The 111,188-nt window shown below is 62.0% G+C and carries 119 protein-coding genes, 1 tRNA gene and 3 pseudogenes (2 of these 123 cut by a window edge); 32 read left to right on the forward strand and 91 right to left on the reverse strand.

Annotated features, from left to right (window positions below):
- The 3 genes in view from ASB58_RS10800 to ASB58_RS10810 are tightly spaced (each overlapping or abutting the next) and all read right to left on the reverse strand, a layout consistent with a single transcriptional unit that may run on beyond the window.
- Positions 1–627, reverse strand: partial view of a glutamine amidotransferase gene (locus ASB58_RS10800; protein WP_118130673.1) — the 5' portion only. The gene continues 96 nt to the left of window position 1, outside the view; the window shows 627 of its 723 coding nt (coding positions 1–627); the start codon lies at positions 625–627; its stop codon lies beyond the left edge, outside the window.
- Positions 624–1,439, reverse strand: coding sequence for a YggS family pyridoxal phosphate-dependent enzyme (locus ASB58_RS10805; protein WP_118130675.1), 816 nt, complete (start codon positions 1,437–1,439; stop codon positions 624–626). Before ASB58_RS10805 ends, ASB58_RS10800 begins: the two co-directional genes overlap by 4 nt.
- Complete coding sequence (locus ASB58_RS10810) at positions 1,439–2,680, reverse strand: benzoate/H(+) symporter BenE family transporter (protein WP_118130677.1); 1,242 nt, start codon at positions 2,678–2,680, stop codon at positions 1,439–1,441. Before ASB58_RS10810 ends, ASB58_RS10805 begins: the two co-directional genes overlap by 1 nt.
- A 107-nt stretch (positions 2,681–2,787) precedes the next feature.
- Here ASB58_RS10810 and pdxR point away from each other — a divergent pair, with 107 nt between their 5' ends.
- Positions 2,788–4,284, forward strand: coding sequence for a MocR-like pyridoxine biosynthesis transcription factor PdxR (pdxR, locus tag ASB58_RS10815; protein WP_118130679.1), 1,497 nt, complete (start codon positions 2,788–2,790; stop codon positions 4,282–4,284).
- Between the two features lie 30 nt (positions 4,285–4,314).
- A complete protein-coding gene (locus ASB58_RS10820) occupies positions 4,315–5,511 on the forward strand; it encodes an MFS transporter (RefSeq protein WP_118130682.1) in 1,197 nt (398 codons plus the stop codon).
- A 205-nt stretch (positions 5,512–5,716) separates the two neighbouring features.
- On the opposite strand, the gene groL is transcribed toward ASB58_RS10820, so the two are convergent.
- The 3 genes from groL to ASB58_RS10835 all read right to left on the reverse strand — a co-directional run bounded on the left by groL (position 5,717) and on the right by ASB58_RS10835 (position 8,358).
- Positions 5,717–7,360, reverse strand: coding sequence for a chaperonin GroEL (gene groL / locus ASB58_RS10825; RefSeq protein ID WP_096002904.1), 1,644 nt, complete (start codon positions 7,358–7,360; stop codon positions 5,717–5,719).
- Between the two features lie 48 nt (positions 7,361–7,408).
- Positions 7,409–7,702 carry a co-chaperone GroES gene (locus ASB58_RS10830; RefSeq protein WP_096002905.1) on the reverse strand — a complete coding sequence of 98 codons (294 nt, stop codon included), beginning with the start codon at positions 7,700–7,702 and terminating at the stop codon, positions 7,409–7,411.
- A gap of 206 nt (positions 7,703–7,908) precedes the next feature.
- The gene (locus ASB58_RS10835) at positions 7,909–8,358 is read right to left on the reverse strand and encodes an FxsA family protein (protein ID WP_118130684.1); all 450 of its coding nucleotides are present in this window, start codon (positions 8,356–8,358) and stop codon (positions 7,909–7,911) included.
- 220 nt (positions 8,359–8,578) lie between these two features.
- On the opposite strand from ASB58_RS10835, the gene ASB58_RS10840 reads away from it, so the two are divergent.
- Complete coding sequence (locus ASB58_RS10840; RefSeq protein ID WP_096002907.1) at positions 8,579–9,337, forward strand: SDR family oxidoreductase; 759 nt, start codon at positions 8,579–8,581, stop codon at positions 9,335–9,337.
- 54 nt (positions 9,338–9,391) lie between these two features.
- Here ASB58_RS10840 and ASB58_RS10845 read toward each other — a convergent pair whose 3' ends face one another.
- Positions 9,392–10,408 (reverse strand): DUF481 domain-containing protein, encoded by a 1,017-nt coding sequence (locus ASB58_RS10845; RefSeq protein ID WP_096002908.1) that lies wholly within the window; start codon positions 10,406–10,408, stop codon positions 9,392–9,394.
- A 41-nt stretch (positions 10,409–10,449) separates the two neighbouring features.
- Here ASB58_RS10845 and ASB58_RS10850 point away from each other — a divergent pair, with 41 nt between their 5' ends.
- Positions 10,450–10,800 carry an MGMT family protein gene (locus tag ASB58_RS10850; protein ID WP_118130686.1) on the forward strand — a complete coding sequence of 117 codons (351 nt, stop codon included), beginning with the start codon at positions 10,450–10,452 and terminating at the stop codon, positions 10,798–10,800.
- Between the two features lie 21 nt (positions 10,801–10,821).
- Positions 10,822–12,192, forward strand: a complete 1,371-nt coding sequence (locus tag ASB58_RS10855; RefSeq protein WP_118130688.1) for an AmpG family muropeptide MFS transporter — start codon at positions 10,822–10,824, stop codon at positions 12,190–12,192.
- Positions 12,193–12,262: 70 nt separating this feature from the next.
- Here ASB58_RS10855 and ASB58_RS10860 read toward each other — a convergent pair whose 3' ends face one another.
- Together ASB58_RS10860 and ASB58_RS10865 are read right to left on the reverse strand one after the other, a co-directional pair.
- Complete coding sequence (locus tag ASB58_RS10860) at positions 12,263–13,102, reverse strand: mechanosensitive ion channel family protein (protein WP_096002911.1); 840 nt, start codon at positions 13,100–13,102, stop codon at positions 12,263–12,265.
- A 38-nt stretch (positions 13,103–13,140) separates the two neighbouring features.
- A complete protein-coding gene (locus tag ASB58_RS10865; RefSeq protein ID WP_118130690.1) occupies positions 13,141–13,626 on the reverse strand; it encodes a YajQ family cyclic di-GMP-binding protein in 486 nt (161 codons plus the stop codon).
- 103 nt (positions 13,627–13,729) lie between these two features.
- Between ASB58_RS10865 and ASB58_RS10870 the strand changes: the two genes are divergently transcribed.
- The 3 genes from ASB58_RS10870 to ASB58_RS10880 are packed head-to-tail and all read left to right on the forward strand — an operon-like array spanning position 13,730 to position 16,214.
- Positions 13,730–14,686: a GGDEF domain-containing response regulator gene (locus ASB58_RS10870; RefSeq protein WP_118130692.1), complete on the forward strand. Its 957-nt coding sequence runs from the start codon at positions 13,730–13,732 to the stop codon at positions 14,684–14,686.
- Positions 14,687–14,690: 4 nt separating this feature from the next.
- On the forward strand, positions 14,691–15,599 hold the full coding sequence (locus ASB58_RS10875) for a 2-dehydropantoate 2-reductase (protein ID WP_118130694.1): 909 nt from the start codon (positions 14,691–14,693) through the stop codon (positions 15,597–15,599).
- Positions 15,600–15,647: 48 nt separating this feature from the next.
- Positions 15,648–16,214 (forward strand): cob(I)yrinic acid a,c-diamide adenosyltransferase, encoded by a 567-nt coding sequence (locus ASB58_RS10880; RefSeq protein WP_096002915.1) that lies wholly within the window; start codon positions 15,648–15,650, stop codon positions 16,212–16,214.
- 33 nt (positions 16,215–16,247) lie between these two features.
- Here the strand turns inward: ASB58_RS10880 and ASB58_RS20565 are convergent, their stop codons facing one another.
- The 5 genes and pseudogenes from ASB58_RS20565 to ASB58_RS10900 all read right to left on the reverse strand — a co-directional run bounded on the left by ASB58_RS20565 (position 16,248) and on the right by ASB58_RS10900 (position 22,207).
- A complete protein-coding gene (locus ASB58_RS20565; RefSeq protein ID WP_425222196.1) occupies positions 16,248–16,961 on the reverse strand; it encodes a methyl-accepting chemotaxis protein in 714 nt (237 codons plus the stop codon).
- A 141-nt stretch (positions 16,962–17,102) separates the two neighbouring features.
- Positions 17,103–18,233: pseudogene (locus tag ASB58_RS20570) on the reverse strand (HAMP domain-containing protein); the annotation flags it as partial.
- A 209-nt stretch (positions 18,234–18,442) separates the two neighbouring features.
- Positions 18,443–19,267 (reverse strand): regulatory signaling modulator protein AmpE, encoded by an 825-nt coding sequence (gene ampE, locus ASB58_RS10890; RefSeq protein WP_118130698.1) that lies wholly within the window; start codon positions 19,265–19,267, stop codon positions 18,443–18,445.
- The gene (gene ampD / locus ASB58_RS10895; RefSeq protein WP_118130700.1) at positions 19,268–19,822 is read right to left on the reverse strand and encodes a 1,6-anhydro-N-acetylmuramyl-L-alanine amidase AmpD; all 555 of its coding nucleotides are present in this window, start codon (positions 19,820–19,822) and stop codon (positions 19,268–19,270) included.
- Positions 19,823–19,888: 66 nt separating this feature from the next.
- Complete coding sequence (locus ASB58_RS10900) at positions 19,889–22,207, reverse strand: DUF1631 domain-containing protein (RefSeq protein WP_118130702.1); 2,319 nt, start codon at positions 22,205–22,207, stop codon at positions 19,889–19,891.
- A gap of 433 nt (positions 22,208–22,640) precedes the next feature.
- Between ASB58_RS10900 and ASB58_RS10905 the strand changes: the two genes are divergently transcribed.
- Entirely contained in the window at positions 22,641–24,005 is a 1,365-nt protein-coding gene (locus ASB58_RS10905; protein ID WP_096002920.1) for an alanine/glycine:cation symporter family protein, read from the forward strand.
- A gap of 97 nt (positions 24,006–24,102) precedes the next feature.
- Positions 24,103–24,963, forward strand: coding sequence for a carboxylating nicotinate-nucleotide diphosphorylase (nadC, locus tag ASB58_RS10910; protein WP_118130704.1), 861 nt, complete (start codon positions 24,103–24,105; stop codon positions 24,961–24,963).
- Positions 24,964–24,975: 12 nt separating this feature from the next.
- Here nadC and ASB58_RS10915 read toward each other — a convergent pair whose 3' ends face one another.
- Positions 24,976–25,554 carry an HAD family hydrolase gene (locus tag ASB58_RS10915; RefSeq protein ID WP_118130706.1) on the reverse strand — a complete coding sequence of 193 codons (579 nt, stop codon included), beginning with the start codon at positions 25,552–25,554 and terminating at the stop codon, positions 24,976–24,978.
- 1 nt (position 25,555) lies between these two features.
- Positions 25,556–26,419, reverse strand: coding sequence for an acyl-CoA thioesterase II (tesB, locus tag ASB58_RS10920; protein WP_118130708.1), 864 nt, complete (start codon positions 26,417–26,419; stop codon positions 25,556–25,558).
- A gap of 192 nt (positions 26,420–26,611) precedes the next feature.
- Between tesB and ASB58_RS10925 the strand changes: the two genes are divergently transcribed.
- The 6 genes and pseudogenes from ASB58_RS10925 (at position 26,612) to ASB58_RS10950 (ending at position 30,895) form a co-directional block, all read left to right on the forward strand.
- Positions 26,612–27,532, forward strand: a complete 921-nt coding sequence (locus tag ASB58_RS10925) for a histone deacetylase family protein (protein ID WP_118130710.1) — start codon at positions 26,612–26,614, stop codon at positions 27,530–27,532.
- Between the two features lie 30 nt (positions 27,533–27,562).
- Positions 27,563–28,813, forward strand: a complete 1,251-nt coding sequence (locus tag ASB58_RS10930) for a TIGR03862 family flavoprotein (protein WP_118130712.1) — start codon at positions 27,563–27,565, stop codon at positions 28,811–28,813.
- Positions 28,813–29,145 (forward strand): annotated as a pseudogene (locus ASB58_RS10935) (YnfA family protein). The gene ASB58_RS10930 and the pseudogene ASB58_RS10935 overlap by 1 nt, the downstream one beginning before the upstream one ends.
- Before the next feature lie 35 nt (positions 29,146–29,180).
- Positions 29,181–29,864: a CsgG/HfaB family protein gene (locus tag ASB58_RS10940; RefSeq protein WP_202974631.1), complete on the forward strand. Its 684-nt coding sequence runs from the start codon at positions 29,181–29,183 to the stop codon at positions 29,862–29,864.
- An 18-nt stretch (positions 29,865–29,882) separates the two neighbouring features.
- Positions 29,883–30,245: a DUF4810 domain-containing protein gene (locus ASB58_RS10945; RefSeq protein ID WP_118130716.1), complete on the forward strand. Its 363-nt coding sequence runs from the start codon at positions 29,883–29,885 to the stop codon at positions 30,243–30,245.
- A complete protein-coding gene (locus tag ASB58_RS10950; protein WP_118130718.1) occupies positions 30,242–30,895 on the forward strand; it encodes a DUF799 domain-containing protein in 654 nt (217 codons plus the stop codon). The genes ASB58_RS10945 and ASB58_RS10950 overlap by 4 nt, the downstream gene beginning before the upstream one ends.
- Before the next feature lie 35 nt (positions 30,896–30,930).
- On the opposite strand, the gene ASB58_RS10955 is transcribed toward ASB58_RS10950, so the two are convergent.
- From ASB58_RS10955 to dinG, 4 genes are all read right to left on the reverse strand, one after another.
- A complete protein-coding gene (locus tag ASB58_RS10955) occupies positions 30,931–31,758 on the reverse strand; it encodes an SDR family oxidoreductase (protein ID WP_096002930.1) in 828 nt (275 codons plus the stop codon).
- Positions 31,759–31,840: 82 nt separating this feature from the next.
- Complete coding sequence (gene pdxH / locus ASB58_RS10960) at positions 31,841–32,482, reverse strand: pyridoxamine 5'-phosphate oxidase (RefSeq protein WP_096002931.1); 642 nt, start codon at positions 32,480–32,482, stop codon at positions 31,841–31,843.
- A 78-nt stretch (positions 32,483–32,560) separates the two neighbouring features.
- A complete protein-coding gene (locus tag ASB58_RS10965) occupies positions 32,561–33,733 on the reverse strand; it encodes a serine hydrolase domain-containing protein (protein WP_118131137.1) in 1,173 nt (390 codons plus the stop codon).
- Positions 33,734–33,839: 106 nt separating this feature from the next.
- On the reverse strand, positions 33,840–35,975 hold the full coding sequence (gene dinG / locus ASB58_RS10970; protein WP_118130720.1) for an ATP-dependent DNA helicase DinG: 2,136 nt from the start codon (positions 35,973–35,975) through the stop codon (positions 33,840–33,842).
- A 123-nt stretch (positions 35,976–36,098) separates the two neighbouring features.
- Between dinG and ASB58_RS10975 the strand changes: the two genes are divergently transcribed.
- A complete protein-coding gene (locus ASB58_RS10975) occupies positions 36,099–36,584 on the forward strand; it encodes a DUF6231 family protein (protein ID WP_096002934.1) in 486 nt (161 codons plus the stop codon).
- A gap of 5 nt (positions 36,585–36,589) precedes the next feature.
- Positions 36,590–37,069 (forward strand): YchJ family protein, encoded by a 480-nt coding sequence (locus ASB58_RS10980; RefSeq protein ID WP_118130722.1) that lies wholly within the window; start codon positions 36,590–36,592, stop codon positions 37,067–37,069.
- Between the two features lie 132 nt (positions 37,070–37,201).
- Here the strand turns inward: ASB58_RS10980 and ASB58_RS10985 are convergent, their stop codons facing one another.
- A complete protein-coding gene (locus ASB58_RS10985; protein WP_118130724.1) occupies positions 37,202–37,756 on the reverse strand; it encodes a hypothetical protein in 555 nt (184 codons plus the stop codon).
- Positions 37,757–37,854: 98 nt separating this feature from the next.
- On the opposite strand from ASB58_RS10985, the gene ASB58_RS10990 reads away from it, so the two are divergent.
- Positions 37,855–38,325, forward strand: a complete 471-nt coding sequence (locus tag ASB58_RS10990) for an LEA/WHy family protein (RefSeq protein WP_096002937.1) — start codon at positions 37,855–37,857, stop codon at positions 38,323–38,325.
- Between the two features lie 5 nt (positions 38,326–38,330).
- On the forward strand, positions 38,331–38,771 hold the full coding sequence (locus ASB58_RS10995; protein ID WP_118130726.1) for a DUF2489 domain-containing protein: 441 nt from the start codon (positions 38,331–38,333) through the stop codon (positions 38,769–38,771).
- Between the two features lie 52 nt (positions 38,772–38,823).
- Here the strand turns inward: ASB58_RS10995 and ASB58_RS11000 are convergent, their stop codons facing one another.
- On the reverse strand, positions 38,824–39,606 hold the full coding sequence (locus tag ASB58_RS11000) for an SDR family oxidoreductase (RefSeq protein ID WP_096002939.1): 783 nt from the start codon (positions 39,604–39,606) through the stop codon (positions 38,824–38,826).
- Between the two features lie 142 nt (positions 39,607–39,748).
- On the opposite strand from ASB58_RS11000, the gene ASB58_RS11005 reads away from it, so the two are divergent.
- Positions 39,749–40,201 carry a hypothetical protein gene (locus ASB58_RS11005; protein WP_118130728.1) on the forward strand — a complete coding sequence of 151 codons (453 nt, stop codon included), beginning with the start codon at positions 39,749–39,751 and terminating at the stop codon, positions 40,199–40,201.
- Here the strand turns inward: ASB58_RS11005 and dinB are convergent.
- From dinB to ASB58_RS11025, 4 genes are all read right to left on the reverse strand, one after another.
- Positions 40,188–41,246, reverse strand: a complete 1,059-nt coding sequence (gene dinB, locus ASB58_RS11010) for a DNA polymerase IV (RefSeq protein ID WP_118130730.1) — start codon at positions 41,244–41,246, stop codon at positions 40,188–40,190. The genes ASB58_RS11005 and dinB overlap by 14 nt on opposite strands.
- A 42-nt stretch (positions 41,247–41,288) precedes the next feature.
- Positions 41,289–42,470 carry a GGDEF domain-containing protein gene (locus ASB58_RS11015; protein WP_181977922.1) on the reverse strand — a complete coding sequence of 394 codons (1,182 nt, stop codon included), beginning with the start codon at positions 42,468–42,470 and terminating at the stop codon, positions 41,289–41,291.
- A gap of 92 nt (positions 42,471–42,562) precedes the next feature.
- Positions 42,563–43,219, reverse strand: coding sequence for a response regulator transcription factor (locus ASB58_RS11020; protein ID WP_118130735.1), 657 nt, complete (start codon positions 43,217–43,219; stop codon positions 42,563–42,565).
- Positions 43,220–43,227: 8 nt separating this feature from the next.
- Positions 43,228–44,664, reverse strand: coding sequence for a sensor histidine kinase (locus tag ASB58_RS11025; protein WP_118130737.1), 1,437 nt, complete (start codon positions 44,662–44,664; stop codon positions 43,228–43,230).
- A 172-nt stretch (positions 44,665–44,836) separates the two neighbouring features.
- Here ASB58_RS11025 and ASB58_RS11030 point away from each other — a divergent pair, with 172 nt between their 5' ends.
- The 5 genes from ASB58_RS11030 to ASB58_RS11050 all read left to right on the forward strand — a co-directional run bounded on the left by ASB58_RS11030 (position 44,837) and on the right by ASB58_RS11050 (position 50,345).
- Positions 44,837–46,456, forward strand: coding sequence for an acyl-CoA synthetase (locus ASB58_RS11030; protein ID WP_118130739.1), 1,620 nt, complete (start codon positions 44,837–44,839; stop codon positions 46,454–46,456).
- A gap of 155 nt (positions 46,457–46,611) precedes the next feature.
- Positions 46,612–47,988 (forward strand): solute carrier family 23 protein, encoded by a 1,377-nt coding sequence (locus ASB58_RS11035; protein WP_118131138.1) that lies wholly within the window; start codon positions 46,612–46,614, stop codon positions 47,986–47,988.
- A gap of 26 nt (positions 47,989–48,014) precedes the next feature.
- The gene (locus ASB58_RS11040; RefSeq protein WP_118130741.1) at positions 48,015–49,253 is read left to right on the forward strand and encodes an OprD family porin; all 1,239 of its coding nucleotides are present in this window, start codon (positions 48,015–48,017) and stop codon (positions 49,251–49,253) included.
- A gap of 68 nt (positions 49,254–49,321) precedes the next feature.
- Positions 49,322–50,191, forward strand: coding sequence for an MBL fold metallo-hydrolase (locus ASB58_RS11045; protein ID WP_096002947.1), 870 nt, complete (start codon positions 49,322–49,324; stop codon positions 50,189–50,191).
- 77 nt (positions 50,192–50,268) lie between these two features.
- Positions 50,269–50,345: transfer RNA gene (locus tag ASB58_RS11050), tRNA-Met, on the forward strand.
- Here the strand turns inward: ASB58_RS11050 and ASB58_RS11055 are convergent.
- The 15 genes from ASB58_RS11055 to ASB58_RS11125 form a co-directional block, all read right to left on the reverse strand.
- Positions 50,324–51,880, reverse strand: a complete 1,557-nt coding sequence (locus ASB58_RS11055; RefSeq protein ID WP_118130743.1) for a recombinase family protein — start codon at positions 51,878–51,880, stop codon at positions 50,324–50,326. The two genes, ASB58_RS11050 and ASB58_RS11055, sit on opposite strands and share 22 nt — an antisense overlap.
- Before the next feature lie 113 nt (positions 51,881–51,993).
- A complete protein-coding gene (locus ASB58_RS11060) occupies positions 51,994–52,209 on the reverse strand; it encodes a hypothetical protein (protein ID WP_118130745.1) in 216 nt (71 codons plus the stop codon).
- Entirely contained in the window at positions 52,206–53,438 is a 1,233-nt protein-coding gene (locus tag ASB58_RS11065; RefSeq protein ID WP_118130747.1) for a phosphoadenosine phosphosulfate reductase domain-containing protein, read from the reverse strand. The genes ASB58_RS11060 and ASB58_RS11065 overlap by 4 nt, the downstream gene beginning before the upstream one ends.
- Complete coding sequence (locus tag ASB58_RS11070) at positions 53,431–53,673, reverse strand: hypothetical protein (protein WP_118130749.1); 243 nt, start codon at positions 53,671–53,673, stop codon at positions 53,431–53,433. Before ASB58_RS11070 ends, ASB58_RS11065 begins: the two co-directional genes overlap by 8 nt.
- Positions 53,663–54,313 carry an HNH endonuclease signature motif containing protein gene (locus ASB58_RS11075; protein WP_118130751.1) on the reverse strand — a complete coding sequence of 217 codons (651 nt, stop codon included), beginning with the start codon at positions 54,311–54,313 and terminating at the stop codon, positions 53,663–53,665. The genes ASB58_RS11070 and ASB58_RS11075 overlap by 11 nt, the downstream gene beginning before the upstream one ends.
- Complete coding sequence (locus ASB58_RS11080) at positions 54,306–54,602, reverse strand: hypothetical protein (protein WP_118130753.1); 297 nt, start codon at positions 54,600–54,602, stop codon at positions 54,306–54,308. The genes ASB58_RS11075 and ASB58_RS11080 overlap by 8 nt, the downstream gene beginning before the upstream one ends.
- 61 nt (positions 54,603–54,663) lie before the next feature.
- A complete protein-coding gene (locus tag ASB58_RS11085; protein WP_118130755.1) occupies positions 54,664–54,885 on the reverse strand; it encodes a hypothetical protein in 222 nt (73 codons plus the stop codon).
- Complete coding sequence (locus ASB58_RS11090) at positions 54,875–55,267, reverse strand: DUF7673 family protein (RefSeq protein ID WP_235827278.1); 393 nt, start codon at positions 55,265–55,267, stop codon at positions 54,875–54,877. The genes ASB58_RS11085 and ASB58_RS11090 overlap by 11 nt, the downstream gene beginning before the upstream one ends.
- Positions 55,268–55,310: 43 nt before the next feature.
- Positions 55,311–58,016 carry a toprim domain-containing protein gene (locus tag ASB58_RS11095; protein ID WP_118130757.1) on the reverse strand — a complete coding sequence of 902 codons (2,706 nt, stop codon included), beginning with the start codon at positions 58,014–58,016 and terminating at the stop codon, positions 55,311–55,313.
- Positions 58,013–58,255: a hypothetical protein gene (locus ASB58_RS11100; RefSeq protein WP_118130759.1), complete on the reverse strand. Its 243-nt coding sequence runs from the start codon at positions 58,253–58,255 to the stop codon at positions 58,013–58,015. The genes ASB58_RS11095 and ASB58_RS11100 overlap by 4 nt, the downstream gene beginning before the upstream one ends.
- Positions 58,256–58,269: 14 nt before the next feature.
- Positions 58,270–58,779 (reverse strand): hypothetical protein, encoded by a 510-nt coding sequence (locus ASB58_RS11105; RefSeq protein ID WP_118130761.1) that lies wholly within the window; start codon positions 58,777–58,779, stop codon positions 58,270–58,272.
- Entirely contained in the window at positions 58,772–59,068 is a 297-nt protein-coding gene (locus ASB58_RS11110) for an ogr/Delta-like zinc finger family protein (protein WP_118130763.1), read from the reverse strand. The genes ASB58_RS11105 and ASB58_RS11110 overlap by 8 nt, the downstream gene beginning before the upstream one ends.
- On the reverse strand, positions 59,065–59,253 hold the full coding sequence (locus ASB58_RS11115; protein WP_118130765.1) for a hypothetical protein: 189 nt from the start codon (positions 59,251–59,253) through the stop codon (positions 59,065–59,067). The genes ASB58_RS11110 and ASB58_RS11115 overlap by 4 nt, the downstream gene beginning before the upstream one ends.
- Positions 59,254–59,287: 34 nt before the next feature.
- Positions 59,288–59,479, reverse strand: coding sequence for a ribbon-helix-helix domain-containing protein (locus tag ASB58_RS11120; protein ID WP_118130767.1), 192 nt, complete (start codon positions 59,477–59,479; stop codon positions 59,288–59,290).
- Positions 59,480–59,489: 10 nt separating this feature from the next.
- Positions 59,490–59,738 (reverse strand): BcepMu_gp16 family phage-derived protein, encoded by a 249-nt coding sequence (locus tag ASB58_RS11125; RefSeq protein ID WP_118130769.1) that lies wholly within the window; start codon positions 59,736–59,738, stop codon positions 59,490–59,492.
- Between the two features lie 86 nt (positions 59,739–59,824).
- Between ASB58_RS11125 and ASB58_RS11130 the strand changes: the two genes are divergently transcribed.
- The 3 genes from ASB58_RS11130 (at position 59,825) to ASB58_RS20050 (ending at position 60,890) form a co-directional block, all read left to right on the forward strand.
- Positions 59,825–60,193: a helix-turn-helix domain-containing protein gene (locus tag ASB58_RS11130; RefSeq protein ID WP_118130771.1), complete on the forward strand. Its 369-nt coding sequence runs from the start codon at positions 59,825–59,827 to the stop codon at positions 60,191–60,193.
- Between the two features lie 2 nt (positions 60,194–60,195).
- Positions 60,196–60,591 (forward strand): DUF2511 domain-containing protein, encoded by a 396-nt coding sequence (locus ASB58_RS11135; protein WP_118130773.1) that lies wholly within the window; start codon positions 60,196–60,198, stop codon positions 60,589–60,591.
- A gap of 155 nt (positions 60,592–60,746) precedes the next feature.
- Complete coding sequence (locus ASB58_RS20050) at positions 60,747–60,890, forward strand: hypothetical protein (protein WP_181977925.1); 144 nt, start codon at positions 60,747–60,749, stop codon at positions 60,888–60,890.
- A 45-nt stretch (positions 60,891–60,935) separates the two neighbouring features.
- Here ASB58_RS20050 and ASB58_RS11140 read toward each other — a convergent pair whose 3' ends face one another.
- From ASB58_RS11140 to ASB58_RS11280, 30 genes and pseudogenes are all read right to left on the reverse strand, one after another.
- A complete protein-coding gene (locus ASB58_RS11140; protein WP_118130775.1) occupies positions 60,936–62,132 on the reverse strand; it encodes a phage late control D family tail protein in 1,197 nt (398 codons plus the stop codon).
- Complete coding sequence (locus tag ASB58_RS11145; RefSeq protein ID WP_118130777.1) at positions 62,129–62,560, reverse strand: phage tail protein; 432 nt, start codon at positions 62,558–62,560, stop codon at positions 62,129–62,131. Before ASB58_RS11145 ends, ASB58_RS11140 begins: the two co-directional genes overlap by 4 nt.
- Before the next feature lie 10 nt (positions 62,561–62,570).
- Positions 62,571–65,126, reverse strand: a complete 2,556-nt coding sequence (locus ASB58_RS11150) for a phage tail tape measure protein (protein ID WP_118130780.1) — start codon at positions 65,124–65,126, stop codon at positions 62,571–62,573.
- Complete coding sequence (locus ASB58_RS11155) at positions 65,116–65,253, reverse strand: GpE family phage tail protein (RefSeq protein WP_118130782.1); 138 nt, start codon at positions 65,251–65,253, stop codon at positions 65,116–65,118. Before ASB58_RS11155 ends, ASB58_RS11150 begins: the two co-directional genes overlap by 11 nt.
- An 8-nt stretch (positions 65,254–65,261) precedes the next feature.
- Entirely contained in the window at positions 65,262–65,573 is a 312-nt protein-coding gene (locus tag ASB58_RS11160; RefSeq protein ID WP_118130784.1) for a phage tail assembly protein, read from the reverse strand.
- A gap of 63 nt (positions 65,574–65,636) precedes the next feature.
- Positions 65,637–66,152, reverse strand: coding sequence for a phage major tail tube protein (locus ASB58_RS11165; RefSeq protein ID WP_118130786.1), 516 nt, complete (start codon positions 66,150–66,152; stop codon positions 65,637–65,639).
- 54 nt (positions 66,153–66,206) lie between these two features.
- Positions 66,207–67,376: a phage tail sheath protein gene (locus tag ASB58_RS11170; protein WP_118130788.1), complete on the reverse strand. Its 1,170-nt coding sequence runs from the start codon at positions 67,374–67,376 to the stop codon at positions 66,207–66,209.
- Positions 67,377–67,492: 116 nt separating this feature from the next.
- Positions 67,493–67,762 carry a hypothetical protein gene (locus ASB58_RS11175; protein ID WP_118130790.1) on the reverse strand — a complete coding sequence of 90 codons (270 nt, stop codon included), beginning with the start codon at positions 67,760–67,762 and terminating at the stop codon, positions 67,493–67,495.
- Between the two features lie 116 nt (positions 67,763–67,878).
- Positions 67,879–68,115: a tail fiber protein gene (locus ASB58_RS11180; RefSeq protein WP_118130792.1), complete on the reverse strand. Its 237-nt coding sequence runs from the start codon at positions 68,113–68,115 to the stop codon at positions 67,879–67,881.
- Entirely contained in the window at positions 68,112–68,399 is a 288-nt protein-coding gene (locus tag ASB58_RS11185) for a phage tail protein (RefSeq protein WP_118130794.1), read from the reverse strand. The genes ASB58_RS11180 and ASB58_RS11185 overlap by 4 nt, the downstream gene beginning before the upstream one ends.
- 9 nt (positions 68,400–68,408) lie before the next feature.
- Positions 68,409–69,785: a phage tail-collar fiber domain-containing protein gene (locus ASB58_RS11190; protein WP_118130796.1), complete on the reverse strand. Its 1,377-nt coding sequence runs from the start codon at positions 69,783–69,785 to the stop codon at positions 68,409–68,411.
- Positions 69,786–69,793: 8 nt separating this feature from the next.
- Positions 69,794–70,354, reverse strand: coding sequence for a hypothetical protein (locus tag ASB58_RS11195; protein WP_118130798.1), 561 nt, complete (start codon positions 70,352–70,354; stop codon positions 69,794–69,796).
- Positions 70,351–70,872: a hypothetical protein gene (locus ASB58_RS11200; protein WP_118130800.1), complete on the reverse strand. Its 522-nt coding sequence runs from the start codon at positions 70,870–70,872 to the stop codon at positions 70,351–70,353. Before ASB58_RS11200 ends, ASB58_RS11195 begins: the two co-directional genes overlap by 4 nt.
- Positions 70,873–70,876: 4 nt before the next feature.
- Entirely contained in the window at positions 70,877–71,530 is a 654-nt protein-coding gene (locus tag ASB58_RS11205; RefSeq protein WP_181977926.1) for a phage tail protein I, read from the reverse strand.
- Entirely contained in the window at positions 71,523–72,443 is a 921-nt protein-coding gene (locus ASB58_RS11210) for a baseplate assembly protein (protein ID WP_118130804.1), read from the reverse strand. Before ASB58_RS11210 ends, ASB58_RS11205 begins: the two co-directional genes overlap by 8 nt.
- On the reverse strand, positions 72,440–72,787 hold the full coding sequence (locus ASB58_RS11215) for a GPW/gp25 family protein (RefSeq protein ID WP_202974626.1): 348 nt from the start codon (positions 72,785–72,787) through the stop codon (positions 72,440–72,442). Before ASB58_RS11215 ends, ASB58_RS11210 begins: the two co-directional genes overlap by 4 nt.
- Positions 72,784–73,335, reverse strand: a complete 552-nt coding sequence (locus ASB58_RS11220; RefSeq protein WP_118130806.1) for a phage baseplate assembly protein V — start codon at positions 73,333–73,335, stop codon at positions 72,784–72,786. The genes ASB58_RS11215 and ASB58_RS11220 overlap by 4 nt, the downstream gene beginning before the upstream one ends.
- Before the next feature lie 60 nt (positions 73,336–73,395).
- Positions 73,396–73,854, reverse strand: a complete 459-nt coding sequence (locus ASB58_RS11225; protein ID WP_118130808.1) for a phage virion morphogenesis protein — start codon at positions 73,852–73,854, stop codon at positions 73,396–73,398.
- The gene (locus ASB58_RS11230; RefSeq protein ID WP_118130810.1) at positions 73,851–74,333 is read right to left on the reverse strand and encodes a phage tail protein; all 483 of its coding nucleotides are present in this window, start codon (positions 74,331–74,333) and stop codon (positions 73,851–73,853) included. The genes ASB58_RS11225 and ASB58_RS11230 overlap by 4 nt, the downstream gene beginning before the upstream one ends.
- The gene (gene lysC, locus ASB58_RS20235) at positions 74,266–74,580 is read right to left on the reverse strand and encodes an Rz1-like lysis system protein LysC (protein WP_328587545.1); all 315 of its coding nucleotides are present in this window, start codon (positions 74,578–74,580) and stop codon (positions 74,266–74,268) included. Before lysC ends, ASB58_RS11230 begins: the two co-directional genes overlap by 68 nt.
- A pseudogene (locus tag ASB58_RS11235) lies at positions 74,513–74,872 on the reverse strand (Rz-like lysis system protein LysB); the annotation flags it as partial. The gene lysC and the pseudogene ASB58_RS11235, both read right to left, overlap by 68 nt.
- Entirely contained in the window at positions 74,869–75,084 is a 216-nt protein-coding gene (locus ASB58_RS11240) for a hypothetical protein (RefSeq protein WP_118130814.1), read from the reverse strand. The pseudogene ASB58_RS11235 and the gene ASB58_RS11240, both read right to left, overlap by 4 nt.
- Positions 75,081–75,911: an N-acetylmuramidase domain-containing protein gene (locus ASB58_RS11245; RefSeq protein WP_118130816.1), complete on the reverse strand. Its 831-nt coding sequence runs from the start codon at positions 75,909–75,911 to the stop codon at positions 75,081–75,083. Before ASB58_RS11245 ends, ASB58_RS11240 begins: the two co-directional genes overlap by 4 nt.
- On the reverse strand, positions 75,908–76,168 hold the full coding sequence (locus ASB58_RS11250; RefSeq protein WP_118130818.1) for a phage holin family protein: 261 nt from the start codon (positions 76,166–76,168) through the stop codon (positions 75,908–75,910). The genes ASB58_RS11245 and ASB58_RS11250 overlap by 4 nt, the downstream gene beginning before the upstream one ends.
- A gap of 1 nt (position 76,169) precedes the next feature.
- Positions 76,170–76,526, reverse strand: a complete 357-nt coding sequence (locus tag ASB58_RS11255) for a putative holin (protein ID WP_118130820.1) — start codon at positions 76,524–76,526, stop codon at positions 76,170–76,172.
- 14 nt (positions 76,527–76,540) lie between these two features.
- On the reverse strand, positions 76,541–76,750 hold the full coding sequence (locus ASB58_RS11260; RefSeq protein ID WP_118130822.1) for a tail protein X: 210 nt from the start codon (positions 76,748–76,750) through the stop codon (positions 76,541–76,543).
- Complete coding sequence (locus ASB58_RS11265; RefSeq protein WP_118130824.1) at positions 76,750–77,208, reverse strand: head completion/stabilization protein; 459 nt, start codon at positions 77,206–77,208, stop codon at positions 76,750–76,752. The genes ASB58_RS11260 and ASB58_RS11265 overlap by 1 nt, the downstream gene beginning before the upstream one ends.
- A 96-nt stretch (positions 77,209–77,304) precedes the next feature.
- The gene (gpM, locus tag ASB58_RS11270) at positions 77,305–78,003 is read right to left on the reverse strand and encodes a phage terminase small subunit (protein ID WP_235827279.1); all 699 of its coding nucleotides are present in this window, start codon (positions 78,001–78,003) and stop codon (positions 77,305–77,307) included.
- Between the two features lie 3 nt (positions 78,004–78,006).
- Positions 78,007–79,017, reverse strand: a complete 1,011-nt coding sequence (locus tag ASB58_RS11275) for a phage major capsid protein, P2 family (protein WP_118130826.1) — start codon at positions 79,015–79,017, stop codon at positions 78,007–78,009.
- Positions 79,018–79,058: 41 nt separating this feature from the next.
- Positions 79,059–79,928 carry a GPO family capsid scaffolding protein gene (locus tag ASB58_RS11280; protein ID WP_118130829.1) on the reverse strand — a complete coding sequence of 290 codons (870 nt, stop codon included), beginning with the start codon at positions 79,926–79,928 and terminating at the stop codon, positions 79,059–79,061.
- 161 nt (positions 79,929–80,089) lie between these two features.
- Here ASB58_RS11280 and ASB58_RS11285 point away from each other — a divergent pair, with 161 nt between their 5' ends.
- Both ASB58_RS11285 and ASB58_RS11290 read left to right on the forward strand, forming a co-directional pair.
- Positions 80,090–81,853 (forward strand): terminase ATPase subunit family protein, encoded by a 1,764-nt coding sequence (locus tag ASB58_RS11285; RefSeq protein ID WP_118130831.1) that lies wholly within the window; start codon positions 80,090–80,092, stop codon positions 81,851–81,853.
- Between the two features lie 14 nt (positions 81,854–81,867).
- Positions 81,868–82,872 (forward strand): phage portal protein, encoded by a 1,005-nt coding sequence (locus ASB58_RS11290; RefSeq protein WP_235827280.1) that lies wholly within the window; start codon positions 81,868–81,870, stop codon positions 82,870–82,872.
- A gap of 1,060 nt (positions 82,873–83,932) precedes the next feature.
- Here the strand turns inward: ASB58_RS11290 and ASB58_RS11295 are convergent.
- On the reverse strand, positions 83,933–86,275 hold the full coding sequence (locus ASB58_RS11295) for an arylsulfatase (protein WP_235827281.1): 2,343 nt from the start codon (positions 86,273–86,275) through the stop codon (positions 83,933–83,935).
- A gap of 313 nt (positions 86,276–86,588) precedes the next feature.
- On the opposite strand from ASB58_RS11295, the gene ASB58_RS11300 reads away from it, so the two are divergent.
- A complete protein-coding gene (locus ASB58_RS11300; protein WP_118131142.1) occupies positions 86,589–87,647 on the forward strand; it encodes an enoyl-CoA hydratase/isomerase family protein in 1,059 nt (352 codons plus the stop codon).
- On the opposite strand, the gene ASB58_RS11305 is transcribed toward ASB58_RS11300, so the two are convergent.
- The 19 genes from ASB58_RS11305 to rseP form a co-directional block, all read right to left on the reverse strand.
- The gene (locus tag ASB58_RS11305; protein WP_202974632.1) at positions 87,638–90,742 is read right to left on the reverse strand and encodes an error-prone DNA polymerase; all 3,105 of its coding nucleotides are present in this window, start codon (positions 90,740–90,742) and stop codon (positions 87,638–87,640) included. The two genes, ASB58_RS11300 and ASB58_RS11305, sit on opposite strands and share 10 nt — an antisense overlap.
- A complete protein-coding gene (locus tag ASB58_RS11310) occupies positions 90,718–92,127 on the reverse strand; it encodes a Y-family DNA polymerase (protein WP_118130838.1) in 1,410 nt (469 codons plus the stop codon). The genes ASB58_RS11305 and ASB58_RS11310 overlap by 25 nt, the downstream gene beginning before the upstream one ends.
- A 7-nt stretch (positions 92,128–92,134) precedes the next feature.
- Positions 92,135–92,746, reverse strand: a complete 612-nt coding sequence (gene imuA / locus ASB58_RS11315) for a translesion DNA synthesis-associated protein ImuA (protein WP_118130840.1) — start codon at positions 92,744–92,746, stop codon at positions 92,135–92,137.
- A 280-nt stretch (positions 92,747–93,026) separates the two neighbouring features.
- A complete protein-coding gene (ispD, locus tag ASB58_RS11320) occupies positions 93,027–93,725 on the reverse strand; it encodes a 2-C-methyl-D-erythritol 4-phosphate cytidylyltransferase (protein ID WP_118130842.1) in 699 nt (232 codons plus the stop codon).
- The gene (ftsB, locus tag ASB58_RS11325) at positions 93,722–93,994 is read right to left on the reverse strand and encodes a cell division protein FtsB (protein ID WP_083724522.1); all 273 of its coding nucleotides are present in this window, start codon (positions 93,992–93,994) and stop codon (positions 93,722–93,724) included. The genes ispD and ftsB overlap by 4 nt, the downstream gene beginning before the upstream one ends.
- A 56-nt stretch (positions 93,995–94,050) precedes the next feature.
- Positions 94,051–95,340, reverse strand: a complete 1,290-nt coding sequence (eno, locus tag ASB58_RS11330; protein ID WP_083724524.1) for a phosphopyruvate hydratase — start codon at positions 95,338–95,340, stop codon at positions 94,051–94,053.
- A gap of 52 nt (positions 95,341–95,392) precedes the next feature.
- Positions 95,393–96,238, reverse strand: a complete 846-nt coding sequence (gene kdsA / locus ASB58_RS11335; RefSeq protein ID WP_096002955.1) for a 3-deoxy-8-phosphooctulonate synthase — start codon at positions 96,236–96,238, stop codon at positions 95,393–95,395.
- Positions 96,239–96,270: 32 nt separating this feature from the next.
- Complete coding sequence (locus ASB58_RS11340; protein ID WP_083724528.1) at positions 96,271–97,893, reverse strand: CTP synthase; 1,623 nt, start codon at positions 97,891–97,893, stop codon at positions 96,271–96,273.
- Between the two features lie 131 nt (positions 97,894–98,024).
- A complete protein-coding gene (gene tilS, locus ASB58_RS11345; RefSeq protein ID WP_118131143.1) occupies positions 98,025–99,314 on the reverse strand; it encodes a tRNA lysidine(34) synthetase TilS in 1,290 nt (429 codons plus the stop codon).
- Between the two features lie 35 nt (positions 99,315–99,349).
- Complete coding sequence (accA, locus tag ASB58_RS11350; RefSeq protein WP_118130846.1) at positions 99,350–100,306, reverse strand: acetyl-CoA carboxylase carboxyl transferase subunit alpha; 957 nt, start codon at positions 100,304–100,306, stop codon at positions 99,350–99,352.
- 100 nt (positions 100,307–100,406) lie between these two features.
- Entirely contained in the window at positions 100,407–103,940 is a 3,534-nt protein-coding gene (gene dnaE, locus ASB58_RS11355) for a DNA polymerase III subunit alpha (RefSeq protein WP_118130848.1), read from the reverse strand.
- Between the two features lie 104 nt (positions 103,941–104,044).
- A complete protein-coding gene (rnhB, locus tag ASB58_RS11360; protein WP_096003330.1) occupies positions 104,045–104,635 on the reverse strand; it encodes a ribonuclease HII in 591 nt (196 codons plus the stop codon).
- A gap of 11 nt (positions 104,636–104,646) precedes the next feature.
- Positions 104,647–105,828, reverse strand: a complete 1,182-nt coding sequence (gene lpxB / locus ASB58_RS11365) for a lipid-A-disaccharide synthase (RefSeq protein ID WP_118130850.1) — start codon at positions 105,826–105,828, stop codon at positions 104,647–104,649.
- 1 nt (position 105,829) lies between these two features.
- The gene (lpxA, locus tag ASB58_RS11370) at positions 105,830–106,606 is read right to left on the reverse strand and encodes an acyl-ACP--UDP-N-acetylglucosamine O-acyltransferase (RefSeq protein ID WP_096002959.1); all 777 of its coding nucleotides are present in this window, start codon (positions 106,604–106,606) and stop codon (positions 105,830–105,832) included.
- Positions 106,603–107,040, reverse strand: coding sequence for a 3-hydroxyacyl-ACP dehydratase FabZ (gene fabZ, locus ASB58_RS11375; protein WP_096003331.1), 438 nt, complete (start codon positions 107,038–107,040; stop codon positions 106,603–106,605). The genes lpxA and fabZ overlap by 4 nt, the downstream gene beginning before the upstream one ends.
- A 52-nt stretch (positions 107,041–107,092) precedes the next feature.
- Positions 107,093–108,154, reverse strand: a complete 1,062-nt coding sequence (gene lpxD, locus ASB58_RS11380; RefSeq protein ID WP_118130852.1) for a UDP-3-O-(3-hydroxymyristoyl)glucosamine N-acyltransferase — start codon at positions 108,152–108,154, stop codon at positions 107,093–107,095.
- Positions 108,154–108,633 (reverse strand): OmpH/Skp family outer membrane protein, encoded by a 480-nt coding sequence (locus ASB58_RS11385; protein WP_407920679.1) that lies wholly within the window; start codon positions 108,631–108,633, stop codon positions 108,154–108,156. Before ASB58_RS11385 ends, lpxD begins: the two co-directional genes overlap by 1 nt.
- Positions 108,634–108,704: 71 nt before the next feature.
- The gene (gene bamA, locus ASB58_RS11390; protein ID WP_118130856.1) at positions 108,705–111,056 is read right to left on the reverse strand and encodes an outer membrane protein assembly factor BamA; all 2,352 of its coding nucleotides are present in this window, start codon (positions 111,054–111,056) and stop codon (positions 108,705–108,707) included.
- A gap of 73 nt (positions 111,057–111,129) precedes the next feature.
- Positions 111,130–111,188 carry the final stretch of an RIP metalloprotease RseP gene (gene rseP, locus ASB58_RS11395; RefSeq protein ID WP_118130858.1) on the reverse strand. It continues 1,303 nt past the right edge of the window, so the window shows 59 of its 1,362 coding nt (coding positions 1,304–1,362); the start codon falls outside the window, past its right edge — the gene reads right to left on this strand; the stop codon is at positions 111,130–111,132.

Consider the following 111,188-nt stretch of genomic DNA (forward strand, 5'->3'; position numbering starts at 1 on the left):
CTGCGCCTCGGCACGCAGAGCACACGGATCGATGCCAGCGAGTGCCAGTTCGCACGCATGGCCGACCAGCCAGCGCTCAATACGCCGGGGGTCCGCCTCCAGGTGGCATTGCAGGGCCAGTACGTGGTTACCCACCCTGAAAGCCTGGTTGGCACAGATGGCTGTTCCCGCCAACCGCGTGGCGCCGGCAGGCATGTCGAAGCGATCACCGTGCCAGTGCAGCACCGGCACATCGCCCAGCGCTGCCAGCGGCGAAGCGTTCCCCTCCGCGGTGAGCGTCAATGGCGCGAAGCCGATTTCCTTGCCCCCCATGCCGCTGACACTGGCGCCCAAAGCGCGTGCAATCAACTGAGCACCCAGACAAATGCCCAGCAGTGGGCGCTTACTCTCCAGGCGGTGCCTGATCACCGCCAACTCATCAGTAATGAAAGGATAGGCGGGATCATCAAAGGCGCCGATGGGGCCACCCAGCAGCACCAGCAAGTCGGCCGATAGCGTATCGGCCGCATACAGACTATCTACGGTGGCATCCAGATAACGCACGGTATAGCCACGAGCCTGCAGCAGCGGCTCCAGCGTTCCGAGGTCTTCAAAAGCCAGATGGCGGATGGCAATGGCGGTTTTCATGTTTTCGGTTCCTTTGTGCTGGGTTCACCGGGCCAGTAATAGCTATCCGGCATTGGACGGGCGCCAAAGATGGCCTGGCCGACGCGCACCACGGTGGCGCCTTCCTCAATAGCAATTTCGAAGTCACCCGACATGCCCATTGAAAGCTCATCCAGCACCATGCCTGGCGGCGCGTCCTGACGCAGGCGATCACGCAGCTCTCGCAGCCGCACAAAGCACTGACGCACCCGTTCGGCATCGCTGGAGAACAGCGCCAGCGTCATCAGTCCACGGACCCGCAAGGTCGTGAATGCCGGTAGCGCCTGCAGGAAGGCCGGTACTGCGTCGGGGCTGAGTCCGTACTTGCTGGACTCTCCCGAAGTATTGACCTGCACAAACACGTTCAACGTGCGGCCTTCCAGCTGCAGGCGATGATCCAGCGCGGCAGCGACACGCACACTGTCCAGCGCCTGAAACTCGGTCGCGAAACGTGCGACCAGTTTGGCCTTGTTGGTCTGCAGATGGCCGATGACCGACCAGCGCAGATCGGTCAAATCCTGCATCGCCGTCCATTTGCGGTACGCCTCCTGTGGCTTGTTTTCACCCAGCATCCTGCAGCCTGCAGCATGGGCTAACCGTAAACGTGTTTCGGGCTTGGTCTTGCTGACGGGTAGCAGGCGCACCGTTGCCGGGTCTCGGCCAACGCGCTGGCAAGCGGCAACGATCCGCGCCTGCACCGCAGCCAGATTGCGGCGAACCTCCTCAACCGTTGTAGCTTCGGGGTAGCGACCGTGTTGATCGTGGCTGGTTGGGGTCTCGGATACCATACTCATCAGCGTGTGCTCCCTTCAGTCGATGCCGGCGCGACAGTCGATGCCGCTGTCCGCTGGGGTAGCCGGCCGTGCAGCAGCGCATACGCCGCCAGCCCGATCACCAGCCCCCAGAAAGCACCACCAATACCCAGCAGGTTGATGTTGCCGGCCGCAGCCAGAAAAGTGATCAACGAGGCTTCGCGGGTCTTGGTATCAGCCATCGCGCTGGCAAGACTGCCACCGATGGTGCCGAGCAACGCCAAGCCTGCCAGCGTGGTGATGAAGGTCGCCGGAAACGCCATGAAAACCGCAGCCAATGTGACCCCGAACACGCCGACCAGGATATAAAACACGCCCGCAGCGATACCGGAGATCCAGCGCTTGGATGGCTCTGCGTGTGACTCTTGGCCGGTACAGATGGCGGCCGTGATCGCAGCGATGTTAAAGGCGTGCGAGCCGAATGGCGCCATCAGCAACGAACCCAGCCCGGTGATCATCACAATAGGGTTGGCACTGGTTTTAAAACCGTCGTTACGCAATACCAGCATGCCTGGCATGTACTGTCCGGTCAGGGTGATCAGGAACAGCGGCAGCGCCACGCTCAATAGCGCATTGAGGGAGAAGACCGGCATGGTGAAAACCGGTGTCGCCAGTTCCAGCCTCAGCTCCGACAGGTCGACGCGATCCTGAACCAGCAGAAAGCCAAGCCCTAGCAGCAGAATGCCGACCACCGCATAGCGCGCCGAGAACCGCTTGAACACCAGGTAAGCAACGATCAGCCCCCCAGCCAGCAGCGGGTCGATGCTCATTCCACCGAACGCCCCGATACCGAACTGGAGCAGGATGCCGGCCAGCAAGCCGGCAGCCACGCCCGGCGGGATCAAACGGATAACCCGCTCGAACCAGCCCGACAACCCCAGCACCACAAAAGCCGCAGCCGAAACAAGGTAAGCACCCACAGCTTCGGCATAGGACGTAGTCGCCAGCGCCGTGACCAGGAAAGCGGCTGCCGGGGTGGACCAGGCGGTGATGACCGGCTCACGGGAAGCCCAGCTCAGGAGGATCCCCGTCACGCCCACACCAATGGAAATCGACCACACCCAGGAGGCGGTCAACTCAGGGCCAAGCCCCGCTACCTTGGCGGCCTGGAACACCAGGATGAAGGTACCGCCGTAGTTGACGATAACCGAGATCAGACCTGCCAGAACAGGATGGAGCAAGTCGCTCCCGCGAACAGAGGAAGGTGCAGAGACAGATGACATGGCCTGATGTTGGCTCCTGAAACATGACTGGGCGGGTTGTGAAATATATTTATACCCTTAAAATGGCCTGGTTATACCAGCCAATTCTGCACAGAGGATCAGACCAATTGTTCAGGCATGCCCAACTTGAATCAGTCAAAGCCTGGATCAGTGATCCGGCGCATGCCGCCCTGCCGCTGCATGCACGTGTGCAGCGGGCCATTCGTCAACTGATCCTTGATGGCGTGCTCGATGTGGGCAGACCGCTGCCCGCGACACGTGCGCTGGCAAAGTCTTTGGGGGTGTCCCGCGACACGGTTGAGTCAGCCTACAGCCAGCTGCACGCGGAGGGCTTCATCGAACGGCGGGTGGGTAGCGGCAGCTTTGTCTCAGAGCGTGCGCAACGCCTGCAAGGCCTCGGCAATACAGCACGCCCCAGAACACAGCACGAGACAACACGTCTCAGCCAGCGTGGGAGCGCCCTATTTCAGGGTGGTGGCGTACGCGACTTTCTGCTGCCACGTGCCTTTGCGCCGGGTGTCCCCGAGACACGCAGTTTTCCACTGCAGACCTGGGAGCGGCTGGAGCGACAGGTGTTGAAGGATTACGGCACGCAGGCATTGCTGCATAGCCCGCCACAGGGCATGGAGTCACTGCGGCGCGCCATCGCCAACTACGTCAATCTTGAACGTGGGGCACGCGCCACGCCTGAACGCGTACTGGTGCTGACCAGCTCCCAGCAAGCCTTGACCCTGTGCGCCCAGGTATTACTCGACGCTGGTGACCGGATTTTTATCGAAGATCCGGCGTATCACGGGGCACGCAAGGCATTCGATGCTGCCGGCCTGGAGTGCGTGCCCATCCCTGTGGACTCGGACGGACTGCGCGTGGACCAACTGCTCGAGTCAACACAGGCAGCCAATGGGGCGGCGAAGGCGGTGTTCCTTACGCCATCGCATCAGTTCCCTAGCGGAGCGACACTGGCCCTGGATCGGCGGCTGGCAGTCATCGACTGGGCCAGCCAGCAGCAAGGCTGGATCATCGAGGACGATTACGACAGCGAGTTTCACTACGCCGGCAAGCCTACCGCCTGCGTACAGGGGCTTGATCCGCACGATCGCACTATCTACATCGGCACCTTCACCAAATCGCTGTTTCCCGGGCTGCGCATCGGCTACATGGTGTTGCCTCCCGCATTGGTCGCCCCCATGACCGTGGCCCGCACCCTGCTTGACGGACACAGCGCACCGATTCCGCAACTCACGCTGGCACGCTTTATCGACGACGGTCACTTCGGCGCACATGTGCGAACCATGCGATCCATCTATGCCAAGCGACGCGATGTACTGGCCCAGTTGATAACAGAGCACCTGGCTGACTATCTGGAACCACGCGTGCCCGCAGGTGGCATGCAGATGCCCTGCCTGTTCACCCGTGACCTCCCCGAACATGAGGCAGTGGAATCTGCGCGCCGGGCCGGCATCGACCTGCTGGGACTAGCAGCCCTGCACGCATCGAGCAGGCACCAGGCGGGTTTCCTGATGGGGTTCGCCGCTCATGCGCCCCATGAACTGGAAGCGGCAGTCAAAAAACTTGCAACCGTACTGGATACGCTCTGCGGCTGATCCCCGGCAGGGGAATAACGAGGGACTGAAATGAAGTCGTCACCCAATCTGTTATTGGGGCAGGTATCCATCGCCCATCTGGTCAGCCATCTGCACATCATGGCACTCCCCGCGCTGCTGCCGCTGCTACCTGACACCATGCAAGTCGGCTTTGTCGAGCTGGGCTTTGCGATCGGTCTGTTCAATATCGTTTCTGCGCTGGTACAGGTGCCGCTCGGCTATCTGGTTGATCGGCTGGGAGCCCGGCGGATGCTGATGGCCGCACTCCTGCTGGGGGCGTTCAGCTTCGGACTGGTCGCCGTATTCCCCAGCTACCCATCTCTGCTCGTCGCCATGACCCTTGCTGGCCTGGCCAACGGGGTCTACCACCCGGCCGATTACTCGCTTTTGTCACGCGGTCTGCCTATCGACAAAATGGGCAGAGCCTTCTCAATTCATACCTTCGCAGGTTTTCTGGGTGGGGCTCTGGCACCGCCGGTCATGGTTGGCGTTGCACTGCTTCTGGCACCCCGCTGGTCCTTTGCCGTTGCCGCACTGGCCGGGCTGGCTGCCTGGGGTGTGATGATCAGCAGCACACCGACAACAAACCACCATCGCGATGCCATTGCCGGTGGATCGCACAACGCCGGGACCCGCCCGGTGTCCACATCAGTAATGACGCTGGCAGTCCTGACGTTGCTGTTCACTCTGCTCAGCCTGAGCACAGGCGCTATCGAGAAGTTTTCGGTATCAGCGCTGGTACAGGGCTTTGACGTGACATTGCCGGCAGCCAACCTGGCACTGACAGTCTTTCTGTTTGCCAGCGCCTTTGGCGTGCTGGCCGGTGGTGTGCTGGCGGATCGCACCAGCCGGCATGGCTATGTCGCGGCGGGGGCCTTTGCGCTGGCGGCATTGATCGTCGTCCTGATTATCCAGGTAGCGCTACCCCCCATTGCCCTGACGATCGCCTTGGGGGCGACGGGGTTCCTGACCGGAATGGTGGCCCCTTCGCGTGACATGCTGGTGCGGGCAGCATCGCCGGCGGGTGCCGAGGGCAAGACCTTCGGCATCGTCTCCACCGGCTTCAACCTGGGTGGCGTCATCGGCCCGATCCTGTTCGGCCTCTTGCTGGATCGCGGGCTGGCCACCGGCGTGCTTTGGGCGGCCGTCGGCTTCATGCTAACGACCACCGCAGTGGTTCTGCTTCAGGAGAGACACCAGCGCAGCAGGTCCGCCTTGGCGGGTTAAGCAATGGCTGATGTGAATGAAGAGCGACTTCGCGCCTACGTTTGACCAGCAGCGTCCGACTGTGGAGCGCTAGCCAGACCCTTTTCGCCTTCCTGTCCGGGCCTGCGGGGCTGTTTTTTTCATACACCCAACGCGAGGGCGCGCTTTTGACGCATAAAAAAACCCGGCTCTTTCGAGCCGGGTTTCGGGTTTGCCAGGAGGCTGATTACATCATGCCGCCCATGCCACCCATGCCACCCATGCCGCCCATGTCAGGCATAGCCGGCTTCTCTTCCGGCAGCTCAGCGATCATGGCTTCGGTGGTGATCATCAGGCTGGCTACGGACGCAGCAGCCTGCAGCGCGCTGCGGGTGACCTTGGCCGGGTCCAGAATACCCATGGCGATCATGTCGCCGTATTCGCCGGTAGCAGCGTTGTAGCCGAAGTTGCCTTCGCCACCGCGCACCTTCTCCAGCACCACAGCGGCTTCTTCACCGGCGTTGGCAACAATCTGACGCAGCGGCGCTTCAACAGCGCGGCGCAGCAGCTTGATACCCACGTTCTGGTCTTCGTTGTCGCCAGTCAGACCGTCGATGGCAGCCAGGGTACGAACCAGGGCAACACCACCGCCAGGAACCACGCCCTCTTCTACCGCAGCGCGAGTAGCATGCAGCGCGTCTTCTACACGGTGCTTCTTCTCTTTCATTTCCACTTCGGTAGCAGCGCCAACCTTGATCACGGCAACGCCGCCAGCCAGCTTGGCCAGACGCTCTTGCAGCTTCTCTCGGTCGTAGTCGGAAGAAGTGTCTTCAACCTGCTTGCGGATCTGGTTAACGCGAGCTTCGATATCAGCCTTGGCGCCAGCGCCGTCAACAACAGTGGAGTTGTCTTTGTTGATCTGCACGCTCTTGGCTTGACCCAGGTGCTCCAGGGTAGTGGTTTCCAGGCTCAGGCCCACTTCTTCGCTGATCACGGTACCACCGGTCAGGATGGCGATGTCCTGCAGCATGGCCTTGCGACGGTCGCCGAAGCCCGGTGCCTTCACAGCAGCAACCTTGACGATGCCGCGCATGTTGTTGACAACCAGAGTCGCCAGCGCTTCGCCTTCGACGTCCTCAGCAACGATCATCAGCGGACGACCAGCCTTGGCAACGGCTTCCAGAACCGGCAGCAGCTCGCGGATGTTGGAGATTTTCTTGTCGACCAGCAGGATGTACGGGTTGTCCAGGTCAGCGGACATGGTTTCCGGCTTGTTGACGAAATAGGGAGACAGGTAGCCACGGTCAAACTGCATGCCTTCTACGACAGACAGCTCGTTTTCCAGACCGGAACCTTCTTCAACGGTGATGACGCCTTCTTTACCGACGCGGTCCATGGCTTCAGCGATGATGCTGCCGACGGACTCGTCAGAGTTGGCGGAGATGGTGCCTACCTGAGCGATGGCCTTGGAGTCGGCGCAGGGCTTGGCCAGGTTTTTCAGCTCGGCAACGATGCCGGCGGTGGCTTTGTCGATACCGCGCTTGAGATCCATCGGGTTCATGCCGGCAGCAACGGCCTTCAGACCTTCGGTGACGATGGCTTGAGCCAGTACGGTGGCAGTGGTGGTACCGTCACCAGCGTCGTCATTGGCGCGGGAGGCAACGTCTTTAACCAGTTGCGCGCCCATGTTTTCGAACTTGTCTTTCAGCTCGATTTCCTTGGCAACGGAAACGCCGTCTTTGGTGATCAGCGGCGCGCCGAAGCTGCGCTCGATCAGCACGTTACGACCCTTCGGACCCAGAGTAGCTTTTACCGCATTGGCCAGCGTGTTGACGCCGTCCAGCATCTTGTTGCGACCGGAAATACCGAATTTAACTTCTTTTGCAGCCATGATTGCTTTCCTTCAAATGAATTCGTTAAGGGGTTAGCGGCAGCTGGATCAGCCTTCGATTACACCGTAGATTTCGGACTCGCTCATGATCAGCAGCTCTTCACCTTCGACTTTGATGGTGTTGTTGCCGGAGTAAGGACCGAATACCACCTTGTCGCCTTCTTTGACGGCCAGCGGACGGACTTCGCCGTTGTCCTGCAGACGCCCGGTACCTACAGCAACGATAACGCCGGTATTCGGCTTTTCAGCGGCCGAACCGGGCAGCACGATACCGCCAGCGGTCTTGGTTTCTTCTTCGCTGCGACGAACGACTACGCGATCGTGTAACGGACGAATTTTCATCGTTGTGTGTCTCCCAATATTAAGTCTCAAATGCCGGATATCCGGCGCTTCCACGTTGAAATCCACAGCCGCCTGAGCCGCTGTGGGGGATACGCCTGTTGGCGCATCGCTGTTCAAGGCCCAGGAGCTCCTGGGCCTGCCAAACCGGTGTCAGATAGATGGGGCTGCGACGGGGCATTTCAAGGCCTCGCGCAAAGATTTTTTTTTCAATCGCGCTCGATTCGCTGGTCCCGCGGTGCACGCGGCTCTTCGCCGTCACGCCACTCACCCTCAATAATGGTGGTATTCCCCTGTTTCCAGACCGTCGGGCCGCCCAGCTCGCCCGGAGCGGGCTTTCCACGCGAGACCAGTGCCAGGACCAGGCAGGGAATAGCCAGGGTGTCGGTAATCAAGCCAGGAATCATCAGCAACACACCGGCCAGTAACCACCACATGCCGGTTTTCAGCACAGCAAAGGGGGAGCGGTTTTCCGCCATGCGGATCTGCAATTGTTGCAGCATCGACCAGCCCTGGCGCTGAATCAGCACCAGGCCCAGCAGGCCGGTACCCAGCACCCAAAGCAGGGTTGCGCCTACCCCGACACGCTGGCCAAGCAGAATAAGGCTGGCCAGCTCAAACAGGGGAAGGAGCAGAAGAAGGAATCTGAACAGGGGCATACGCACCTCGTAATGGACAGGTTTTGCCTATATGGGTATGACCGTCGCAGCTTTCAAGGTTCCTGTCGATCAATGGTTGGCCGTCCATTCGGGTGCCCGGAAGGCAAACGCCGAGACATAGTCAGAAAGTGACTTGAATGCAGGTTCAGGTCTTCAAAAGAGACTGAATCTGGTGCATGCTTGCGCACCTGTTTCAACTACCCACTACGAGGAGTGCCTGATGCAACTGCAAGACAGCGTGATCATCATTACCGGCGGCGGCCAGGGTCTGGGCCGGGCCATGGGCGAGTTCCTGGCAGCCAAGGGCGCCAGGCTGGCGCTGGTCGACCTCAACCAGGAGGCACTGGATGCTGCCGTCGCGGCTTGCAAGCAGGCTGGTGGAGACGCTCGTTCCTATATCTGCAACGTGGCCAACGAAGAGCAGGTCACCCACATGGTGAACCAGGTGGCCGATGACTTTGGCGCCATTCACGGTCTGATCAACAATGCTGGCATCCTGCGCGACGGCCTGCTGCTGAAGGCGAAAGACGGCCAGATCCAGAAAATGAGCATGGCGCAGTGGCAGTCGGTGATCGACGTCAACCTGACCGGCGTTTTCCTCGGCACCCGTGAAGTGGCCGCCAAGATGATTGAGCTGGGCACACCAGGCCTGATCATCAACATCTCGTCCATCTCACGTGCGGGCAACATCGGCCAGTCCAACTACTCCGCCGCCAAGGCCGGCGTGGCCGCCATGACAGTGACCTGGGCGAAGGAGCTGTCGCGCTACGGTATCCGCGTTGCCGGTATCGCGCCGGGCTTCATCGAAACCGAGATGACCGGCAGCATGAAGCCGGAAGCGCTGGAGAAGATGACCTCGGGTATTCCGCTCAAGCGCATGGGCAAACCGGCGGAGATTGCGCACTCTGCGGCGTACCTGTTCGAGAACGACTACTACACCGGTCGCATCCTTGAACTGGACGGCGGTCTGCGCATTTAAGCCCAGGCGCCAAGTCCTTGCCGGCGGCATCCGCCGCCGGCACGTTTGCTCAAACTACCAGCCCACACCCAGCCCCAGGGTGTAGGTGGTGTCGTGATACCCGGTGTCATCCGTGGTGTTGAGATAATCCCACTCCCCTTTGATGCTCAGCGACGCCCAATTGGTCAGGCGGTAGCGCAGGCCCAACTCGGCGTCCATCAGGTAGCGTACCGCCGGATCATCCGGCAGCTGGGTTTCTGCGTTGTGAAACAACTCGAAGCGCTTGCCGAACAGGTAGCGCCGATAATCCCACTGCAGCCCCAATGCATCGTACTTGTCGCGCGTACCGTCGCGCTGCTCGGTCCACCAGCGACTTGCCAGCACCGAGGTTTCAAAGCGCCCCAGCGCATTGTTCCACCACTGATAACCGGGGCCGGTACCAAATTGCCGCTGGCGCGCCAGCTCCCCCAGATGATCACGCTTGTAGCGCAGACGGCTGGCCCAAAACCACTGGTCGGTAAGAAAGCGGTTCAGATCATAGGAGGCGTCCAGCGTATGGCTGGTCTCCACGTCATCGGTATAGTCACGGTCATAGTCCAGCGCTACGTCATGTCGCCAGCGGCCATGCTGCAGACTGGAGGCCAGGTCGACATCGATCTCGCGCTTCTCGTTACCCGAGGTATCCTTGAGGTCCAACTCTGCGGTAATGTCCCCTTCCCAGACCATGTCGTGCACCACCGGTCTGGGCACCAGCAAGCGCTGAATCGACGAGATCTGCGTTGCCACCGGGCGACGATTGGGCACGCGCAGCAGCACCTGGCCCGGCTCCTCGGCCTCAGCCAACTGCACGGTGTACTCACTACCGTTCTTCAAGCGCACCAGCACCGGCTCTTCGCTGGTAAAGGTACGCACCCGAGCAATATTGACCGAAACCGTGCCGGCGTACTCGGTGCGCAGCACCAGTTTGCCTGCATCGAGAAACTCCACCTTGCCGCTCACCCGATCCCCATTGTCGAGCCACAACGTATCGGCGACACTGCCCATCGACAACACCGCCAACACCGACCCTGTTACTACCTGACGCAACACCATCGACGCATACCCTGAATAGTCGAGAAAACAGAAAACCTTGCATGAAAGACCAGAAAACGTCCGGCACGTTCCGGGCCGAGCCCCCCGACCCGCGCCGAGACGCCTTTTTCCTGGCACTGGCGAGCATCCCGCCAGGCCGCGTTACCAGCTACGGCAAGCTGGCTGAGCTGGCAGGACTGGGCCGCGGCGCACGCCTGGTCGGGCGCTGGCTGGGGCAGTTGCCTGAGGGCTCACGCCTGCCATGGCATCGCGTGCTCAATAGCCAGGGCAAGCTGTCGCTGGGCGCCGATACACCAGCAGGACAGGAACAACGGGCACGCCTGAGCGCCGAAGGCGTGCTGGTGCGCAGTGGTCGCGTCAACCTGCAACACTATGGCTGGCCAGATGTCTGAGCCGCCGCAACAAGGACACCCATGAGTCTCGACACTTCTCGGCAACCCCCTCAGCCAGCCCACGAGGGGCTGCGAGTCTACCTCAAGCCACGCGTCATCGGCATGCTGTTCCTCGGCTTTTCCGCGGGCTTGCCACTGCTGCTGGTTGGCGGCACCTTCAGCGCCTGGCTGCGCGACATCGGCGTGGAGCTGGCCTCCATCGGCTTTCTCAGCTGGGTCGGCATGGCCCACTCAATCAAGGTGCTGTGGGCCCCGCTGATTGACCGTCTACCCGTACCGGTGCTGACGCGGCTGCTCGGCCGCCGCCGCAGCTGGATGCTGCTGGCGCAGCTGGTGATAGCCGGCGCGCTGCTTGGTATGTCACTGAGCAACCCTCTGGAACACCTGGAGTGGGTTGCGCTCTGGGCGGTGCTGGCCGCCTTTGGCTCGGCGACCCAGGATGTCGCCATTGACGCCTACCGGGTCGAGGCCGAAGCACGCCACCGACAGGCGGCGATGGCCGCCACCTACGTGACTGGCTACCGCGTGGCGATTCTGGCAGCGGGCGCTGGCGCCCTGCATATCGCCGCCCTGCAAGACTGGAGCAGCGCTTATGCGCTGATGGCTGGACTGATGCTGGTGGGGCTGGTCACCACGCTGTGCATCGCCGAGCCCGAGGTGCATGCCAACCAGGACGCAGAGCTCGCCGAGCGCGCCCTCAGTCAGCAGCTCGGCACCACCGGCAACGGCTGGCGCGGAGCGCTCTCGCAATGGGCAACCAACGCCTTTGTCGCCCCCTTCACCGAGTTCTTCGGCCGCTACGGGCGCGTTGCCATTGTCATTCTGCTGTTTGTCGCCACCTTCCGCATCAGCGACATTTTCATGGGCACCATGGCCAATCCCTTTTACCTGGATATCGGCTTCAGCAAGGAGCAGATCGCCAATATCGCCGCCGCCTTCGGCCTCGCCATGACTCTGGGCGGTGCGGCCCTGGGCGGTTTTATGGTCGCGCGCTTTGGCATTGCGCCGATTCTGATCCTGACTGCCTTTATGGCACCGGCAACCAACCTGGTGTTTGCCTGGCTGGCCTATATTGGCCCCGAGCCACAGGGGCTGGTACTAGCCATCATTGCCGACAACATCACCGGCGGCCTGGCCATCTCCGTGTTCATCGCCTATCTGTCGAGCCTGACCAACACCGCCTATACCGCCACCCAATACGCGCTGTTCAGCTCACTGATGACCCTGCCCGGACAATTCGCCGCCGGCTTTACCGGCCTGCTGGCCACGCAGCTGGGCTGGGTCGGCTTCTTCTGCGTGACGGCATTGACCGGTCTGCCGGCGATCATCCTGGCCTTCGCCCTGCTCAAGCTGGCACATCCGGATCGGGTTGCTCGCCCTGGCATCGACTGAGCGCCGCAAAAGCACAGGACATAACGCAGAAAACCCGGCACGAGCCGGGTTTTCTGTACAGCGCTGACGATTACTCTGCTGCCGCTTCGGTAACCATGTGCACGGTGCGCTGCGGGAAGGGAATGGTGATCCCCTGCGCGTCGAAGGCTTCCTTGGCCTGCTCCTGGATGTCCCAGAATACGCCCCAGAAGTCTTCGGTCTTGGTCCACATGCGCAGCGACAGATTGACTGAGTTGTCGCCCAGTGACACCAGCCAGACCACGGCCTCCGGATCCTTCAGCACGCGGCTGTCGGCGGCGGCCAGACCGAGCAGAATGGAGCGGGCCTTCTTCACGTCATCGCCGTAATCGATGCCGATGTTCAGATCCACCCGACGGGTCGGCTGACGCGAGTAATTGATGATGTTGCCGTTGGACAGGCTACCGTTCGGGATGATGACGGTCTTGTTGTCCGGCGTCTTCAGGACGGTGTTGAAAATCTGAATGCTGTCGACGGTACCGCCAACGCCCTGCGCCTCGATGTACTCACCGGCACGGAACGGACGCAGAAACAGAATCAACGCGCCCCCGGCGAAGTTCGCCAGACTGCCCTGCAAGGCCAGACCAACGGCCAGACCGGCAGCACCCAACATGGCGATGAACGAGGTAGTTTCGATACCGATCATGCCGGCAACGGTGATCAGCAGCAGGACTTTCAGCGCAATCGAGACCAGCGCGGACACAAAGCCGTGTAGTGTAGGCTCGACGTTGCGCTTGTTCATCACGGTGTCCATCGCCTTGACCACGCGACCAATCAGCCACCAGCCAATGACAAGCGTCAGCAGGGCCAGAAACAGCTTGCTGCCATACTCAATCACCAGCGGCAGCCAGGCTTCCTCCAGCCCCTGCAGCTTCTCCATCAATTGCTCCATTACGTTCCCCTTTGCTTCTGAAAATGTCCGACTGAAATTCAGTCGCGAAAATTGTTGTACTGCAGCGGCATCTCCAGCTCGCTAGCGCGCAGCAGCGCCATCACATCCTGCAGGTCATCACGTTTCTTGCCCGTTACCCGCACCTGCTCACCCTGGATAGCCGCCTGCACCTTGAGCTTGGAATCCTTGATCAAGGCAACGATTTTCTTGGCAAGTTCCTTATCAATACCTTCCTTGAGCTCCACAGTCTGCTTGACCTGCTTGCCTGAGGCAAAGGGTTCATTGGCCTTCAGGCAGCGGATATCAATGTTGCGTTTGGTCAGACTCAGCTCGAGAATCTGCATCATCTGATCCAGCTGAAAGTCGGCATCACCAATCAGGGTGATCTGCTGCTGCTTGTCGTTAAACTCGAAGCTGCCCTTACCGCGCAGATCGTAGCGCCGCTCCAGTTCCTTCTTGGCATTATCCACCGCGTTGGTCACTTCATGTTTGTCCAGTTCGGACACCACGTCAAAGGACGGCATGCATCTACCCCTAAATCGCAAATATATGATGTTGATTGCAAAACAACAGTATACCCTCGTGGCATTATAACGAGATTGGTCAACGTCCAGCAGGGAGCACCTCATGCCGAATCCCCAACTCAGTATTCTGGTGGTGGATGACACCAAGTTCAGTAGCGCGGTCATCGGCCACACACTGAGCCAGGCCGGCTATAACGACATTCGCTTCGCCAGCTCGGCCATGGATGCCTTGAGCATGCATGAAGAGCGTCCCGCCAGCGTCATGGTCGCCGATTGGCTGATGCCCGAGATGGACGGCCTGGAGCTGACCACCCGCATCCGTCAACTGGACGAGCAAACCGACCATTACACCTACGTGGTACTGCTGACCGCCCGCGAAGGTGACAACGTGCTCAGCGAGGCCTTTGATCGCGGCGTCGACGACTTCATCAGCAAGTCGTCGATGAACGAGCAATTGCTACCCCGCATTTACGCTGCCGACCGCACCTCTCAGCTGATCAACCGCCTGCTGGATGAAAACCGGCTGCTGGCTACCAACAATGCCCAGCTGGAAGAGCACAATCTGGTTGATCGCCTGACCGCCATTGGCAACCGTCGCTATCTGCTGCAGCGCCTGAGCGACGCCCTGCGCAGCGTCGAGTCGCGCGGCGGCGCCTGCTGCCTGGTGGTCATGGGCGTACAAAACCTGCCCAACCTGAGCGAGCGCTTTGGCGATACCGTACGCCAGGAAGTGCTCCGCGGCACCGCACGCCGCCTGCAGCAACTCGTGCGTCCGACCGACGTCATCGCGCGGGTCGACAGCAATGCCTTTGCCATCGTTACCCTGGCTGAAGAAGCAGCCGACCTGAAGCCGGCCAGCTTCCGCCGGCTGCACGATGGCCTGAACCTCAAGGCCTTCAAGACCAGCGAAGGGTATCTGTCCATTCGCGCCGGCATGGTGCTGTGCACCTTGACCGACAAGCAGGCACTGCCCGATCCGCAACAGATGCTTGAGCAGGTCGAGGCCAAACTGACCGAAGCTTACGAAACCAATCTGATTACCGAAACCCGGCTGTCCTGAGCCCATGCTCTACATACTTGGTGCAGGCAGCCTCGGCCTGCTCTGGGCCGCGCGCCTGCAGCAAGCCGGTATCGCCTGCCGGGTGATCGTGCGCAACGCCCAGCAACTGGAAGCCTGGCAGCAGCGCAACAACCGCCTGCTGTTCAACGACGGCAACGGCAACCACGCGCTGACGCTGAATTTTGAAACGCCCGATACCACGCGGATGATCCGCCACCTGATCGTCGCCACCAAGGCACACGCCGCGCTTGAGGCAGTCAGGCAGCTACGGCATCGGCTGCGCCCGGCCGGCGACATCCTGATGCTGCAAAACGGCCTTGGCTCCCAGCAGGCCGTCGCTCAGGCCTGCCGGGCGCAGCAGGTGTTCGCCGCCAGCGTGACCGACGGCGCCTGGCAACCGGCGCCGGGCGAGTTGACCTGGGCTGGACGGGGCAGCACCGTGGTTGGTCCGCTCGACAGCGGCGCGCCGTGCCCGGAATGGTTCAACCGTCTCCCGCCCGCCCTGTTCGACTGGCGCTGGCAGACCCCGATCATGCCAACGCTGTGGCGCAAGCTGGCAATCAACTGCGCCATCAACCCCTTTACCCTGATCTACAACTGCCACAACGGCGAGGTACCAACACGGGCCGGCCCCTGGCTGGACACCTGCCTGACCGAACTGCAGGAGCTGCTGCGTGCGCAAGGCGTAACAGAAGAACTTGCCCCCTTGGTGCACGACGTCATTCGCAGCACCGCAGCCAACAGCTCTTCCATGCGTCAGGATCTGCACGCAGGCCGGCGTACCGAAATCGACTACATCCTTGGCTACGCCTGTCGCCAGGCGCGTCAGAACGATCTGCAAGCACCCGCACTGGAACGTTTGCTCGACGCAGCTAAAGACTGTCTGCGACGGCATCAGCTACCCACCGACTGAGCGCTGGCGGGTTAGACTCGGCATTCCCACTCAACCGGAGAGCATTTCATGGGCTATCGCCTCAGCAAACTCTATACGCGCACCGGCGACGGCGGCGAAACCGGCCTGGCCAACGGCGAGCGCATCAGCAAAGACCATCCGCGCGTCGAGGCGATGGGCGATGTCGACGAACTCAATTGTCAGCTTGGCCTGCTGCTAAGTCAGTTGGAAGCGCCCGAACTGAGCGCGTTGAAAACCCACCTGGTGCCGCTGCAGCACCGCCTGTTCGACCTGGGTGGCGAACTGGCCGTGCCCGGCCATGACATCATTGACGCCAGCGATGTCACGGCACTGGAAGCGCTGATTGATCACTACAACGCATCGCTGCCACCGCTGGAAAATTTCATCCTGCCGGGCGGCTCGCCGCTGATTGCGCAGGCGCACCTGGTGCGCAGCGTATGCCGCCGTGCGGAACGTCACTATCTGGGATTGGCGGTGCAGGAGGAGGTCAACAATCAGTCGGCAATTTATCTCAACCGCCTGTCTGACCTGCTGTTTGTGGTCGCTCGCAGCATCGCGCGACTGCAGGCGACCGAAGAAGTACTCTGGGCGCCTAAGCCCAAGCCAGAGGCCTGAGCACGGCGCCGCTTGCCGGCGTGCGACGCCAGCCTAGACCTTGAAAGCGTTGATGATACCCTGCAGCGACTGTACCAGCTGACCCATGCGGCCACTGGCGTCCTCCGCCCGGCGCGCGCCCTCTGCGGTGCGCTCGCCTGCTTCGTTGATCTGCACGATATTCTGATCGATATCGTGGCTGACCACCGTCTGCTGCTCGGCCGCCGCAGCAATCTGCTGGCTCTGATCAACAATCTGGGTCACCGCCTTGAGAATACTGTCGAGCCCCTGCTGCACACGCAGCGACGCATCCACCGTGGAGGCCGTCATGCCGTGACTGCTGTCCATGGCTCGCACTGCGGCGCCTACGCCGTCTTGCAGGCGCACAATCATCTGCTCGATTTCTTCGGTTGACTGCTGTGTGCGACGGGCCAGGGTGCGTACCTCATCGGCGACGACGGCAAAGCCACGGCCCTGCTCGCCGGCCCGGGCCGCCTCAATGGCCGCATTGAGCGCCAGCAGGTTGGTTTGCTCGGCAACACCCTTGATCACGTCCAGCACCCGGCTAATCGATGCACTGTCCTCGGCCAGCTGATTGATCACCCGTACCGAGTTCGCAATCTCACCCGCCAGTTTCTCGATACCATCCACAGAGGACTCGACCAGACGACGCCCATTGAGCGTCTCGGTATTGACCTGTTCGGCGTTGTTCACCGCCAGCGCGGCACTGCGCGCCACTTCCTGAGACGTGGCGGCCATTTCGTTCATGGCGGTTGCCACCTGCTCGATCTGGCTGCGTTGCGCTGCCACCGACTGGCTGCTCTCGGCGGAAATCTGCTCGACCTCGCGCGATTGCCCCTGCACCTGCCCGGAGGTGGCGCTGACCTGCTGAATCAGCTCGCGTACACGCTGAACGGTATTGTTGAAATCACTGGCAAGCGCACCCAGCTCGTCGCGGCTGTCCACCTCTACCTGCACGGTCATGTCGCCACGGGCGACCTGCCCCATCTGCTGCGACAACCGCTTGAGGGTGCGACGGGTCGCCATGTAGAAGCCGGCATACAGATAGATAATGGCAAGCCCCACACCCAACAGCGCAACGATCAGCACCATCATCGCCCGCTCGTTCTGCGCCAGGCGCTGGTCCAGCTGTGCGCCAAGATAATCAAAAATCGCCGTTTTCAGCGTGTAGGTAGCATCGACTTCGCTGGTGATCCGATCAAAGAACGCGCTCCAGGTGCTGTCCAGCGAAGCAGCGATAATGATGTCTTCCTCAAAGATCAGCGAGGCGTTATCAATGCTTTCGCGGCTGCGCGCTGCCGCAGCCTGCAGTGCGGCATTACCGGTTGCCCCCACGGATTGATCCAGTGCCTGCTGATAATCGGTACCCAACTTCTGCAGAAGCGTCACCAGCTCATCCATCTCCCGGCTGGCGTCAGAGTTGAGAAAACCCAGCCCCATGGAGTAGGCGCCGGTTGCACGCCCCTGCCCCAGGGTCGAGGTGACCTGAGGTGTCGTGGCGATAAGCAGCTCGGTCAGCTGACGTACGTTACGGTCGAAGTCTTGCGGCAGGCCGGCGTAGGCCGCTGTGAGATTGAGCAGGCTGCCCAGACTGTCCAGCGCCTGGGCGGACATTCCGCTGCGCGAAATAATCGACTCCCGGGCAATCTCTTCATAGCTGGCAATCAACTGATCGCGCATCTGCAGCACATCGGCGGCTGCCGGATCGTCGGCATCCAGCGGCAGGTCACGCAGTTGCTGCAGCAAATCACCGCGCAGCTCGGTCAGGCGCTCTTCGATACCGGATGACTCGCCACCCTGCCCAATGCGCAGGTTGACGACATCCAGATCGCGCACCAGCTCGGCACTGCGCATGGCTTTTGACACGCCCTGCACAACCTCCAGGCTATCCAGCGCATGACGAGTCACCTCGACACGCTCATAGGACTCCTGCACCAGCAAGGTGCTGACAATACCAAGGGGGACAAAAAACAGGACGCTGATCAAGCAGAACTTCATGCCGTAGCTGAGTCGATTCATCAACGCGATGGCAGGCGCCAGAAGACTATTCACCCGAGTGTTCTCCTAAGTGTACTGCCCTGCGGTTTGGGCTATACGCCAGCTGACCTGGCGCTGATTGTTCTAGTGTTATCCGCCGACGGGAGCATGCATGCCCTGCGCCCCGTCGTTTACTGTCTCATGTTGACGCTATCGGCCTCAATAACAACAACTTTACTGCACCTGAGTTATCAGCCCAATACCGCCAGCAGGGCAAGCACCACCGCCCACGCGAGCAACGCACGCTTGAGCAAGGTGCGGGTATCGGCCAGCGCACCACTGTCCGCCTCATCGGCCAAGCGCCCCTCCCCCCCTGTCAACGCCGCCTCTGCGGTACGGGCAACCAGGTCATCGGCACTGACATCCCAGCTGAGCAGCGCATCTGCCAGCACCTGGCGGACGTGATCAAAGTGGCCAACCAGCGCAAAGCTGGCTGCCAGCAGACGCGCTGGCAGCCACTCAAGGGCGTGCGCCAGTGCGGTAACCGGCTCGCCAGCTGGTGCATCCTGCGCCAGGCGCAAGCGCAGCAGACGATAGCCCAGCGCTCCCACCGGGCCAAGCAAAACAAACCAGAACACAGTCACGACATAACCGTGAAGTATCTCGCGCACCAGTACGGCACGCATTGCCGCCAGCACATCAGCCGAATCCCCCCCAAGCACGCCCTGCTCATGCTCGGCCACCAGCGCCGCCGCCTCAACATCGCCCCGCGCCAGCGCAGCCTCAAACCTTTCCGTCATGCGGCCCAGCGGGTCGCTTCTACCCATACAGGCAAGCAACACCAGAACATAGAACAGCAGCGTGAGAAAACCCCAGCCTTGCGTCACCAGCCAAGCCTGCAGCAACGCCACCGGCAACAGCGGCACCAACAGCAGCGCCAGACCGACCAGCGGTCGATGCGCGATTCGGCGCTCAGCGAAGGCCACCCACAACTGCGGGATATCCAGTGGCAAGGCACGGCGAAGCGGCGTGCACCACATCAACAGGCAAACCAGTAGCAGGGCAAGAAAGTGCATTCAGGTTCCTTTCGGGGTTGTCAGCGCAGCCAGGTAACGATGCCACTTGAAAGCGGCACCCGGATCGGTCTTGCGGCCCGGAGCGATAAACTCGTGGCCGGTGATACGGCTGTTGGTAATCGCTGGATAGCCCTGCTGCAGCGCCTGGGTCAGGGCCAGCAGCGCGCCATACTGATGCTCAGTGTAAGGCAGCTCATCCGTGCCTTCGAGCTCGATACCGATGGAAAAATCGTTACAGTTTTCACGGCCGCCATGACGAGACGCGCCCGCGTGCCAGGCTCGTTCGTCGCAGGATACAAACTGGGTAATAGCGCCACTGCGCTCGATCAGGAAGTGCGCCGATACGCGCAGCGCAGCGATCTCGGCGAAATAGGGATGTGCGGCAGGATCCAGCTGGCCGCGGAAGAAAGACTGGACGTACCCACCACCAAACTGCCCGGGCGGCAGACTGATGTTGTGGATAACGAGTAGCGACACTTCGCCGTCCGGACGCGCATTGCAATGCGCAGAGGGACAACGCACCACGCCTTCAAGCCAACCGTCCTGCACTCGCATGCCGCCCTTCTCCGCTGCTACCCAGGGCACATGCTAACAGGCCGTGAAGCGGCCTGCATCAGGGGGTCAGGATTTTGCCTGCAGCTGCCGCAGATTGCCGATAACCGACTCCAGCGCCCGATCAAACAACTGGTTTTCATCGAGCAGGCTGATGCGTCCCTCGTCAAAACAACGTGCCAGCTCCTGTCGACCGAACTCGGCCACTTTCAAACCATTGCGGTTCACAAAGATGTACTTGCCACTGAAGCTGATGATTGCCGCCAGCTTACAACGCTGGCTGGCCTTGCCATCAACCGGCTGCAACTGGAACCAGCAACCGGTACCAAGACTTTCGATCCAGCGTTGCGCGCCGACACTCGGCAGGTCATCCACTGTTTCAACCGGCGTCTCGAGCTCTTCCTGCGCCAGCACGGGCTGCTCGATGTGCACCGCTGCAACGACAACCGGCTCTTGCTCCGGTTGCGGCGCCGGCTCCCGCTCCTCAGCATCAGTCGCTGATAGCTCGACGACCGGCGCCCGCATCGCAGCCTCGGCATCCGGAGCTGCATTCTCTGGGGGCCGCTGGGGCTTTTCCGCTAGTGCCAGCGCGGCGCGTTGCGACTGCGCCACTGCCTGCAACTGAGCGACAATGGCAGCGGCATCCAGGCCCAGCAGCTCCAGTCCGCCGCGCAAGGCCGCCTCCGTTTGGCGGTTGTGTTCAATGCGCAGCTCACGACCCGCCTCATCTACCGGCTCGACACTGACCACCAAGGCCATGGCAGTATCCCGCGCCTGCTGCCAGGCCATGGACTCCCCGCCCTCGCGCAGGAAGACCATCTGCATAACCTGACTCCAGGTATCGCGCAGCAGGTCCACCAGCGTAACCGGCAGCGTACGCCCAACCAGCAACCCGTTGATCTCGCGCGCCACCTCGCTGCGTGCCGCCTGAATACGCGCACGCCCTTCTTCAGCATCCCGAGTGCGCTGCTCAATACGCTCGGCACGGCGCTGTTCGGTACGCAGAAACTCGGCCAAACGCTGGTTGAGGCTGTCGAACAACGCCGCGTCGGGCTCAGCCTCAGCCAACAGCTGCTCGACGATATCTTCCAGCAGCGCATGCAACTGATCACGCCGCAAGTCGTCGTGCTCATTCCACCCCATGGTGGCCCGCGATAACTCGTTTAGCAGGCGGCGCGCCGGGTGCGAGGCACGGCTGAAAAAACTCTTGTCGACAATGGCCACCCGCAGCACGGGCAGCTGCAAACGGGTAATCAGCACTTTCACCGCCGACGGCAGCTCACGATCCTCCAGAATGAAGTCAAACAGCATGGAGACCAGGCTGATGACGTCATCATCCACTCGCGCCACGGTTTTGCCACCGCCGTGGCTCTTGCGCTGCTCTTGCAGCAGCGCCTGGATCTGCTGGCGCAGACCAGCACTTCCGGCATCGCGGGTAAGGTGCTCTGGCGACACGCTCGACAAGACCTGCAGCAGCTCATTGCTCTGCATCGGCACCGCAGAGGCGCCAGACAATCCGGACAGCGCCATATCGCCGCTGGTCATGCGCCACTTGCCAATCAGCTCGCTGAACAGCCCCAGCACTTCCTGCTGCTCCTCGCTACCATAGCCGACACGCGCAGCGCCAGGGGCTGGCGCATCGACGCGCCCCTCGCCAGTGCCACGCGGGGCCACCGGGCGACGGGTTTGCGCCACCGGCGCCAGCCGCAGATCAGGCATGACACCGGCGTTAACCAACGCATCATTAAGGGATTCATAGAGACTGTCGATACCGTTGAGCACGCAACGCTCAAACAGCTTCAGGATGATCAGCCGCACCTTGATATTGATATCCAGCGCCTGCAAGGCGTCGGCAAAGTGCTCGATCAGCGGGGCAGGAGCAAAGGGGCAATTACGCTCATCTACACGCTTCCTGGCCAGACTGTTGACCCTCAGCGCAAGGTGGCTCAAGCCTGTCTGATTACGCGCAACCACACGGCTAATCATGCCATCGACGGCAACCGACTGCTCCAGCTCGTCTGGCTGCACCAGCGACAGCGAATCCAGTTCAAAGGACACCGTCTGCACGGGAGCGGGCGCATCACTGGCCAGCTGCTCGGCAGCCAACACCACGCCGTCGCAGGTTTTTCGAATCAGGTTGGCGCGCTGCAGGCGAACGCTGCGCATGGCTTCAAAGAACAGGGTCTGCTCGGCATTGCTTGCGGCCTTGTCGGCCATCTCAAACAGCGCGTCGTCCGCCTTGTCGAAAACATCACCAAGGCCTTGCTGCAAATAGCCGGTGGTTTGATCCCGGACCGTCAGTAGCGGCGTCGGCAACAAGGAGGCACCTGCCGACGCACGCGCCGCCAGATTGGGCTTGATGGAAACCACCTTGGGGTCCTGGGACATGTTTACTCTCCAGACAAGGGCACCTTGTCGTATCAACTATACGTCAATGCGAAATGTCTGCCCTGACAGCCTTACTCCCTGCGCCTATTTTTTGACGTCAAAACTTTACTAATTTGAAGTATACCGGGTTCGTCTTGCAAAGAACTCCCCTCCTGTCGATTTCTTGATCGGCATCACAGTTCCCCCGCCTCGACATCAAAGCGACACATTCAGTAACGCCCGGCGCAATCCTGGTATATCCTCACTGAGGGAAGCAGTCTCGTCTCACCGCATTGGCCCGCATGGCGCCGCTCTGAGGGCAACAACCTCACGGGCGTCGCTTGCCTTGCGGAAAAGGTGATGGCGCGCTAGCCGACCCTGGTCTACACCGGACTGACAACGACAACGAGCGCGCCACAAGCGCGCACTAGAACAACACCAGGAGCGACGTTCAATGGAAGCAATCATTGCCCTTATCGGGGATATCAACGGGATTGTCTGGGGGCCAGCCATGCTGGCGCTACTGGCCGGCACCGGCCTGTATCTGACGCTAGGTCTCAAGCTGACACCGCAACGCAAGCTGTTCTACGGCTTCAGCATGCTCTGGCGCGGCCGCAAAAGCAGTGATGAGGGTGACATCAGCCCGTTCAACGCCCTGATGACCGCCCTCTCCGCCACCGTCGGCACCGGTAACATCGCGGGCGTCGCTACCGCGGTCTTTCTGGGTGGCCCGGGCGCACTGTTCTGGATGTGGGTTATCGCCCTGGTGGGCATGGCAACCAAGTTCTGCGAGGCCGTTCTGGCCGTGCGCTATCGCGAGAAGGATGCCCGTGGCAACCACGTTGGCGGCCCGATGTATTACATCAAGAACGGCTTGGGCGAGAAATGGAAATGGCTTGGTATGCTCTTTGCCATTTTTGGCATGCTCGCCGGCTTCGGCATCGGCAACACCATCCAGTCCAACTCGGTTGCTGACGCCCTGAGCAGCTCGTTCAACATCCCCAAACTGGCGACCGGCATCATCATCGCTGTATTGGTGGCACTGGTACTGCTGGGCGGCATCAAGCGTATCGGTGAAGTGGCGGGCAAGCTGGTACCGATTATGGCGATCTTCTACGTTGGCGGCGGCCTGATCATCCTGATCCTGCATGCCGACAAGATCCCGGAAGCCTTCAGCCAGATTTTCTACTACGCCTTCAACCCGAGCGCAGCGGCCGGTGGTTTTGCCGGTGCAACCGTCTGGATGGCGATGCGCTTCGGTATCGCCCGCGGCGTCTTCTCCAACGAGGCCGGCCTGGGTAGCGCACCTATCGCCCACGCTGCCGCACAGACCAACAACCCGATCCGCCAGGGCACCATCGCGATGCTCGGTACCTTCATTGATACCATCATCATCTGCTCGATTACCGGCCTGGTGATCATGGTGACCGGTGCGTGGACCAGTGGCGAGAACGGCGCTCCGCTGTCGGCGCTGGCCTTCAGTCAGGGCCTGCCGGGTTCCTGGGGCCAGTACATTGTCAGCATCGGCCTGGCTGTGTTCGCCTTCACCACCATCATCGGCTGGAGTTTCTACTCCGAGAAGTGCACCCAGTTCCTCTTTGGTGAGCGCTCCAACCTGCCGTTCCGCCTGCTGTGGATCATTGCGATTCCGCTGGGCACTCTGCCGGGTATCGATCTGAACAGCCTGTGGCTGGTGGCTGATACGCTGAACGCCATGATGGCCATTCCCAACCTGATTGCACTGTTGCTGCTCAGCCCCGTGGTCTTCAAACTGACCAAGGACTATTTTGCCGACCCGGCAAACTACATGAACAAGTAACCCGCTCAGGTAACGCACAGATGCCCGCCGCCAGGCGGGCATTTTTGTTGCGATCGGGTATACTCGCCGGCACTTGCGATCAGACGCCGGAGCCAGCATGCCCAACCTCACTCTCGACAGCCTGCAGACCACCATCGTTGATGACGTCCGCCGTGCCTTGGCCGAAGACGTGGGCGATGGCGACATCACTGCCAGCCTGATTCCTGCCGACCGTCAGGCCGATGGCCGCATCATCACCCGCGAGCCTGCAGTGTTCTGTGGCAAGGCCTGGGCAGACGAAGTCGCTCGTCAGGTCGACCCGCAAATCGCCATCGAGTGGCTGGTCAATGATGGCGACAACCTGCTCGCAGACCAGACTCTCTGCCGCTTCAGCGGCCCCGCTCGCGGCCTGCTGACCGCGGAGCGCTCGATGCTCAACTTCATCCAGCTGCTGTCAGCCACGGCCACCCGCAGCCGCCACTTCGCGGACATGGTTGCCGGCACCCGCGTCATGCTGCTGGATACCCGCAAGACGCTGCCCGGCCTGCGCCTGGCACAGAAGTACGCCGTCACCTGCGGCGGCTGCCACAACCACCGTATCGGCCTGTATGACGCCTTCCTGATCAAGGAAAACCACATTGCCGCCTGTGGCGGCATCGCCCAGGCCGTCAGCCGAGCCCATGAGATCGCTCCGGGCAAGCCGGTCGAGGTAGAAGTGGAAAGTCTGGATGAGCTGAAACAGGCGCTGGACGCTGGCGCCGACATCGTCATGCTCGACGAGCTGAGCGATGCCGACATGCGCACGGCGGTCACACTCAACGCCGGGCGCGCCAAGCTGGAAGCCTCTGGCGGTATCACCGAGGCGACCCTGCGCAGTGTCGCCGAAACCGGTGTGGACTATATCTCGATCGGCAGCCTGACCAAGGACATCAAGGCAGTAGATCTGTCCATGCGCCTGCGCTTTCAGGCCGCCAGTTGAGGTAAGGCGCGGTCAAAGCCGCGCCAGCAAGGCGTTACAGCTCGGCAGATGCCAGTCGGTCAGCTCAGGCCAGGGATTGTCCGGCAGGATCAGGCAGGTACGACTGCCGGCCGCCCTGCCCGCCTCAAGATCAAAGCGAAAATCCCCCACCATGACGGCCTCGTCCGGTGACAGCTGCCAGCGATCCAGCAATTGGTGAATGCCATCGGGTGAAGGTTTGGGCGCAGCGTCCTCCCGCCCGAGCACATCTTCGGCGGCAAAACAGTCGAGAATCCCGAGGCAACTGAGCGTCGAGCGTGCGACCACCTGCAGGTTGCGGGTCAAGATACCCAGCCGCCACCCCTGCTCACGCAGTTGGCGCACCAGCTCCACAGCACCCGGCGCCGGTTCCACTTCAGCCGCCAGACGCAGCTCGATGGCATCAAGCTGGGCTTTCATCGCGGTGTAGTCGGCGGCTGGCAGGGTCGCCATGTAAGTCAGGATATCCGCGTCAGCCGGCACGCCAAGCTCCCGACGAATCGCCGGAAAGTCGTGCTGAGCCAGCGTCAGCGTGCCGTCCAGATCAAACACCCAGCCACGCAACTGGTGCATCTCAGCGCTCAACCTTGCGCATCAGCGACTCCTGGGCCACGGAGGCCACCAGTTCACCGGCCCGGTTGAACAGCTGACCACGTGACAGGCCACGCGAGCCGCTGGCCGACGGGCTGTCCATGGCATACAGCAACCAGTCGTCCATCCGCAGCGGGCGGTGATACCAGAGCGAGTGATCCAGGCTCGCCACCTGCATGGCGGTTGACCAGCTGGAAATACCGTGCGGCTGCATGGCCGTGCCCAGCAGGTGAAAGTCCGAGGCGTAAGCCAGCAGATAGCGGTGTACCTGCGGATCATCCGGCAGGGCACCGTCGGCGCGATACCACATGTAGCGCACCGGCTCACCGACCTTCGGCTCAAAGGGGTTGAACTCACCGACCGGACGAATCTCGATCGGTTTGCCACCCAGCGCCTTATCGCGCACCTTTTCATGAATGAGGTGCTGATAGCGGCGAGTCCACTCGGTTTCGTTGGGCAGGTCCTCTGGGCCTGGCACATCAGGCATCACTGCCTGGTGTTCATAACCCGCCTCATCGCCCTGAAAGGAACTGATCATAGTGAAGATCGGCTTGCCCTTCTGGATCGCCTGCACGCGGCGAGTAGTGAAGCTGCCGCCATCACGCAGCGGATCTACTTGATAGACAATCGGCAGATCGGCATTGCCCGGGCGCAGAAAGTAACCGTGCACCGAATGTACATGGCGCTCAGGATCGACTGTCTGGCTGGCCGCTGACAACGACTGCCCAAGCACCTGCCCACCAAACAATTGCTTGAAACCCAGGTCCTGGCTGCGGCCACGAAACAGGTTTTCCTCGATCTTCTCCAGCGCCAGCAGGTCTACCAGATCATCCAGCAGTTCGCTCATAGTGCGTCCTCACGTGATTCCCAGCCACTCACGGCGGGTACTTCTTGACAGTAGTGGCGACGTGCTCGTCGCTCGAATGGCCGTCAGTTTAACCCGGATTGTCTCGCATTAGCACAATGCACCGGCGCCGAGACTTGCCTGCCTCAGGCGCCCTGCGCATACTCGCACAGCCAGACCTCCGCTGGAGAACCCATGGATCTTCCGCTGATCTACCATCAGGATTACAGCTTCCCCTTTCCCGCTCCACACCGTTTTCCGATGGACAAGTTCGTGCGCTTGCACGATCACCTGCGAGCCAGCGAGCTGCTGCACGCGGACAACCTATACCGCCCCGAGCGCTGCAGCCGTGAGTTACTGTCCCTGGCCCACGACCCGGAATACGTTGCGCGCTTTCACGACAATGAACTGGACGCCAGCGCGCTAAGACGCATGGGTCTGCCCTGGAGCGAAGCACTGGTGAAACGCACCACGCGCGCGGTCGGCGGCTCCCTGCTGACCGCCGAGCTGGCGCTACAACACGGCCTGGCCTGCCACTTGGCTGGCGGCACCCACCACGCCCATCGCGACTTTGCCTCCGGCTTCTGCATCTTCAATGACCTAGCGATTATCAGCCTGTCACTGCTGGCCAGCGATACCGTCCAGTCGATCCTGATCATTGATTGCGATGTCCATCAGGGCGACGGCACCGCCAGCATCCTTCAGAACATCGACGCCGCCGTGACCGTGTCGCTGCACTGCGAAAACAACTTTCCAGCGCGCAAGGCGCAGAGCGACTGGGACATTCCTCTGCCGCGCGGCCTGGATGACGCTGGCTACCTGCACACCTTGGAGCAGGTGCTCAACTATCTACTGCCCCTCTACCAGCCTGACCTGGTGCTGTACGACGCCGGGGTCGACGTCCACCAGCAGGACGCTCTCGGCTACCTGCATTTGACCGACGCCGGCATCGCGGCGCGCGATCACCTGGTGATCGACCGTTGTCTGGCACAGGACATTCCGGTGTGCGCTGTGATTGGCGGCGGCTACGACCGGGACCGCGACGCCCTGGCGCGCCGCCACGGCATCCTGCATCACAGCGCAGCGGCCATTTGGCAGCAGCGCGGTTTGGGCTAAACTGCGCGCCCCAACGTACAGGAACAGCCGATGACCGTCGCCCCAGCACATCCTGCCCAACCCATTGCCATTATTGGCGGCGGGCCGGCCGGACTCATGGCCGCCGACATCCTCTCCGCAGCAGGCCATGCCGTTGACCTGTATGACGCCATGCCCTCCGTTGGCCGCAAATTCCTGCTGGCCGGCGTCGGCGGCATGAACATCACCCACTCCGAGGCTGCGGCGCCGTTTCTGTCGCGCTACCGCGAAGCCGCGCCCTGGGTGGGTCGCTGGCTTGCCGAGTTCGACGCGCAGGCGCTGCGCGACTGGATTCATGATCTGGGTATCGACACCTTTGTCGGCAGCTCAGGGCGCGTCTTCCCGACCGATATGAAAGCCGCGCCGCTACTGCGAGCCTGGCTCAGGCGCCTGCGCGAACAGGGCGTGACGCTGCACACACGTCATCGCTGGCTGGGCTGGGGCGAGCATCAGCAGCTGCGTTTTTCCAGCCCGCAGGGCGAGGTAAGCGTAGCGCCAGCGGCAACCCTGCTGGCTATGGGCGGCGGCAGCTGGGCACGACTGGGCTCCGACGGCAGTTGGGCGCCTTTGCTTGCCGAGCAAGGCGTTACCCTGCGTAGCCTGCGTCCCAGCAATTGCGGCTTCATCAGCCCCTGGTCCGCCTTTCTCAGTGAGCGCTTCGCCGGTCAGCCACTCAAGCAGATCATCGCGACCACCCGGAGCCCGGATGGCGAGCTCATCAGCCGTCGTGGCGAAGCAATACTGACCCACGACGGCCTGGAAGGCAGTCTGATCTACGCCCTGTCCGCCGCCCTGCGCGAACAGCTGGAAGCAGGCACTCGCGCACAACTGACACTCGATCTGGCCCCGGATCACACGCAAGCGCAACTGCAACAGGCCCTCAGCCAACCGCGCAAGGGCCAAAGCCTCAGCAATCTGCTGCGCAAAAAGGCGGGGCTGGACGGCGTTAAAGTGGCACTACTGCACGAATGCCTGAGCAAGGACGCTATCGCGGACACCCATGCCCTGACCGCCGGCATCAAGGCACTGCCCATTACCCTGACCGGCACCCGCCCACTGGACGAAGCCATCAGTAGCGCAGGCGGCGTATGCCGTAGTGCGCTGGACGACCAGTTGATGCTAAACGCTCTGCCCGGCACCTTCTGTGCCGGCGAGATGCTCGACTGGGAAGCCCCCACCGGCGGTTACCTGCTGACGGCCTGCTTTGCCAGCGGGCGTCATGCCGCCCATGGGATGCTCAACTGGCTCAAGGACCACAACTGATGCCTGAACTGAAAACCCTCGGCCTGTTCATCCTGACCGCGCTGGCAGAGATTGTCGGCTGCTACCTGCCCTATCTGTGGCTGCGCGAAGGCAAGTCAGCCTGGCTGCTGATTCCCGCCGCGCTCAGCCTCGCCGCCTTCGCCTGGCTGCTGAGTCTGCACCCCACGGCTGCCGGGCGCGTCTACGCCGCCTACGGTGGGGTGTACATCGCCGTGGCCATCGGCTGACTGTGGTGGGTTGACGGCATTCGCCCAACCCAGTGGGATCTGCTGGGGTCAGCCATTGCCCTGCTCGGCATGGCGATCATCATGTTTGCGCCCAAGGCAAGCTGAAGATAGCATAGCGCCACCCCCACCTATCGAAAGGAATCGTTACAGTGCTTCGACCCCTTACCCTGTCTGTGGCGCTTGCCGGCGTCGTGCTCATTTCAGGCTGTGCTACCGAGTCCTCTCGCACCATCGAAGCGCCCCGCGTCACCAGCTACGGCACCAGCTATCAGGGTGTACGCGCGCCCATCGCCGTTGGCCAGTTCGACAATCGCTCCAGCTATCAGCGCGGCATTTTCTCGGACGGTGTAGATCGCCTCGGCAATCAGGCCAAAACCACCCTGGTGACCCACCTGCAGCAGACCAACCGCTTCAATGTTCTGGAACGAACCAACATGGCTCAGTTGGCTACCGAGGCTGGCTATAGCGGCGCCACCCAGAACATCAAGGGCGCCAGCTACGTGATTACCGGTGACGTCACCGAGTTTGGCCGCAAGGTCACCGGCGATCACCAGCTATTCGGCATCCTCGGGCGCGGTAAGTCGCAGATTGCCTACGCCAAGGTGGCCTTGAACGTAGTGGATGTTGGCACCTCCGAAGTCATTTTCTCCACTCAGGGAGCCGGCGAGTACAGCCTGTCCAATCGCGAAGTAGTGGGCTTTGGCGGCACCGCCGGTTATGACGCAACGCTGAACGGCAAGGTGCTGGACCTGGCCATCCGCGAAGCCGTCAACAACCTGGTACAGGGTGTCGAGTCCGGTGCCTGGAACCCGGCCGGAAACTGATAACAACAAGGAAGTAACATGACGCTGAAATATCTGCGCAGCAGCGGCCTGCTGGTCGCGGCTCTCGTGGCTGGCTGCGCGCCAGTCAATCAACCGCTCTATCATTGGGGCGACTATCAGCAAACGATTTATCAGTACCACCAGGACGGCGTTACCGATTACGCCGCGCAGGTTGGTCGCGTTGAAGCCCTGCTCAATCAGGCGCAGGCTCAGGGCAAGAGCGTGCCCCCGGGCCTGCATGCCCACCTGGGCATGCTCTACTTCAACACCGGCCGGGAGATCGAGGCACGCGAGCAATTTGCCATGGAAAAGTCCCTGTTCCCGGAATCCGGGCATTTTGTCGATTACGTGCTGAAGGCACAGCCGGAGCACAACCAATGAGATCAATTCTGAGCCTGACTCTGGTGCTGCTGATCAGCATGCTGACCGGCTGCGCCACACAGTCCACCTATGACTACACGGCTTTTCGTGAGAGCAAGCCCAGATCCATTCTGGTCCTGCCGCCGGTCAACGACTCACTGGAAGTCGGCGCCAGCTACAGCTTCCTGTCGCAGGTGAGTTATCCGCTGGCTGAATCCGGGTATTACGTTTTCCCGGTTGCGGTCGCTGAGGAAACATTTCGCGAGAACGGCCTGACTGACCCGCAGGAGATCCACGCGCTGCCGCTGGAGAAGCTGAACGACGTATTTGGTGCCGACTCGGTGATGTACATCAAGATCACCCAGTACGGCACCAGCTACCAGATCATCGCCAGCGATACTCGGGTAACCGCAGAGGCATCACTGGTCGACAGCCGGTCCGGTCAGTTGCTCTGGAAAGGTGCGGCAACCGCTTCCAGCACCGAGCAAAGCAACAACAACGGCGGCGGTCTGGTCGGTATGCTGGTCGTAGCTCTGGTAGACCAGGTGATCAATACCACCACGGAGCGCAGCCACCAGATTGCTGGCATTACCAGCATGCGACTGCTCACCACCCACAGCGTCAACGGCATTCTGCCCGGCCCACGCGCACCAGCACTGCAGCGTCAGTAACATCGCCTGCGCAGGCTGAGCCTGCGCAGGCACCTTCATTCGCCCTGCGAGCGCACCTTCACACCCGACAGCCGCGGCACCATCCAGCGCTCGAACAGCCGTGGGAAAAAGCGCGCAATCAAACGTGCCTGCCAGTCGACGTTGGACAGAATCAGTTGCCGCTTGCGCCGGCAAGCACCGCGATAAATAGCCTCTGCCACCTCCGCTGGGGCAGACACCTTGAATGGCATGGATGTGGTCGCCTGCGCCACCGAGCCGTCTCCCACCAGTGCGTTCTTGCGGATATCGGTCGCGGTAAAGCCCGGAGACACCAGCATCACGTTGACGCCCTGCTCGCGCACTTCCATACGCAGGGTTTCAAACAGGCCATGCAGCGCATGCTTGCTGGCGTTATAGGCGCTGCGGTTGAGCAACGGGGCGAAGCTCGACAGCGAGCTGAGTACGATCACCTGACCGCGGCGCTCAAGCAGGCTTGGCAGGGCATGACGGGTACAGTTGACGGCACCGAAGTAGTTCACCGCCATGATCCGCTGGAACACCGACAAGTCGGTATCGGCAAAGGCGCTGCGGTGGGTGATGCCGGCATTATTGATCAGCAGATCAATGCCGCCGAAACGCTCGACGACCTGGGCCATTGCCTCGGCGCAGGCCTGGTCGTCGGACACATCGCAGTTGATCGCCAGCACATCGGCATTGAGTTTGTCATGCAGTTGCTGGCGGAAGGCGACCAGCGACTCGTCCTGCACATCGAGGATAGCCAGATGCGCACCCGCCTGCGCGAAGCGCAACGCCAGCGCCCGACCGATTCCGGCGCAGCCGCCGGTAATCACTACAACCTTCTGCTGAAACGCCCCTCTGCCCATGTCGCCTCCTGCTGTCGCGGTTGGCTTTCAGCGTAAAGCCGAAGCGCGGCAGCAGCAAGCAACGGGACCGAGAATGACCAAATCAGGGCGCCAGCCGTTCCCTCACCCAGTTGCCCTCGACCAGCCGATAGCAAAGCCGGTCATGCAGGCGGCTGGGACGGCCCTGCCAGAACTCGATCAGCGTCGGTACCAGGCGATAACCGCCCCAGTGCGGCGGGCGCGGGGCGGCCGCGTCGGCATATTGCGCTTGCACGGCCTCCAGACGTTGCTCAAGCACTTCGCGGCTGTCGATCACCTGACTCTGCGGCGAAGCCCAGGCACCCAGGCGGCTGCCTTCGGGGCGGCTGTGGAAGTAGGCATCCGATTCTTCGGCGCTGGCCTGCTCGACCAGCCCTTCGATGCGTACCTGGCGCTCCAGATCGTGCCACCAGAAGGTCATCGCAGCGGCCGGGCTGGTTGCAAGCTGTTGCCCCTTGGCGCTCTGATAATTGGTGAAGAACACAAAACCGCGCTCATCAAAGCCCTTGAGCAGCAGCGTACGCAGATGTGGCTGACCTTGCGCATCGACCGTCGCCAGCATCATGGCGTTGGCTTCGGTGCTTTCCACTTCCACCGCTTGACCAAACCACTCGCCGAACAGGGCAAAGGGCTCGGCGGGCGCCTGGGCTTCAGTCAATCCATCACGGGTGTAGTCACGACGCAGATCGGCAATGCTGGGTTTCATCGATTCGGTTTCCGGCAAGGTAGAGATAGGATCATGCTAGCAGCAGCGCTGCGCTGCACATTGATGCAGCGCAGATTTTCAGTCGATTGCCTTGAGACAGGCATAAACCGCCTGGCTAAGCGCTACCGCCCGCGGGTCCATCAAGACATAGGGCCCCATGGTGTTGGTCACGTAGCCAAAGCCGACCTTCGCGTCCGGATCACAGAAGCCCAGCGAGCCGCCGGCCCCGGGGTGGCCGAACGCGTTCTTGCCCATACCAAAACTGCCACCGGGGCCTGCATGCTCCAGCATCACACCCAAGCCGAAGCGGGTCTGACACAGCAGGGTATTGTCTTCACCTGCGCTGTGTTCCTGCTGCATCTGCTTGACCAATTCTGCATCGAGCAGACTGACGCCATCGAGCTGACCATCATTGGCCAGCAGCTGCCAGAAGCGCGCCAGGGAGCGCGCGTTACCGGTGCCATTGGCAGACAGAATATCGGCCTGCTGCCACTCGCGGCGGTTGGTGCTGGTCATCATGCTGGACGGGTTACCAAAGGCCTTCGCGGTCATGCTGTCGGGCTGCCCCATGGCTGCGAACAGGCGGCGTGCCCCCTCGTCACCATACTGATTACGCAGGCGTGACACCGAGGCAATGCGTTCCAGATCCGGGTCCGGCACGCCGACAAAGAAATCCATACCCAGCGGCTCGCAGATACTGTCGGCAATCGCCTCGCCGGGGCGCCTGCCGGTCAGGCGACGCAGCGGCTCACCCAGCAGCCAGGCATAGGTAACGGGCGCGTAGCCGTGCTCATCGCCCGGCGTCCACCAGGGCTCCTGGGCAGCCAGTGCGGCGCTCATGGCCTCCCAGTCAAACAGCGCCTCGGGCGGCAGAGTTTTGCTGACAGCAGACAAACCGGAGCGATGACTCAAAATCTGGCGCAGGGTAACCGCGTCTTTGCCGGCCTGGGCAAACTCAGGCCAGACCGCTGCCAGCGGCGCATCCAGCTCCAATTGACCCGCGGCCACCTGCTGCAGCAGGGCAACCGCGCCCAGCGGCTTGGTACAGGAGAACACGTTGACCAGAGTGTCCTGCTCCCAGACCGCCTGATTGTCCTTGTCGCGCACGCCCTGCCAGAGATCCAGCACGGTCTCGCCGGCGACGGTGACGCACAGCGCCGCGCCCCGGGCCTGTTCGTCCTGCTGCTGCTCGGCGAACAGTTCGCGTACCGACTCGAAGCGCGGATCAAAGTACCCCTGAATAGTGCTCATCATGCAGTCCTTGTTGTCTTGTTTGCTGCCCATTTAACCGAAGCAGGCAAGGCTCGGCAGCCATCATCAGTTCGCCTGTCGACCGATCATCGCCGAGACTGATGGCTCAGTCGATCTCGCGGCGGAACGGCGGCAGCGCATTGAGAATCGCCTTGCCGTAGCGCTGGGTCACCAGCCGGCGATCCAGCACCGTCACCGTGCCGCTATCGCTCTCGGTACGCAGAAGGCGACCGCAGGCCTGAATCAGCCGCAAACTGGCATCCGGCACCGCGATTTCCATGAACGGATTGCCGCCATTCTTCTCGATCCATTCCGCCAGCGCCGCTTCGACCGGATCGTCCGGCACGGCAAAGGGAATCTTCGCAATCACCACGTGTTCGCAATACTTGCCGGGCAAGTCGACGCCTTCGGCAAAACTCGCCAGCCCGAAGATCACGCTCGGCTGATCATCATCGACCTGCTTGCGGTGCTGACGAATCAGCTCTTGCTTGGACAGATCACCCTGTACCAGCACGCGCTGACGGAAATCCGCCGGCAGCCCGGCATAGACATCGAGCATCTGTCGACGGGAGGAATACAGCACCAGACTGCCACGCTCATCAGCCAGTATGTCCGGCAGGTGTTCAATGATCGCCGCAGTATGACCGGCGCTGTCGCGCGGATCCGCGCCGTAGTTGGGCACGCGCAGCAACCCGGCCTCAGCGTGCTTGAACGGACTCGGCGCCAGCGTGCAGACCGCGCTGCGCGGCAGGCCGGCACGATGGCTAAAGCGATCAAACTTGCCCAGCGCGGTCAGGGTGGCTGAGGTGGCGAGCGCCGCAAAGGCCGGATTCCACAAATACTGACGCAGGGTGTCAGCGGCCAGGATGGGACTGACGTGTACCTCGATATCGCCGTTGTCGGTCAACGTCAGCCAGCGCGCCGTCGGCGGCTTGCCCTCAGGGTCCTGCAGGCAGAACTGGGTCCACAGCGTCCAGTTGGCCTCGGCACGCGCCTGCAGTGCGCCAAACAACGGGTACCACTCCTCGGCCTGGGCTTCGGACACACCGATGGTGGTTTCACCATCCATCGCCTCCTTGAGCATGTCGACAATGCGTTGCAGCTGGTCGCTCAAGCGGCCGAAACCTGCCTTGAGTTCCATGCCCATGTCGCAAAGCTCCTGCGGCACCTCGCCGTGCTCAAAGCGGTACTGCGGGCGGATATTGCCGCCCAGATCCTCAGCACTGGCAAAGTCGGCAACATCGCCCAGCGCCTGCTGCATGAACTGCTGATGGGGCTTGAGATCACGGGCAGTCATCGGCGTCTGCTCCAGCACCCGGCCCAGATCGCCCGGCAGCGGGTGCTGGGCCAGCAGTTTGCTGAGGTTCTTGTCGATCTGATCCAGCCAGTCGGCGGTCGCATGCATGCGCGTGTTGTGGGCGAAGTGGCCGATGGCCTTGTCGGGCAGGTGGTGGGCTTCGTCAAACACGTACAGGCTATCGCGAGGGTCGGGCAGAATCGCGCCGCCACCCAGGGCCAGATCGGCCAGCACCAGATCGTGGTTGGTGACGATCACGTCGACCTTCTGTACGCCCTCGCGTGCCTTGTAGAACACGCATTGCTGAAAGTGGCCGCAGCGGCGATTACTGCACTGGATGTGATCGGTGGTCAGGCGCGACCAGTCCTGATCGTCCAGCGCTTCGGGCCAGGAGTCCCGCTCGCCATCCCACTTGTTGCCACCCAGCGCTTCGACCATGCGGGTATAGAGCTTGAGGCCGGCCTCATCCACATCGATACGAAAGCCGTCGTCGGCAAATATCTGCTGCTGGTCGGCCATGGACTGGTTTTCGCGCAGCAGGTTGTCCAGCTTGGCCAGGCAAACATAACGGCCGCGCCCCTTGGCCAGCGAAAAACCGAACTTGAGCCCGGAGTTGCGCAGGATGTCCGGCAGATCCTTGAGAACGATCTGCTCCTGCAGCGCCACCGTGGCGGTGGAGATAACCAGGGGCTTACCAAGGTGGCGAGCAATGGGAATCGCTGCCAGGCAGTAGGCCACCGTCTTGCCGGTACCAGTGCCGGCCTCGATCACCGCCACGGCAGGGTCACCGTCACGATGCCCTTCGTCGTCCAGCGCAACGTTGCCGAAGACCTTGGCGACCTCGGCAATCATCACCCGCTGGCCATAACGCGGCTTCAGCGACTTGTTTTCCAGGAAGGTGCGGTAGGCCGTCTGGATCTGGCCTTTGAGTTCATCGTTCAGCATGCGGGCTCCGGATCAGCCGGCGATGATACCATCCAACGCCCCTCAGCTGGACCGCCGGCGCTTGCATCAATACCGACCAGCCCCTAACCTGCTGCGCTCCACCCGATCACAGCGAAGCACACCATGAGCGCCACGCCGACGTCCGCCCTGCTGGGCATTCTGCAGCACTACAGCCCCGCCAGCGTGCTCTGCGTCAGCCGCAGCGAGATTCCGGCCATTGCGGTCTGGCGAGAGCAACACACCGACTGTCAGATCAGCAGCACCGCCGAGGTGCCGCTGAGCGATAAGCTGCGCAACCAGCGGTACGATCTGGCGATCGTCGCCGACCAGCTGGAACACCTGGACAAGCGCACTGCCACCGAGCTGCTGGCCGGGCTGCGTAACCTGTCGGCCAGCCGCATCGCGGTATTGGTGGATAGCGAGCGTGCCAGCGAGTGGCAGGAGAACGACTTCTTTGCCCTGGCCCTGCAGCGCCGCGCGCGCTTCAGCCAGGATGGCCAGAGCCTGACCCTCTACAGCTATGACCTGGCCGAGTACAAGAGCGTGCCCGACTGGCTCAATTCCAAGTACTGGGCCAATCCCGAGATGTTTGACAAGTACTGGTGGTAAAGCGCATGCCTCCTGCCATCAGCCCTGACGACCTCTGCCCCTGCAGCAGCGGCGACCACTACCGCGCCTGCTGTCAGCCCCTGCACCAAGGCAGCGCAGCGCCCAGTGCCGAGCGCTTGATGCGCTCACGCTACTGCGCCTACACGCTGGGGCTAATCGACTATCTGGTTGCCACCACGGTGCCTGCGCAGCAATCGCAGCTGGCGATCGCTGCCATGCGTCAATGGAGTGAACAAAGCCGCTGGCTGGGGCTGACGGTCGAAAGCGCTGAGCACTTGCCGGGCGCCAGCAACGCCCAAGTGACCTTTGTCGCCCGCTGGCAAGACCCGGACGGCAGCGCCCAGAGTCACCGAGAATGTTCGGATTTCAGGCTGATTGCCGGGCGCTGGTACTTTCTGGACCCCAATCACCCGTTCAAGGCTGGGCGCAACGAACCTTGCCCCTGCGGCTCAGGGCGCAAGTTCAAGCAGTGTTGTGCCAAGTAAGGAAGCACCGTTGGCCCCACATCGCGCCTTGCACCCGCGCGCTTGAGCACGCGCAGAGAGCGTGTGGCGTTGCTCAGTACTTCCTTGAGATAAGCAGCTGCGCCAGCGACCTGATCACCGGCGCTGCGCTGCTCACTCGTCGCTGAGCTTGAGGTGGTCGGTGTTGGGCACCTGTTCTGGCACGTCCTTTTTCATCTCACCCATGTCGCTGCCGGGCGGTGCCAGACTCAACGCGGACAGGTCGATGGGCAACGGGGTGTGCTCATCGTAGTCGTCCTGCATATCCGCCCCCAGGGGCGCAATATCAAAATCGGGCGCCTCGACGTCGCTGAAGGCAGCCATAAACTCGTCGCGTGGCACCACGCGGCGGCTGGCCGCCGGAGGCTCAGCCGCTGGAGCGGGCTGCGCTGCGGCGGCTGGCGGCTCCGACGCTGCGGGCGACGGGTCAGCCTCCGACTCGTCCATCGGCACGATGCTGCATTGCGCCCCGGCACGCTCGAGCGCAATCCGGTACTTTTCTGCCGCCACCTGATCCAGTCCCTGCTTGATCACGATACGACGACCGGAAAACAGCGATTCCAGCTGACTGCCAGACACCTGAAACAGCTTGCCAACGTTGGCCCGCACCTGGTCCGGTGCTGCGCCGGGTTGCACCTGGCCTTGAAAAACCACCTCGAAACGGGTCATCTTGTCACTCCCTGAGCATCAATCAGGGTTAGTATGGGCGTAGCCAGGCTGCACGACAACTCCACACACAAGGCAGCCGGCACAGGAGAGGGGACGCGATGAGCGTGCGGGTGCTGGGGGTAATGACGCTGCTGTACTGCGCGCTATTGCAAGGCTGCGCGGTATTCAGTCCGTCCTATACCAAGCCGGACGTCAGTCTGGCGAATGTCGAGATGCTCAAATCCAATCTCTGGGAGCAGTCCTTTCGTCTCAAGCTGCGGGTCGACAACCCCAATGACCGGGTGCTGCCGATTCGCGGCATGCAATACCAGGTCTTCCTGAACGACATGAAGCTGGCCACCGGGGTCAGCGACAACCGGTTTGACGTCCCGCCCTACGGCTCCTCCTACTTCGAGCTGGAAGTGCGTTCCAACCTCTGGCGCCACCTGGCCGACCTGATCAAGCTGGTGGATAAACAGCAGCCAGTCGACTACCGTATCGACGGCCATATCCGCACCGGTCTATGGCTGGCTCCGAGCATCAACCTGAAAGAAGAAGGGACACTTGATCCCGCGCAACTGAGTTTCTGATTTCCATGCAAATCCAATATTGGCTGCTGCTGGCAGGCGGCCTGATTATCCTGCTGCTGGGCGCCTACGCCTGGATTCTGTGGCGCCGCGTCTGGCGCCAGCAAGCCGAGCGCGTGAATGCCCTGCACGCGCGCAACGACCGCCTGGGTGACGATATTCGCATCATCGCCCAGAGCCTGCTGGACAAGCAGGTACCGATGATTGAGGGGGCGATTCGGCTGAAGGTGCTGCTGGACAATTACGAGGGGCCGCGCAACGCCGCCCTCGATGTCACGATTCTGGAGTTTATCTACGACCAGACTGCGCACATCCCCACGCATCAGGGCTGGAAGGATTTGAGCCGCGCAGAGCGCAAGCTGCACCTGCGGCTGATGGAAACCCTGGAACGGGACCATCGCGATGAAGTGGAAACCGCGGCTCGCGCACTGAGCAACGGGCTCGGCTGAAACAGCCTGACAAGGCCGTCGCATGCGTGGTGCGACGACCCTGCTACCGCGATCAGACGACCGAGTTACCGCCGTCGACGGCCATGGCCTGACCTGTGACGTGGCGGGACATTTCGGTCGCGAAGAAGACCGCCGCGCCCTTGATGTCCTCGTCACCACCGATACGGCCCAGCGGGGTGCCTTCCTTGATCATCTCACTGACCTTGTCCAGCCCTTTGGCCAGCTTGGTCGGGAAGTAGCCCGGGCAGATCGCGTTGACGTTGATGTTGTAGCGGCCCCACTCGCCAGCCAGTGCGCGAGTCAGGTTGATCGCCGCCGCCTTGGAGGTGTTGTAGGCAGAGGTGAATACGCCGGAGTTGGCACGGTTGCCCTTGAAGCCGGCGATGGAGGCAATGTTGATGATCTTGCCGGACTTGCGCGGAATCATGAAGCGGCGCGCCACTTCCTGAGCCACCAGGAAGCAGACATCCACGTTCAGGGTCATGACTTTCTGCCAGCCTTCGTAGCTGTGCTCTTCTGCCGGCTGACCCCAGGTGGTGCCCGCATTGTTGACCAGCACGTCAACGGTGCCGAAGGCCGCTTCACAGGCGTCTACCAGGGTCTTGACCGGGTTGCTGTCCAGTTTGCCCAGATCACAGGCGATACCGGCGGCTTCGACGCCCTGGCTTTTCAGTTCAGCGACGACGGCTTCGATCTCGGCAGCATTACGCGCGCTGATGAACACCTTGGCACCCAGTTCGCCGAAGGCTTCTGCCATCTGCAGACCCAGACCTTTGGTACCACCGGTGATCAGGGCGACCTTGCCGCTCAGATCGAACATTTGCTTGACGCTCATGTGAACTCCTCGTTGTGAATACGTAAAAGACCGCGACATCATAATCAAAGCACCACCTTGCCACCGACCATCAGTGACGCGGGTGATATGCCGCTACACTCAAGTGTTATCATGCGCGCCCCATCGACCAGCGAGCTCCCCCATGGCAGAACACGACTTTCGCCGCACGGCACTGAACCCGTCTCACACCCTGATTGAATGCCGCACCCTGGGCGCCGGGCTGTTTCAGGTCACCGGGCAAGGCGGCGGTGTGCGCTCGGGCGATGAGTTGATCTGCACGATCAAGGGCAGCAAGGATCTGCCCATGCGCCTGACGGTGGACAAGATTCGCTATCTGATCAACCCGCCAGGCCAGTGGACCGCCTCTGCCCGCGGCCCGGACCTGCGCGGCCAAAGCGTGCTGGGCTGGTCCATTACCTGTGATGAATGCGGCCGCGAGCAGCCCTTCGAGTTTCTCGCCGCCGACCGTGACGATCTGAATGCCCGCACCACCAAAGCCGTTGCGCGCATCAGCGAACTGGGTTGGCAACCACGGGGCGACAATCACCTGTGCCCGGCCTGCGCCAGGTCGGCCGCTGCACTCAAAACAGACTGAGCTGCTCACCCAGCTGCGACAAGCCGCTGTCCAGCCGCACCCCCACGCCGATCAGCCGCACGGGGCAATTGCCACGGGCAAAGGCCTGGGCACATAGCTCGGTATAGCCGGCTGGCGTAATCGGTGCGCCCGCCTGCTCCAGGGTGGTCTGGGTGAAATCGTGAAACTTGAGTTTGATAAACGGCTTGCTGACCCGGTAACTGCCCTCCAGCCGGCCAATACGCTCGGCCAGCTTGTCCAGCAACGGCGGCAACGCCGCCAGGCAGGCGTCCAGATCGGGCAGATCATGCTCGTAGGTGTTCTCTACACTGACCGACTGACGGCGGCTTTCGACCACCACCGGGCGCTCGTCAATTCCCCGCGCCAGTTCCCACAAGCGCTCACCGAAACTGCCGAACTCGCGGGCCAGATCCTGCTTGCGCCACGGCAGCAGCTCGCTGCACACGTCTACTCCCAGGCGCTGCAGCCGCTCGGCGGTCTTGCGCCCAACGCCGTGCAGCCGGGATACCGGCAGGTCACGCAGAAAGTCCTCGACCTCATCCGGCAGCACCACCTTGAGGCCATCGGGCTTGTTCCAGTCACTGGCGATCTTGGCAATAAATTTGTTGGGCGCGACACCAGCCGAGACAGTAATACCCTGGGTATCGCGCACCCGCTGGCGAATTTCCTTGGCGATCAGCGTGGCGCTGCCCCGACAGGCCTGAGAGTCGGTAACATCAAGATAAGCCTCGTCCAGCGACAGCGGCTGAATCAGCGGCGTGTAATCGGCAAAGATGGCCTGAATGGCCTGCGACACCTCGCGGTAGACCGACATGCGGCCCGGCACGATCAGCAGCTCCGGACAGAGCTTCTTGGCATAGGCCGACGCCATGGCCGAGCGCACACCGTAGGCCCGCGCCTCGTAGTTGCAGGTAGCAATCACGCCGCGCTTGCCCGGATCGCCGCCCACAGCCAGCGGACGGCCGCGCAGGCGTGGGTCGTCGCGCATCTCAATGGCGGCGTAGAAGCAATCGCAGTCAACGTGAATGATTTTGCGCACGGACAACCCGAACCGGCGAGCGGAAAGTAAGGCGGCCAGTGTAACCGATCAGGCGGTCATTACCCGATTGCGGCCTGCGCCTTTGCCCTCATAAAGGGCACGGTCCGCGCGCTTGAGCACGTCTTCCAGCTCTGCATCGCCTTCCTGCACCTCGGTCACCCCGAAGGTCGCACTGACCGGCAGCAACTGACCATTTACCGGCACCGGCGTCACTGCCAGCTCTGCGCGCAGGCGATCAAGCACCGCCATCGCCTGTTCCAGCCCGGTATCAGGCAATACCAGCACAAACTCCTCACCACCAAAGCGACCCACCACATCGGAGTGACGCAGCGAGCAACTGAGCCGCTGTGCGACGTGGCGCAGCACCGCATCGCCCGCATCATGACCATGCTCGTCATTGATGCGCTTAAAGTGGTCCAGGTCCATGATGCACAGGCTCATCTGCTGGTGCAGTCGGTTGCAGCGTTCCCGCTCGCGCTGGAACAGCATCTCGTACTGCCGCCGATTGAACAGACCGGTCAGCGGATCGGTGGTGGCCTGGCGCTTGAGCTCCACCTCCAGCGCCTCGCGTCGCCGTACCTCACTCTGCAGGTCACGGTTGGCACTCATCACCTGCATCAGCAGCGCATAGTTTTGGCGCTGCGCCACTTGCCAGCGCATTGCAGTGAAAAAACCCACCACGGTTGGCAGCATGAGCATAAAGGTCAAACCAACCAGGGTCTCGATGCCAAAGCCATTAATCGCAACGCAAAACAGCATTCCGGCAATGATGAACCCGGCAGCCAGCAACGACAGATATACCCGGTTGGGGATGTACATGAACAGCGCCAGCAAGGACACAGCGACCACCCCGATAACCCAGGTGACCATGTCATGCCGAAGGAAATACAACAGAAAGAAGAGGAAGCTGCCAAAGATCTCAACGGCGGTTGCCGCATACCCTGACGTTGCCAGCGCCGGTTTGCGCCGCACCTGAAAGTAAAAAAACACCAGCAGCAGGCCCGTCGCCAGACGCCAGCCAAACAGCAATTGAAACTCCGCAGTCCATCCCAGCGCGGGATAGTCCAGCGCTCCAAATAGCACCACCAGCAACGCCCAGACCAATACTGCACGCCTTAAGGCACGAGCCATGTGCGGCTCGCTATGAGCACGAAACAAGCGCTCGGTGGCAGCATCGAGAAACTCGCCGCGCCAAGCACTGATCAGATACTGAGAAGCGTGATTATGCACCCGTGAGACCCTTCTTATTGTTCTGCTTCCGGTAAGGTACCGGCAGCGCAATCTCATCCAGTGATGTCATTATGACGTTATTTTTACACCTGTCACGCTCCCTGCGACACCGCCTGCAACGCCTGCAAACTAAAGGGGTCTATCCTGCCAACCCCAATCAGCATACCCACCAACGCCGGGAGGCTGTCGGCCTGCATTCGCTTCATGACACGAGAGCGGTACAGATCGACCGTCTTGACACTGACCCCCAACTGCTCGGCAATCTCGCGATTGCTGAAGCCCTGCACTAACGGTAGCACGATATCCCGCTCGCGCGGCGTGAGGCGCGCCAGGCGCGCTTCAACATCCAGCGCCTCGGGCGGCGCCAGTGTTGGCCGCTGACTCAGCGCACGTTGCACGCTGTCCAGCAGCAACTGCTCGTTATAGGGTTTTTCGATAAAGTCGACGGCGCCGCCACGGAACGCACGCACCACGATTGGCACGTCGGCATGGGCGCTGACAAAAATCACCGGCAGACCAATATCACGCTCGCGCATGGCATCCTGCACCGCCAGCCCGCCCATTCCGGGCATGCGCACATCAAGCAGCACGCAGGCCGCAGCGGTGGGGTCGCAGGCATCAAGAAAAGCCTGACCGTTAGTAAATGGCAGCGCCTTAAGGCCCATCGATTCGAACAGCCAGACGGTCGAGTCCAGCATGCCCTGATCGTCGTCTACCACATAAACCAGTTGTTGTACGTGTTCTGGCATTGCAGCCCCTAGTTGGAAACGGCCGGTAGCAGGCAACGCAGGCACAGGCCACCGGACTCGGCAGGCAGCGCATCGAGGCTGCCGCCAAAGCCCTCTACGATACCCTGACTCATGGACAGCCCCAAGCCCAGACCGTCTGCCTTGCTGGTGTAGAACGGTACAAACAACTGGGCACGCGCCTCGGCACTGACCCCTGCCCCCTGATCGATCACGTCGATACAAATCTGTCCGTCCTGCGCGACGATGCGCAGCTGCACCTGCGAGGCGTGTTCCGGATTACGCTCTCGGTTGGCGTCAATGGCGTTGCGCAGCAAATTCAGCAGCACCTGCTGCAGCAGAATCGGGTCGACCTGCAGCCTGGGTAACCCAGCATCAGCGTGCTCGATGATCTGCACCTGGTGCTGCGACGCCTCCCAGGCACAGAGGCCAACCGCCTCATGCGCCAATGCCGAGGCGTCCACCAGCTGAAGCCGCCGCGCACCCTTACGCAGAAACCCGCGCAGACGGCGAATGACCGAGGCGGCGTGCTCGGCCTGCTCGCTGATGCGCGCCAGACCGTGCTCGACCCGCTCAGCTTCAGGTTCACTGCTACCCAATTGGGTCAGATAGCGCTGACTGGCGCCAGCGTAATTCAGGATCGCCGCCAGTGGCTGATTCAGCTCATGGGCAATGCCGGAGGCCAGCTCGCCCAACGTAGCCAGGCGCGCGGCGTGGGCCAGTTCGTCCTGCAGGCGACGGTTATGCTCCTCACTTTGCAGGCGCTCGGTAATGTCACGCGAGACGCTGATCACCTCGACCACCTCGCCGGTATAGGTCTCACGAATCGCCCGGCTGGCGGTCTCGAACCAACGATACTCACCGCTGGCGTGACGGATGCGGTAGCTGTAGGTCAGATAGCCGTCTTGTTCCAGCGCACTGCGAAAGCGGGTTTGCAGTGCTTCACGCTCTTGCGGGTGGAACAAGCTGTCGAGCCGCTCGCCCCGCAGCTGCTCGGGCCACACGCCTAACATGTTCCAGGACGCAGGAGACGCATCAATAAAGCGGCCATCCGGGCGGTGGCGCGAAATCAGGTCGGTGGTGTTCTCGATGATCAGATGATACAGCCGACGCGCCACCGTCGCGTCCTGCTGGTGCTGCAACCAGCGTGTGGCATCGCGCCCGCGCACCCAGACCTGCGCCGTCTCCACCAGCGGGATATAGCTCCACAGCAAATGGCGCTCGCCACAGCGATTGTGCACATCTTCAATGGCTCGCCGCTGCTGGGCAGCCGCTGCCACCAGTTCGGCATGGTTGTGCGGCAGCCAGGCGGCCAGTCCTTGGGCATCCGAAGCCAGCGCCAGCAGGGCGCGATTGCGAAACATCGGCTGCCCGCTGGCATCGACCAACATCATGGGCAAGGGGTCGGACTGCAGCAACCCGTGCAGCGTAGGCAGTAGATCACTCATCTTTCACCATATAGTAATTACACCATAATACCTTGGTGCATATTCCATATTTAATAAAAACAATATATAAAATACCCCGACCAGAATACGCCGGCCTTGCCTGGACCGGCCAGCACCATCTTCAGCACCGGCGTTTCACGGTGCCAGTCATAACTACAAGAAGGTATTCGTCATGAGCATCTATCAGGAAGGCCTTGCACCGGCCGCCGTCAATCACATGGCCCTTTCGCCGCTGTCGTTCATCGAACGCACCGCTGCGGTCTACCCGAACTACCCCGCCGTCATCCATGGCAGCCTGCGTCGCAACTGGCAAGAAACCTACCAACGCTGCCGCCGCCTGGCTTCTGCGCTATATGGTCGGGGCATTCGTCAGGGCGATACCGTTGCCGCGATGTTGCCCAATATCCCCGCCATGCTGGAATGCCACTTTGGTGTACCCATGATCGGCGCCGTGCTCAACACCCTGAACGTGCGTCTGGACGCCGAAGCCATCGCCTTTATGCTCGATCACGGTGAAGCCCGCGTGCTGATCACCGACCGTGAGTTTCACGAGGTCATCCGTCAGGCGCTGGAGCTGATCAAGCGCCCTATTCTGGTCATCGATGTCGACGATCCCGAGTACGGCGAAGGCGAAGCCCTGAGCGATCTGGACTACGAAGCCTTCCTCGCCGAAGGCGACCCCGAATTCGACTGGCACTGGCCCGAAGACGAGTGGCAGGCCATTACCCTGAACTACACCTCCGGCACCACCGGCAACCCCAAGGGCGTGGTCTACCACCACCGTGGCGCTTACCTGAACGCCATTGGCAACCAGATGACCTGGGGTATCGGCATGCACCCGGTCTACCTGTGGACGCTACCGATGTTCCACTGCAACGGCTGGTGCTACCCCTGGACCATCACCGCGATGGCCGGCGTACACGTCTTCCTGCGCCGGGTCGACCCGCAGAAGATCCTGCACCTGATCCACGAACACCGCGTCACCCACCTGTGCGGCGCCCCCATTGTGCTGAACGCCCTGGCCAGCATGCCGGATTCGGCCAAGGCCGCTATCGATCACCCGGTCAAGGCCATGGTCGCCGGTGCCGCGCCGCCGGCCAAGGTCATCGGCGCGGTCGAAAACATGGGCATCCAGATCACCCACACCTACGGCCTGACCGAGGTCTATGGCCCGGTGACGGTCTGTGCCTGGCACAGCGAGTGGGATGACCTGACACTGGAAGAGCGTGCCGAACTGAAGTCCCACCAGGGCGTGCGCTACACCACACTCGAAGGCGTCATGGTAGCCAACCCGGACACCCTCAAACCTGTGCCGAAGGACGGCAAGACCATTGGCGAGATCTTCATGCGCGGCAACACCGTGATGAAGGGCTACCTGAAAAATCCGGAGGCGACTGCCGAGGCCTTTGCCGGCGGCTGGTTCCACACCGGCGACCTTGCTGTATGTCACGCCAACGGCTACGTGCAGATCAAGGACCGTCTGAAGGACATCATCATCTCCGGTGGCGAGAACATCTCCACCATCGAAGTGGAAGACACCCTCTACAAACACCCTGCCGTCATGGAAGCGGCGGTGGTCGCCCGCCCCGACGAAAAGTGGGGCGAAACGCCCTGCGCCTTCATCACCCGGCGCCGCGATCACGATGTCAGCCACGAGGACATCATCGCCTTCTGCCGCCAGCACCTGGCCGGCTTCAAGGTGCCGAAGACGGTGATCTTCACCGAATTGCCGAAAACCTCGACCGGCAAGATCCAGAAGTTCGTGCTGAGGGACTGGGCCAAGGCGCTCTGATCATCAGTACAACCCCGGGTTGACCGTTTGATCAGGACCACCTCCGCGCCCCGGGCGCGGGGGTGGCTGGTGAACGCACGGTCCGCCCACCCACAAAAAAGCCGTTTCACAACAACAACAAGCAGCCCGGTTTTACCCGGCTGGCGGAGCTACTCATGCAAATCTTCAAGCGCGCCGATGGCGCTGAACAACCGTTCTGGGCCTGCGGCCCGTTCAAGATTCGACTGCCGTTCGTGCACTACCGGTGGGAAACCGCCGAGATGCTGCAGGCGCTGATCATGTTTGTGGTCAGCCTCGGCATGATTCCCCTGCTGGAAAAATACCTCGGTCTGCCCTACGACGTGGCTCTGGCCTACGTCGTGGTCTGCGGTGTCGGTTTCATGCTGCCGGCCCTGCTCGGCGTGCCCATGGTGCCGGGCTGGATCACCCCGGCCATTCCGGTCGTACTGCTGTTTCTCGGTGACTTCGAGCCGGGCCCGCAGGCCATTCAGGCGTTGTTTGCCCTGCAACTGCTGGTTTGCCTGATCTTCTTCGTGCTCGGCATTACCCGTCTGGGCAGCGCCATGGTGCGCATCGTGCCCAACTCGATGAAGGGCGGCATCATCATCGGCGCCGGTATCGCTGCGCTGATGGGTGAGATTTCCGCCGGCGGGCGCCTGGCCAACACCCCGATCTCGCTGACCCTGGGCACCCTGATCTGCCTGTATCTGATGTTCTCGGCCTCGTTCAAAGGGCTGACCGACCGCCTGCCGCTGATGCGCAAGATCGTCAACTACGGCATGGTGCCGGGCATGCTGATCGCCATCGTGGTCGGCATTGGCGTCGGCGAATACAAAATGCCCGACGTGCGCTGGGGTATCACCGCACCGGCCTTCGGCGAAATGTGGAACTACCTGCCGTTCACCGTCGGCATCCCCGACGCCAAGGTGTTCATGCTGGCGGTACCGACTGCCGTGATTGCCTACATCATCGCCTTCGGCGACATCATCGTCGGCCAATCACTGATGCAGCGCGCCGATGAGCTGCGCCCCGACGAAGTGATCGAGAACAACATCGACCGTGTACATCTGGTGACTGCCATCCGTAACGCCCTGCATGCTCTCTTTGCGCCCTACCCCGGTCTGGCCGGTCCGATCTGGACCGCTGTCGCCGCGACCATGGCCGAGCGCTACAAGTACGGCCGCAAGGCAATGGATTCGATCTACAGCGGCGCGGGCACCTTCTGGATCACCGGCTTCATTGCCCTGTTCATGCTGCCACTGGTGAGCTTCTTCCAGCCGGTGCTGCCGATTGCGCTGTCGCTGACGCTGGTGCTGACCGGTTACATCTGCCTGATGGTCGGTTTCGAACAGCTGAGCAACAACGCCGAGCGCGGCGTCGCCGGCACCATGGGTGTGGTACTGGCCGTCTACGGCGCGGGCTGGGGCCTGGCCACCGGCGCGGTGCTGTATCTGCTGATTGAGCGCACCCACCTGTTGAGCTTCCGTAGCGCCCATCCGAATCAGAAAGCCGACGCCGAAACCGCTGACTGACCAATAAAAACAAGAGACCACAAACAATGAAAAAGACCCAAACCTTTATGCTGACCGCCCTTGCCGCCCTGATGGCAGCTCCGGCCAGCGCTGCCTTTGTCGATGACGCCCAGAGCCGCGTCGAGCTGCGCAACTTTTACTTCAACCGCGACTTTCGCCAGAGCGGCGCAGCCCAGAGCAAGGCCGATGAATGGGCCCAGGGCGTGCGCGCCTACTGGCAGTCCGGCTATACCGAAGGCCGTCTGGGCTTCGGTCTGGACGCCATCGGCCTGCTGGGCATCAAGCTGGACTCCAGCCCGGATCGCACCGGCACCGGCATTCTCAAGCGCGATACCAGTGAAAACCGCGCGATGGACGAATACAGCGAACTGGGGCTGACCGCCAAGCTCAGGCTGGATGAACACCTGCTGCGCGTGGGCACCCTGATTCCGTCCCTGCCGGTTGCCATGCATAACGACAGCCGTCTACTGCCGCAAAGCTTTCGCGGCGGCTGGCTGCAGGCCCAGGGCAGCGACCGTCTGCAACTGGAGTTGGGCCGCTTTGATGCCATCAACCTGCGCGACTCCTCCGACTATCAGGACATGCGCCCGGTACAGGGCGGCGCGCGCAACGTGGTCGTGAGCGGCAAGCAGGACAGCGACGCCTTCGACTTTGCCGGCGCCACCTGGACTGTCAGCGACGCGACCAAGCTCAGCTACCACTACGGCGAGCTGCAGTCGATCTACCGCCAGCATTACCTGGTGTTCAACCACAGCCAGCCGCTGGGCAACGGCACACTGGCGCTGAACCTGCGTTATGCCGACAGCAGCGACGCCGGGCGCAGCAACATCGACAACCACATGAGCAGCGCGACCCTGTCATGGCAGGCGGGCATGCACAAGTTCACCAGCAGCTACCAGCAGATGGAAGGTCACACCGGTTTCGCCTACCTGAGTGGCACCGACCCCTTCCTTACGCACCTGGTGCAGATCAACGACTTCGCCAACCGTGATGAACGCAGCTGGCAGCTGCGCCACGACCTCAGCTTTGCCAATCTGGGCCTGCCGGGCCTCAAGCTGATGAATCGCTACACCCATGGCAGCAATATCGAAGTCGCGAATAGTCGTCACAACGAGTGGGAACGCAACAGCGATGTGATGTATACCGTGCAGAGCGGCCCGCTGCAGAACCTGTCCCTGCACTGGCGCAATGCGACCTACCGCAGCACCTTCGGCAGCGACATCGACGAGAACCGCGTGATCATCGGCTACACCTTCAGCCTTTGATTCTTTTCAAGAAAGGCGGCCACTGCGCCGCCTTCTTACATAAACACCCCACACAGGAGCGACCAGCCATGCGCACAATCACCACGCTGGAAGGCAACAGCCAACGCCTGGATGGCGGCGCCATGTTCGGCAACGCGCCCAAGGCCCTCTGGTCCCGCTGGGTCGACGCCGACGACCAGAATCGGATCGCGCTAAGCTGCCGGGCCATGCTGGTGCAGGAAGACGACCGCAACATTCTGGTTGAAACCGGCATCGGCGCCTTTTTTGCGCCCAACCTGAAATCCCGCTACGGGGTGGTTGAAGACCGCCACGTACTGCTCGATAGCCTGGCTGATATCGGCCTGACCGACGCCGATATCGACGTGGTAGTGCTCACCCACCTGCACTTCGACCATGCCGGCGGCCTGCTCAGCGCCTGGCAGGAAGGCCAGCCGGCGCAGTTGCTGTTCCCCAACGCCACCTTTGTCACCGGCCTGCGCCACTGGCAACGGGCACGTCGCCCGCACCCGCGCGATCAGGCCTCGTTCATTCCGGAGCTATTGACGCTGCTGGAAGACAGCGGCCGACTGGAGCTGGTTGACGATGGAAAACAGTCGAAAACCCTCGGCCCGGACTGGCGCCTGCGCTTCAGCGATGGCCACACCCCCGGCCTGATGATTCCGATCATCGACATGCCCGACGGCCCGGTCGTGTTCCCGGGCGATCTGATTCCCGGCGCACCCTGGGTGCACCTGCCGATCACCATGGGCTACGACCGTTTCCCTGAAACCCTGATCGAGGAGAAAGAGGCCTTGCTCGACAGCCTGATCGCGGTCAACGGGCGGCTGGTTTTTACTCACGATCCGGACGTTGCCGTGGCCTGCGTCAGCCGTGATGCCGATAGCGGGCGTTACAGCGTCAGCAACCCGCAACCGCGAGTGAAAGGCCTTGCAAACTGATTCAGTGGAAATAAAAAAATCTTTTTCCATCAATTGCTTGACAGCCATCCGTGAATCCGTAGAATGGCGACCTCTGACGCGGGGTGGAGCAGTCTGGTAGCTCGTCGGGCTCATAACCCGAAGGTCGTAGGTTCAAATCCTGCCCCCGCAACCAACACTACAGACCTCGGCCCCGACTGCTATTTGCAGTGCGGGGCCGGTTTCTATGTGGGCCCACAATTCTGCCTCTCTGACCTCCAGCTTAACCACGCCCAGAATGTCTTTAACGGCTCGGCGCGCTTCAATGGGGCTGGTCATCAGCGCCTTCTCAAAGTCCATCTTTAACGCCAAGAACTCCCTGTGCAGATCCACGTTCTGCAGCGGGTTGACGTTTGCCTGGGCGATCTCATGCTCCAGCGTGCGCAGCTCGCGCTCGGCCTGTCTGATGCGCTGCTCTATGGCGGCAGAAATACCCACCTGTGCGATGGCCTCGATCAGATTGGCCAGCTGCTGCTGCAGTGAGTCGCGGCGGGCCTGCAGGCTCTCCAACGCGGCCGGGGTTGCCTGCTGTGCGCCCTCGATCACCAACTGGCGCCACAGCTGCGCCATTTCATCGGTCAACATTTCATCGCGGACCACCGACAGCATGCGGCGGTCTAGTCGCTTGCGTCCCACGGTGAAGCCTGGGCACACGGTCGGCCCCCTGTCGTGGCCACGGGTACAGCCGTAGCGGCTGTGCCCCTGACTGCTGAGCGGTCCGCCGCAGTGCGGGCAATGCAGCACCCCACTGAGGATCGCCGAACGCGGCCGCAATGACTGCTTGCGACCGTCTGGCCCCCGGCCGGCGTCAATGCGCGCCCGCACGCGGTCCCAGGTTTGTTGATCAACGATGCGCAGCTCGGGCACCTCGACCACTCGCCATTCATGGCGTGGCCGGTCTACCCGCTGGCGTTTGCCGGTGTCTGGATCCTTTATCCATTGCGAGCGGTTCCAGACATAGGTGCCGGCGTACAGCTGGTTGTTGACCACGCCCGCGCCTTTCAGGGGGTTGCCGTACAGCGCCGACACGGCCCAAGAGTCGCCGCGCGGGGCTGGCACGCCCTTGGCGTTGAGCTCGTAGACGATGTGCCGGTATGGGTGACCGTTGGCCGCGCGCTGGAAGATCCAGCGCACCCAGTGGGCTTGCTCTTCATTGATAACGTACCGGCTGCCGGTCTCGTCTTTAACGATGTCGTAGCCGTAGGACTTGCCGCCGGCGATGTAGCCCCGGTCAACCTGGCCATGCATGCCGCGCTGGGTCTTGTGGCGTAGGTCGTCCAGGTACAGTTCGTTGATCAGGCCGCGCACCCCGCGCATGACTTTGCGGCCCTGGTGCTGTGAGTCGTAGCCGTCGGCCAAGCCGATAATGCGGATCCCTCGATGCTCCATGCGCCTGACTACAGATTCCTGCTCTACCTGGTCACGCGCTAGGCGGTCGAGCCCTTCCAGTAGCAGCACGTCAAAACGCCCGGCCAGCATATCGGCCAGCAGAGCTTTGCCGCCGGGGCGGTGGGCTACTTGAGTGGATCCTGACAAGGCGGTGTCGGTGTGGGTGGCCACCAGTTGCCAGCCCTCGCGCATAGCGCGGGCCTGGCACAGGTTGACCTGATCAGTTAGGGAGGTTTCGCTCTGCTTGTCCGAGCTGAACCGAGCGTAAATTGCTGTTCTCATTGTTAGACCGATCAGTGGTTGATAGAGCCCGCTGCTTAGCCAGCCAGGCGTCGGCAAGGATCTGCGCCAGTTGAATTTGCCCTGGGGATAGCCGGGCCATCATAGCTTCTTTATCAGCCACCGCCCTGCCCTCCCGTCAGCCACTCGGCCCGGCGCTTCCACTGAGCGCGCATTTCATCGACCAGCTTGATGATGTTGGCCTCTGATCTGCGCTTCTCTTTGAGCATGGCTTTCAGCTGCTCCAAGGCCTCCGGCGTGCGGTAGCCACGGCGTATCCAGTCGCGCGCCTCGGATTCGAGTAATTGTTGCTTGGCTGTTTTTTTCGTCATGGATGGTGTGCCCCAAATAAGAGTGGCTGCACCACGCCATTGCCATACTCGATGTCCATGGGGGTATCTGCTGTGGGTTCGTCTCCCGACCAGCCGTCCGGCCAAGTATTGGCGGCAATCAGCTCGCGGATCCGCGCTTCTTCTTCACTGTTGATGATGTCGATCGGCTCTCTACCGAGGCGCATGGCGTCGGCGTTTACCTGATCCTGAATGGCCAGAATTCGGGTGAGGGCGTTTTGGCGAGCGTCCAGCGTCAACGGCCCCATGCGCTGAGGGTTCGCCGCCTCTTTGCCGCTTTTGAGAATCTCTACCCCCGCTTTGCGCAGGCGGTTTTGGGGTAGCCGCAGCTCACGGTAGATCGGTTTTAGGCCCTTGAGTGGCGCCAAATAGGCCCATTCTGGGCTGGACAGGATGGTATCGAGTGCTGTGTCTTTTTCGGTCAGGGGGCAGCCGGTGCAGCCTGTCCGCGCATTGACTTCTTCGGCCTCGTCACCGCCGTAGGCGTCGGCCAGTGCTTCGGTATTCCACCCGCCATAACGGGCCATAGGTGCGTATATCTTCAGCCAGTCCCACACCAGGCAAACCCGCCAGTGCAGAATCGGGGCGAGCGTGGCCAAGCGCCCGTTGATGCCTTTGGCATCGGGCAACAGCTTCTGGTACCAACCCTGACCACACTCTGCGCCGTCTTTGCTGCAGCTCATTTCGATACGCCTGTCCCTGATGGCCGACTCGCCTTGACGTACCCCGGTAATCATCAGGGCTGTGCCGTCCAGCTCGTTGAGCCGCTGCTCAAGCGCGGCGGTCATCGGATCCACTTTGATCTGACGGGTGCACCAGCGCAGGGTGTTGTTGTTGGGTGGAGGCACACCACGGCCAAGGATGTACACCAGAAAGCGCTTATCGAGCGGCGCGCGCACCACCTGCAGGTCAATACCTAGCTTGCGCAGCTTGGCCATGATCTGTAGGGCTGCAATGTACAGCGGTGGCAGCTCCTGCCGAGTGTCAGCGTAGAAGACGGTCAGGGTTTTCGGACGCTTAATGTCGCCGCTCTCGATCAGAGCAATGATCAGCGTGAGCGTGGTGGTGGAATCCTTGCCGCCCGACCAGGCTACAGCCCAGTGGTCGTGCTCAGCCCCGTGTGCAATCAGTGACTGCACCGTCAGTTCCATGGCTTCGCCTACCTCCATGCGGGGGCTGCCGGAAAAGATGTCGGCTTGGTGTTTACCCATGGGATACCCCCTTCCCGGGCGCAGGCAGCTCTGGCTTGGATTCAATAAAGCCGGTGCTGTGCTTTCCGCCGGCGGCGTTTATGAACTGGACTTCTACCTTGGCGGAGTCCACCAGAACCTTGCTGATCTCGGTCATGGCTTTTACTCTCTCCAGATCTACTTTGGACTCCGGGTCGGACAGGCTCTCCAGCTGGGCGAACAGGTGGTTTCTGAGGTCTTGCATCTTATTCTTCATCTGCCAGCTCCTTAACTTTGCGCTCCAGCTTGCGTTGCAGGCGTATGACCTGTTTAACGTCGGGCGGGTAGCGGTGAATGGTGTTGCGGCTGGCCAGCTCGGCGCGGGTTATCAACTCCAGGCGATCGATGGTGATGTTTTCGTGCTTGGGCAGGGCGTCTTTGAATACGACGACGTGGCCGGCGGGTATCTCTCCGTGGTGCTCAATCCAGACCAGACGGTGCACGGCCTGGTAATCGCGCCGAGTGCAGCCGGTATCCGTCACTTTGCGTTCCAGGTAACCATCTTGGGTGATGCGCTCGGCGCCAACCGGTTGCCAAGTGTGTGGCCTGTGTCCGGGCTTGAACTGCGTTTCTTTGGCACGCCCGCCAACAATCAGGCCTTTCTTGCCGTGATTCCATGGCTTCTGGCCCGGGGCGAATCGCCCGGCTTCGCCCTGTGTGCCATTCAGCCGGCCGGACAGGTCGCTTGCCTTGAACGCCTCAGACTTGGACAGCCCGAGGCGGCTGGCCAAGCTGTATACGTGCTGCAGTGGGCGTCCGAGATCGTCAGCGATGTCCTTTGCCCGCTCGTTGGGGTAGCGCCGGCGCACCTGGTCGACCTCGGCGTCAGTCCATGTTCTGGCTTGATACTTACCCATGGGCCACCCCCTCAATCTCAAAGAAACCCAGCCGCCCAGGGCAGGGCGTGAACGACAGGGGCTGCGGGTTGCGCAGTACCAGGGCGGTGTCGCCGGTGTACCACGGGGAATCAGAGTGGCTAAGGCAGTCTGCCAGCTCAACGCTGCCCACGATGCCGCCGCGCGGCGGCTCGTCGGTCTTCATTTCGACCATACCCATGATGTCTGGCTTGGGCGGCTGGTATCGCTTGATACAGCCCGCGCTGCTACTCTCTGCAGCGCTGCTGCCTTGAATGTCATGCTGTTGCATGGGGTTCTCTCCTTTGGTGGTGGCAGGCGCTGGGGGGTTGCCGCCCCCTGGCGCCACCTTCTTATGCTCGGCCCTGGCGTTTCAGCAGGCCCAGGCGACGATTCAACGCGGTGACTACCCCCTTTTGCAGATCAGGCACGGCCAATGCGGCGCGGCATTGTTCTGCTGTGAAATCGCGGGCCCAGAGGATGCGGTCGGCAGCGTCCACGCAGTAGTAGGGGTGGCCGGCGTAGCTACCGGCGTAGAACGGGTTAACGGCCGCTGCCTGCTGCTCAGTCATCATTGCGGCCCCACATGCTGATCAGCTGTTGCCATTTGGCGTGGCCGTCTTTGACGTATTCGTGCACCTCATACTCTGGCGAGTGGTCGAGCATCAGCACTTTCAGGCAGTCCTCATGCACTGGGGTATCCAGCAGGCGCAGATCGGTGAGGTCAAAGCGGTACTGCGGGCCGTTATACAGGCCCAGCAGAAAGCGCCCGACCACACGGCATTGGCCGGTGTGCCCCAGGGCGATAGGCACCAGACGCTGCAGTGCGTTGAGGCCTGCGGCGCGGCGGTTTTGGCGATGTTGTTCCTGCTCGGCCAGCATCTGGGCCAGGTGCGCGGCCACCGCGCCTTTTTCTGGCGTGGGCTTGGCGCTGGTGTCGTCAACTTTGAATGTCATGGGGGTTCTCTCCTTTGGTGATTTGCAGGGGTTGCCGCCCCTGCTACTTGCTGTCAGTGCCGGCCTTGAATACCCAGCATTTGACGGTGGTTGGTTTGCTCTCGCGGGCTTCAAAGGCGTCGTTGGGCTGGCGGGAGCGGATGACGCTGTGCACCGGGCGGGTGTCGATGTATTTGTGGGTGCGGCTGTCTTTGAGCAGGCGGCGCAGATCCTTGAGCTCGGCCAGTGGTTGGCGGTGGTTGGCGGCCAGCTTGGCGAACTCGTTGAGGTTGATAGCGATCAGCCCTGGGTCGGCCGCGTGGTTGACCACCGGATCCTGGCTGGTGGACTGCAGGTAGTCGTAGACCTCCCAGAACTCGGCCACCTCTGACGGGTCTGCGTTGATCGACTCCTGGCGCTGCTCGGCCATTTGTCTGAGGGTCACATACACCTCGTCCAGCTGGGCGCGGGTAATGGGCGTGAGCTGCTGCAGGCATTCCACCAGCGCCATGATCTGGGCGTGGTTTTTGCCGATACGCTCAACGCGCACCTGGCGCATGGCGCGGAACTCGGTTTCGTAGTGCGTCACCCGCTCGGCGAAGGTGGCCAGAATGCTGGCCTCTGCCTTGAGGGCTTTAATCAGGTAATGGCTGACGTCCTCGATCTGCAGCATGTTGAGGGTGTCGGCTGATGCCCGGCTTTGCTCGGTGACCACCGGGCGCACAAAATGCAACTTGACGATGCGCGTCATGATGGCCTCAGAGGCCACCACGCTCGCGTTCTGGCTGATGCAGATGCTGCCCCGGAACGGCGGTTCATAGGTTTCATTACCGCCGGTTTTCTGGCCCCTGGTGCGCAGGGTGCCGCCCCCGAAAAAGTCTTTCAGCTCGTCCCAGTCAAAGGATTTGGCGTGGGCCTTGTCTGGGTCGCTGCGGTCGCCTTCCAGCAACACCACCGGCATGCCGGACACTTGCCCCATAGCGCGGGAGCGGCCCGCTACTGACGACTTGCTGGGGTCAAAGCCCTCGTAGTCACGGCCCAGCAGCTTCCAGAGAAACTGCAGCAGGGTGGATTTGCCCGCGCCGGCCTCGCCGGTGGCCTCCAGAAAGGGAAACGACGCATAGCGCTCGCGGATCTGCTCAACGAATAGCGACCCGGTCCAGAACGCCAGGGCAATCACGCCCTTAGCGCCAAAGCACGTCCAGAGGTGGTTAAACCAATCCGCCTGGTAGGTGGCGTCATTGGTGTTGGCGTCGATCGGTATGGTCTTGAGCAGGCTTTTCAGGCGCAGCTTGCCGAACTCGAAAAAGTCTTCATTGTTGGCTTTGAACAGCTGGCCACCCTTAACTGCCAGATCCCCCAACAGATAGGCCTGGTATTCCTTGCTGTAACCGATGTAGTCGATGGTTTGGACGGTTTTAATGTTGTACAGCTGGTCCTGCATGATGCGCTGCAGCTGCAGCGGGCTGCCGGTAAACATGGCCCCGGCCGCCACACTCAACAGCCGCTTGGTGAACTCCCCCACCGCCGCCACCTGGGCGCCGGTGAAGGTGTTTTTCACGCTGCCGCCGTCGTGCGGAAAGTCCACCCGGAAGTAGTACCAGGATTCGTCCGTCACCTCATTGCGCTGGAAGTACAGGGCGCGCGGGCTGCAGTTGGCTATCTGCACCACCCCGCCGGACTGCTCCAGGGCGCGTTCGCGCAGCTGGTCGCTGTTCGCCACACGAATGGTCGGGTCTTCTGAATTCTGCAGATCCTCCATCGCCTTGTTGTACTTGCCCAGATCCAGCTTGAACCAGTACATGCGGTTGTCGAAGGTGAAATAGAACTCGTGCTGCTCGCGCCAGGTGTACATAAGCAGCCCTTTCTCACTGGCGTTTTTGGCCAGCAGCAGGTTGCCGTGGTAGCGGTACTCCTCCAGGTGCTCTTTCTCCAGCCGCTTGGCCAGCCAGAGGTCATTCCAATCGCGCTTTTCTTCCCGGAACGGGATCTGCGCCGCAACACAGCTCCAGCCGTCTTTTTCTGCCTGCGCTGCCCACTTCTTGGTGTACCGCTGGCCGGCGTTGTCGCCATCCAGCGCCCACACCAGTTCCGGCCGGCGCTTGCCATTGGCGGTGCACAGCTCGGCCAGCGCAGCCAGCTCGGTGCCGGGGTAGTTGTTGCAGCTCATGATTGACACGGCACTGATGCCGGCATGCAGCAGGGCGATGGCGTCGAAAATGCCCTCTACAATCCACAGCTGTTTGACCTCCATCGGGTCAATGCACGGCGGGATCCACCAGCGGCCCTGGTAATCAGAGCCGTATTTGAACATGGCCTTCTTTTTGCCAAAGCGTGCTGGCCGGTCTATCAGGCGCTCCCAATGGCCGCCGCCGGGCAGTGCAAACCGCACGGTCTCGGATGCAATGTTCAACTTGCGGTCGTGGTAGGTCTCTTGGCTGTACCAGCCTTTGATCATGCTGGGGTCAAAGCCGCGGCTAAACTCCAGGTAGGCGCGGGCAGCGGCTACCGGGTCGGCCTCTGTGCGCTGGTAGCGTGCGGACCAGTCGTCGAACAGCTCGCGGTATTCCTCTTTGATGTAGATGCTGGCCCCGCACTTATCCAGGCGGCCGCAGTACAGCACCCACGGTGCTTCTGCGTTGGCGTACAGCTCTTTGTGCTTGCAGACAGGGCAGGTGCCGCCTTGCAGCCATTTATCCTTTTTCCCTTTCTTGAGCCCGAAGTCGTTGGCGATCCGCCGGCTTATCTCTTTTAAGAGGTCGTAATTCATGGGGTAACTCGTGCCGGCTGGGTGTCTTGGCCTAGGGCATGGACCAGGGCTCCCAGCAGTTTTTTATTGGCCGCCATATCCGGGCAGTGGGCCAGAATGCTGCCGTGGCGCAGGCCGTGGGGCAGATGGCTGTAACGCTCCTTCCAGAACTCGTCCTGGTAACGCAGCCGGTACTGTTGCCGCGCGGCCTCTAGCAGCGCGTGGACCTGTTGCGGGGTTAGCTCCAGCTCAATGCGCATGGCGGCGGCCTCGATCAGTGGACGACGTGCAGCGCGGGGCAGCGCTTGCTCAGCATCACCTGGCGGATGTGCTCCACCGGCAGCGCGTAGGTCAGGCCGCTGGCGGTGTCGCGCAGCATCACCAGTTCACTGGTGGAGCTGGACAGGTCTGCATACACCGGCGAGCAGTGCACGCGCTGGGCGTAGGCCTGGGCTGCTGCGTTCTCGGCCTGCTGGCGGGAGATACCCAGCACCGAGGCCAGCAGGTGGTTAGTAGTGGCATGCACCTGGGCACTGGGGCCCATACCCCGCGACAAGCCGCTGATGTAGGCCCGCGCCAGATTGGCCAGCACGCCGCCGGTGTGCGCGTCGGTCATCGCCTGCGCGGTGCTGTTCTCTGCCTCTGCCTGGCTGGCACCAAACACCCGCTGCAGGTGCTCAACTGTGCGCAGGAACAGCCCTTCATCGTTGCCCAGGTGTTCACTGGCGTGGCGCTGCAGGAAGCCAACGGCGGCCGCCTGCAGGGTTTCTTTGTTGTTATGCATGGCTGCTTTCCTCTGTGTCGAACAGGTCTATTTGATCGGTATCTGGCTGCGAGAAGCGCGCCGCCTGCATGCGCTCTGCATGGGGTGCTAGCGGCAATTTCAGGCGTGGCTTTTCCAACCCGGACGGGCTGAGCTCGTAGTCGATGGTTTGTGAGCCGGAGAACTTGGCACCGCACACCAGGCTGGTGCACTCGTAGTAAACAGTCCGAAAACAGGGGCTTTGCCCTTCTGAGGACCGGATGCGCAGACGGCTGCAGCAGGCTGGGCACACCTGGTTGTAAACGCTCACCGCTCCCCCCTCCCAACCGGATAGAGCGCCCGACCACGGCCGGTCAGTTTCATGGCAGCGCGGCGCAGCCGAGCCTTGACTAGCCACTCGGCTGCCTCGTCTCGGCTGCTGAGTTGCAGGCGTTCACGGATGCGATCAAGTAGCGCCCGGTCTGCCTCGTCATACTGAAAATGCGCTTCTGGCATGAGTAACTCTTTAGTAACTATTTGGTGACTCGATTCAGGCAATCGCCCGGCCTAGCATTGGTTCTGCGAGCAACATTTCGTGCGCCTCGGTCATGGCCAGGCGGCGCAGCACCTCTGCCTGGCTGAGTCCGGTGTAATCAACCAGGGCGTCTATGAGCTTCTGCTCGTAGTCGTCCAGATTCATGGTGGCGCGGTGGGTACGAAGGCGTTTCACGTCTTGTTTCATAGCAACGGCCTCAATGCAGTTTGTTTTGATCAGGCAGTGCGGGATTTGCAGGCGACTCGGGGTCAGCCTTGATACCGAGAAGCACGGCGACGCGGTGCGCTTTACCGCGCAGGCACTGGTGCTGGCCATTGAGTACGGCGTAGACGGTGGATGCTTTGAATTTGTGTTTCTTCGCCCACTCTTGGACGGAAACACCCTGGGCGACCAACCGCTCGCGGGCGGCCTGGCGGACTTGCTCTGTTGGGTATGGGTTATGCATAGTGTGCAAATTCGTGCAATTTCATGTGAGGACAGCGCAAGAATGATGCACGAATCTGCACACGTCAATAGACGAGATGAAAGAAATTGCATCATTTAAGAGTTGAGACAGGCGCGCGCCTGCAAGAAGAGCGGAACCGGCTGGGCCTGATCCAGGCTGAATTCGCCGACAAAATCGGCGTAGCAAAGCGGACATTGGCTGGATATGAGGGCGGGTCAAGTGACATCGGCGCCACTGTGCTGGATGCCGCCGGGCGGCTCGGTATCGACGTGCTTTATGTGGTAACTGGTGCCAGGCAAGCGCCCGCTGTCGAGTCGCTAAGCCACGAAGAGGCGCACCTTATAAGCCGCTTCCGCGTTCTGGATGATGAAGGCCGGGGAATGATCGTGCGCCTGGTCAACGACTTGGCCAGCGCAGCCGAGAAAATAGGAAAAGCACTCAAAGCAAAGGACTAGCCATGCACCTCACTACCCTGCGCCGCTTTGCGGCCATTGCCGCCGTCTGCAGCCTTGCCGGCTGCGGATCCGACAGCGAGCCGACCGCCGCCAACAAACCTGAGCCAGCGCCCGCTGCGAAACAGCAGAGCATCACCATCATCGACCAGGAAACGTTCGGTGCTGAGTGGCCCTTTACCCAGCCAGAAATGCACCTGGCCTGCCTGCAGGGCAGCGCCGTGGTGGTGATGGACGTGAACACCGGGGCCATGTACCCAGTCAACGGGATCGCTAGCGGCAAAGCTGCCAGTATGGGGATGCAGCCGCTGGATCAGGTATGGCAAGACAGCACAGACCTACCAGGGACAAAGGTTTCTGTCGGGCCAGTCATTGAGCGCGGCTTAGCGCTCTGCAACTGACGCCTGCAATACCACATATGTGCAGTGACGCTGCCCGTCAAAACGTCGAATAAAGGCGTTTTGCCAGCACACTTGCACGGTGTATTTGCTGACAATTCCATGGGGTGTGCGGTCGGTGCCGGGGTGGCACTGAGCACCCCACTGGAGAACGTTGCATGGAACACCAAAACCAGAACCAGAACGCCGCCGCCGATCATGCCCAGCTTGAGGCGCAGCTGCTTGCCGCCTTCCACAAGCTGAGCCCTCGACAGCAGCGGGATGTAATGGCGTTGGTGCTGCTGCTCGCGGCAGACGCATAGTAAGGAAACACGGCACTGCCTGCTGGCAGTGCTCCATGCCCGCCATCAGCTGCTCTGACTGAGGCGTTCAAACTCCCGCTTAACGGCCCGTTCTGCACTCGCCTTGCTGGCGTACAGGTGCACCAGGCGCTTGGGGTTGCCCTGGTCGCCCTCTGTGATGGGCTGCTGGGTGCCATCCTCGGCGCGATACCATGCCACCACCCCGGTGTAGGCACCCTCTACCAGTGCAGCCAGGTCATCATCGCTGGCCAGCTGCTGTTCCAGCTCCAGGCTGTTGGTGTACCCGCTGTCGGAGACGTTGTGGATGACGCGGCTACACAGCCACACCACGTCGCTGATCTGCTGCTTGATGCCGTGCAGGCTGTAGGTCATTTCGGGCAGCAGCTCGGGCCGGCCACGGGCCAGCGTATACGACAGGGTGGCGGATCCGCGCTGCAGGCGCTGCCACTCGCTGCGGGCGGCCTGCAGGGCGCTGTCTCGGTCTGCTGCGATGTGGCGCAGGGTTTTGAGGTTGTCCTCTGTGCCGATGATCGCTTCCAGCCGCTCGGCGCTGTTGGGGTTGTAGTAGTAAACCCGCACGCCGGTGTAGCTGTTGCGGTCTGCAGCCAGCCAGCGGTGGCCGTCGCCGTCTTTGCGGGTGAGGTTGATGTGCGGCAGAGCCAGCCCGCTGGCGGTTTTGCTGGCCCCCACCGGCAGCAGCAACAGGCGCCCCGCTTTGACGCTGGCGATGGCGTCATGCTCGGTTGCCAGACGGGTGAGCAGGTTGGCGTCTGATTCGTTGGCTTGATCTTGGTGTGCCAGGCCCACCGCGCCCAGCACCAGGTCAATGACCGGCTGCAGGCTGTAGGCCTGGGCAATGGTGCGCACCACGTCTGCCAGGGTTACGCCGTGCCATGAGCGTTCGCGCTTGCGGGTGAAGCCTTGGCGCAGATCCGCCGAGCGGGCGCGCAGGGTGAGCACGTCGGGGGTGCCGCTGTGCTCGGTTTCATCCACGGTGTAGGTGCCTTTGTTCACCAGGCCGGTGTCGCTCCAGCCCAGCCACAGGTTGATGATGGCACCGCGCGGCGGGATACTGAGGCGCCCGTCGTGGTCTGACAGGCTAATGTCGAGCTGGTCAGCCTCCAGGCCTCGGTTGTCGGTCAGGGTGAGGCTGATCAGGCGGTTGTTCACCTTGGGGGTGATGTCTACGCCATCCACCGCCAGGCGAAAGACTGGGGCGGGGTGGCGGGGTGCGGTGATCATCGGATGATGTCCAGCACGGTGCTGAGCAGGCTACCCAGCAGCTCGATCTGGGTGTCGTCAGCGCGCTGCAGGGTGAGGGTGAACTCGATACGGCGCGGGGCCCCATCTTTAAAAAACAGGGTGGCGGTTTCACTGATGCTCTCGATAGCCCATACGCCGTAAATGCGCCCGGTGCCCTCCACCAGCGGCCAGGCCTTGCCGGTATCTGCCATCAGGCGCAGGGCGTCGAGCGACAGCCGTTCGCCGGCTATCTCGGGCACGATGACGCCAGACAGCGTGATGGTGTCCTCGCCTTTGCCGACGTACTGCCGGGCAGGTGCCGCGCCCACCCTGGGGCTGCTGGGGTGGCGCCAGTTGGTTTGCCGTTGAAAATCTTGATAGGCGGCGGTGTGCAGGCTGAACACATACAGCCCCAGGGCCATCATCATGGTGTGTGCCTCAGTCGTAATCTGACAGAGCCGAGCGGACGCGCGCAGCCTTGTGGCGCTCGCGCTGATCCAGTAGGCGGTTGAATAGCTGCTCAATTTGAGCCAGATCGGCCCCGGCCGGGGCGGTGAGCTGAATGTGCAGGGTATCGCCCTGAACAACGATCGATGGGCCGCCGCCAGCGCTGATCGGTGGGCGGCTATCAATGGCAACAGCCTGCCCTGCCCCGCCAATGCCCAGCGCCAACGCGCCGGCCTTGACCATGGCCTGCCCTGCGCCCAGCACGGCGTTGAGCGGGCCGCCCTGGCTGCGCTGCAGGCCGCGCTGCAGCCCGGCCATGGTGTCGTCACCCAGGCTGGCAAACACGCGGCTTGGTGAGTGAATGCCCAGCTTGTCTTTAAACCAGCCGATCATCTGCCCGCCGGCGTTGGTGATGGCGGACTTGACCGCCCCCAGCCCGTTGGTGATGCCGTTGACCAGGCCGGCCAGCATCTGGCGGCCGTAGTCGGTGAAGCGCTCGGGCATGTCTACCCCGAAGTAGCGCATCACGGCAGAAAAGGCGCGATAGAACAGCCCCACCGGGGAGAAGTTGACAATCAGCTCGGCGATGCCGGCAAAGCCGCCGTTAAACCCGGCTTTGATCTCTGCCCACAGGCCCTTGAAGTACGGAACGATTTTGTCCCAGTGCTTGTAAATCAGGTAGGCGCCCAGGGCGATGGCGGTGATCGCCAGGCCAATGGGGTTGAGCATGAGCGCCCGGCCCAGCCACAGCACGGCACGGCCTGCCCAAGTGAGCGCACCGCCCAGGCCCTTGATGATGCCGATGGCTGAGCCGCCCTTAACGCCCAGGAAGGTAAGCCCATAGCGCAGCATGGCAAACGGGCCAATGACTGAGGCAAGCCCCAGCGTCAGCGCGCCCATGCCGGCCACCAGCGCGGCGGTGATGGCGGCGGTTTTGAGCAGCCCGCTGGCCAGCTCGGGGTTATCGACCATCCACTGTTTGACCTTGCCAATGACGGCGGTCAGGTTCTGCACCAGCTCGCGCAGGGCGCTGTTCTGCCCGTCCATGGCTTCAATGCCTAGATCTTCCCAGGCGCTGCCGAGGGCGGCCAGATCGCCGCGCAGGTTGTCGGCCATCACGCCGGCGGTGCGGCCGGCTTCGCCTCGCGCTTCGCGCAGCGTGCCAATAAAGCCCTGCAGCTCGCCGGATCCGGCCTGGTTGACCAGGTAGGTCAAGCCGCTGACGGCCTCTTCGCCTGCGATGGCCTTGAAGTACCCGGCGCGCTCGGCGTTACCCATGGCGCGGGTTTTGCTGTAGAGCTCCTGCAGGATGTCGGGCAGCTGCCGCATATTGCCCTGGGCATCCTTGGCAGATACGCCGAGGGCGTCCATTGCTTCGCGGGCCATCTTTGGCGGTGCTGACATACGGTTCATGATGGCGCGCAGCGCAGTGCCGCCCATGCTGCCCTGAATGCCGGCGTCGCCCAGCTTGCCGGCCATGGCGGCCACGGTCTCGATGTCTTGGCCCAGTGCTGCAGCCACTGGCGCGGCGTACTTCATGGTTTCGCCGAGCATCTGCAGGTTGGTGTTGGAGCGGGTGAAGGTGCCCACCAGCACGTCCCCCACCCCGCCCATCTTGTCGGCCTGCAGGCCAAAGCCGCTGAGGATGTTTGATGCAATGTCGGCGGTTTGTGCCAGGTCGGTGTCGCCGGCCTTGGCCAGCGACAGCATGCCGGGCATGGCGGCGCGAATGGAATCAGGGTTGAAGCCGGCCATAGCCAGAAAGCCCTGCGCCCCTGCTGCCTCGCCGGCGGTGTATTGGGTGCTGGCCCCCAGCTGGCGGGCTTGCTCGCGCAGCAGCTGGTAGGGCTCTGAGTTGCGGTCGATCCGCGCCAGGCTCTGCACCTTTGCCATGGCGGCGTCAAACTCCAGCCCCGGCGCCATAAAGCGCGCCCCCGCGTACAGCGCCCCGCCACCTGCAGCCATACCGGCGGCGCCGGTGGTGGCCATGCTGCCGGCCAGCTGCTGGGTGCGCTGGTACTGCTGCGCCGCTCGGGCCAGCCGTTGCTGCTGCTGCGATACACGGCGCAGGCGCTGCTCCTGCTGGGTCAACGCCTGGTTGGCGCGGGTGATCTCGCCGCGTAGTTGGCGCTCATGCTCGCCGAGGTTGCGGGTGCTGATGCCGGCAGAGTTGAGGTTTGAGCGCAGGCCCTGCAGGGTGCGCTGTTGCTCCTGGTGCTTGGCCTTGAGTGCCTGGGCCTCGCGCACCGCACGGCGAAACTCGGTATTCAGCGCCCGGGTGGGGGTTTGAGTGTCGCGCAATTGGCGTGACAGCTGGGCCACGCGATCCTGGCTGGCCTTGAGGTCTGCCCCGGTGCGGCGGGTTGCGTTGCTGAGGGTGCGGAAACTGCTGACGTCGCGCTGCTGTGCCTGCAGACCTTTGAGGTGATCGCGGGTCTGCTTGAGTGAGTTGGCCAGCCCGATGCTGCTGCCCATGGCTGTGCGCATGGGGCGTGTGGCGCGATCCAGCGCCTGCAGAACTACCTGTACTTTCAAGTCACGCGCCATGCTTCTTGTCCGGCTTGGTTGGGGTTGAGCGCAGCCGGGCTTGCTCGCGCCAGTCCATCAGCTCAGCCAAGCCCAGGGCGTCCATTTCAGCCGGGCCCCAATGGAACACGGTCGCAATGTCGGCCATTGGGTCTTCTACGCGGCGGGGGATGCATCCTGCCGCACTGACTTCGGCTGCAAAAAAACGGCCACCGCGTCGCCCAGTTGCACCAGGTCGCAGGGCTCCAGCTGTTTGACGTCTTCCTGGGTGAGCGTGGGCACGGAAATACGCGGCAGCACCTGCACCAGCGTGTCTACGTCGCCGTTCATGAGGTTGATCAGGTTCAGGCCGCGCAGCTCGCCGGCTTGCGGCTTGCGCAGCTTGAGCTCGGTGATGCTGGTCTCGCCGTGTTTGACGGGCTCGTCCAGGGTGATGGGCTTGCTGTACTCGGGTTGGCGTTTAGCCATGGGGGTTGCTCCTTTGCTGGGTGGCCCCGGCATGCGCGCCGGGGGTGTGTTGTTGCCGACCACTTACAGGCCGATGGCGGTGCGCTGCTCGGCCAGGCGGTCTACCCCGTCGACAATCTCGATCATGTTCATGATGTCGATCTCGACCAGGACTTCGTTGTCCACCGTCAGCTTGTAGTAGCTGCAGGTGGTGGTGATGGACTGCTCGGAGTCTTCGCCGGGTGCGCTGTCGCCGGTGTCGAGCTCTTCATGACGGCCGCGCACAACCACCTCAACGGCGGACACTTCGCCGGTGTCGTCACGCTGGAAGGCCCCGGCAAAGCGCAGCAGCACGCCATCTACGGTGGTGATGCCCCACTGGCGATACACCTGCAGGTCCAGTCCGCCGCACGTCCATTCAAGCTGGATGCCGTCATCAGACAGGCCCATGTCGCTTTTCACCGGGCCGTTCATGCCGCCGCCCCGGTAGCCTTCCATCTTGCGGCTGAGCGGCGGCAGCGTGACGTTTTTGACAACGCCCGCGTAGCTGACGCCGTCGTTAAACAGGTTCATGTTTTTCAGTTTGCGGGGCATTGCCATGGCGGCGCTCTCCAGTAATTAAGCCAGGGCCCCGGCGTGGCCGGGGCGTGGTGATCAGGCGTTGATGCGGCTGGCGAAGTCGGCCAGATAGGTGCTGGTAATGCGCTGGCGGAAGGTGAGGTCTTCCAGCGGCGGCACGGGGGTGTAGTCGTAGTCGAGCTGCAGGCGCCCCGCTGCCAGGGTTTCTGGAGTGTTCATGGCTGGGTCATACCAGCAGTTGGCGTCGATGACGTAGCCCAGCGCCTTGAGCTGGCGGAACTTGGCGTTAACGCCTTCAACGATGTCTTTGACCAGGCTGGGGTGCAGCGGCTTATCCACGGCCCACATGTGCGCCTCGGCGATGGTGTCGGCCAGCACCTGGGCGGTGCGGGTGGCGGACTCAAAGGCGAATAGAGGATCGTCCGAGCAGGTGCGCGAGCCCCAGAAGCGGAAGCCGTCTTGCTGAATCAGCGTGGTGATGTCGTTCTCGTTGAGGTAGCCGGCATCGGTGCTGCTGCTTTGCAGATCCCAGAACACGTCCTTGTTGATGCCAATGACGCCATTCACGGCCACGTTGGACAGGGTTTTGTGCCAGCCGACCTGCTGGTCGATCTTGGCGCGCAGGCCCAGCGCGTAGGCCACGGCATGGGCGGCGGCCTCTTGGTTGGCGGTGGTATCCCAGCGTGTGAACTCTGGCCAAATGAGCATCAGCTCGCGGGCGGCGAAGGTGTCGCGGTAAGCAACGGCGGCTTCTTTGTCTTCGCAGTCGTGGCAATAGGCGTAACCAAACGCGCGCAGCTGCTGCAGGATGGTGACCATCTCAGCGGTCACGGCGGCGGTATCGAGCCCAGGCACACCGATAATGCGCGGCGTAACGCCCAGGCGCGCTTTGGCGGCCAGCAAGGCTTTCAGGCCGGTGTATTGGCCGGCGGTGACGGTGCCGATGACGTTGGTGGTGGTGGCCGCTTCGTCTGCGCCTTCTGCCACGCGCACCACCACCACCAGCGGGCTGGCCTGGGCGGCGATGGCAGCCAGGGCAATTGCGAGGGTGCCCTCGGTGCCGGCATCACTGATGGCGCTCAATGGGTCGGTGATGAGTACTGGGGTGTTAAGGGGAAATTTGGCTGCATCGGCGTCTTCTGCGGTGCAGACCATACCGATGACAGCGGTGGCGATGGTACGAATCGGGCGCGTGCCCTCGTTGACTTCGATGACGCGCACGCCGTGATGATATGAATCGGGCATGACCTGCTCCCTGCGCTGTGTAATGGCTGACAGGTGACATGCTGTCGCGTGGGCGCGGGAATCGGTAGCGGTGGGGGTTGTAGCGGGTGGGCGTACAGGGTGCGGGCTGCGCGGGGCTAACGCAGCGGGGGTTCTGGTATGACCGTCAGGTCCTGAATTCGGCCCTCGATCCGCTCCAGCAGCAGGGCCAGGCTGTAGTCTGCCGGGTCTGTATTTTCATCCGCTGGCAGCAGCACGCCGGTCTCTCTTATGTAGTTTGCGAGGGCGCGCAGCTCTTCAATGGCGTCGCCTCCCTCGGTTGATTGTTCGGCGACTTCCAGCCAGTTGCGGGTGGCTGTGCTGGGCGCTGATCCCGCCGCCAGGTTGTACGCAAACACATGGTGCATAAGCCTCAAACCGGCAATGTGGGATCTGTTGGGTTTGATCATCTTGCGTTCACATGTTGATAAGCCAAAACCCCGCCAGGCGGGGTGCTTATTTCGACCTAAGCGCCTTGATGCTATCAGGCTTTGATGATGTAGGGCAGTGATTCGCCACTGCGATCTGGCAGCAGCGGATCTGCACCGGACACGCCAAAGGGGTTGCCGTTGGCGATCAGCAGGTCGCGCAGGTTGTCGGCGGTGCCGGCGGTCAGGGGTGAGCCGTCGCACAGCAGCCAGCCAGCTGGTGGTGTGGCGCTGACGGCATAGACCACTTCCACACCCGGCATGTGCTCCCACATTTCAAGAACCTTGCTCATTGCTGTTGCTCCTCGATCAGGGCTTGTACGTCCGGGTTATCCGCCAGAAATGCGGCCAGCTTGGCGGCGGGGCTGGGTTGCTCGGGTTGGCGCGGGCGGTTGACCAGGGCCCAGGCGGCGCCGGTCCAACGGGGCCACTTGTCGTCTGGCCAGTCCTCTGGCGGCGGGGTTTCCACCGCCCCGGCCGGGAGCAGGTAAACGCCGGGTTCCAGCGGGGATTCGTCGGCGTCGACAGGCCCCAGCAGCAGGCCGGCGCGATTGGTTTGGTAGACGGTTTTGGTCATGGGCGGGTCTCAGAACTTAATGCAGGCGAGTAGCGCGACGTTGCGGGGGCGGGTTTCATTGCCGCCGGTGGCATCGGTTGATGAATGGTCCTGACGCGGGCCGACGTAGTCCTGCCGATCCTGCACGGGGTGCAGCGCTGAGCGCAGGTACTTGGCCGCTTCTGCAGTGCCACCCACGCGGGGCGGTGAGACGTAGAAGTCTGTTGCGTGCCAGTGGCTTTTCAGGGCGTCGGCTTGGGTGGTGCCAAACACTCGGCCAATGTCCACGCCGCGCCCGTCGTCATGCCCCCGAACAAACTCGCCGCGCAGATCCGGCAGCTTGAAGGTGTTAAAGCCGTCGCCGGCGCCAAACGACTCGCCCAGGGCGGCGAAAAGGCGGGCGTAGGCGGTACGGCTGATCAGTGCGCCGTTGGCCTTGAGCCAGCCGGCTGGGGGTGTGGCCATTGCGAAGTACGCAATCTGGCCCGCTGGGGCAAGCAGATCAGATTCCTCTTTGCTGTACACGCCCAGGTTTGTGCGGCCTGCGGCCTTGTCTGGCACGTCGGCCAGATTGCGGTCGCGCTCCAGCGGGGGCGAGGCCATGTTGCTGGGCTCATTCTGAACCATCAGCACCTTGGTAGCGGCGGGCCAGCTCTTGCCGAGAATGATTGATGCGTCCTCGTCTGCGGGGTTCTTCTCCCACTCGGCCGCCAGCAGGCCCTGGTTGATGCGGACGCCTTCGATGTACACCGCCAGCCCGCGTGTGGTGCAGACGGCCAGGTCGATTTGCGTTTGGCCTGCAGCGAGGGTCTGGCGCTCTTCGATCATATCAACGGTGACGTTGGCGGCGTCTGGATCCTCCCAGTCAACATCGCCGTCAGCATTGCTCTGTTTTGTGAGCACTTGGCCCGTGTTGCCGCCGGGCAGCAGCTGGGCGCTGGTGACGTTGTTCATGATCCAGGTGCGGGTGGCGATGATGGCGGACGGGTCAATCTGGAACGTGATGTCGTCCGCGTTGGTGACCAGAAACTCCATGCGCACCACGGTATCGCTGTAGGCGCCGTCGGCCTCGGCGGGCTTTTGCGCGTCTGGCAGGTTGGCCACGGCAAACAGGGTGCCGTTGCTGTCAAACACGCCCGCTTCACGCATCACAAAGCCGCCAACAGACACTGGAATAACCAGCTCTACTGTCCAGCGGTTTGGCTCGCCCGGGTGCTGAGTGGCGCTGTTGATCTCGGCCCGGTAGCGCTCACGAACCAGGCCGGTGGTGAGGTCTTCGGGTGCAACGGGGTTGCCGTTGCCATCACCCACGGCCATTTCCACCAGGTTGATGGGCGAGCCGCTGGCTTGCGCTGCGGCCATCATGGCCAGGCCGGCGGGGGTGTGGACTGTGCGGTATGGGTTCATGATGTTACCTACGGCTTGCGAATGCGACGGCAGGGAATGACGCGGGTTGAGGTTGTTTTTGCTACAGATTGGTATGTGCCCGGATCACTGGACGGTGGGTAATCAGCGATCAGAAACCAGCGCCGATAATTTGTCACCTGCTGCTGCAGCGATGTGGAGACGTAAGTCGTCATGTTGTATGCGGGTAGCATGCCACGATTTAGCCATACGAGCTTGACCTCTTCGGGAGCAGGCAGATACCAGTCTTCGTACCCCTCCCGCGAGTAGTTCACGCAAAACTCAGCGGCGGGATAGGCGCCAATCCCATCAGCGATGATTGCAGCGGTATTGCTCGCACCATTGCGCTCACTATCTGCGCCCGGGGTAGCCGTTGCGCTGGTCTTGTATGGCAAGCTGACGGCGGGTGTTGGCGGGGCAAAAATGATGGCGTACACCCCGGCGTCGGGACCATCCACAAGGGTTAGATCGCCGACGTAGTAGCCGCCCCCGAACGCCTCCCCTATGGTCTCTGGCAGCTCTATAGGGGGTGCCAGTGGCGGTGCTGACGCCGCAATAGTGCCCCTGATCATTCCGCAGCCTCCAGCGACCCAAACAGCGTCCACAGATCCGCGCCCAACCGCTTGAGGGTAACGGGTGCGCCCTTCTTCCGGGTGGTCAACGTCTCTTCGGTGATAATGGTCACGCCGGCGGCGGCGATGGTGACCTGGCCGTCGCCGATTTGCTGAATGTATATCTCGGCGTTATCCGGCCAGGCGACGGTTGCCTGGGCCGGCAGGGTTAGGGTGATGGCGGTGGCGCTGTCTACTGCCAAATACCGGCTGGCATCGGCCAGCACCAGGGCGCGGCTGGTGTTGACGATTTGAACGGGCACCGGGGCGGGTTTGGACTCCAGCGCGGTGAGCCGCTGCAGAATCTCGGCTGTGTCGAACTCTTCGCCTACGCTCGCCCGTAAATCAGCCAGCACCTTGGCGAAGCTATCAACGGGGCCACCTTCGGTCTCTACGGTTGCGGTCTCGTCGCCGTGGATGATCTGGTGCGCCAGGGCGACGTCTGCCTCAAATTGTTCAACGCTGTTGTACAGGCTCATGTGGTTACCAGTAGCCGGCGGCCGGCATTGTTTCGTTGATAAGGGTGTGCAGGTTGCTGGCGGCCAGCTGGGTTGGTTGTTCGCCGTTGGCCAGGCCTTCCATGATCAGCGCCAGGCTGCTCACGGCGTAGGTGACGCCGATGTCGTGCCCGCTGACGCTGACAGCAGCACTGCGCAGCGTGGCCACGGTGGTGGCGCTGAGCTGGGCTAGGGTCATGTGGCTGCGCAGGTTTTTGGATTGCTCCAGCACGGCGATGACACGGTGCAGGTTCTCCAGGGTGACCGGGTACTGGCTCGCGTTGATCAGAAGATGGAAGGTGCCGGGTTCGCCTTGGGGGATCTGGGCGAACCACTCTTGCACCCGCACGTTGATGCCGATGCCGGCGAGGCCGGCGCGCACCGCGCCAATTGTGCCTTTGTGCCGGTGAATGCTGATTGAGGCGGCAATGGCGCCGCGCTTCTGATCCTCTGCCCAGTTGGGGTCCCACTCATCGACCGAGAATTCCCACGCTAACCAGGGGAGCAGCTGCGGCGGCGATTCCTGCGCGCTGTGAAGTGTGCGGTGCGGTAGCGGCAGCTCGTTAAGGCGCACGCCAGCGCTTGCCAGTGCGCGCTCGGCGGCGGTGGCATTCGGCGGCAGCAGGGAGGCGTCAGACATCGGGCACCTCTGCAAGCGTGATGGTGACGGCGGTGCAGAAGGCGGCCTCGGCATCGGAGATTTCCAGCAGTCTGCCCTGGGCATCGGGGGCGGGCGTGGCGCCCACCAGCTGCACGCGCTGCGCGCCGGGCTGGTGCAGGGCGGCCATGACGCCGGAATAGGTCACGTCATAGCCCAGGCGGTGCATGCTGCTGACGTAGAGCTGCAGCTGCGCTAGCGCGGCCTCTCGCACGAGGTTGGCGTCTGGCCCAGGGTATGGCGTGATTACGGCCTCGATCACGTATTCAACAATGGAGGCGCTCATCACGGTGACCAGGTCGGTCATGGGGCGCACCTGCTCTGCGTTGAGCGCTGCGGCCACCTCTGCGAGCAGGAACTCATCGGCCTGGCCATCCGCCGTGCGCGACAGCACATAGACGGTGACTTGGGTGGGCGCAGGACTGGTGGCCGATGCGTCCCTGACCAAGCCGCTCGCGCTGAGCGCGTGGTAAATGTAGCTACCGGTTGAGCCTGCGGTGGTGAAAGCCTCAAAGCTGAGTTGAATGCGGCGGCGGTAGTCGTCGTTGGGCTCCATGGTCGCCGGAATGGGCGGGATGGCGGATGCGTCGCCGGGATCCACAACCAGGCGTGCTACGTCATAACGGGCGCCGATGTGGTCTAAGTCTGCATCCTTTGCAAATGCCAGCATGGTGGCGCGCGCGGACTCGTTGATGCGTTGGCGCAGGATGAGCTCGCGGTAGGCCAGCGCCTGGGCGACCTTGTACGCCGGGTCTGATTCGACGAGGGCGTCCCACTCTGGGTATATGCCCTGCAGGTACGCAACGACAGCTGCGAGGATGGTCTCGAAGTCGAGCGCCTCGATGACATTGGGCGGCGGCAGGCGTGATAGGTCTACGCCGGTAAAGGTGCTCATGCAGCGGCCCCCAGTTGCAGCGGCACCTGCAGGCTGACTGCGTTGCCGGTTTCAGTGTTTTCACCCTCAAGATCGAGCACGGCGGCGCCGGCGGCGGTGTGGGTGATGGCCACACGGCTGAGGCGCACACGCGGCTCCCAGCGCATCAGCGCGCTGGTAATGGCGCTATACAGGCGCACTGTTGTTGCGTTGTTCTGCGGCGCGTCGATCAGTGAGGGCACCAGGCTGCCGTACTCGCGGCGCATGACGCGGGTGCCGATGGGGGTGGTGATGATGTCGGCGATGGACTGGCGCAGATGCTCCAGGCCGCTGATGGGCTTGCCGGTGGTGCTCATGCCGTTCACTGCGGGCCACCTGTTGGGCCAGGCGCTGAGCTGCCACCGGTGATGGGGTGTTCATGCGTATTGCCGATGTTGACGCCGCCGTGGGCGACCTGCATGCCGTTGAAGAAAATGCCCGACTCGTTGATGACGATGGAGCTGCCGTTGCTGACAAGGCTGATGGCGGTGCGGTCTGCGCTGATCTCGGTAGGGCCGTTCACAAAGCGCATGCGGTGGGTGCCCTCGTCGTAGCCAAACCATGCGCCGTCCGCAAAGTGGCTGCTGTGCAGTGCCGGGTTGCTGTGTGGCGCGGGGTACTGATCAGAGTTGATGCCGACAAGTACCAGGCCTGCGGTAATTTCACCGCTGGGGCTGAGTACAAGGCACTGTTCGCCGGTGGTTGGGTGCTCGACATCGCGGCGAGATCCGGCGCGGTGCACAAAGTACGGCAGCCAGTCGGTCAGCAGGGCGCCGGATTTGACGCGGCAGCGCGCCTTGGCTGGGTCGGTGGCGTAGACCGTACCCTGGCGCAGCAGGTTATCAAGGCGGCGGGTGATGTCGGTGGTGTTCATACCCGGATGGTGTCGCGTGTGCGCGAGGTTGCCGAGGGCTGGGGCTTGTAGCCGCGGGGGTTACAGGCCCTGGCTGAGCTGGGCAAGCAGCTCGTCGCGGATCAGATCAAGATCTGCGGCGGTAAAGCCGAGCAGTTCGCGCCGTTGGTACTGCACGGGCTGGGCGTTGCGGTTGGGGCGGTCGCGCAGGCCGTACTGGTGCACCCTGGCAATGCGAGCAGCACGGGACAGGAACACAACGGCCAGGCTGTTGGCGTCGCTGCGGGCCTTGAGGTACTTGGCGGCCTTGAGGCGAGTGAACATTTTGCGCCTGATGCTGCCCTGCTTGCCGCGCAGATCGCGCTGTTTGCGGGGTGCATAAGCGGTGCCGTCGGGGTTGCGCTGGGCAGTGATGCGCTGCTGCTGACTGCGGCGCAGCTTGCGAGCGATGCCGCCGGTTAGCTTGCGGCGCTCTGCTGGTTTGAGGTTGGCCAGCAGGGGCGCGGCCCAGTCTTCCAGGGCGGTGAGGTTGTCGGTCATGGGGCAGGAGTGCTCCACTCGGCCACCAGCTCGCCGCCAGCGTACAGCTGCCAGCTGTCAGCTGTGTAGGGCTCTTCAAGCTGCGGCTCTGGCGGGTGCTCGATGGTGAGCTCGCCGCCCTGCCCTTGCTTGACGATGACGCGCTCGGTCAATGGCAGGGTGACAGCCAGATCTACCATTTTGTTGCTGAGCAGTTCGGCCTCAAAGCGCACAGCCTGCTTTGCCTGGTCATGGTTTTGCAGCAGCTCCAGCTGGTGCACTCGAAGCCAGGCGAACAACGCCACGGCGATGACGTCTGGCTCGCCGGCGTAGTCGGTAAACGTGAGATTGAGGGTGTAGCCCCATTCAAACGACAGACCAGCCGCTGCGGTGCAGCGCATGGTGCCCTCTTCGATAAAGATCAGCAGACGCTCAGGGTTCTGGCGCAGGCCCGGCACGGCTGCCAACAGGTGCGCTCTGAGGGATTCCGGTTTGTACATGCTGCGCCTCCTGGTGCTCGATAATGGCATCGACTTTGGCCGCGCACTGGGCCCAGTCGCTTTCGATGACTTCGGTGTCAGTCAGCAGCTGGCCGTTGGTCTGGGGCTGCGCCGCTGACAGGGTGCAGGGCGTCACGGCGGGACAGCCAATCTTGATAACTGGCGGCGCCTGTGATTGCGGGTCGCTCGCGCAGCCGGCGAGCAACAACAGGCAACTCAGTATCAAACCAATCGCGTAGCTCTTCATTTTCACGGGTCAGTGCCTCGATTTTCAGTTGACGGTTGCGCAGCGTTTGGCGCAGATGCTGCTGTGTGGTCTGCAGCTGCTGCTGTGCGGCGCGTTCGGTGATGAGGCTGGCGTGCAGCTCATTGATTACCAGCTGGCTGCGCTCGCTTTCCTGCTCTGCAGTTGCGGCGCGCTGGCTGGCCAGTTTGGTGTCGCCCTGGGCGAGCTCTACGCGCTGCTGCTGGATGAATACCAGGGCAGCGAGCGCGCCGAGTAGCACCAGGCCAAGGATGGTTTGGCGGATGGTGCTCATTTGCGATACCACCCGGCGGCGTTCATTTGAGCCTCACTGATTTGTTCTATCTGGCAGCAGGCAACGGTCACGTTTTTCGGCGCGGGTTCCAGCTCTCTCAGCCGCCCCATAAACTCGCTGAGCGTGGCGTGATCAACGTGATCGGGCAGGATCAGGACGTCGCCGTCTTGAATCTGCAGCTTGCGCACGTCTGCCAGGTTCAGGCCGCTCATGCTGCCGCCTTCTCGCCGGCCAGCTCCAGATGGCGGGCGTAGGCCTGCTGCAGCTTGGCGTCATACAGGTTGCGGGCGTAGGCCGGGCCGTTATAGCCCTTGGCAAAGGCCTGCCACTTGCGCGCCTTGAGGGCTTTATGCAGCTCCGGGTCTGCCTCGATAAAGCGCACGAATGCGTCCAGCTGATTGGCTTCGCTCTGCTGCATGGCCTCGGCCATGGCCTGGGCGCTGGCATAGCCGAGGCGCACGGCATGAAAGCCCATGATCTGGTACAGCCCCCAGCTGCAGGCGCCTGCGGCGGCCTCGGCGTCGATCATGCTGGCACGGGCAAGGCGCGGGTATTCATGCAGGCCGCCGGCATAGCCGCCGGGCTTGGTGTTGATCAAACCGGGGTGAATGGCGGCGAGTTCGGCCACCTGCTGGGCTGTGGCGTCTGCGTCGTCGCCCTGAGCGAGCAGTAGGCGGTGCATGATGTGACGCTCGTACAGAATGACCGCCTTGCCGTTGGACAGGAAGCCAGCGCCGTTGCTCTCTACTTCATTGACAGCCTTCATGGTAGGCAGATCGGTGCCCAGGCGCTTGGCGCCGGCGAGCAGGTCGGACTCTTTCAGCAGCCTGCTGCAGTCTTGACCGCTGAGGGCGGCCAGCGTTTTAGGGCCGGCGATGCCGTCAACAACTAGGCCGCGTTCGGTTTGCAGTGCGATGACCGCGGCTTCGGTTTTGGGCCCGAAGTCGCCGTCCAGCTCGACGGCGTATCCGGCGCGCTTGAGGGCGGCCTGCAGGTCGCGCACGGCATGGCCTTTGCTGCCAACAATCAACAATTTCATGGTGTGAACCTCATGAGGGCGGCGACGTTGCCGCGTGAGCGATAGACCAGCACGCACAGCACTAGGGCCAGCAGGGCCTGCCATGGGCTGACTGGGTGGCGGTACAGGATTTGGTCGAATGCGGCGCATAGCAGCGCGCCGATCAGCAGGCTGGCCAGCAGTGACACGCCCCAGCGGTAGCGGTAGCCATTGCGGTTGAAACACACCAGGCGCAGGGCGGCGAGCAGGTAGGCCAGAACAATGATGGTTGTGAGCATGTCAGCCTCCGTTACCACGCTTAAACAGCGTTGCAATCTCCAGCTTGTCCACCCACTCCATGAGCTTGAGCCCCAGGGGGACAATGACAATGGCCCCGATGAAGGCACCGGCACCGGTGTCTTTGATGGGGGTTTGGTTGACCATTTCGGTGGCCATCAGATAGCCGACCAGAGCAGAGAAACAGAGCCCGCCCAGGCGCTGCCATGGCTTGAGCTCTTTGCGGGCGTAGGCGACCAGGGCGGCGCCCAGCAGGGCACCCATCAGGGCGTTACCGTCTACGCCGGGCAGCAAGCTGGCCGCGCCAATGCCCGTGCCTACTACGACGGCGGCGGCTGTGCTGGTGGTTGGTTCCGGCATGTGGTGACCTCCTGTCAGTCCCAAAGGTTGATTGCGGTTTGTTGTTCGGCCTGCTCGCTAACCTCGGGCATGGCGACCAGCTGCCCGGTGGGCAGGATGGGGCCAAGGTCGGCCAGGCCGGGGTTGGCTGTGAGCACGGCCTCGGTGACGCCAGCGGTGCGGCCGTAGTAGCGCCAACAGATGGCGTCTACGGTGTCGCCCTGAATGGCGCGCACGGTGTCCATCAGATCAGCGCCACGGTTGAGCGGCGTTTGCCCAGCAGATCCCGAATGGCCCAGCGGGCGTCGCGGCGCAGTTCGTCAATGCTGGGGTTTAGTTGGTCGGCGTCTTTGTGGCCGGTGTTGCTGGTGTCATAACTGCGGTAGCGCTCGACCAGCTCGGCGCCGGCGGTGCAGACCACGGCGCGGGTGTAGAGCACGACCAAGCGGCTGTTGCTGTTGATTTGGGCGGCGGGCACATTGGCCAGGCTGGAGTACTGCTGCAGGCGGTCTGCCTTGAACTCGGCCAGCTCGGCGTTGACGCTGAGCATGGCGTTTACCAGGGCGGATTCCAGCCGGGTATCGGTAACAGTGCCGTCCAGGCGCAGGGACTCACGGGCGGCGCTGGCGTCGATGTCGGGGAACCAGCCGTCATTCGTGAGGTTGAAGGGGGTGCCGCTGCCGGTGGCAATGAATGCGCTCATGCTTGGGCCTCAGATCGCCGGTGGGCGAGGCGCTGCAGTGGGGAAAAGGAATAACCCTGCTGCAGCACCCCGCGCCGGCGGGTGCGTGGGGTACGCTCAGGTAGCGGCCGGCGGGGCCGCGTGTTTCTTCAACAGGGATTCGGTTTTCTCCAAATCCTTTTTACCGCCGCAGCTGTCGTGCAGCTTGATGGCAGTAGCCAGATGGTCCTTGGCCAGCTCCAGTGCGGCGATGTTGGTGTCGTCGTTGCTGATGCGCACGGCGCGGCCAATGGCCAGGTGCAGCTTGGCGCGCACCTGGTCGGGCATATCGTGCTTAGCGGTCAGCGCGAGGGTGCGCAGCAAGATCTCTACGTCGAACTGCTCGTCAGCCTTGAGCGCGGACAGCGCGGCGTTGGCGACCTCTTCGGCCACCAGCGTTGCCGGGGTGCGGCTGAAACGGTCGGGCAGTTTCATATCAGAGGCGAGAATATACTCGGCAATGTCCAGCGCTCGGCCGTAGTTGGCGGCGTCCAGCGTCCAGATCATCAGGGTGGTGATGACGTCATCCTGGGCGCCCTTACCTGCCGACAAAACACCGTCGATGTAAGGGTCATAGGTGGGCAACAGTTGCGCCTTGAGTAGCCCTTTTGCCTTCTCCGATTGCACGCTTTTCAGGCGCAAGTGGTCATGTTGGAGCTTGGCGAGGTGCTGCTCATAAACGGTGGCGTTGGCCATGGTTTGGGTCGGTGCAGCGGCAGCGGCCGCGAGGGCGGCGCGCTTACGCTGTTGTACCTGTTGTGCTGGAGACAGGGCCACGGGTTACACCTCAACGATGTTTTCGACCAGGGCGACTTTGGTCAGATCTTCAATGACGTAAGCGTCATTGGAAGACTGATAGTCAGCCACGCGGTTGTATTCGGGCTCTTCCTTGATGTGACGGCGGCGGCCGCCTTCCTGCCAGTAGATAGACAGGTTGTTCAGCGAGGTGACCAGCACGGTGCCATCAGGGAAGTACGGCGCATCGTAGATCGGCAAACCACCCAGGCGCGCCTTGGTGACAATCTCGTCTGCGGCCAGTTCTTCCTGGTTGGACGCTGCGCCCTTCTCCACCGCCTTCAACAGCTTGTTGTTCATCAGGTTGCGGGAGACCATAACCACCAGGTCGGGGGCGTTTTTGTGCTGTTCGGCCAGCAGGTTTTTGGCATCGGTGACCAGACCGTCCAGGGTCTTGTAGTCACCGGCGGCGCCGATGGTGACTTCGCCCGATGCGTCGACCACTTCGTCGATCACGCGGTCAGGTGCGCCGAGGCGGATCTTCTGCAACCAGCCGACGTTCACGTCTTCACCCAGCGGATTGGCCACCGGGTCGGTTTCCACTTCGGCAGTGATGCCGTTAAAGCCAACCATGATGCGGTCAAGGCCTTGGCGGTGCGCGATGGCGTTGGTCAGGCGCACCTGGAAGTCGTCGAACTTGGCCCACTGGTCCAGCAGCGAATAGGCGAAGGCCGCGTCAAACTCGGTGAGCTTGCAGACGTAGGTGTCTTTGGTCAGAGCGTGGCGGTCTTTCGGCTGGCGACGGTTGCCCGCTCCAGTGTTGGTACGGCTGGCCAGCGGGCCGTTGACATCCAACAGCAGCGCTTCACCGCTCTGATCGTCAACGCCGATGACGTTGATCATCTGCAGCATGGAGTTGGACTCCTGAATCGCTGTTTCAAGCGACTGCTGCACGGTCGGCTCTACGTTGAACTTGTGCACTGCCTCGGCCACGCCGTTGAGCTGTGCAACGTGGCTCAGGTAGCCGTTAAAAATGAGTCGGGTAGTGTTGCGCATGTGATGCTCCGTGCGTGAGTGTGATCAGGTGGTGCCGTCGATCAGAAAGTCGCCAGCTGCTTTCCATCGCCGCCGGTCGCTGCCGGGCGCTGGCGGTGCTGGTGGTTGGGTTCGCCTTCGAGCTTGGTTTTCAGGGCGGTGAAATCGGTGCTCAGCTGGTCGAGCGTGGCTTTCAACGCCTGGAAGCTGCGCACCTGCTCCATGGCGCTGGCGTGCTCGGCCTGCAGCTTGGTGAAGGTTTCGGCCTGCTCGCCCAGGGCGGTGGCGATCTGGGTGACCGCTTCGTGCAGGTCGCTGAATTGGGCGTCATCCTTGACGGACTTGTCCTTGCTCTTGCCGATCAGGGCGAGAACGGTGTCGGACAGCTTTTTCATGCCGCTGACAGGATCCTCTACCTCGTCGAATTCGAGTTGCACCTCGACCAGCTCGGAGAACAGGTTTTCGGGGTTCTCTTTGCGCTGCTTGAGCGGGCTGGCGTCGGGGTTTTTGGCGGAAAACTGCAACATCTCAGTGCTGAGGCTGGCCGGGGTGTCGGTCACGCCCAGGCCCATCAGATAGGCCTTGCCGGTGTCGGCGAACTTCTCGCGCACTTCGATGCTGGTGTAGACCTTCTGGCGCGCCTTGTTCAGGGCGATAAGCTCGGCGGTGGGCTCGATTTGCACATACAGGCCCATGCGCTGCTTGCCGTTGTCGTCGAACTCTTCGGCCTTGACGGCCAGGACGTCGCCGTAGGCCTTGAACGGGCTGTCGGGCAACACACCCCGGATGTGTTCCATCCAAACGCGGGCACCGTACTTGGCCGGCGAGTAGGTGCTCGCCATTTGCTCGATCCAGCTCCGTTCGATGGTGCGGCCGTCAGTGGTCATGCCTTCGGCTGCTACACGGAACCACTTGGATTTGAACTTGCTCATGCTGTGCCCTCGGTCTGATTGCTTTGCCTGGTCTGTTTGGCAGTGCGATGAAGGCATGGTCGGCACCCGGCGCGCGGGCGGCAATCTGGCGGGGTTGTAGGCGGTTTGGTTACAACGTGCGGGGCGAGTTAAGGGCGTGGCCGGGCTGCAACATGGCGGGCATGAATACCGCCTTGAACGCCACCAACATGGACAGCCGCCGCCTGGGGAAATTTCTCTATTGGCAGGGCTGGCGCGTCACTGAAATTGCCGAGTACGTGGGCGAGAAAGAGCCCACAGTGCACAGCTGGAAAAAGCGCGACGCATGGGACAGGGCCGATACCGTTGAGCGCGTTGGGGGCGCCCTTGAGGCCCGACTTGTACAACTGATTTTGAAGGATGGCAAGAGCGGCGGGGACTTCAAGGAAATAGACCTGTTGCACCGCCAGCTGGAGCGCCAGGCGCGCATTCAGCGCTACCAGGGCGGCGGCACTGAGACCGATCTAAACCCCAAATTAGCCAACCGCAACACCGCAGAGCGCAAGCGCAAAGCGCGCAACGACTACAGCGAGGAACAGGCAGAACGGCTGATGGAAGCCTTCCGCGATTCGCTGTTCGAGTACCAGCACGACTGGTTCATGGCTCGGCATGAGCGCACCAGGGCCATTCTGAAAAGCCGGCAGATCGGGGCCACGTTCTATTTTGCCCGCGAGGCGTTAATCGACGCGATGGAAACCGGGCGCAATCAGATTTTCCTGAGTGCGTCGAAGAGCCAGGCGCACCTGTTCAAACAGTACATTCAGTCGTTTGCCCGCGAGGCGGCAGACCTTGAGCTGTCTGGGGATCCTATCGTGCTGCCGAACGGTGCCCATATCTACTTTTTGGGCACCAACGCGCGCACCGCCCAGGGCTACCACGGCAACTTCTACTTTGACGAATTCTTCTGGACGTTCCGGTTTGAAGAGCTCAACAAGGTGGCCAGCGGCATGGCCATGCAGAAGCAATACCGGAAAACGTATTTCAGCACGCCCAGCTCGATGGCGCACCAGGCGTACCCGTTCTGGACGGGCGAGCGCTTCAACAAGCGGAAAGCCAAAAAGGATCGGGTAGACATCGACGTGTCGCATGCGACGCTGCAGATGGGGCACCGGGGCGAGGACAAGATCTGGCGCCAGATCGTGACCATTCTGGATGCAGAGGCGCGCGGCTGCGATCTGTTCGACGTGGAAGAGCTGCGCATGGAGTACAGCGCAGAGGCGTTTGAAAACTTGCTGATGTGCCAGTTTGTGGACGACGGCGCGAGCATCTTCCCGCTGGCCATGCTGCAACCGTGCATGGTGGATACCTGGGATGTTTGGGCAGAGGACTACAAGCCCCACGCCATCCGCCCATTCGGTGATCGGCAGGTGTGGATCGGGTACGACCCAGCAGAGTCTGGCGACAGCGCAGGCCTGATCGTAGTTGCACCGCCGGCGGTGCCGGGTGGCAAATTCCGGGTGTTGGAGCGCCACCAGTTCCGAGGCATGGACTTTGCCGCCCAGGCCGAGTTCATCCACTCAATCACCAAGCGCTATTGGGTCACCTATATCGGCATCGACGCCACGGGCATGGGCTCAGGCGTGGCGCAGCTGGTTAAACAGTTCTTCCCAGGTGTTACCACTTTCAACTACTCGCCAGAGATCAAAACGCGCCTGGTGCTCAAAGCCTATGACGTGATCAACAAAGGCCGGCTGGAATTCGACGCCGGCTGGACTGACCTGGCGCAATCGCTGATGGCGATCCGCAAAACCATGACCGCCAGCGGGCGGCAGTACACCTACACCGCCAGCCGTACCGATGAAATCGGCCACGCGGATCTGGCCTGGGCACTGTTCCACGCCCTGCAAAACGAACCCCTTGAAGGCCAGACCGTGCGCAACACCGGCCGGATCGTCCTTTCTTCCTGATGGAGAACCACCCCATGGATCAGCAAGCAACCGCCGCAACGCCCTCAAAGGCTACCTGTTTCAGCTTCGGCGACCCGATGCCAGTTATGGAAGGGCGCGATATTCTGGATTATGCCGAGTGCTGGTTGAACGGTCGCTGGTATGAGCCGCCTGTCAGCTTTAACGGGCTGGCCAAGGCGTTTCGCGCGGGGATCCACCACAGCAGCGCAATCTATTTCAAACGCAACCTGCTATCGGGCACCTTCATTCCGCACAAGCACCTCAGCCGCCAGGCGTTCGACCGCTACGCGCTGGAGACGCTGACCTTTGGCAATGGTTACCTGGAGCGCAAGGAATCGCGGATCGGCACCACCATGACGCTGGAACCGATGCTGTCGAAGTACATGCGCGTGGGCAAGGATCCGGGGCAATACTTCATGGTGCACGGCTGGAAAAAGGAACATGAATTCACGGCCGGTTCGGTGTTCCACCTGCTTGAGCCGGACGTTAACCAGGAAATCTACGGCCTACCCGAATACCTCAGCGCCCTGCAGTCAGCCTGGTTGAATGAGGGGGCGACGCTGTTCCGCCGCAAGTATTACAACAACGGCAGTCACGCCGGGTTCATCCTCTACATGACCGATGCGGCGCAAAACGAAGATGACATCGACGCCTTGCAACTGGCCATGCAGAGCGCCAAGGGGCCGGGCAACTTCCGCAACTTGTTCGTCTACGCCCCGAACGGCAAAAAAGACGGCCTGCAGCTGATCCCGGTCAGCGAGGTGGCGGCCAAAGATGATTTTTTCAACATCAAAAACGTCAGCCGTGATGACCAGCTGGCAGCACACCGGATCCCGCCCCAGCTGATGGGCGTGGTGCCCAGCAACGCCGGCGGCTTCGGCAGCATCACCCAGGCCGCCACGGTGTTTGCGATCAATGAGCTGCAGCCCCTGCAGCGGCGCCTGGCCCAGGTGAACGAATGGCTAGGCGAAGAGGTGGTCAGGTTCAAAGACTATGAAATCCCGAACCTGGGCAGCTGATCCAGCCACCCAAAACCAAGGCCGCCCAGCGCGGCCTTTTTTGTGCCCACGCGGTCGAAGATGAAGCCGCTACCAGCCGATAAAGCCCCAGCAAATCATAACATTTCAGACCTTCAACCACTACCAAAAACGGCCCACAGCCCAGTATCCACGCGGGTTCCAGACGAATGGCACCGCCTGAGCTGGGCGCCCCGCCCGGATCCGCTCGCCTCGACCAGGACAGCCCCACCCGCACCCCCGCCACCCCCTCCCTCGACCCGCCGCGCGCCCTCGTCCCCACACCTCACCTGCGGTCTAAACCTGTTGGTTTTGTTGCACCCATGCAGCCCCCTGCGGGCCGCACAGGCTCTGCGCTTCCGGTAGGCAATGCACAGGGCCGAATTCATGCGGAATCATGCGCAGAGCGTGTTTTAGAGCGGTCCCTGCCGATCAGCAGCACCACAAAAGCAGACGGGGGTCGGAAAACGGTAATTCGGTAATTTCTGGCACAGAAGAAAATCCAAGTCATTGTTTTATATTGTTTTTTTCGATTACCGAGGCACGGTAATAGACGGTGATCCAAAGGGTAATTTCTTCGCAAGTTATTGATTTTAAAGGGGTTGGCTAAGCCGGATTATTACCAAGTAAGAAGGTCATTTTCTAACCCGTGATAACCGCCTTATTACCTTACGGTTTTTTCAATTAACATATTGATATACATATAGATACTTACGTTTTTCATCGCTTTCTAACCTTTATTACCGATTCCCGATGCCCGAAATTCTGAGCGGGCAAGCACGCTGGCTGGCGGCAGCATCGACGGCGCCGCGCAGATCCACACAGGCACAAAAAAAGCCGCTCTCGCGGCTTTCTCTGCAGACTCTGTCACCTTAAACGTATGGTTAACGGACGTATCGGGCCCCCGCAACCAGTTTCAAAACCGCTGATTGGTTAACGCCGATCAGCGGTTTTTTTATTGCCTGATATTCAGGCTTTCGAGTCTGCAAAAAACATAAAAAAGCCCCGATAGCGTCGCTATCAGGGCTTTCTCCCGCGCAGTACAAGGTACCTCGCGACTGACCTACTTCAACTCCACCTCAACTTGCTCGATGGTGCCGTTATAGGCAAATGGCGCGTGCTCCTGATACGCCTTGGAAACGGTGGAACCTAGGTCCATGCCGATATCCATGGTCTCGGTAGCCGAGAAGCGTGAAGGTACAACTTTGCTGACCTCACCCTCTGCCACCTTACTTCCATCAACGCTGAGTACCGCAGAGCCGCCCAGCACACCAGGCTCCTGCAGCGGCTGCTGCTGGTATTCCAGCGTCAGGGTATGCCGTCCCGGTGCCAGGGCCTTATCTCCGGCCAAACGGTAGCGCTGTTGCCCGAAGAAGTTGTACTCGTACACTGGCACGCCCTGCTCCAGATACAGCGAATAACCGCCGGACGAACCACCCGTCGCGATGACAACACCCTCACCGCCGCCCTCGGGTACGTCAATTTCGGCAGTAATGACGTGTGAACGTTGATAAACCGGCGGCGCGTTCCCCTCGGGAATCCGCGTGGTGCCCGGCGCGTAGCTGAAACGCGTGCGCCCTTGCGTAAACGACGGCCGCTGCGGGTTTACTGCCCTTTCCGAGAAGCGATCATCCAGCGGATAGACTTCAAATTTTTTCGCTTCCTGATCGAATAGCGCCTGCAGCTCGGCCAGCTTGTCCGGGTAACGCGCAGCCAGATCGTTCGACTCGCTGAAGTCCTCCTCAATGTTGTACAACTCCCAGCGGTTGTTCTCGAAGCCAACCGACCCGGTCAGCTGCCAAGGCGCGCCATGGAAAGACGCTGCAACCCAGCCATCGTGATAGAGCGCACGGTGGCCGCCGGTTTCAAAGTACTGGGTATGCCGAGTACCGGCAGCATCCGCGTCAGCGAAGCTGTAGCTCATGCTGACACCCGCCATCGGCATCTGCTCGGCACCGTTAACCTCTTTCGGCTCATTAACCCCGACGGCATCGAGAATGGTCGGCGTGACATCGACCGAGTGATGGAACTGGGTACGCATCCCGCCCACATTCTTGATACGTGCCGGCCATGAAATGATCATGCCGTTACGTGTACCGCCAAAGTGCGAAGGTACCCGCTTCATCCACTGGAACGGCGAGGAACCAGCCCATGCCCAGCCTACCGGATAGTGGTTTTCGTGCTCCGGCCCACCAATCTCGTCGATAACCGGCAGCTGATTCTCCACCGTATCCGGGACACCGTTCTGGGTCATGATGTTGTTAAGGGTGCCGGTAATGCTGCCTTCCGCGCTGGGGCCGTTATCGCCGGCAACGTAGATTATCAGCGTGTTTTCACCATCGGGCAGGGCGCGTATCGCGTCAATCAGGCGACCAACCTCGTAGTCGGTTTGAGCCAGAAACCCGGCAAACACCTCCTGATGCCGGGCGTACAACCGCTTGGCGTCAGCACTGAGCGAACCCCATGATTCGATCTCTTCAGGGCGCGCAGTAAGAACCGTGTTCTCAGGCACCACCCCCATTTCCTTCTGCCGGGCCAGAGTCTGCTCACGCACCGCGTCCCAGCCCTGGTCAAACTGCCCGGAGAAGCGGTCTATCCAGTCCTGACCGACATGCAGAGGCGCGTGCACAGCACCCGGCGCGAAATACATGAAGTACGGTTTATCTGGCGCAATGGATTGCTGCTGGTTGATCCAGCCAATGGCATCATCGACCAGATCCACATTCAGGTTATACCCTTGCTCCGCGCGCATCGGTGGTTCCACCGGAATCGTGTTGCGAAACAGCTGTGGATCCCACTGACTGGTTTCGCCTCCCTGAAAACCATACCAGTACTCGAAGCCCAGCGACGTGGGCCAGTGGTCAAACGGACCGACCGGCGATGTTTCCCAGTCCGGCGTGTTGTGCCACTTGCCGAACGCTGCAGTCGAGTAGCCATGCTGCTTGAGAATCTCTGCCACGCTTGCGGTCTCGCGCGGCCACAGGCTGTTGTAGCCGGGGTAGCCGGTTGAGAGTTCGGTGATCGTGCCAAAGCTCACCTGGTGATGATTGCGCCCGGTCAGCAAGGCAGCACGTGTCGGCGAACAGATACCGGTGGTATGAAAGCGGGTATAGCGCAGCCCCTGGCTGGCAAGTTCATCCATCGATGGGGTTGGTATCGGGCCGCCAAACGTCCCAGGCTGACCAAATCCGAGATCGTCCAGCAAAATCAGTACGACGTTCGGCGCGCCCTCCGGCGGCTTCACAGGTTGCGGGTAGTCCTGCTTTGAATCCTCAAAGGTTTCGCCGATAACACCTGAGAACGGCTCCGCAGGCAGCGGTAACACCGAGCCATCTGCCGCAGCCATCACCGGCGCTGCCAACACGGTCAACAGCGCCGTAGCCGATTTTAGAAGTGGAGAAGCCATCTGTAACATCCTCTGTACTTTGACTGTTTTTGCTCACCGAGCACACACGTGCCAAGTCCACTCCAAAACTCTAGTTCAGAAACATGAAATCAGTAGGGAGAAGTGCTATCCCGAGGTTCAAAGCCGCTGATTGGTTGACGCTGATCAAGCGTTTTTTTATTGCCTGACATTCAGGCCGTCAGGCCATCCTGCAGTGGCGTTTTTCTGTCGCCCCCTCTCCCCTATACTCCGACACACTAGACCGCCGCACGCTTGTCTCGCCTGCGGTGCGACCCGCTTTTGTCGTCCCGAAGACGGCCTGATGGAGATGTTCATGTCGGAGACACCCGCGCAACAGGTACTGATCGAACGCAGGGGCCGCATTGGCCAGCTCACTCTCAACCGCCCTGCCGGGCTGAACGCGCTGAATCTGCACATGGTGCGCATGCTGCACCAGCAGCTGGAAGCCTGGGAGCGCGACCCGCAGGTCGAGGCCGTGGTGCTGCGCGGCGCTGGTGAGCGCGCCTTCTGTGCCGGCGGCGACATTCGCTACATGTACGACAGCTATCTGGCCGGACGCAGCCATGGGCCAGAAACCTTCTTCAGCGAAGAGTACGATCTGGACGCTTACATTCACGCCTATCAGAAGCCCATCCTGGCCCTGATGGACGGCATTGTACTGGGTGGCGGCATGGGGCTGGCACAGGGGTCGAGCATCCGCCTGCTGACCGAGCGCTCACGTCTGGGCATGCCGGAAACCGGCATTGGTTACTTCCCCGATGTCGGCGGCAGCTACTTCCTGTCCCGCTTGCCCGGTCAGCTTGGCATGTATCTGGGCATCACCGGCAACCACATTGGCAGCAGCGACGCCCTGTATGCCGGTCTTGGCGATCTGTGCCTCAACAGCGCCAGACTGGGCGAGCTGGACAGCCTGATCGACAGCTTCAACCCGGCCGACGGCAGCCTGCGCGATCAGGTCGCCGCACTGGCCGACTGCACCCCGCCCGCCGCCGAGCTGGAGGCGCTGCAACCGGCCATCGATCTGCACTTTGCCCAGCCCGACATCGCTGCGATCCGCGCGTCACTGGCCGGCGAACAACGCCCCGAGTACCGTGACTGGGCCGAGCGCACCATCGAGATCATCGACAACCGCTCGCCGCTGGCCATGGCCGTCACCCAGGCCATGCTGCAGCGCGGTCGCTCACTGCCGCTGGCCGACTGTTTTGCCATGGAGCTGCATGTCGGTCGTCAGTGGTTCGAGAAGGGCAACATCATGGAAGGCGTGCGCGCGCTGATTGTGGATAAGGACAAGCAGCCGCGCTGGCAGCCGGCGCATATCGACCAGCTTGATCCGGCGCAGGTCGAGGCCTTCTTCGAGGGCTTTCAGCGGTAATCCCGGCTGCGTACAGTCAGTTTCTGCAACAGCCCGGTCAGATCATGCAGCTGCCGGGCGATCACATGACGCACCCCGTCGCGCGCCTCGAACTGACCGCGCACCTCCAGCAGACGTGAGCCACGCAGCACTGAGCGCTGCCGCTCGGCCAGATCGCTCCAGACGATCACGTTGATCATGCCGAACTCGTCTTCCAAGGTGACAAAGGTCACCCCGGTGGCGGTCTGCGGGCGCTGGCGACCGATCACCAGCCCGGCCACCCGCACCGGCTGATCCGGCGCCATGGCCAGCAGCTCACGTGAGCTGCGACAACCCAGCTCACGCAGCTGCTCACGCAGCAGCCCCAGCGGATGCGGGCCCATGCTGGTGCCGAGACTCGCGTAGTCGGCCTCCATGTCTTCCACTACCGAGGGCTGCGGAATCACCGCAGGGCTTTCCGTTTGGTCATGCTGCGCCTGCAAGAGCGGCAACTGCGGCTCGACGCCGGCCACTGCCCAGCGCGCCCGAAAACGGTTGCCTGCCAACCCGCGCAGCGCGCCGGCGTCGGCCAGTTGCGCCCGGGCACGATTACTCAAACCGCCCCGCTGGGCCAGGTCGGCGACATCAACAAAGTGCTGCTGGGCACGCGCCTGCAATAGCCGCTCGGCATCGTCTCGATTCAGGGCTTTTACCTGCCGCAACCCAAGGCGAATGGCCGGTTGCGCTCCCTCCTGCTCGACCGCTTCCAGCGAGCAGTCCCAGTCGCTGTAGCGCACATCTACCGGCCGGATCTCGATCTGGTGGCGGCGTGCATCCTGCAGCAACTGGTCCGGGCTGTAGAAACCCATCGGCCAACTGTTGAGCAGCGCACAGGTGAAGGCGGCGGGCTCGTTGCACTTCAGCCAACTGCTGGCGTAACTCAGCAACGCGAAACTGGCGGCGTGGGACTCGGGAAAGCCATAACTGCCAAAGCCCTTGATCTGCTCAAAGATGCGTTCGGAAAAGGCCTGACTGTAACCGCGCGCCAGCATGCCCTCGGTCAACCGTTGCCGGTGGTGCTCCAACCCGCCGTGACGCTTCCAGGCAGCCATTGAGCGGCGCAGTTCATCCGCCTCGCCCGGCGTATAGCCAGCGGCAACAATCGCCAGCTCCATCACCTGCTCCTGAAACAACGGCACGCCCAGGGTGCGCTCGAACACCTTGCGCAGCTCCGGTGAGGGATAGTCGACCGCCTCCTCGCCGTTTCGGCGGCGCAAAAAGGGATGCACCATGTCACCCTGAATCGGGCCGGGCCGCACGATCGAGACCTGAATCACCAGATCGTAGAAGCAGCGTGGCCGCAGCCGCGGCAGCATCGCCATCTGCGCCCGCGACTCGATCTGAAACACGCCAACGGTATCGGCACGGCTGATCATCTCGTAGGTCGGCAAATCATCCTGCGGAATAGTTGCCAGCGTCAGATCACGCCCACGGTGGCGCCGCAGCAGGTCGAAGGTGCGACGCAGCGCGCTGAGCATGCCCAGCGCCAGCACGTCGACCTTGAGCATGCCGACCGCGTCCAGATCGTCCTTATCCCACTGGATCACCGTGCGCTCGGCCATGCTGGCGTTCTCCACCGGCACCAGGGTGTCGAGTGGCGCATCCGACATGACAAAACCGCCCGGATGCTGCGACAGATGCCGGGGAAAGCCGATCAGCTCACCCGCCAGCGTCAGCACCCGATGCAGCCAGGGGTTGTTCACGTCAAATCCGGCCTCGGCCAGCCGCTCGGCGCTGGGCAGTTGCTTGCTCCAGCGGCTGCAGCAGCGCCCAAGCTGATCGATCTGCTCCTGCGGCAGACCCAGCGCCCGTGCCACATCGCGTACCGCGCCCGCCGACAGGTAACGGGTAACCACCGCGGTCAGCGCGGCGCGCTCACGCCCGTAACGGCGAAAGATGTACTGGATGACCTCTTCGCGCCGCTCGTGCTCAAAATCCACGTCGATATCCGGCGGCTCATCGCGCTCGCGGGAGATAAAGCGCTCGAACAGCAGGTTGCTGCGGCCTGGGTCCAGCTCGGTGATCCCCAGCGCAAAACATACCGCCGAATTGGCCGCCGAGCCGCGCCCCTGACAGAGAATGTGCTGGCCGCGAGCGAAAGCAACGATATCTTGCACGGTCAGAAAGTAACTGTCGTAGGCCTTCTCGGCAATCAGCGCCAGCTCGTGCTCCAGCTGCGTACGCACCTTGTCGCTGAGCCCGTTCGGCCAGCGCCAGGCCGCACCTCGCCAGGTCAGCTCGCGCAACCAACTGGACGGGGTATGCCCCTCCGGTACCAGCTCGCGCGGATACTGGTAACGCAGCTCGCCCATGTCGAACCGGCAGCGCGCGGCGATGCGGCGGCTTTCGGCCAGCAGCGCCGCCGGGTAGATCGCCGCCAGCGCCGACAGACTGCGCAGATGGCGTTCGCCATTGGCAAACAGCCGGCTGCCCGCCTCCATCACCGTGCAGTGATGACGCAGTGCGGTCAGGGTATCCTGCAGCGCGCGCCGCCCACGCACATGCATATGCACGTCACCGCTGGCGACACAGGGCAGACCGAGCCGTGCCGCCAGCCCCTGCAGTTGATCCAGCTTGCGCGCATCGTCCGGCCCACGGTGCAGCTCGACTGCCAGCCACAGACGCCCCGGCAGCAGCGGCTGCAGTTGCCGGCCGTGCTCTTCATCCTGACCGTGGCGCGGCAGCCATAGGCCCAGCAAACCGTCGAGTCCATCGGTCAGATCCTCAAGCCGCAGACAATACTCGCCCTTGCCAGCCCGGCGACGAGCCAGGGTCAGCAACCGACACAGGCTTTGATAGCCGGTCAGGTTCTCGACCAGCAACACCAGTTTGGGGCCGTTCTCCAGCTGAATCTCGCTGCCAACAATCAGTTTCAAACCGGACTCCTGCGCCGCCTGCCAGGCACGGACGATTCCTGCCAAGCTGCCTTCGTCAGTAATCGCCAGGGCGTCATAGCCGTGCTGCCGGGCACGAGCAAACAACTCATGCGCACTGGACGCCCCGCGCTGAAAGCTGAAGTTGGACAGGCAATGCAGTTCCGCGTAGCCCACGCTCATGCAAACCACCCGTGTACCCAGAACGGGCCGGGGCGACCGGCGGCATGAAAGGCCCAGGCCCGGCGTCCGTCGCGGGTTTCGATCAGGTAGTAGTCACGCCGCACGTCCTCGCCATCCCACCAGCCGGATTCGATCCGCTCCGGTCCGGCCAGCACCCGCGGAAACAGGTCATTGAGCAACTCCGGCTCGGCCAGCAGCCAGCCCGGTCGCGGCCCGGCCGGGCGCACGGCGGTGTCGCCCCGCTCCTGTGCCAGCCAGCTGCGCTCGGGCCGGTGCTCATCCACCGCGGCCAACGGCTGCACTACCTTGTCGCCCAGGCGCGCGCGCAGCCGCTCACAGACCTGCAACCAGCTCTGCGACTGCTGCGGCCGACTGCTGAACAACTCGGCTGCGGCCGGTACAAAGCGTGGCAAATCCTCGGCGAGCAGGGTCAGCGCCTGTACCGGCGCGGCCAGTTCGATACGCTCCAGACGCCCCCGCGCCAACTCGAACAGCCGCTCAGGATCACGCTCGGCCCCCAGCAAGCCGACTGGCAGCTCGCTGGCGGGCTGGCGACGGTGCTCCAGCAGCAACACAAAGCGCTGCACGCCACAGTCCCGCCCGGCCAGAAACATCGCCAGATCACTGATCAAACGCCGCAACGGAAACAGCAGCGAGGTAGTCGACTCGACGTCAAAGTTGAACTCGACACGCTGACGAAACTGATCCGGCGGCTGGTAACAACTGAGCGCCAGCGGATGATGCCCCTGCAACTGATCAAGATGCGCCAGCAACTGGGGCGGGAAGCGTTTGGCTAGGCCGTCTCGCGGCAATTCCAGCACCTGCTGCAGTCGGCGCAGGCCCATGCGCTGCAGGCTCTCAACCAGCTCGCCCGGCAGGCCGCTGCGCGCCACCGGCAGACGCAGCAGCTCGGTCTGCAGCGCCTGCTCGTCTACCGCCAGCCCGTCTGCCACGTTGGTCAGCACCCGGGCCGCCAGCGGATTGGGCGCCAGTACCAGCCGATGCTGAAAGCCCAGGGCCTGCAGCTCGGCGCGCAGGCGCTGTTCCAGCTCAGGCCAGGGGCCGAATAGGCGCAGACTGGACGCCACCTCCAGCAACAGGGTGCGGGGGAAATCCAGACTCACATGACCACTGAAGCCGTACGCCCAGCTGGCCAGAAACTGCTGCCAGTGCTCGGTCTGCGCCGGGTCATGTTCGACCGTGTCAAAGTACTCCAGCAGCGTCCGCGCCTGGGTCAGGCTCTGCCCTGAGCGTAACCCCTGCGCGCGTGCCGACTCATTGACCGCCTGCAGCACACGCCGTTGCGGCGGTCCGCTGAGCAGCGCCAAGGGCACAGTCGGATCATCGCGGCTACGCAGCACCGCATCCAGTGCCAGTTGGGGAAAGAGAATGCAAAGCCAGCGCATGGCGGCCTCAGAGGGAAATGCAGACAGGCCGCGCGGGTGCCATCCCACCCCGGCACTTGAGCACCCGCCACTGCCTCGGCTGTCGCTCCTGCAGCAGCCGCAGGGCGGCCGGCGACGGGTTGTCGGCAGCACGCCGGTCGCGCAGCACAAAAGCCAGCGTCTGGCCGTTGTCAGCCGCTACCTGCAGACGCCGCAGGGCGCGGTCATCCGCCTGCTCCGGCCAGCACAGCACGGCACCACAGCTGCCCGAACGCAGGCACTGCTCCGCCGCCCAGAGCCGCTCGGCACCACTGACCTGCAGTAGCGTCACCTGGGCCAACACCACGCCTGCCGCCTGCCAAGCGGGCGCAAAGGGAATCGCCGGCGCACCTACCAGCACCACCCGCTCTCCCGCCTGCGTCAAGCGCGCCAGCAGCGGCCACAATAACTGCAGCTCGCCACTGCCGGGTTGCCCCAGCAAAATCTCGTTCAGTGCAGCCAGCTGCCAGCCACCAGCGGGCAGCAATGCATCCAACGCCGCATGCCCGGTCGGCTGCTCGGCCACCGGCTCACTCTGCTGGCGCCCGCGCCAGACACGCCGCGTCTCAAGCAACCGATCAAGTGCAACCACCGCGCCCATGAAAACCTCAGCAAAATACTGTATATGCGTACAGCATATTTATTCGCATGGTATCGGTCAATTGCAAACAGACGGGCACGACCAACGGCGTTTAAGATGACTGCAAACACGGCGCTCGGGGTGGCATGCGCGCGGTATTATCTATTGCGGGCGCGACATGTCGCGCCCCTACGAGGGGGCCCAGCGCAGATTCCAGAAATTGGCGTAGGGGCACAGCATGCTGTGCCCGAAAGGCATCGATACCACGCAAGGAAGCCAGCTCAAACGCTAGAAAGAAAGATCAACAGTCGCGCTGCCGCAACCACTCCAGATCCTCAGGACGAGTAATCTTCAGGTTATCGGCTCGCCCCTCAACCAACAACGGCGCCTGCCCCGCCCACTCCATAGCCGAGGCTTCATCGGTAATCAGCGCACCCGCTGCCAGCGCATCAGTCAACGCCTGCTGCAGTGGCCCAAGGCGAAACATCTGTGGCGTATAAGCCTGCCAGAACAGACTGCGGTCCGGCGTTGCCGCAACCCGCCCATCCGGGCCAATCTGCTTGAGGGTGTCGCGCACCGGCACCGCCAGCAAGCCGCCGACCGGATCACTCCCCAGCGTACTCAGCAGCTTGTGCAGGTCACCATCGGTGAGATTGGGGCGAGCCGCGTCGTGCACCAGCACCCAATCGCCATCGGCCGCGCCCAGTTCGCGCAGCGCAATAAGGCCATTGAGCACCGAGTCGGCACGCTCGCGCCCGCCGACTGCGCGGGTGATACGCGCATCCTCGGCACAGGGTAGCGTCGGCCACCAGCCGTCATCAGTAGACAGGGAAACCACCAACCCGCGCAATCCCGGTTGATCCAGGAAGCAGGCCAGTGTGTGTTCGATCAGGGTACGTTGACCCCAGAGGAGGTACTGCTTCGGGCGGTCTGCCTGCATGCGCGCGCCGACGCCGGCGGCGGGCAGAACGACCCAGAAATCAGGTGTAGCGGCGCTCATGGCTCGCTCAATTGAAACAGGGTCTCACCCTCTTTGACCATGCCCAGCTCACGGCGGGCACGCTCTTCAACGGTCTCAAGCCCCTGCTTGAGTTCGATGACTTCAGCGGTCAGCACACGGTTGCGCTCCAGCAGCTGCTCGTTCTCGCGCGCTTGCGCGGCAATCTGCTGCTTGAGTTGTGATACATGGGCAAGACTGCCCTCACCAACCCAGAGTCGGTACTGCAGGGCTGCCAACAATGACAGCGTAATCAGCCAGAGCCATTTCAAGCTGGATGCTCCCGTCGAGGAACAGCGGGTGCGCGTGAGCGCACCCGCCAGTCCAATCAGCCGCGGAACTCGGCGCGGCCCTTGTAGGGCGCCTGGCCAGCCAGCTGCTCTTCAATACGCAGCAACTGGTTGTACTTGGAGACGCGGTCAGAGCGGCACAGCGAACCGGTCTTGATCTGACCAGCAGCGGTACCCACCGCCAGGTCGGCGATGGTACTGTCTTCAGTCTCACCAGAGCGGTGCGAGATAACGGCGGTGAAGCCGGCAGCCTTGGCCATCTGGATCGCTTCCAGGGTCTCGGTCAGCGAACCGATCTGGTTAAACTTGATCAGGATAGAGTTACCGATCTTCTCGTCGATACCGCGCTTGAGGATCTTGGTGTTGGTCACGAATAGGTCGTCACCGACCAGCTGTACCTTCTCGCCGATCTTGTCGGTCAGGACTTTCCAGCCAGCCCAGTCAGACTCATCCATGCCATCTTCGATGGAGATAATCGGGTAGCGCTGGGTCAGGCCAGCCAGGTAGTCAGCAAAACCGGCGGCATCGAACACCTTGCCTTCGCCGGCCAGATCGTAATTGCCGTCCTTGTAGAACTCGCTGGAAGCGCAGTCCAGCGCCAGAGTGACATCGTCACCCAGGGTGTAGCCGGCGTTGGCAACGGCCTCGGCGATGGCAGCCAGCGCGTCCTCATTGGAAGCCAGGTTCGGCGCGAAGCCACCTTCATCACCGACTGCGGTGTTCAGGCCACGGGCCTTCAGAACGGCTTTGAGGTGATGGAAAATCTCGGCACCCATGCGCAGCGCATCGGCGAAGTTCTTGGCGCCAACCGGCTGCACCATGAACTCTTGAATGTCGACGTTGTTGTCGGCGTGCTCGCCACCGTTGATGATGTTCATCATCGGTACCGGCATGGAGTAGACACCGGGGGTGCCGTTCAGGTCAGCGATGTGCGCGTACAGCGGCACGCCCTTGGCCTGAGCGGCGGCCTTGGCAGCAGCGAGGGAGACGGCGAGGATGGCGTTGGCGCCCAGGGTGGCCTTGTTCTCGGTACCGTCCAGCTCGATCATGGCGCGGTCCAGCTCAGCCTGAGCGGTCGCATCACGACCAACCAGCAGCTCGCGGATGGGGCCATTGATATTGGCAACAGCCTTGAGCACGCCCTTGCCCAGATAACGGCTCTTGTCGCCATCACGCAGTTCCAGCGCTTCGCGCGAACCGGTGGAGGCGCCGGAGGGTGCGCAGGCGCTGCCCATGATGCCGCCTTCCAGAATCACATCCGCCTCGACGGTCGGGTTACCGCGCGAGTCCAGAACCTCACGTCCCTTGATATCAATGATTTTTGCCATCTTTACTTGCTAGCTCCGTATATCGAGTCAATCGGGTGAAAGCGGTAGCGGCTCAAGCCGTTTCCAGTACCGGGAAGCTCTTGATCAGTTCATCAAGCGACTTCAACTGGGCAAGGAACGGCTCCAGCTTGTCCAGGCGCAGAGCACAGGGGCCATCGCACTTGGCGTTGTCAGGATCGGGGTGCGCTTCGAGGAACAGACCGGCCAGGCCCTGGCTCATGCCCGCCTTGGCCAGATCGGTAACCTGAGCCCGGCGACCGCCGGCCGAATCACTGCGGCCACCCGGCATCTGCAAGGCGTGAGTCACGTCGAAGAACACCGGGTACTCGAACTGCTTCATGATGCCGAAGCCCAGCATATCGACCACCAGGTTGTTGTAACCAAAGGCCGAGCCGCGCTCGCACAGCACCAGACGGTCATTGCCCGCCTCTTCACACTTGGTGAGGATGTGCTTCATTTCCTGCGGCGCGAGGAACTGGGCCTTCTTGATGTTGATCACGGCATTGGTCTTGGCCATGGCCACGACCAGATCCGTCTGCCGGGACAGGAAGGCCGGCAGCTGAATGATGTCACAGACTTCGGCAACCGGCGCGGCCTGATGCGGCTCGTGCACATCGGTGATCACCGGCACGTTGAAGGTGCGCTTGACCTCTTCAAAGATCTTCAGCCCCTCTTCCAGGCCGGGGCCGCGGAAGGAATTGATCGAGGAGCGGTTGGCCTTGTCGAAGCTGGCCTTGAACACATAGGGGATACCCAGCTTCTCGGTCACTTCGACGTAGCGTTCGCAGATCTGCATGGCCAGATCACGGGACTCCAGTACGTTCATCCCGCCGAAAAGCACGAAGGGTTTGTCGTTGGCCATTTCGATCTCACCAACGCGCACAATTTTCTGTGTCATGTACCAGCCTCTTGTCTGACGTATGTCTGGGCTTAGCCGCGCTGTTTGAGCGCCGCACCGATAAAGCCGCTGAACAGCGGGTGGCCGTAACGGGGCGTAGAGGTAAATTCCGGGTGGAACTGGCACGCAACAAACCACGGGTGATCACCCACTTCAACCACCTCGACCAGCGCGCCGTCACCGGAGCGGCCGGAGATCTGCAGCCCGCCGGCCTGCAGATCAGGCAGCAGGTTGTTGTTGACCTCATAGCGGTGACGGTGACGCTCGACGATCACGTCCTTGCCGTAGCACGCATGCGCCTTGGAACCCGGCTCCAGCGAGCACTCCTGAGCACCCAGACGCATGGTGCCGCCCAGATCGGACGCTTCGGTGCGCAGCTCGGTTTCACCGGACGCGTCCTGCCATTCGGTGATCAGACCGACAACCGGGTGACCGGAAGTCTTGTCGAACTCGGTGGAGTTGGCATCGCTCCAGCCCAGCACATTGCGGGCGTATTCGATGACCGCCACCTGCATACCCAGGCAGATGCCCAGGTAGGGGATCTTGTTCTCGCGGGCGTAACGCACCGCGGCAATCTTGCCTTCGACACCCCGGGAGCCGAAGCCGCCCGGCACCAGCACGGCGTCTACGCCGTCCAGCAGCGAGAGACCCTGCTGCTCGATGTCCTCGGAGTCGATATAACGCACGTTAACCTTGGTACGCGCCTGAATACCGGCGTGGCTGAGTGCTTCGATCAGCGACTTGTAGGCATCCAGCAGCTCCATGTACTTGCCGACCATAGCGATGGTGACTTCGTGCTCGGGGTTGAGCTTGGCGTCGACCACGCGCTCCCACTCGGCCAGATCGGCAGAGCCGCACTCCAGACCAAAGCGCTCGACGACGAAGTCGTCCAGGCCCTGGGCGTGCAGTACGGAGGGGATGCGATAGATAGTATCAACGTCTTCCAGACCGATGACCGCACGCTCTTCCACGTTGGTGAACAGCGCGATCTTGCGGCGCGAGGACAGGTCGATCGGGTGGTCGGAGCGGCAGATCAGCACGTCGGGCTGCAGGCCGATGGAGCGCAGCTCCTTGACCGAGTGCTGGGTCGGCTTGGTCTTGGTCTCGCCAGCCGTGGCGATGTACGGCACCAGCGTCAGGTGCATGAGCATCGCACGCTTGGCACCGACTTCGACACGCAGTTGGCGAATCGCTTCCAGGAACGGCTGGGACTCGATGTCACCCACGGTACCGCCGATCTCGACCAGCGCCACGTCGGCATCGCCGGCACCCTTGATGATGCGGCTCTTGATCTCATCGGTAATATGCGGAATCACCTGGATGGTCGCACCCAGGTAGTCACCACGGCGCTCCTTGCGCAGCACATCGGCATAGACACGGCCGGTGGTGAAGTTGTTGTTCTGGCTCATGGTGGCGTTGACGAAACGCTCATAATGGCCCAGATCAAGGTCAGTCTCGGCGCCATCGTGGGTTACGAAGACTTCGCCATGCTGGAAGGGACTCATGGTCCCCGGATCCACGTTGATATAAGGATCCAGCTTGAGCATGGTGACCTTCAGACCGCGTGCCTCAAGGATCGCCGCGAGGGACGCCGAGGCAATGCCCTTGCCCAAAGAAGAAACAACACCACCCGTGACGAAGATGTAGCGCGTCATGAAAAACCCATAGATTGAACAGTTAAGCGGCTTGCACCGCGAGGAATTCGAAGGGAGTCAGAGGCAGCCTGAACGGCCAGCCAAAGTCTCGACAAGATGGGAAGTCAGGATACCAGACAGCCCCCGCTTGCTCAATCCGAAACCGGCTTCCAACTGACCGTAAAACCGCTGTCTGTACCCTCAACCAAAGCCCGCTCCGCGTTCCAGCGTCCAGCCACCGACACCAGCTCGCCGCCAGAGTATAGCAACGGTACCGACGAGCGCAGCCAGGCAGGAATCCGAGCTTCTTGCAATAGCTGTTTGACCGACTGGGTCGGACGCGTCGCCAGCTTGATCTGCTCGCCGCCCTGGCGATAACGCACCTGCCAGCCGCCAGCGCCTGGATCGCGCAACCCTCCCGCCATCGGCCGACAGTCCAGCGTGCCGTTACCCGCCAGTAGCAACTCCCCGTGCAGTGGCAGCAATGACTGTTCGCTGCGCGCTGGCAGCCACTGCGCCGGAACCAGCCACAGACGATCTGACGAACGGTACAGAGCGCAGCCGTCCAGCTGCAGCTGCGGCTGCGCATCCGGGCCGGCAGCCAATTGCTGCTGCAACTCAAGCAACCGACGCCGGTCCGGCATACGCACCGCCTGCTGACGCAGCCAGCAGCGCAGCAGATTACGTTGCCGGGCGGCCGACAAACCTAGCAGCGGAGCCAGCAACAGGCTCGGCCAGCGGGCCAGCCACGGATCAGCGCTGGGCTCTGCCACCCGCTGCAGATCATCCTGTGCCAGCTCATCCAGCAAGGCACTGGCCTCACTGGCATGTTCAGCCAGGCGCAGCAGGCTGCGATCCAGCTGCGGCCACTCATGACGCAATCCCGGCAACACCCGGTGACGCAGGGCCGTGCGGGCAAAACGCTCATCGGCATTGGCCGGATCTTCAATCCAGTCCAGCCCCTGTTGCCGCGCCCAGCTCTCCAGCTCGCTGCGTCGCCAATCGAGCAGCGGACGCGACAGCCAGCCAGCCCCCAGCGCACGGCGCGCAGGCATGCCGCTCAACCCGCGCACACCGGTACCGCGCATCAGTCGAAACATCAGGGTTTCCAACTGGTCATCGCGGTGATGCGCCAGCAACAGTTCTGCGCCGGGCGCCAGCACCTCGGCAAAGGCCGCGTAGCGGGCATCACGCGCCGCCTCCTCAATACTCGCGCCCTGCCCGACCTGCACACGCACGATCGTCAGCGGCACGCCGCGCGCGTCACAAGCACGCTGGCAGTGCTCCGCCCAGGCGTCAGCCTCGGCATGCAATCCGTGATGAACATGAATGGCGTGAAGCGGGGGGATATCTGAGAGTTGGCGGGCCTGACTCAACAGCTCAAGCAGAACCATTGAGTCCAGGCCTCCGGACAACCCCAGCCACCAGGCCGGGGCGTCCATGCAGCGGGTGAGCTGCGTCAGCAGCCCCTGCGGGCTCACTGAATACCGAAGGACATCAGGCGCTGGTAACGCGCTTCCAGCAGCTCGTCGCTGGAATGGGCACTCAGTTTATCCAGCTGGGTAATCAACTGCTGCTTGATACGCGCAGCGGTCTCCTGAGGTGAGCGTTGCGCACCGCCCAGCGGCTCGGGGATCAGGGTGTCGACCAGGCCCAGCTCCTTCAAACGCTCGGCGGTAATACCCATGGCCGCCGCCGCGTCTGCGGCCTTTTCGGCGCTCTTCCACAAAATGGAGGCACAGCCTTCGGGCGAGATCACCGAATAGGTGGAGTACTGCAGCATCATCAGGTGATCGCAGACACCAATCGCCAGCGCGCCGCCGGAGCCACCCTCACCGATAACGGTGGCGATGATCGGGGTCTTCAGGCGCGACATGACCTGCAGGTTCCAGGCAATGGCTTCGCTCTGACCGCGCTCTTCAGCGTCGATACCGGGGTAGGCACCGGGGGTATCGATAAAGGTGACGATCGGCATCTTGAAGCGCTCGGCCATTTCCATCAGGCGGCAGGCCTTGCGGTAGCCTTCAGGCTTGGGCATGCCGAAGTTGCGGCGTACCTTTTCCTTTACATCACGGCCTTTCTGGTGACCGATGACCATGACTGCACGGCCGTCCAGCCGAGCGATACCGCCCACAATCGCAGCATCGTCAGCAAAGTGACGATCACCGTGCAGTTCCTCGAAATCCGTGAAGATGTGGCGAATGTAGTCCAGCGTATAGGGACGCTGCGGGTGGCGCGACATCTGCGCGACCTGCCAACTGCTCAGGTTGCCGAAGATGCTCTCGGTCAGGGACTTGCTCTTCTCCTGCAACCGGGTGATCTCTTCGGTGATGTTCAGCGAGTTGTCGCTGCCGACCAGACGCAATTCTTCGATTTTGGCCTGCAGGTCGGCGATCGGCTGTTCAAACTCCAAGTATTTCTGGCTGTTGCTCATAGGCATCCATCATCCGCTTGCGCCCAACGCGGGCATCCAAAAAAGTATCGCAAATAACCTTACGGGATTGCCGGGCGCCCGTCGAGCATCCGGCTTTGCGCTATCTATAGTGCAAGGAGACGCTGTCTTTGCCCAGCTGGTCACGCAGCCCCTGCAACAGATCGTCAGCCGGCTCCACCCGCCATTCGTCCCCCAGGCGCAGCAAGGCCGCCGCATCAGTGCGCTGGTACTCTACCGTCACCGGACAGCCGCCACGGTACTGATTGAGCAGCCCGGCCATGCGGTTGAGGGCATCCTCACCGTGTCGAGCCCCGTCGATATTGATACGCACACTGTCCAGCAAGCCGGTACGCGCATCCTCCAGACTCATCACGCGCTTGGCGCGCACCCGCATACCACCGGAGAAGTCGTCGACAGCCACCTCGCCCTCAACCACCAGCAAGGCGTCTTTCTGCAGCAACGCCTGCGCCGCCAGATAGGCTTCGGAGAACAACGACACCTCGATGCGCGCCGAGCGGTCATCAAGAGTGACAAAGCCCACCTTGTCGCCCCGCTTGTTCTTCATGACGCGCAGATCAAACACCAGACCGGCAATGGTCTGACTATCGCGTGAGGGCTTCAGATCGAGAATGCGCTGACGGGCAAAGCGGCGGATTTCACGCTCGTACTCGTCGATCGGGTGACCGGTCAGATACAGCCCCAGAGTGTCTTTCTCACCGCGCAGCCGCTCCTTGAAGCTCCACTCGCGCACCTTGCGGTAGGGTTCGTAGACATCCCGTTCGGCTGATGGCCCGAGCAGATCACCAAACAGGTCATCATGCCCGGAGTCGGCGCTGCGTGCGGTCTGCTCGGCGGAAGCAATCGCCTCTTCCATCGCCGCCATCAGGGCTGCGCGGTTGCGGTCTACCTGCTTCTGGTAGGCCTGCAGCTCTTCGGCGAAGAAGGGACCAAGACGATCCAGGGCGCCACTGCGAATCAGCGCTTCCATCACGCGCTTGTTGATACGCTTGAGGTCGACCCGCGCGCAAAAGTCGAACAGGTCATTGAAGCGGCCACCGGCCTTGCGGGTTTCGACGATGGTTTCCACCGGGCCTTCCCCCACGCCCTTGATCGCACCCAGGCCATACACCACGTCACCGGCATCATCCACGGTGAACTTGTATTCGGAGACGTTGACGTCCGGCACCTTGATCCGCAGTTTCATGCTGCGGCATTCCTCGATCAGCGTCACCACCTTGTCGGTGTTGTGCATATCCGCCGAGAGTACTGCCGCCATAAAGGGCGCTGGGTAATGCGCCTTCAGCCAGGCGGTCTGGTAGGAGACCAGACCATAGGCGGCCGAGTGCGACTTGTTGAAACCGTAACCGGCGAACTTTTCTACCAGGTCGAAAATGTTACCCGCCAGATCGGCATCAATACCGTTATTGGCGCAGCCTTCGATAAAGCCGCCACGCTGCTTGGCCATCTCTTCGGGCTTTTTCTTACCCATCGCCCGACGCAGCATGTCCGCGCCACCGAGCGTATAACCCGCCATCACCTGGGCGATCTGCATGACCTGTTCCTGATACAGGATGATGCCGTAGGTGGGTTTGAGCACCGGCTCCAGACCGGGGTACTGATAGTTGGGGTGCGGGTAGGAAATTTCTTCGCGACCGTGTTTACGGTTGATGAAGTCGTCCACCATGCCTGACTGTAGCGGGCCCGGGCGGAACAGGGCCACCAGTGCGATCATGTCTTCCAGGCAGTCGGGCTTGAGCTTCTTGATCAGCTCTTTCATACCACGCGATTCAAGCTGGAAAACGGCTGTGGTTTCCGCCTTCTGCAACATGCTGTAGGTCGGTGCATCGTCCAGCGGGATCAGGTCGATGTTGACCAGCTCCTCGTCTGTAGCTCCTTCTTCGCGCTGCTTGCGATGGATAGTCTCCATCGCCCATTTGATGATCGTCAGGGTCCGCAGACCGAGGAAGTCAAACTTCACCAGGCCTGCCGCTTCCACGTCGTCCTTGTCGAACTGGGTAACCAGACCGCCACCAGACTCATCGCAATACAGCGGCGCAAAGTCGGTCAGCTTGGTCGGGGCGATTACCACACCACCGGCGTGCTTACCGACGTTACGGGTAATACCCTCCAATTTGAGGGCCATGTCCCAGATTTCCTGACCTTCCTCGTCGTTGGCGAGAAAGTCGCGCAGCATCTCTTCCTGCTCATAGGCCTTGGTCAGCGTCATGCCGACCTCGAAGGGAATCATCTTCGAGAGCTTGTCAGCCAGACCGTATGACTTGCCCTGCACCCGCGCCACGTCGCGCACCACCGCCTTGGCCGCCATGGTGCCGAAGGTGATGATCTGCGATACCGCGTTACGGCCGTAGGCGTCGGCGACGTAGTCAATCACGCGGTCGCGCCCTTCCATGCAGAAGTCGACGTCAAAGTCGGGCATGGAAACACGCTCAGGGTTAAGGAAGCGCTCGAACAGCAGATCGTAGGCCAGCGGATCAAGGTCGGTAATCAGCAGTGAATAAGCCACCAGCGAGCCCGCCCCGGAGCCCCGGCCAGGTCCGACCGGCACGCCATTGCCCTTGGCCCACTTGATAAAGTCCATCACGATCAGGAAGTAGCCGGGGAAGCCCATCTGATTGATGATGTCGAGTTCGAAGTTCAGGCGGTCGATATAAACCTGACGCTTGGCCTCGTAGTCCGGCGTGTCGGGCGGCAGAATGACCTTGAGGCGCTCTTCCAGCCCCTCGAAGGAGACCTTCTTGAAGAACTCCGCCTCGGTCATCCCCTCGGGTACCGGAAAGTCCGGCAGGAAGTACTTACCCAGCTGCACATCGATGTTGCAGCGCTTGGCAATCTCGACGCTGTTTTCCAGCGCTTCGGGGATGTCAGAGAACAGCTCTGCCATCTCGTCCGGGGTTTTCAGGTACTGCTCTTCGCTGTACTGACGGACCCGACGCGGATCATCCAGCGCGCGGCCTTCGCCGATACAGACGCGTGTCTCATGGGCCTCAAAATCGCTGCGCTTGAGAAAGCGTACGTCATTGGTCGCCACCACCGGACAACCGCTGCGAGCCGCCAGCGCGACCGCCGCGTGCACATGCTCTTCATCATTGACACGGCTGGTGCGCTGCAGCTCCAGATAGAAACGCCCGGGGAACACGCCCATCCAGTAGGCCAGCAGATCATCAGCCCGTTCGGGGCTGGAGGACAGCAGCGCCAGACCGACTTCGCCCTCCTTCGCAGCCGACAGCGCAATCACGCCTTCACTGGCCTCGGCCACCCACTCACGGCGGACCGTCACCAGGCCATTGCGCTGCCCCTCGGTAAAGCCACGGGAGACCAGCTCGGTCAGGTTGCGGTAGCCCTTCGGGTCCATCGCCAGCAGGCTGATACGGGTCAGCACGCTGTCGTCTTCGGCGTCGGTCAGCCAAAGGTCAACACCTGAGATCGGTTTGATGCCGGCGCCGGTCGCCGTCTTGTAGAACTTGACCAGACTGCACATGTTGTTCTGGTCGGTGATCGCCACCGCCGGCATGCCCGCCTCGCCGACGGCCTTGATCAAGGGCTTGACCTTGACCAGTCCGTCGACCAGGGAGTATTCACTGTGGACACGCAGGTGAATGAAGGAAGGTGACATGGAAATCCTGTTTCAGATGGCGGAACGTCAGGCAGCAAATTGTAGCGACGGGGAACTGCTGCGGCCAGTCGCAGCAGGCAGAACTGTGTGAGCGTTTTAGCGTATTACTGTTCCAGCGCCTTGCGCACCGGGCCGAATGAACGGCGATGAATAGGAGTAGCACCCAGCTCGCGCAGCGCGGCCAAGTGTACTGGTGTGGGGTAACCCTTGTGGCCGGCAATGCCATAGCCGGGGTATTGCTGGTCCAGTTCGAGCATTTCCCGGTCACGGGCAACCTTGGCAAGAATGGAGGCAGCGGCGATGGCCGGCACACGGCTGTCGCCCTTGACCACCGGCTCACTGCGCATCGGCAATAGCGGGCAGCGGTTACCGTCCACCAGCACCAGCGTCGGCTGCGTGCTCAAACCGGCCACTGCGCGCTGCATGGCCAACATGGTGGCGTGCAGAATATTCAAGCGGTCGATTTCCTCGACCTCGGCGCGGGCGATGCACCAGGCCAGCGCGCGCTCCTGAATCAACGGAAACAGCGCCTCGCGGCGTGCTTCGGTCAGTTTCTTGGAGTCATTCAGGCCTTCAATTGGGCGGGCCGGGTCGAGGATTACCGCGGCGGTAACCACGGCACCGCACAGCGGGCCACGCCCCACCTCGTCGACCCCGGCCACCAGCTCGTCGTCAGCGGGCGCGGCCCAGTCCATGAGCAGCTGGCTCACACCTTGCCCCGCGCGTCCAACAGCTCGGCAACGGCCTCGGCGGCACTCTGATCGGCGTCACGACGCAGCATCTGGTGCAGCTCCATAAAGGTCTGTTCGGTTTCCACCCGCTCCGCCGTTGGCAGCAAGCGTTCCAGCAGCGCGGGGCCCATGGCTTCAGGCGTCGCCGCATCCTGCAGGAACTCGGGCGCCACCTCACGGCCGGCCAGCAGGTTGGGCAGCGACACATGCCCGACCTTGACCAGGCGCTTGAGAATACGGAAGGTGAGCCCGGCCATGCGGTAGGCCACTACCATCGGGCGTTTGAACAGCATGGCCTCCAGGGTCGCGGTACCGGAGGCGATCAGCACGGCATCGCAGGCGGCCAGCACCTCATGGGCCTGGCCATCATAGAGTCTCAGCGGCAGCTCAAGGCCGGTCTCGGCCAGGATTGCTTCCATCTGCTGGCGGCGCTCCGGACTGGCGCACGGCATGATGAATTGCAGCTCAGGCTGGCGCTCCAGGCACCAGGCGGCGGTCTCAAGAAAGACGCGCCCCAGCTTGCGCAGCTCGCCGTTGCGGCTGCCGGGCATCAACGCCAGGATACGGGCATCCTGCTCCACGCCCAGCACCCGGCGCGCAGCGGCGCGGTCGGGTTCCAGCGCAATACGGTCAGCCAGCGTGTGCCCGACGCAGCGCACAGCCACACCATGACGGTGATACACCTCTTCCTCGAAGGGGAACAGGGTTAGCATCAGATCGGTAGATTGGGCGATCCCCAGCACGCGCTTCTCGCGCCAGGCCCAGACCGACGGACTGACGTAATGCACGGTAGGAATGCCGACATCGCGCAGGCGTTGCTCCACCCCCAAGGTGAAATCCGGCGCATCGATGCCGATGAACACGTCCGGCTGCTCCTGCTTGAGGTAATCAACCAGTTCCCGACGAATCCGCAGCAGCTCGCGCAGGCGTCCGAGCACCTCAATCAGCCCCATGACCGACAGCCGCTCCATCGGTACGCGCGTCTGCATGCCTTCAGCCAGCATACGCGGGCCACCGATACCGATAAAACGGGCGTTGGGGAAGCGTTGTTTCAGCGCCGCGATGAGGCCGGCACCCAGGGTATCGCCCGACGCCTCGCCGGCAACCAGCGCAATGCATAGGGGTTTGTCCGAGCGAACCGGTGCAATGCCAGACATGTCAGCGGGTAATGCCGCGGGTCGACTCGCTGATTGACGTGCAATACAGCGCCACTTCAGGGAACTGCTCGGCTGTCTCGGCCAGCTCGGCCATTGCCTGGGCTGTGGTCAGACCCTGACGGTAGACCACCTTGTAGGCCCGACGCAGTGCACTGATCAGCTCCGCCGAGTAACCGCGCCGGCGCATGCCCTCGAAGTTCATGCCGTGGGCGCTGGCCGGGTTGCCGCCCACCATGACAAAGGCGGGGATATCCTTGAATACCGCGCTATTGGCGGCGCTCATGGCAAAGGAGCCGATGTGGCAGAACTGATGCACCGTGGTGTAGCCACCCAGGATGGCGCCATCACCGATATGCACATGGCCGGCAATCGTCGCGTTGTTGGCCATGATGATGTTGTCGCCGACGACACAGTCGTGCGCCACATGGACATAGGCCATCAGCAGGTTGTTGCTGCCGATACGAGTAACGCCTGCGTCCTGCACGGTGCCGCGATGCAGGGTGCAGCCTTCACGGATGACGTTGTTGTCGCCGATCACCAGCCTGGTAGGCTCGCCGGCATACTTCTTGTCCTGACACTCCTCACCCACCGAAGCAAACTGGAAAATCCGGTTATTGCGTCCGATGGTGGTCGGCCCCTTGATCACCACATGTGAAGCCACTCGGGTGCCGGCGCCGATCTCGACGTCCGGGCCAATCAAACTCCAGGGACCTACCTCGACGTCATCGGCCAACCGCGCAGCGGGGTCAACAATCGCCAGAGGGTGAATACGACTCATATCTTGCGTTCCGCACAAATGATCTCGGCCGAGCAGGCTTCCTTACCATCCACAGTAGCACGGCAGGCAAATTTCCAGATGCCACGTCTGTCGCTCAGGTAGGTCGCTTCCAGCTGCAGTTGATCACCCGGGACCACCGGTTGACGGAAGCGCAGCTTGTCGGAGCCGACGAAATAATAAAGGGTGCCATCCGCCGGTTTCACGCCCATCATCTTGAAGCCCAGCAGGCCTGCAGCCTGAGCCATCGCTTCGATGATCAGCACACCCGGCATGATCGGGTGCTGGGGAAAGTGACCGTTGAAGAAGGGTTCGTTGACCGAGACGTTCTTGTAGGCACGAATCTGCTTGTTCTCAAGATCCAGCTCCAGCACCCGGTCCACCAGCAGGAAGGGGTAACGGTGGGGCAGGTACTCTTTGATTTCGTTGATATCCATGGATTGCTGGCCTTGCTGAAAATAATAAAGGCGCCCCATGCCGGGGCGCCGGTCAGGCGTTTGATGAGTCAGAAGACGCCTGAGTCACCTGTTCGAGTTGTTTCTCCAACTGCTGGAGACGTTTGGCCATGCCATCGAGCTGGCGAATACGTGCCGCGCTCTTCTTCCAGTCTCCGGCGGGCTGCATGGCCGTACCGGACGAATAGGCACCCGGCTCGGTAATGGAGCGCGTCACCATGGTCATGCCGCTGACGAACACGTTATCGCACACTTCAATATGGCCAACCATACCGACACCGCCGGCGATCATGCAGTGACGACCGATACGGGTGCTGCCGGAAATACCAACGCACGCCGCCATGGCCGTGTGATCGCCGATCTGTACGTTGTGCGCGATCTGAATCTGGTTGTCCAGCTTGACCCCATTTCCGATCAGCGTGTCCGCGAGCGCGCCGCGGTCGATGGTGGTATTGGCACCGATCTCAACATCGTCCCCGATGCGCACGCCACCAATCTGCGCAATTTTCTGCCAGGTACCGCCCTGATTGGCAAAACCGAACCCTTCCGAGCCGATTACCGCGCCGGATTGAATCACTACGCGCTCGCCAATACTGACATCGTGATACAGGGTTACCCGCGGCGCCAGCCAGCCGCCCGCGCCGATCCGCGAGCGGGCGCCGACAAAACACTGTGCACCGACGCTCACCCCGGCTTCGATGACCGCGCCCTCCTCTACCACCACCCCAGGACCGATACTGGCACTGACGTCGACCTGCGCGCTCGCTGCGACAACGGCGCTGGGGTGAATACCAGCGGCGGCGCGCGGTTTGCGATCAAACCGATGCGACAGACGTGCGTAGGTGAGGTAAGGGTCAGCAACAATCAGCGCGTTACCGGCAAAACCCTCGGCATCCTGCGCCGTGAGCAGCACGGCACTGGCACGACTATCGGCCAGGTATTTGCGGTACTGGGCGTTGGCCAGAAACGCCAGCTCGCCTGGACCGGCATCCTGCAGGGTAGCCAGACCGGTAATCTCGGTTTGCGGGTCCCCAACGAGTTGCGCGCCGAGCTCTTCAGCCAGGCGCGCAAGGGACAGAAATTGATCAGCACTCATCAGCGGCTGCTGTTCAGACGCTCGATAACCTGGCGGGTGATATCGAACTGCGGCTTGACGTCAACAACACCGCCGCGATCCAGCACCAGATCGTAATCGCCTGCGCTCAGCACAGCTTCTACCGCCGAATCCAGCTTGGGCTTGAGGGCTTCAAGCATTTGACGATCAGACTGAGCCTTGGCTTCGTTCAGCTCGCGCGAGGCAACCTGGAACTCACGAGCCTTTTGGCGGAACTCGAGATCCAGCTTCTCCGCCTCACTTTGGCTCAGTTGCTCGCCATCGCGCTGCAGGCGCTCTTGCAGACGTTTGGCTTCGGCCTCCAGATTCTTCACACGTTGCAGCTGCGAGCCAAACTGCTGCTCGGCATCAACGGAGTACTTCTTGGCCGCGTCGGATTCCAGCAACGCCATTTGATAGTCGAGAACAGCGATCTTCATCTCGGCGGACACCTGGAAGCTGGCCATGGCCAGCAGTGACATCACTGCCACACGCGTAAACTTACCCACTCTGATACTCCTGATTACGATTGCTCGATAGTGTTTGGATTGCGTCAGAAACTCTGACCAAGGGTGAACTGGAACACCTGGGTGTCGTCAGCCGAGTCGCTGTTCAGCGGCATGGCCAGACTGAAGCCCAGCGGGCCCAGCGCGGTCAACCAGGACAGGCCCACGCCGACACTGTAGCGCAGCTCGCCAAGGTCGACTTCACCACAGCCCGGGTTCTTGTCGCCCTCAACGGTCGTCTTCCGCGTGCACTGGGTATCGTATACGTTACCCACATCGAAGAACAGAGCGGTACGCAGCGAACGCTGATCCTTCACGAAGGGCGCAGGGAATACCACTTCAGCGCCACCGGTGATCTTGATGTTACCGCCGAAGGGCAGCGAGTCCTGGTCCGGGTCGGCTGCATTGGGCGTACTCTTCGGCCCGAGGGTGCCGTCTTCGAAGCCACGTACCGAGCCGATACCGCCGGCGTAGTAATGCTCATAGAACGGCATCTGGTCGGTGCCGCCCAGCCCGCGACCAAAGCCCAGGTCGGTGTGCAGACGCAGGGTCAGATCTTCGCTCATCGGGAAGAAGCGCTGTGCCTTGTAGTCCAGGGTGTAGAACTCAAGATCGCTGCCCGGGACAGTCACATGCCAGGAGACGTTCTGCGAGTAACCACGGTCCGGGAAGACACCACGGTTGAGCGTGCTCTGCGACCAGGATGTGTCGAAGAACAGGTTGGTGAAGTTATCACCTTCGTTGTTCAGGAAGTCCAGGATCTCCTGCACGGTGTAGACACCGCTCTTGATCTTGTCGTGCTGCGCGCTCATACCGAAGGAGATGCGCGAGGTGTCACTGATCGGATAGCCGAAATTGAAGCCTGCACCGTAGGAGTCTACGGCGTAACTGGTGACGTCAACGTCCAGCTCGTCGTAGTCGGTGGTGCGGTAGAAGGCGTTGTAGCCAAAGCTCAAACCGTCGACGGTGAAATAGGGGTCCATGAAGCCGAAGGACAGCGAGGTCTGGTAGTCGGAGCGGTTGGCGCCGATGCTTACACGGTTACCGGTCCCGAAGAAGTTGTTCTGGCTGATCGAGCCGCCGAGGATGATACCCGAGCTCTGGGAGAAACCAAGGCTGGCAGTCACGGAACCGGAAGGCTGCTCTTCTACCGCATAGTTGACGTCGATCAGGTCGTCCGCGCCAGGCACCGGCACGGTCTCGACGTTGACTTCCTTGAAGAAACCCAGACGCTCAAGACGTGTCTTGGACTGGTCGATCAGATAGGTTGACGCCCAGCCCCCTTCCATCTGGCGCATCTCGCGACGCAGCACCTGGTCTTCGGTCTTGGTGTTGCCACGGAAGTTGATGCGGTTGACATAGGCGCGCTTGCCCGGATCAACGTAGAAGGTAACCGAGACGGTCTTGTCGTCTTCGTGAATTTCCGGAATGCCGTTGACGCTGGCGAAGGTGTAGCCCTCGTTACCCAGACGGCGGCTGATCAGATCAGACGTGGAGGTCATCACCTGACGAGAGAAAATCTGGCCCGGCTCGACCAGCATCAGACGGCGTACTTCAGATTCATCGACGATCAGGTCACCCGACAGACTGACATCTCGAATGCTGTAACGCTCGCCTTCGTTGATGTTGACGGTCACATAGACGTGCTTCTTGTCGGGGGTAATGGATACCTGAGTGGAGGCGACATCCATGTTGATGTAGCCACGGTCCAGGTAATAGGAGCGCAGACGCTCAAGGTCGCCAGACAGCTTCTCGCGCGAGTACTTGTCGTCATTGCGCAGGAAGGACAGCCAACCACTGGTTTTCAGCTCGAACAGGTCTACCAGGTCCTCGGTTGGGAAGACGGTATTGCCCACAACGTTGATGTGGGAAATCGCGGCAACAGAGCCCTCATCAATGACAATTTTCAGCGCGACACGGTTGCGCGGCTCAGGAATCACCTGGGCTTCGATGTCGGCAGAGTAACGCCCCTGCGACACATACTGACGCAGCAGTTCGTTGCGCACCCCTTCCAGCGTGGCGCGCTGGAAGATCTCACCTTCGGCCAGGCCGGCAGCGCTCAGACCGGTCAACAGGTCTTCGCTCTTGATCGCCTTGTTGCCTTCGAGCTCGATGGACGAAATAGACGGGCGCTCAACCACGTTGATAACCAGCACGTTACCGTCACGGCCCAGCTGGATGTCCTGGAAAAAGCCGGTGCGGAACAGCGAGCGCGTCGCCTCCACCAGCTCCTGGTCATCCACTTCATCACCAATATTCAGCGGCAGGGAGGTAAACACGCTACCGGCAGACACCCTCTGCAGGCCGTTGACGCGGATATCGGAAATCTGGAAGGCATCTGCAAAGGCGCCCTGCGCCATAAACATCGAGAACAGCGCAGGCAATAGGTAACGTTTCATGAAATCCGTTCTGATTCAGCTGATTGTAATCTTAATCTGCACGCTGGCAGCTCGTATTCAGGCAGTGCACGCGTCAGCCACCAAGGCGACTGATATCGTTATAAATGGCAAACAGCATGACGCCAACAATCA

Origin of the sequence: Pseudomonas abyssi, assembly GCF_003444685.1 — a bacterium.
Classification (GTDB): Bacteria; Pseudomonadota; Gammaproteobacteria; order Pseudomonadales; family Pseudomonadaceae; genus Halopseudomonas; species Halopseudomonas abyssi.

Bases quoted from the DNA above. Each gene is read 5' to 3' on its own strand.
- ASB58_RS11025 (WP_118130737.1), bottom strand. From the start codon at position 44,664: ATGAGTGATCTACTGCCTACGCTGCACGGGTTGCTGCAGTCCGACCCC.
- ASB58_RS11385 (WP_407920679.1), bottom strand. From the start codon at position 108,633: ATGTCACTGCTGGCCATGGCCAGCTTCCAGGTGTCCGCCGAGATGAAG.
- ASB58_RS10805 (WP_118130675.1), bottom strand. From the start codon at position 1,439: ATGAGTATGGTATCCGAGACCCCAACCAGCCACGATCAACACGGTCGC.
- rnhB (WP_096003330.1), bottom strand. From the start codon at position 104,635: ATGGACTGGGCCGCGCCCGCTGACGACGAGCTGGTGGCCGGGGTCGAC.
- ASB58_RS20565 (WP_425222196.1), bottom strand. From the start codon at position 16,961: ATGAACGAAATGGCCGCCACGTCTCAGGAAGTGGCGCGCAGTGCCGCG.
- lpxD (WP_118130852.1), bottom strand. From the start codon at position 108,154: ATGAGTGCTGATCAATTTCTGTCCCTTGCGCGCCTGGCTGAAGAGCTC.
- ASB58_RS10810 (WP_118130677.1), bottom strand. From the start codon at position 2,680: ATGTCATCTGTCTCTGCACCTTCCTCTGTTCGCGGGAGCGACTTGCTC.
- ASB58_RS10830 (WP_096002905.1), bottom strand. From the start codon at position 7,702: ATGAAAATTCGTCCGTTACACGATCGCGTAGTCGTTCGTCGCAGCGAA.
- ASB58_RS11120 (WP_118130767.1), bottom strand. From the start codon at position 59,479: ATGAAACAAGACGTGAAACGCCTTCGTACCCACCGCGCCACCATGAAT.
- ASB58_RS11175 (WP_118130790.1), bottom strand. From the start codon at position 67,762: ATGCACCATGTGTTTGCGTACAACCTGGCGGCGGGATCAGCGCCCAGC.
- ASB58_RS11085 (WP_118130755.1), bottom strand. From the start codon at position 54,885: ATGATGACTGAGCAGCAGGCAGCGGCCGTTAACCCGTTCTACGCCGGT.
- ASB58_RS11040 (WP_118130741.1), top strand. From the start codon at position 48,015: ATGAAAAAGACCCAAACCTTTATGCTGACCGCCCTTGCCGCCCTGATG.
- ASB58_RS11150 (WP_118130780.1), bottom strand. From the start codon at position 65,126: ATGGCGCGTGACTTGAAAGTACAGGTAGTTCTGCAGGCGCTGGATCGC.
- ampD (WP_118130700.1), bottom strand. From the start codon at position 19,822: ATGCGAGTGCAGGACGGTTGGCTTGAAGGCGTGGTGCGTTGTCCCTCT.
- ispD (WP_118130842.1), bottom strand. From the start codon at position 93,725: ATGAGCGCCGCTACACCTGATTTCTGGGTCGTTCTGCCCGCCGCCGGC.
- ASB58_RS11080 (WP_118130753.1), bottom strand. From the start codon at position 54,602: ATGCAACAGCATGACATTCAAGGCAGCAGCGCTGCAGAGAGTAGCAGC.
- groL (WP_096002904.1), bottom strand. From the start codon at position 7,360: ATGGCTGCAAAAGAAGTTAAATTCGGTATTTCCGGTCGCAACAAGATG.
- ASB58_RS10875 (WP_118130694.1), top strand. From the start codon at position 14,691: ATGCTCTACATACTTGGTGCAGGCAGCCTCGGCCTGCTCTGGGCCGCG.
- ASB58_RS11245 (WP_118130816.1), bottom strand. From the start codon at position 75,911: ATGAAATTGTTGATTGTTGGCAGCAAAGGCCATGCCGTGCGCGACCTG.
- ASB58_RS10820 (WP_118130682.1), top strand. From the start codon at position 4,315: ATGAAGTCGTCACCCAATCTGTTATTGGGGCAGGTATCCATCGCCCAT.
- ASB58_RS11300 (WP_118131142.1), top strand. From the start codon at position 86,589: ATGTCGGAGACACCCGCGCAACAGGTACTGATCGAACGCAGGGGCCGC.
- ASB58_RS11195 (WP_118130798.1), bottom strand. From the start codon at position 70,354: ATGATCAGGGGCACTATTGCGGCGTCAGCACCGCCACTGGCACCCCCT.
- ASB58_RS10855 (WP_118130688.1), top strand. From the start codon at position 10,822: ATGAGTCTCGACACTTCTCGGCAACCCCCTCAGCCAGCCCACGAGGGG.
- lpxB (WP_118130850.1), bottom strand. From the start codon at position 105,828: ATGTCTGGCATTGCACCGGTTCGCTCGGACAAACCCCTATGCATTGCG.
- ASB58_RS10845 (WP_096002908.1), bottom strand. From the start codon at position 10,408: ATGGTGTTGCGTCAGGTAGTAACAGGGTCGGTGTTGGCGGTGTTGTCG.
- ASB58_RS11170 (WP_118130788.1), bottom strand. From the start codon at position 67,376: ATGCCCGATTCATATCATCACGGCGTGCGCGTCATCGAAGTCAACGAG.
- accA (WP_118130846.1), bottom strand. From the start codon at position 100,306: ATGAGCAACAGCCAGAAATACTTGGAGTTTGAACAGCCGATCGCCGAC.
- ASB58_RS11075 (WP_118130751.1), bottom strand. From the start codon at position 54,313: ATGGGTAAGTATCAAGCCAGAACATGGACTGACGCCGAGGTCGACCAG.
- ASB58_RS11160 (WP_118130784.1), bottom strand. From the start codon at position 65,573: ATGGCTAAACGCCAACCCGAGTACAGCAAGCCCATCACCCTGGACGAG.
- ASB58_RS11185 (WP_118130794.1), bottom strand. From the start codon at position 68,399: ATGACCAAAACCGTCTACCAAACCAATCGCGCCGGCCTGCTGCTGGGG.
- ASB58_RS11070 (WP_118130749.1), bottom strand. From the start codon at position 53,673: ATGAAGAATAAGATGCAAGACCTCAGAAACCACCTGTTCGCCCAGCTG.
- ASB58_RS11105 (WP_118130761.1), bottom strand. From the start codon at position 58,779: ATGCATAACAACAAAGAAACCCTGCAGGCGGCCGCCGTTGGCTTCCTG.
- ASB58_RS10965 (WP_118131137.1), bottom strand. From the start codon at position 33,733: ATGAGCACTATTCAGGGGTACTTTGATCCGCGCTTCGAGTCGGTACGC.
- eno (WP_083724524.1), bottom strand. From the start codon at position 95,340: ATGGCAAAAATCATTGATATCAAGGGACGTGAGGTTCTGGACTCGCGC.
- imuA (WP_118130840.1), bottom strand. From the start codon at position 92,746: ATGGGCGCGGTGGTTGCACTTGATCGGTTGCTTGAGACGCGGCGTGTC.
- ASB58_RS11240 (WP_118130814.1), bottom strand. From the start codon at position 75,084: ATGAGCGGCCTGAACCTGGCAGACGTGCGCAAGCTGCAGATTCAAGAC.
- ASB58_RS11030 (WP_118130739.1), top strand. From the start codon at position 44,837: ATGAGCATCTATCAGGAAGGCCTTGCACCGGCCGCCGTCAATCACATG.
- kdsA (WP_096002955.1), bottom strand. From the start codon at position 96,238: ATGACACAGAAAATTGTGCGCGTTGGTGAGATCGAAATGGCCAACGAC.
- ASB58_RS11055 (WP_118130743.1), bottom strand. From the start codon at position 51,880: ATGAGAACAGCAATTTACGCTCGGTTCAGCTCGGACAAGCAGAGCGAA.
- ASB58_RS11165 (WP_118130786.1), bottom strand. From the start codon at position 66,152: ATGGCAATGCCCCGCAAACTGAAAAACATGAACCTGTTTAACGACGGC.
- dnaE (WP_118130848.1), bottom strand. From the start codon at position 103,940: ATGTCACCTTCCTTCATTCACCTGCGTGTCCACAGTGAATACTCCCTG.
- ASB58_RS11095 (WP_118130757.1), bottom strand. From the start codon at position 58,016: ATGAATTACGACCTCTTAAAAGAGATAAGCCGGCGGATCGCCAACGAC.
- ASB58_RS11220 (WP_118130806.1), bottom strand. From the start codon at position 73,335: ATGAACACCACCGACATCACCCGCCGCCTTGATAACCTGCTGCGCCAG.
- ASB58_RS10850 (WP_118130686.1), top strand. From the start codon at position 10,450: ATGAAAGACCAGAAAACGTCCGGCACGTTCCGGGCCGAGCCCCCCGAC.
- ASB58_RS11275 (WP_118130826.1), bottom strand. From the start codon at position 79,017: ATGCGCAACACTACCCGACTCATTTTTAACGGCTACCTGAGCCACGTT.
- ASB58_RS10925 (WP_118130710.1), top strand. From the start codon at position 26,612: ATGGATCTTCCGCTGATCTACCATCAGGATTACAGCTTCCCCTTTCCC.
- ASB58_RS10900 (WP_118130702.1), bottom strand. From the start codon at position 22,207: ATGTCCCAGGACCCCAAGGTGGTTTCCATCAAGCCCAATCTGGCGGCG.
- ASB58_RS11065 (WP_118130747.1), bottom strand. From the start codon at position 53,438: ATGGGTAAACACCAAGCCGACATCTTTTCCGGCAGCCCCCGCATGGAG.
- ASB58_RS10870 (WP_118130692.1), top strand. From the start codon at position 13,730: ATGCCGAATCCCCAACTCAGTATTCTGGTGGTGGATGACACCAAGTTC.
- ASB58_RS11260 (WP_118130822.1), bottom strand. From the start codon at position 76,750: ATGGACACCGTGCGCGCCATTCAGGGCGACACCGTAGACGCCATCTGT.
- ASB58_RS11290 (WP_235827280.1), top strand. From the start codon at position 81,868: ATGGATCAGCAAGCAACCGCCGCAACGCCCTCAAAGGCTACCTGTTTC.
- ASB58_RS10975 (WP_096002934.1), top strand. From the start codon at position 36,099: ATGAGCGCCACGCCGACGTCCGCCCTGCTGGGCATTCTGCAGCACTAC.
- ASB58_RS10985 (WP_118130724.1), bottom strand. From the start codon at position 37,756: ATGACCCGTTTCGAGGTGGTTTTTCAAGGCCAGGTGCAACCCGGCGCA.
- ASB58_RS11190 (WP_118130796.1), bottom strand. From the start codon at position 69,785: ATGAACCCATACCGCACAGTCCACACCCCCGCCGGCCTGGCCATGATG.
- ASB58_RS20050 (WP_181977925.1), top strand. From the start codon at position 60,747: ATGGAACACCAAAACCAGAACCAGAACGCCGCCGCCGATCATGCCCAG.
- ASB58_RS11285 (WP_118130831.1), top strand. From the start codon at position 80,090: ATGAATACCGCCTTGAACGCCACCAACATGGACAGCCGCCGCCTGGGG.
- ASB58_RS11310 (WP_118130838.1), bottom strand. From the start codon at position 92,127: ATGCGCTGGCTTTGCATTCTCTTTCCCCAACTGGCACTGGATGCGGTG.
- ASB58_RS11340 (WP_083724528.1), bottom strand. From the start codon at position 97,893: ATGACGCGCTACATCTTCGTCACGGGTGGTGTTGTTTCTTCTTTGGGC.
- ASB58_RS10915 (WP_118130706.1), bottom strand. From the start codon at position 25,554: ATGCACCAGTTGCGTGGCTGGGTGTTTGATCTGGACGGCACGCTGACG.
- pdxH (WP_096002931.1), bottom strand. From the start codon at position 32,482: ATGAAACCCAGCATTGCCGATCTGCGTCGTGACTACACCCGTGATGGA.
- ASB58_RS10930 (WP_118130712.1), top strand. From the start codon at position 27,563: ATGACCGTCGCCCCAGCACATCCTGCCCAACCCATTGCCATTATTGGC.
- ASB58_RS11205 (WP_181977926.1), bottom strand. From the start codon at position 71,530: ATGTCTGACGCCTCCCTGCTGCCGCCGAATGCCACCGCCGCCGAGCGC.
- lpxA (WP_096002959.1), bottom strand. From the start codon at position 106,606: ATGAGTCGTATTCACCCTCTGGCGATTGTTGACCCCGCTGCGCGGTTG.
- ASB58_RS11020 (WP_118130735.1), bottom strand. From the start codon at position 43,219: ATGCCAGAACACGTACAACAACTGGTTTATGTGGTAGACGACGATCAG.
- ASB58_RS11200 (WP_118130800.1), bottom strand. From the start codon at position 70,872: ATGAGCCTGTACAACAGCGTTGAACAATTTGAGGCAGACGTCGCCCTG.
- ampE (WP_118130698.1), bottom strand. From the start codon at position 19,267: ATGCACTTTCTTGCCCTGCTACTGGTTTGCCTGTTGATGTGGTGCACG.
- lysC (WP_328587545.1), bottom strand. From the start codon at position 74,580: ATGAAGAGCTACGCGATTGGTTTGATACTGAGTTGCCTGTTGTTGCTC.
- ASB58_RS11125 (WP_118130769.1), bottom strand. From the start codon at position 59,738: ATGCATAACCCATACCCAACAGAGCAAGTCCGCCAGGCCGCCCGCGAG.
- ASB58_RS11045 (WP_096002947.1), top strand. From the start codon at position 49,322: ATGCGCACAATCACCACGCTGGAAGGCAACAGCCAACGCCTGGATGGC.
- ASB58_RS10880 (WP_096002915.1), top strand. From the start codon at position 15,648: ATGGGCTATCGCCTCAGCAAACTCTATACGCGCACCGGCGACGGCGGC.
- ASB58_RS11210 (WP_118130804.1), bottom strand. From the start codon at position 72,443: ATGAGCACCTTTACCGGCGTAGACCTATCACGCCTGCCGCCGCCCAAT.
- ASB58_RS11155 (WP_118130782.1), bottom strand. From the start codon at position 65,253: ATGGCCGACATTGCGACCGTGTTCCATTGGGGCCCGGCTGAAATGGAC.
- ASB58_RS11255 (WP_118130820.1), bottom strand. From the start codon at position 76,526: ATGCCGGAACCAACCACCAGCACAGCCGCCGCCGTCGTAGTAGGCACG.
- ASB58_RS11100 (WP_118130759.1), bottom strand. From the start codon at position 58,255: ATGCGCATTGAGCTGGAGCTAACCCCGCAACAGGTCCACGCGCTGCTA.
- ASB58_RS11005 (WP_118130728.1), top strand. From the start codon at position 39,749: ATGGCAGAACACGACTTTCGCCGCACGGCACTGAACCCGTCTCACACC.
- ASB58_RS11145 (WP_118130777.1), bottom strand. From the start codon at position 62,560: ATGATGATGGCCCTGGGGCTGTATGTGTTCAGCCTGCACACCGCCGCC.
- ASB58_RS11250 (WP_118130818.1), bottom strand. From the start codon at position 76,168: ATGCTCACAACCATCATTGTTCTGGCCTACCTGCTCGCCGCCCTGCGC.
- ASB58_RS11115 (WP_118130765.1), bottom strand. From the start codon at position 59,253: ATGCCAGAAGCGCATTTTCAGTATGACGAGGCAGACCGGGCGCTACTT.
- ASB58_RS11135 (WP_118130773.1), top strand. From the start codon at position 60,196: ATGCACCTCACTACCCTGCGCCGCTTTGCGGCCATTGCCGCCGTCTGC.
- nadC (WP_118130704.1), top strand. From the start codon at position 24,103: ATGCCCAACCTCACTCTCGACAGCCTGCAGACCACCATCGTTGATGAC.
- ASB58_RS11230 (WP_118130810.1), bottom strand. From the start codon at position 74,333: ATGTACAAACCGGAATCCCTCAGAGCGCACCTGTTGGCAGCCGTGCCG.
- ASB58_RS11225 (WP_118130808.1), bottom strand. From the start codon at position 73,854: ATGACCGACAACCTCACCGCCCTGGAAGACTGGGCCGCGCCCCTGCTG.
- ASB58_RS11180 (WP_118130792.1), bottom strand. From the start codon at position 68,115: ATGAGCAAGGTTCTTGAAATGTGGGAGCACATGCCGGGTGTGGAAGTG.
- ASB58_RS11280 (WP_118130829.1), bottom strand. From the start codon at position 79,928: ATGAGCAAGTTCAAATCCAAGTGGTTCCGTGTAGCAGCCGAAGGCATG.
- ASB58_RS10995 (WP_118130726.1), top strand. From the start codon at position 38,331: ATGCAAATCCAATATTGGCTGCTGCTGGCAGGCGGCCTGATTATCCTG.
- tilS (WP_118131143.1), bottom strand. From the start codon at position 99,314: ATGGACGCCCCGGCCTGGTGGCTGGGGTTGTCCGGAGGCCTGGACTCA.
- ASB58_RS10835 (WP_118130684.1), bottom strand. From the start codon at position 8,358: ATGCCCCTGTTCAGATTCCTTCTTCTGCTCCTTCCCCTGTTTGAGCTG.
- ASB58_RS10865 (WP_118130690.1), bottom strand. From the start codon at position 13,626: ATGCCGTCCTTTGACGTGGTGTCCGAACTGGACAAACATGAAGTGACC.
- ASB58_RS11060 (WP_118130745.1), bottom strand. From the start codon at position 52,209: ATGACGAAAAAAACAGCCAAGCAACAATTACTCGAATCCGAGGCGCGC.
- ASB58_RS10840 (WP_096002907.1), top strand. From the start codon at position 8,579: ATGCAACTGCAAGACAGCGTGATCATCATTACCGGCGGCGGCCAGGGT.
- ASB58_RS10905 (WP_096002920.1), top strand. From the start codon at position 22,641: ATGGAAGCAATCATTGCCCTTATCGGGGATATCAACGGGATTGTCTGG.
- bamA (WP_118130856.1), bottom strand. From the start codon at position 111,056: ATGAAACGTTACCTATTGCCTGCGCTGTTCTCGATGTTTATGGCGCAG.
- ASB58_RS11000 (WP_096002939.1), bottom strand. From the start codon at position 39,606: ATGAGCGTCAAGCAAATGTTCGATCTGAGCGGCAAGGTCGCCCTGATC.
- ASB58_RS10955 (WP_096002930.1), bottom strand. From the start codon at position 31,758: ATGGGCAGAGGGGCGTTTCAGCAGAAGGTTGTAGTGATTACCGGCGGC.
- ASB58_RS10860 (WP_096002911.1), bottom strand. From the start codon at position 13,102: ATGGAGCAATTGATGGAGAAGCTGCAGGGGCTGGAGGAAGCCTGGCTG.
- ASB58_RS10950 (WP_118130718.1), top strand. From the start codon at position 30,242: ATGAGATCAATTCTGAGCCTGACTCTGGTGCTGCTGATCAGCATGCTG.
- ASB58_RS11035 (WP_118131138.1), top strand. From the start codon at position 46,612: ATGCAAATCTTCAAGCGCGCCGATGGCGCTGAACAACCGTTCTGGGCC.
- ASB58_RS11140 (WP_118130775.1), bottom strand. From the start codon at position 62,132: ATGATCACCGCACCCCGCCACCCCGCCCCAGTCTTTCGCCTGGCGGTG.
- fabZ (WP_096003331.1), bottom strand. From the start codon at position 107,040: ATGGATATCAACGAAATCAAAGAGTACCTGCCCCACCGTTACCCCTTC.
- ASB58_RS11265 (WP_118130824.1), bottom strand. From the start codon at position 77,208: ATGAGCGCATTCATTGCCACCGGCAGCGGCACCCCCTTCAACCTCACG.
- ASB58_RS11090 (WP_235827278.1), bottom strand. From the start codon at position 55,267: ATGACATTCAAAGTTGACGACACCAGCGCCAAGCCCACGCCAGAAAAA.
- ASB58_RS10980 (WP_118130722.1), top strand. From the start codon at position 36,590: ATGCCTCCTGCCATCAGCCCTGACGACCTCTGCCCCTGCAGCAGCGGC.
- ASB58_RS10945 (WP_118130716.1), top strand. From the start codon at position 29,883: ATGACGCTGAAATATCTGCGCAGCAGCGGCCTGCTGGTCGCGGCTCTC.
- dinG (WP_118130720.1), bottom strand. From the start codon at position 35,975: ATGCTGAACGATGAACTCAAAGGCCAGATCCAGACGGCCTACCGCACC.
- ASB58_RS11295 (WP_235827281.1), bottom strand. From the start codon at position 86,275: ATGGCTTCTCCACTTCTAAAATCGGCTACGGCGCTGTTGACCGTGTTG.
- tesB (WP_118130708.1), bottom strand. From the start codon at position 26,419: ATGAGCGAACTGCTGGATGATCTGGTAGACCTGCTGGCGCTGGAGAAG.
- ASB58_RS10990 (WP_096002937.1), top strand. From the start codon at position 37,855: ATGAGCGTGCGGGTGCTGGGGGTAATGACGCTGCTGTACTGCGCGCTA.